Annotated in this window: 121 protein-coding genes, 3 tRNA genes, 1 pseudogene and 2 riboswitches; of the genes and pseudogenes, 101 read left to right on the top strand and 24 right to left on the bottom strand. The window is 36.4% G+C overall.

The features are described from left to right. Nucleotides 1–80: 80 nt before the first annotated feature. The 4 genes from FC57_RS01840 to FC57_RS01825 all read right to left on the bottom strand — a co-directional run bounded on the left by FC57_RS01840 (nt 81) and on the right by FC57_RS01825 (nt 4,426). Nucleotides 81–1,505: a C69 family dipeptidase gene (locus FC57_RS01840; RefSeq protein ID WP_007126735.1), complete on the bottom strand. Its 1,425-nt coding sequence runs from the start codon at nt 1,503–1,505 to the stop codon at nt 81–83. A gap of 60 nt (nt 1,506–1,565) precedes the next feature. Next, entirely contained in the window at nt 1,566–2,390 is an 825-nt protein-coding gene (locus FC57_RS01835; protein WP_040529967.1) for an AraC family transcriptional regulator, read from the bottom strand. Between the two features lie 170 nt (nt 2,391–2,560). Continuing rightward, nucleotides 2,561–3,841: a nucleobase:cation symporter-2 family protein gene (locus tag FC57_RS01830; RefSeq protein WP_007126737.1), complete on the bottom strand. Its 1,281-nt coding sequence runs from the start codon at nt 3,839–3,841 to the stop codon at nt 2,561–2,563. A gap of 6 nt (nt 3,842–3,847) precedes the next feature. Then, on the bottom strand, nt 3,848–4,426 hold the full coding sequence (locus FC57_RS01825) for a xanthine phosphoribosyltransferase (RefSeq protein WP_007126738.1): 579 nt from the start codon (nt 4,424–4,426) through the stop codon (nt 3,848–3,850). A 67-nt stretch (nt 4,427–4,493) separates the two neighbouring features. Then, a riboswitch (purine riboswitch) is annotated at nt 4,494–4,591 on the bottom strand. Nucleotides 4,592–4,789: 198 nt separating this feature from the next. Here FC57_RS01825 and guaA point away from each other — a divergent pair. Then, nucleotides 4,790–6,340, top strand: a complete 1,551-nt coding sequence (guaA, locus tag FC57_RS01820) for a glutamine-hydrolyzing GMP synthase (protein WP_007126739.1) — start codon at nt 4,790–4,792, stop codon at nt 6,338–6,340. Between the two features lie 241 nt (nt 6,341–6,581). On the opposite strand, the gene FC57_RS01815 is transcribed toward guaA, so the two are convergent. After that, entirely contained in the window at nt 6,582–7,136 is a 555-nt protein-coding gene (locus tag FC57_RS01815) for a TetR/AcrR family transcriptional regulator (protein ID WP_007126741.1), read from the bottom strand. 176 nt (nt 7,137–7,312) lie between these two features. Between FC57_RS01815 and FC57_RS01810 the strand changes: the two genes are divergently transcribed. Next, on the top strand, nt 7,313–9,094 hold the full coding sequence (locus FC57_RS01810) for a DHA2 family efflux MFS transporter permease subunit (RefSeq protein ID WP_007126742.1): 1,782 nt from the start codon (nt 7,313–7,315) through the stop codon (nt 9,092–9,094). A 165-nt stretch (nt 9,095–9,259) separates the two neighbouring features. Next, nucleotides 9,260–9,673 carry a YjdF family protein gene (locus FC57_RS01805; RefSeq protein ID WP_007126743.1) on the top strand — a complete coding sequence of 138 codons (414 nt, stop codon included), beginning with the start codon at nt 9,260–9,262 and terminating at the stop codon, nt 9,671–9,673. 33 nt (nt 9,674–9,706) lie between these two features. Here the strand turns inward: FC57_RS01805 and FC57_RS01800 are convergent, their stop codons facing one another. Further along, entirely contained in the window at nt 9,707–10,042 is a 336-nt protein-coding gene (locus tag FC57_RS01800; RefSeq protein ID WP_007126744.1) for a winged helix-turn-helix transcriptional regulator, read from the bottom strand. A gap of 153 nt (nt 10,043–10,195) precedes the next feature. On the opposite strand from FC57_RS01800, the pseudogene FC57_RS01795 reads away from it, so the two are divergent. The 3 genes and pseudogenes from FC57_RS01795 (at nt 10,196) to FC57_RS01785 (ending at nt 13,761) form a co-directional block, all read left to right on the top strand. Beyond that, a pseudogene (locus FC57_RS01795) lies at nt 10,196–11,214 on the top strand (zinc-binding alcohol dehydrogenase family protein). Nucleotides 11,215–11,682: 468 nt separating this feature from the next. Continuing rightward, nucleotides 11,683–12,387: a B3/B4 domain-containing protein gene (locus FC57_RS01790; RefSeq protein WP_040529972.1), complete on the top strand. Its 705-nt coding sequence runs from the start codon at nt 11,683–11,685 to the stop codon at nt 12,385–12,387. A 3-nt stretch (nt 12,388–12,390) separates the two neighbouring features. Continuing rightward, nucleotides 12,391–13,761 carry a DHA2 family efflux MFS transporter permease subunit gene (locus FC57_RS01785; protein WP_007126748.1) on the top strand — a complete coding sequence of 457 codons (1,371 nt, stop codon included), beginning with the start codon at nt 12,391–12,393 and terminating at the stop codon, nt 13,759–13,761. Between the two features lie 9 nt (nt 13,762–13,770). Here FC57_RS01785 and FC57_RS10825 read toward each other — a convergent pair whose 3' ends face one another. The 3 genes from FC57_RS10825 to FC57_RS01780 form a co-directional block, all read right to left on the bottom strand. Continuing rightward, entirely contained in the window at nt 13,771–13,962 is a 192-nt protein-coding gene (locus FC57_RS10825; protein WP_081445825.1) for an IS3 family transposase, read from the bottom strand. A 114-nt stretch (nt 13,963–14,076) separates the two neighbouring features. Next, complete coding sequence (locus tag FC57_RS11475) at nt 14,077–14,139, bottom strand: putative holin-like toxin (protein ID WP_420835809.1); 63 nt, start codon at nt 14,137–14,139, stop codon at nt 14,077–14,079. Between the two features lie 190 nt (nt 14,140–14,329). Continuing rightward, the gene (locus FC57_RS01780; RefSeq protein WP_007126750.1) at nt 14,330–15,307 is read right to left on the bottom strand and encodes a helix-turn-helix domain-containing protein; all 978 of its coding nucleotides are present in this window, start codon (nt 15,305–15,307) and stop codon (nt 14,330–14,332) included. Between the two features lie 193 nt (nt 15,308–15,500). Here FC57_RS01780 and FC57_RS01775 point away from each other — a divergent pair, with 193 nt between their 5' ends. Together FC57_RS01775 and FC57_RS01770 are read left to right on the top strand one after the other, a co-directional pair. Further along, complete coding sequence (locus FC57_RS01775) at nt 15,501–15,761, top strand: AbrB/MazE/SpoVT family DNA-binding domain-containing protein (protein WP_007126751.1); 261 nt, start codon at nt 15,501–15,503, stop codon at nt 15,759–15,761. A 2-nt stretch (nt 15,762–15,763) separates the two neighbouring features. Further along, entirely contained in the window at nt 15,764–16,168 is a 405-nt protein-coding gene (locus FC57_RS01770) for a type II toxin-antitoxin system death-on-curing family toxin (protein WP_007126752.1), read from the top strand. A gap of 164 nt (nt 16,169–16,332) precedes the next feature. Here FC57_RS01770 and FC57_RS11470 read toward each other — a convergent pair whose 3' ends face one another. Next, nucleotides 16,333–16,392, bottom strand: a complete 60-nt coding sequence (locus FC57_RS11470) for a putative holin-like toxin (protein WP_420835808.1) — start codon at nt 16,390–16,392, stop codon at nt 16,333–16,335. A 243-nt stretch (nt 16,393–16,635) separates the two neighbouring features. On the opposite strand from FC57_RS11470, the gene FC57_RS01765 reads away from it, so the two are divergent. The 4 genes from FC57_RS01765 (at nt 16,636) to FC57_RS01750 (ending at nt 19,926) form a co-directional block, all read left to right on the top strand. Further along, a complete protein-coding gene (locus FC57_RS01765; RefSeq protein WP_007126753.1) occupies nt 16,636–17,421 on the top strand; it encodes a CPBP family intramembrane glutamic endopeptidase in 786 nt (261 codons plus the stop codon). A gap of 59 nt (nt 17,422–17,480) precedes the next feature. Beyond that, nucleotides 17,481–18,005 (top strand): methylated-DNA--[protein]-cysteine S-methyltransferase, encoded by a 525-nt coding sequence (locus FC57_RS01760; RefSeq protein WP_007126754.1) that lies wholly within the window; start codon nt 17,481–17,483, stop codon nt 18,003–18,005. A gap of 91 nt (nt 18,006–18,096) precedes the next feature. Continuing rightward, nucleotides 18,097–19,473: an MDR family MFS transporter gene (locus tag FC57_RS01755; protein WP_040529975.1), complete on the top strand. Its 1,377-nt coding sequence runs from the start codon at nt 18,097–18,099 to the stop codon at nt 19,471–19,473. Nucleotides 19,474–19,551: 78 nt separating this feature from the next. Beyond that, a complete protein-coding gene (locus FC57_RS01750) occupies nt 19,552–19,926 on the top strand; it encodes a MarR family winged helix-turn-helix transcriptional regulator (RefSeq protein ID WP_236253608.1) in 375 nt (124 codons plus the stop codon). Nucleotides 19,927–19,983: 57 nt separating this feature from the next. On the opposite strand, the gene FC57_RS01745 is transcribed toward FC57_RS01750, so the two are convergent. Beyond that, nucleotides 19,984–20,865, bottom strand: a complete 882-nt coding sequence (locus tag FC57_RS01745; protein WP_007126757.1) for a PPK2 family polyphosphate kinase — start codon at nt 20,863–20,865, stop codon at nt 19,984–19,986. A gap of 106 nt (nt 20,866–20,971) precedes the next feature. Between FC57_RS01745 and FC57_RS01740 the strand changes: the two genes are divergently transcribed. Beyond that, nucleotides 20,972–21,433 (top strand): hypothetical protein, encoded by a 462-nt coding sequence (locus FC57_RS01740; RefSeq protein ID WP_040530069.1) that lies wholly within the window; start codon nt 20,972–20,974, stop codon nt 21,431–21,433. A 17-nt stretch (nt 21,434–21,450) separates the two neighbouring features. Here the strand turns inward: FC57_RS01740 and FC57_RS01735 are convergent, their stop codons facing one another. The 3 genes from FC57_RS01735 to FC57_RS01725 all read right to left on the bottom strand — a co-directional run bounded on the left by FC57_RS01735 (nt 21,451) and on the right by FC57_RS01725 (nt 22,953). Beyond that, nucleotides 21,451–21,966 carry a hypothetical protein gene (locus FC57_RS01735; RefSeq protein ID WP_007126759.1) on the bottom strand — a complete coding sequence of 172 codons (516 nt, stop codon included), beginning with the start codon at nt 21,964–21,966 and terminating at the stop codon, nt 21,451–21,453. A 155-nt stretch (nt 21,967–22,121) separates the two neighbouring features. Then, the gene (locus FC57_RS01730; protein WP_007126760.1) at nt 22,122–22,436 is read right to left on the bottom strand and encodes a hypothetical protein; all 315 of its coding nucleotides are present in this window, start codon (nt 22,434–22,436) and stop codon (nt 22,122–22,124) included. Further along, entirely contained in the window at nt 22,429–22,953 is a 525-nt protein-coding gene (locus FC57_RS01725) for a GNAT family N-acetyltransferase (RefSeq protein WP_007126761.1), read from the bottom strand. The genes FC57_RS01730 and FC57_RS01725 overlap by 8 nt, the downstream gene beginning before the upstream one ends. 328 nt (nt 22,954–23,281) lie before the next feature. On the opposite strand from FC57_RS01725, the gene FC57_RS01720 reads away from it, so the two are divergent. The 3 genes from FC57_RS01720 (at nt 23,282) to FC57_RS01710 (ending at nt 26,549) form a co-directional block, all read left to right on the top strand. Further along, nucleotides 23,282–23,563, top strand: coding sequence for a hypothetical protein (locus tag FC57_RS01720; protein ID WP_040529978.1), 282 nt, complete (start codon nt 23,282–23,284; stop codon nt 23,561–23,563). A 66-nt stretch (nt 23,564–23,629) separates the two neighbouring features. Further along, nucleotides 23,630–24,865 (top strand): serine hydroxymethyltransferase, encoded by a 1,236-nt coding sequence (gene glyA, locus FC57_RS01715; RefSeq protein ID WP_007126763.1) that lies wholly within the window; start codon nt 23,630–23,632, stop codon nt 24,863–24,865. Nucleotides 24,866–24,956: 91 nt separating this feature from the next. Further along, nucleotides 24,957–26,549, top strand: coding sequence for an APC family permease (locus FC57_RS01710; protein WP_007126764.1), 1,593 nt, complete (start codon nt 24,957–24,959; stop codon nt 26,547–26,549). A gap of 34 nt (nt 26,550–26,583) precedes the next feature. On the opposite strand, the gene FC57_RS01705 is transcribed toward FC57_RS01710, so the two are convergent. Then, the gene (locus FC57_RS01705) at nt 26,584–27,414 is read right to left on the bottom strand and encodes a Cof-type HAD-IIB family hydrolase (protein ID WP_007126765.1); all 831 of its coding nucleotides are present in this window, start codon (nt 27,412–27,414) and stop codon (nt 26,584–26,586) included. Between the two features lie 121 nt (nt 27,415–27,535). On the opposite strand from FC57_RS01705, the gene FC57_RS01700 reads away from it, so the two are divergent. From FC57_RS01700 to alr, 10 genes are all read left to right on the top strand, one after another. Further along, on the top strand, nt 27,536–29,155 hold the full coding sequence (locus FC57_RS01700; protein WP_007126766.1) for a glycoside hydrolase family 13 protein: 1,620 nt from the start codon (nt 27,536–27,538) through the stop codon (nt 29,153–29,155). Nucleotides 29,156–29,260: 105 nt separating this feature from the next. After that, complete coding sequence (locus tag FC57_RS01695) at nt 29,261–30,295, top strand: LacI family DNA-binding transcriptional regulator (protein WP_007126767.1); 1,035 nt, start codon at nt 29,261–29,263, stop codon at nt 30,293–30,295. 93 nt (nt 30,296–30,388) lie between these two features. Next, on the top strand, nt 30,389–31,693 hold the full coding sequence (locus FC57_RS01690) for a PTS sugar transporter subunit IIC (RefSeq protein ID WP_007126768.1): 1,305 nt from the start codon (nt 30,389–30,391) through the stop codon (nt 31,691–31,693). Nucleotides 31,694–31,707: 14 nt separating this feature from the next. Further along, nucleotides 31,708–32,139, top strand: coding sequence for a hypothetical protein (locus tag FC57_RS01685; protein ID WP_007126769.1), 432 nt, complete (start codon nt 31,708–31,710; stop codon nt 32,137–32,139). Between the two features lie 9 nt (nt 32,140–32,148). Next, nucleotides 32,149–34,374 carry an alpha-galactosidase gene (locus FC57_RS01680; protein WP_007126770.1) on the top strand — a complete coding sequence of 742 codons (2,226 nt, stop codon included), beginning with the start codon at nt 32,149–32,151 and terminating at the stop codon, nt 34,372–34,374. Nucleotides 34,375–34,461: 87 nt separating this feature from the next. Beyond that, nucleotides 34,462–34,707 (top strand): type B 50S ribosomal protein L31, encoded by a 246-nt coding sequence (locus tag FC57_RS01675; RefSeq protein ID WP_007126771.1) that lies wholly within the window; start codon nt 34,462–34,464, stop codon nt 34,705–34,707. A gap of 125 nt (nt 34,708–34,832) precedes the next feature. Then, nucleotides 34,833–36,200, top strand: coding sequence for a UDP-N-acetylmuramoyl-tripeptide--D-alanyl-D-alanine ligase (locus FC57_RS01670; RefSeq protein WP_007126772.1), 1,368 nt, complete (start codon nt 34,833–34,835; stop codon nt 36,198–36,200). Between the two features lie 13 nt (nt 36,201–36,213). Further along, complete coding sequence (gene cshA / locus FC57_RS01665) at nt 36,214–37,704, top strand: degradosome RNA helicase CshA (RefSeq protein ID WP_007126773.1); 1,491 nt, start codon at nt 36,214–36,216, stop codon at nt 37,702–37,704. An 81-nt stretch (nt 37,705–37,785) separates the two neighbouring features. Continuing rightward, nucleotides 37,786–38,142 carry a holo-ACP synthase gene (gene acpS / locus FC57_RS01660; protein WP_040529980.1) on the top strand — a complete coding sequence of 119 codons (357 nt, stop codon included), beginning with the start codon at nt 37,786–37,788 and terminating at the stop codon, nt 38,140–38,142. Nucleotides 38,143–38,145: 3 nt separating this feature from the next. Beyond that, the gene (alr, locus tag FC57_RS01655) at nt 38,146–39,276 is read left to right on the top strand and encodes an alanine racemase (protein WP_007126775.1); all 1,131 of its coding nucleotides are present in this window, start codon (nt 38,146–38,148) and stop codon (nt 39,274–39,276) included. A 45-nt stretch (nt 39,277–39,321) separates the two neighbouring features. Here alr and FC57_RS01650 read toward each other — a convergent pair whose 3' ends face one another. After that, on the bottom strand, nt 39,322–39,780 hold the full coding sequence (locus FC57_RS01650) for a hypothetical protein (RefSeq protein ID WP_007126776.1): 459 nt from the start codon (nt 39,778–39,780) through the stop codon (nt 39,322–39,324). Between the two features lie 161 nt (nt 39,781–39,941). Between FC57_RS01650 and FC57_RS01645 the strand changes: the two genes are divergently transcribed. Next, the gene (locus FC57_RS01645) at nt 39,942–40,571 is read left to right on the top strand and encodes a TetR/AcrR family transcriptional regulator (protein ID WP_236253609.1); all 630 of its coding nucleotides are present in this window, start codon (nt 39,942–39,944) and stop codon (nt 40,569–40,571) included. Nucleotides 40,572–40,632: 61 nt separating this feature from the next. Here FC57_RS01645 and cbpA read toward each other — a convergent pair whose 3' ends face one another. Then, entirely contained in the window at nt 40,633–41,340 is a 708-nt protein-coding gene (gene cbpA, locus FC57_RS01640; RefSeq protein ID WP_007126778.1) for a cyclic di-AMP binding protein CbpA, read from the bottom strand. Between the two features lie 183 nt (nt 41,341–41,523). Beyond that, on the bottom strand, nt 41,524–42,495 hold the full coding sequence (locus FC57_RS01635) for an L-lactate dehydrogenase (protein ID WP_007126779.1): 972 nt from the start codon (nt 42,493–42,495) through the stop codon (nt 41,524–41,526). Between the two features lie 135 nt (nt 42,496–42,630). On the opposite strand from FC57_RS01635, the gene pth reads away from it, so the two are divergent. The 18 genes from pth (at nt 42,631) to rpoC (ending at nt 67,550) form a co-directional block, all read left to right on the top strand. Then, complete coding sequence (gene pth, locus FC57_RS01630) at nt 42,631–43,188, top strand: aminoacyl-tRNA hydrolase (RefSeq protein ID WP_007126780.1); 558 nt, start codon at nt 42,631–42,633, stop codon at nt 43,186–43,188. Between the two features lies 1 nt (nt 43,189). Further along, nucleotides 43,190–46,684: a transcription-repair coupling factor gene (mfd, locus tag FC57_RS01625; RefSeq protein WP_007126781.1), complete on the top strand. Its 3,495-nt coding sequence runs from the start codon at nt 43,190–43,192 to the stop codon at nt 46,682–46,684. Nucleotides 46,685–46,700: 16 nt separating this feature from the next. Further along, nucleotides 46,701–46,943 carry an RNA-binding S4 domain-containing protein gene (locus FC57_RS01620; RefSeq protein WP_040529982.1) on the top strand — a complete coding sequence of 81 codons (243 nt, stop codon included), beginning with the start codon at nt 46,701–46,703 and terminating at the stop codon, nt 46,941–46,943. Nucleotides 46,944–47,018: 75 nt separating this feature from the next. Next, nucleotides 47,019–47,396 (top strand): septum formation initiator family protein, encoded by a 378-nt coding sequence (locus FC57_RS01615; RefSeq protein WP_007126783.1) that lies wholly within the window; start codon nt 47,019–47,021, stop codon nt 47,394–47,396. Then, nucleotides 47,396–47,758: a S1 RNA-binding domain-containing protein gene (locus FC57_RS01610; protein ID WP_007126784.1), complete on the top strand. Its 363-nt coding sequence runs from the start codon at nt 47,396–47,398 to the stop codon at nt 47,756–47,758. Before FC57_RS01615 ends, FC57_RS01610 begins: the two co-directional genes overlap by 1 nt. A gap of 41 nt (nt 47,759–47,799) precedes the next feature. Continuing rightward, on the top strand, nt 47,800–49,077 hold the full coding sequence (gene tilS / locus FC57_RS01605) for a tRNA lysidine(34) synthetase TilS (RefSeq protein ID WP_007126785.1): 1,278 nt from the start codon (nt 47,800–47,802) through the stop codon (nt 49,075–49,077). 74 nt (nt 49,078–49,151) lie between these two features. Beyond that, nucleotides 49,152–51,305, top strand: coding sequence for an ATP-dependent zinc metalloprotease FtsH (gene ftsH, locus FC57_RS01600; protein WP_007126786.1), 2,154 nt, complete (start codon nt 49,152–49,154; stop codon nt 51,303–51,305). Between the two features lie 52 nt (nt 51,306–51,357). After that, nucleotides 51,358–52,248: an Hsp33 family molecular chaperone HslO gene (hslO, locus tag FC57_RS01595; protein WP_007126787.1), complete on the top strand. Its 891-nt coding sequence runs from the start codon at nt 51,358–51,360 to the stop codon at nt 52,246–52,248. Between the two features lie 78 nt (nt 52,249–52,326). Further along, a complete protein-coding gene (gene dusB, locus FC57_RS01590) occupies nt 52,327–53,352 on the top strand; it encodes a tRNA dihydrouridine synthase DusB (RefSeq protein WP_007126788.1) in 1,026 nt (341 codons plus the stop codon). 14 nt (nt 53,353–53,366) lie between these two features. Further along, on the top strand, nt 53,367–54,914 hold the full coding sequence (gene lysS, locus FC57_RS01585; protein WP_040529985.1) for a lysine--tRNA ligase: 1,548 nt from the start codon (nt 53,367–53,369) through the stop codon (nt 54,912–54,914). Nucleotides 54,915–55,744: 830 nt separating this feature from the next. After that, entirely contained in the window at nt 55,745–56,221 is a 477-nt protein-coding gene (locus tag FC57_RS01580) for a TetR/AcrR family transcriptional regulator (protein WP_007126790.1), read from the top strand. 294 nt (nt 56,222–56,515) lie between these two features. Further along, nucleotides 56,516–56,590, top strand: a tRNA-Gly gene (locus FC57_RS01575). A gap of 120 nt (nt 56,591–56,710) precedes the next feature. Then, a tRNA-Gly gene (locus tag FC57_RS01570) sits at nt 56,711–56,785 on the top strand. A gap of 36 nt (nt 56,786–56,821) precedes the next feature. Further along, nucleotides 56,822–56,895, top strand: a tRNA-Pro gene (locus tag FC57_RS01565). Nucleotides 56,896–56,972: 77 nt separating this feature from the next. Then, the gene (locus tag FC57_RS01560) at nt 56,973–57,428 is read left to right on the top strand and encodes a GAF domain-containing protein (RefSeq protein ID WP_007126791.1); all 456 of its coding nucleotides are present in this window, start codon (nt 56,973–56,975) and stop codon (nt 57,426–57,428) included. Nucleotides 57,429–57,531: 103 nt separating this feature from the next. After that, entirely contained in the window at nt 57,532–60,018 is a 2,487-nt protein-coding gene (locus FC57_RS01555; RefSeq protein ID WP_007126792.1) for an ATP-dependent Clp protease ATP-binding subunit, read from the top strand. 221 nt (nt 60,019–60,239) lie between these two features. Next, nucleotides 60,240–63,881, top strand: a complete 3,642-nt coding sequence (gene rpoB, locus FC57_RS01550) for a DNA-directed RNA polymerase subunit beta (RefSeq protein WP_040529987.1) — start codon at nt 60,240–60,242, stop codon at nt 63,879–63,881. Nucleotides 63,882–63,896: 15 nt separating this feature from the next. Continuing rightward, complete coding sequence (gene rpoC, locus FC57_RS01545) at nt 63,897–67,550, top strand: DNA-directed RNA polymerase subunit beta' (RefSeq protein ID WP_040529989.1); 3,654 nt, start codon at nt 63,897–63,899, stop codon at nt 67,548–67,550. A gap of 62 nt (nt 67,551–67,612) precedes the next feature. On the opposite strand, the gene FC57_RS01540 is transcribed toward rpoC, so the two are convergent. Next, nucleotides 67,613–68,299 carry a prepilin peptidase gene (locus tag FC57_RS01540; RefSeq protein ID WP_040529991.1) on the bottom strand — a complete coding sequence of 229 codons (687 nt, stop codon included), beginning with the start codon at nt 68,297–68,299 and terminating at the stop codon, nt 67,613–67,615. A 179-nt stretch (nt 68,300–68,478) separates the two neighbouring features. Between FC57_RS01540 and rpsL the strand changes: the two genes are divergently transcribed. From rpsL to FC57_RS01340, 40 genes are all read left to right on the top strand, one after another. Then, nucleotides 68,479–68,886: a 30S ribosomal protein S12 gene (gene rpsL / locus FC57_RS01535; protein WP_007126796.1), complete on the top strand. Its 408-nt coding sequence runs from the start codon at nt 68,479–68,481 to the stop codon at nt 68,884–68,886. A 15-nt stretch (nt 68,887–68,901) separates the two neighbouring features. Beyond that, entirely contained in the window at nt 68,902–69,372 is a 471-nt protein-coding gene (rpsG, locus tag FC57_RS01530) for a 30S ribosomal protein S7 (protein WP_003549021.1), read from the top strand. Nucleotides 69,373–69,405: 33 nt separating this feature from the next. Continuing rightward, the gene (gene fusA, locus FC57_RS01525) at nt 69,406–71,499 is read left to right on the top strand and encodes an elongation factor G (RefSeq protein WP_007126797.1); all 2,094 of its coding nucleotides are present in this window, start codon (nt 69,406–69,408) and stop codon (nt 71,497–71,499) included. Between the two features lie 318 nt (nt 71,500–71,817). Then, complete coding sequence (rpsJ, locus tag FC57_RS01520) at nt 71,818–72,126, top strand: 30S ribosomal protein S10 (protein ID WP_003549023.1); 309 nt, start codon at nt 71,818–71,820, stop codon at nt 72,124–72,126. Between the two features lie 23 nt (nt 72,127–72,149). After that, nucleotides 72,150–72,788 carry a 50S ribosomal protein L3 gene (gene rplC, locus FC57_RS01515; protein WP_005720335.1) on the top strand — a complete coding sequence of 213 codons (639 nt, stop codon included), beginning with the start codon at nt 72,150–72,152 and terminating at the stop codon, nt 72,786–72,788. Between the two features lie 14 nt (nt 72,789–72,802). After that, on the top strand, nt 72,803–73,420 hold the full coding sequence (gene rplD, locus FC57_RS01510; RefSeq protein ID WP_007126798.1) for a 50S ribosomal protein L4: 618 nt from the start codon (nt 72,803–72,805) through the stop codon (nt 73,418–73,420). Continuing rightward, nucleotides 73,420–73,725, top strand: a complete 306-nt coding sequence (gene rplW, locus FC57_RS01505) for a 50S ribosomal protein L23 (protein ID WP_007126799.1) — start codon at nt 73,420–73,422, stop codon at nt 73,723–73,725. Before rplD ends, rplW begins: the two co-directional genes overlap by 1 nt. 15 nt (nt 73,726–73,740) lie before the next feature. Further along, nucleotides 73,741–74,577, top strand: coding sequence for a 50S ribosomal protein L2 (rplB, locus tag FC57_RS01500; protein WP_040530000.1), 837 nt, complete (start codon nt 73,741–73,743; stop codon nt 74,575–74,577). Between the two features lie 18 nt (nt 74,578–74,595). Further along, nucleotides 74,596–74,880: a 30S ribosomal protein S19 gene (gene rpsS, locus FC57_RS01495; RefSeq protein WP_007126801.1), complete on the top strand. Its 285-nt coding sequence runs from the start codon at nt 74,596–74,598 to the stop codon at nt 74,878–74,880. 19 nt (nt 74,881–74,899) lie between these two features. Beyond that, nucleotides 74,900–75,253 (top strand): 50S ribosomal protein L22, encoded by a 354-nt coding sequence (gene rplV / locus FC57_RS01490; RefSeq protein ID WP_003625788.1) that lies wholly within the window; start codon nt 74,900–74,902, stop codon nt 75,251–75,253. 13 nt (nt 75,254–75,266) lie between these two features. Beyond that, nucleotides 75,267–75,941, top strand: a complete 675-nt coding sequence (gene rpsC / locus FC57_RS01485; protein WP_007126802.1) for a 30S ribosomal protein S3 — start codon at nt 75,267–75,269, stop codon at nt 75,939–75,941. Continuing rightward, nucleotides 75,941–76,381, top strand: a complete 441-nt coding sequence (gene rplP / locus FC57_RS01480) for a 50S ribosomal protein L16 (RefSeq protein WP_007126803.1) — start codon at nt 75,941–75,943, stop codon at nt 76,379–76,381. The genes rpsC and rplP overlap by 1 nt, the downstream gene beginning before the upstream one ends. After that, nucleotides 76,371–76,568, top strand: a complete 198-nt coding sequence (rpmC, locus tag FC57_RS01475; RefSeq protein ID WP_003549032.1) for a 50S ribosomal protein L29 — start codon at nt 76,371–76,373, stop codon at nt 76,566–76,568. Before rplP ends, rpmC begins: the two co-directional genes overlap by 11 nt. A gap of 18 nt (nt 76,569–76,586) precedes the next feature. Further along, nucleotides 76,587–76,853, top strand: a complete 267-nt coding sequence (rpsQ, locus tag FC57_RS01470) for a 30S ribosomal protein S17 (RefSeq protein WP_005721626.1) — start codon at nt 76,587–76,589, stop codon at nt 76,851–76,853. A gap of 31 nt (nt 76,854–76,884) precedes the next feature. Beyond that, nucleotides 76,885–77,253 carry a 50S ribosomal protein L14 gene (rplN, locus tag FC57_RS01465; protein ID WP_007126804.1) on the top strand — a complete coding sequence of 123 codons (369 nt, stop codon included), beginning with the start codon at nt 76,885–76,887 and terminating at the stop codon, nt 77,251–77,253. 19 nt (nt 77,254–77,272) lie between these two features. Next, nucleotides 77,273–77,506: a 50S ribosomal protein L24 gene (rplX, locus tag FC57_RS01460; protein WP_007126805.1), complete on the top strand. Its 234-nt coding sequence runs from the start codon at nt 77,273–77,275 to the stop codon at nt 77,504–77,506. 14 nt (nt 77,507–77,520) lie between these two features. Beyond that, a complete protein-coding gene (gene rplE, locus FC57_RS01455; protein ID WP_007126806.1) occupies nt 77,521–78,063 on the top strand; it encodes a 50S ribosomal protein L5 in 543 nt (180 codons plus the stop codon). A 12-nt stretch (nt 78,064–78,075) separates the two neighbouring features. Beyond that, entirely contained in the window at nt 78,076–78,261 is a 186-nt protein-coding gene (locus FC57_RS01450) for a type Z 30S ribosomal protein S14 (RefSeq protein ID WP_003549037.1), read from the top strand. A 24-nt stretch (nt 78,262–78,285) separates the two neighbouring features. Next, nucleotides 78,286–78,684: a 30S ribosomal protein S8 gene (gene rpsH, locus FC57_RS01445; RefSeq protein ID WP_003625802.1), complete on the top strand. Its 399-nt coding sequence runs from the start codon at nt 78,286–78,288 to the stop codon at nt 78,682–78,684. Between the two features lie 24 nt (nt 78,685–78,708). Continuing rightward, nucleotides 78,709–79,239: a 50S ribosomal protein L6 gene (gene rplF / locus FC57_RS01440; protein ID WP_007126807.1), complete on the top strand. Its 531-nt coding sequence runs from the start codon at nt 78,709–78,711 to the stop codon at nt 79,237–79,239. A gap of 26 nt (nt 79,240–79,265) precedes the next feature. Further along, nucleotides 79,266–79,625 carry a 50S ribosomal protein L18 gene (gene rplR / locus FC57_RS01435; RefSeq protein WP_007126808.1) on the top strand — a complete coding sequence of 120 codons (360 nt, stop codon included), beginning with the start codon at nt 79,266–79,268 and terminating at the stop codon, nt 79,623–79,625. Between the two features lie 17 nt (nt 79,626–79,642). Further along, nucleotides 79,643–80,149, top strand: a complete 507-nt coding sequence (rpsE, locus tag FC57_RS01430; protein WP_007126809.1) for a 30S ribosomal protein S5 — start codon at nt 79,643–79,645, stop codon at nt 80,147–80,149. A gap of 16 nt (nt 80,150–80,165) precedes the next feature. Then, a complete protein-coding gene (gene rpmD, locus FC57_RS01425; RefSeq protein ID WP_007126810.1) occupies nt 80,166–80,351 on the top strand; it encodes a 50S ribosomal protein L30 in 186 nt (61 codons plus the stop codon). Nucleotides 80,352–80,374: 23 nt separating this feature from the next. Next, nucleotides 80,375–80,815, top strand: coding sequence for a 50S ribosomal protein L15 (gene rplO, locus FC57_RS01420; RefSeq protein WP_007126811.1), 441 nt, complete (start codon nt 80,375–80,377; stop codon nt 80,813–80,815). Further along, nucleotides 80,815–82,110, top strand: a complete 1,296-nt coding sequence (secY, locus tag FC57_RS01415; protein WP_007126812.1) for a preprotein translocase subunit SecY — start codon at nt 80,815–80,817, stop codon at nt 82,108–82,110. The genes rplO and secY overlap by 1 nt, the downstream gene beginning before the upstream one ends. 10 nt (nt 82,111–82,120) lie before the next feature. Beyond that, nucleotides 82,121–82,777, top strand: coding sequence for an adenylate kinase (locus FC57_RS01410; protein ID WP_007126813.1), 657 nt, complete (start codon nt 82,121–82,123; stop codon nt 82,775–82,777). Nucleotides 82,778–82,850: 73 nt separating this feature from the next. Beyond that, nucleotides 82,851–83,072, top strand: coding sequence for a translation initiation factor IF-1 (gene infA, locus FC57_RS01405; protein WP_002878178.1), 222 nt, complete (start codon nt 82,851–82,853; stop codon nt 83,070–83,072). 16 nt (nt 83,073–83,088) lie between these two features. Next, the gene (gene rpmJ / locus FC57_RS01400) at nt 83,089–83,205 is read left to right on the top strand and encodes a 50S ribosomal protein L36 (RefSeq protein ID WP_005721621.1); all 117 of its coding nucleotides are present in this window, start codon (nt 83,089–83,091) and stop codon (nt 83,203–83,205) included. A gap of 27 nt (nt 83,206–83,232) precedes the next feature. Then, complete coding sequence (rpsM, locus tag FC57_RS01395) at nt 83,233–83,583, top strand: 30S ribosomal protein S13 (RefSeq protein ID WP_007126814.1); 351 nt, start codon at nt 83,233–83,235, stop codon at nt 83,581–83,583. A gap of 24 nt (nt 83,584–83,607) precedes the next feature. After that, nucleotides 83,608–83,997, top strand: a complete 390-nt coding sequence (gene rpsK, locus FC57_RS01390; RefSeq protein ID WP_003625817.1) for a 30S ribosomal protein S11 — start codon at nt 83,608–83,610, stop codon at nt 83,995–83,997. A 45-nt stretch (nt 83,998–84,042) separates the two neighbouring features. Continuing rightward, on the top strand, nt 84,043–84,981 hold the full coding sequence (locus tag FC57_RS01385) for a DNA-directed RNA polymerase subunit alpha (RefSeq protein WP_007126815.1): 939 nt from the start codon (nt 84,043–84,045) through the stop codon (nt 84,979–84,981). 25 nt (nt 84,982–85,006) lie between these two features. Then, nucleotides 85,007–85,390 (top strand): 50S ribosomal protein L17, encoded by a 384-nt coding sequence (gene rplQ, locus FC57_RS01380; RefSeq protein WP_007126816.1) that lies wholly within the window; start codon nt 85,007–85,009, stop codon nt 85,388–85,390. 184 nt (nt 85,391–85,574) lie between these two features. Further along, entirely contained in the window at nt 85,575–86,426 is an 852-nt protein-coding gene (locus tag FC57_RS01375) for an energy-coupling factor transporter ATPase (RefSeq protein ID WP_007126817.1), read from the top strand. After that, nucleotides 86,402–87,256, top strand: coding sequence for an energy-coupling factor transporter ATPase (locus tag FC57_RS01370; protein WP_007126818.1), 855 nt, complete (start codon nt 86,402–86,404; stop codon nt 87,254–87,256). The genes FC57_RS01375 and FC57_RS01370 overlap by 25 nt, the downstream gene beginning before the upstream one ends. After that, the gene (locus FC57_RS01365; protein WP_007126819.1) at nt 87,253–88,050 is read left to right on the top strand and encodes an energy-coupling factor transporter transmembrane component T family protein; all 798 of its coding nucleotides are present in this window, start codon (nt 87,253–87,255) and stop codon (nt 88,048–88,050) included. Before FC57_RS01370 ends, FC57_RS01365 begins: the two co-directional genes overlap by 4 nt. Before the next feature lie 2 nt (nt 88,051–88,052). After that, nucleotides 88,053–88,841 (top strand): tRNA pseudouridine(38-40) synthase TruA, encoded by a 789-nt coding sequence (gene truA, locus FC57_RS01360; protein WP_007126820.1) that lies wholly within the window; start codon nt 88,053–88,055, stop codon nt 88,839–88,841. Nucleotides 88,842–88,945: 104 nt separating this feature from the next. Then, nucleotides 88,946–89,389 (top strand): 50S ribosomal protein L13, encoded by a 444-nt coding sequence (rplM, locus tag FC57_RS01355; RefSeq protein WP_007126821.1) that lies wholly within the window; start codon nt 88,946–88,948, stop codon nt 89,387–89,389. Between the two features lie 11 nt (nt 89,390–89,400). Beyond that, entirely contained in the window at nt 89,401–89,796 is a 396-nt protein-coding gene (gene rpsI, locus FC57_RS01350) for a 30S ribosomal protein S9 (protein ID WP_007126822.1), read from the top strand. A gap of 110 nt (nt 89,797–89,906) precedes the next feature. Continuing rightward, complete coding sequence (locus FC57_RS01345) at nt 89,907–90,542, top strand: ABC transporter ATP-binding protein (RefSeq protein ID WP_007126823.1); 636 nt, start codon at nt 89,907–89,909, stop codon at nt 90,540–90,542. Continuing rightward, entirely contained in the window at nt 90,539–91,300 is a 762-nt protein-coding gene (locus FC57_RS01340) for an ABC transporter permease (protein ID WP_007126824.1), read from the top strand. The genes FC57_RS01345 and FC57_RS01340 overlap by 4 nt, the downstream gene beginning before the upstream one ends. Nucleotides 91,301–91,350: 50 nt before the next feature. Here the strand turns inward: FC57_RS01340 and FC57_RS01335 are convergent, their stop codons facing one another. Both FC57_RS01335 and FC57_RS01330 read right to left on the bottom strand, forming a co-directional pair. Continuing rightward, complete coding sequence (locus tag FC57_RS01335) at nt 91,351–91,935, bottom strand: DJ-1 family glyoxalase III (RefSeq protein ID WP_040530015.1); 585 nt, start codon at nt 91,933–91,935, stop codon at nt 91,351–91,353. 36 nt (nt 91,936–91,971) lie between these two features. Then, nucleotides 91,972–92,628 (bottom strand): HAD family hydrolase, encoded by a 657-nt coding sequence (locus FC57_RS01330; protein WP_007126826.1) that lies wholly within the window; start codon nt 92,626–92,628, stop codon nt 91,972–91,974. 71 nt (nt 92,629–92,699) lie between these two features. Here FC57_RS01330 and FC57_RS01325 point away from each other — a divergent pair, with 71 nt between their 5' ends. The 7 genes from FC57_RS01325 to mgtA all read left to right on the top strand — a co-directional run bounded on the left by FC57_RS01325 (nt 92,700) and on the right by mgtA (nt 100,155). Further along, nucleotides 92,700–93,458 carry a sulfite exporter TauE/SafE family protein gene (locus FC57_RS01325; protein WP_040530018.1) on the top strand — a complete coding sequence of 253 codons (759 nt, stop codon included), beginning with the start codon at nt 92,700–92,702 and terminating at the stop codon, nt 93,456–93,458. A 41-nt stretch (nt 93,459–93,499) separates the two neighbouring features. Further along, complete coding sequence (locus FC57_RS01320; RefSeq protein ID WP_007126828.1) at nt 93,500–94,180, top strand: histidine phosphatase family protein; 681 nt, start codon at nt 93,500–93,502, stop codon at nt 94,178–94,180. A 61-nt stretch (nt 94,181–94,241) separates the two neighbouring features. Beyond that, entirely contained in the window at nt 94,242–95,141 is a 900-nt protein-coding gene (locus FC57_RS01315; protein ID WP_007126829.1) for a cation diffusion facilitator family transporter, read from the top strand. 8 nt (nt 95,142–95,149) lie between these two features. Beyond that, the gene (locus FC57_RS10565) at nt 95,150–95,332 is read left to right on the top strand and encodes a DUF308 domain-containing protein (RefSeq protein ID WP_007126830.1); all 183 of its coding nucleotides are present in this window, start codon (nt 95,150–95,152) and stop codon (nt 95,330–95,332) included. Nucleotides 95,333–95,342: 10 nt separating this feature from the next. Beyond that, nucleotides 95,343–96,020 (top strand): 2,3-bisphosphoglycerate-dependent phosphoglycerate mutase, encoded by a 678-nt coding sequence (locus FC57_RS01310; RefSeq protein ID WP_007126831.1) that lies wholly within the window; start codon nt 95,343–95,345, stop codon nt 96,018–96,020. Nucleotides 96,021–96,124: 104 nt separating this feature from the next. Beyond that, nucleotides 96,125–97,060 carry an AAA family ATPase gene (locus FC57_RS01305; protein WP_007126832.1) on the top strand — a complete coding sequence of 312 codons (936 nt, stop codon included), beginning with the start codon at nt 96,125–96,127 and terminating at the stop codon, nt 97,058–97,060. A 174-nt stretch (nt 97,061–97,234) separates the two neighbouring features. Next, nucleotides 97,235–97,402, top strand: a riboswitch (M-box (ykoK) riboswitch). 74 nt (nt 97,403–97,476) lie between these two features. Further along, a complete protein-coding gene (mgtA, locus tag FC57_RS01300; RefSeq protein ID WP_007126833.1) occupies nt 97,477–100,155 on the top strand; it encodes a magnesium-translocating P-type ATPase in 2,679 nt (892 codons plus the stop codon). Nucleotides 100,156–100,179: 24 nt separating this feature from the next. Here the strand turns inward: mgtA and FC57_RS01295 are convergent, their stop codons facing one another. Then, nucleotides 100,180–101,136, bottom strand: coding sequence for a UbiA family prenyltransferase (locus tag FC57_RS01295; protein WP_007126834.1), 957 nt, complete (start codon nt 101,134–101,136; stop codon nt 100,180–100,182). Nucleotides 101,137–101,221: 85 nt separating this feature from the next. Beyond that, a complete protein-coding gene (gene pepC, locus FC57_RS01290) occupies nt 101,222–102,571 on the bottom strand; it encodes an aminopeptidase C (protein ID WP_007126835.1) in 1,350 nt (449 codons plus the stop codon). A gap of 211 nt (nt 102,572–102,782) precedes the next feature. On the opposite strand from pepC, the gene FC57_RS01285 reads away from it, so the two are divergent. Beyond that, nucleotides 102,783–103,868 carry an LCP family protein gene (locus FC57_RS01285; protein WP_007126836.1) on the top strand — a complete coding sequence of 362 codons (1,086 nt, stop codon included), beginning with the start codon at nt 102,783–102,785 and terminating at the stop codon, nt 103,866–103,868. Between the two features lie 25 nt (nt 103,869–103,893). Here FC57_RS01285 and FC57_RS01280 read toward each other — a convergent pair whose 3' ends face one another. Continuing rightward, nucleotides 103,894–104,199: a GNAT family N-acetyltransferase gene (locus tag FC57_RS01280; RefSeq protein ID WP_007126837.1), complete on the bottom strand. Its 306-nt coding sequence runs from the start codon at nt 104,197–104,199 to the stop codon at nt 103,894–103,896. A 133-nt stretch (nt 104,200–104,332) separates the two neighbouring features. On the opposite strand from FC57_RS01280, the gene FC57_RS01275 reads away from it, so the two are divergent. The 8 genes from FC57_RS01275 to FC57_RS01240 all read left to right on the top strand — a co-directional run bounded on the left by FC57_RS01275 (nt 104,333) and on the right by FC57_RS01240 (nt 111,548). Further along, a complete protein-coding gene (locus FC57_RS01275) occupies nt 104,333–104,884 on the top strand; it encodes a dCTP deaminase/dUTPase family protein (RefSeq protein WP_040530021.1) in 552 nt (183 codons plus the stop codon). Beyond that, nucleotides 104,884–106,281 (top strand): DNA repair protein RadA, encoded by a 1,398-nt coding sequence (radA, locus tag FC57_RS01270; RefSeq protein ID WP_007126839.1) that lies wholly within the window; start codon nt 104,884–104,886, stop codon nt 106,279–106,281. Before FC57_RS01275 ends, radA begins: the two co-directional genes overlap by 1 nt. Nucleotides 106,282–106,357: 76 nt before the next feature. Continuing rightward, nucleotides 106,358–107,857: a glutamate--tRNA ligase gene (gene gltX, locus FC57_RS01265; RefSeq protein WP_007126840.1), complete on the top strand. Its 1,500-nt coding sequence runs from the start codon at nt 106,358–106,360 to the stop codon at nt 107,855–107,857. Between the two features lie 108 nt (nt 107,858–107,965). Further along, nucleotides 107,966–109,390: a cysteine--tRNA ligase gene (cysS, locus tag FC57_RS01260; RefSeq protein WP_420835807.1), complete on the top strand. Its 1,425-nt coding sequence runs from the start codon at nt 107,966–107,968 to the stop codon at nt 109,388–109,390. Beyond that, complete coding sequence (locus tag FC57_RS01255; RefSeq protein WP_007126842.1) at nt 109,383–109,826, top strand: Mini-ribonuclease 3; 444 nt, start codon at nt 109,383–109,385, stop codon at nt 109,824–109,826. The genes cysS and FC57_RS01255 overlap by 8 nt, the downstream gene beginning before the upstream one ends. Beyond that, entirely contained in the window at nt 109,813–110,571 is a 759-nt protein-coding gene (gene rlmB, locus FC57_RS01250; RefSeq protein ID WP_007126843.1) for a 23S rRNA (guanosine(2251)-2'-O)-methyltransferase RlmB, read from the top strand. Before FC57_RS01255 ends, rlmB begins: the two co-directional genes overlap by 14 nt. Nucleotides 110,572–110,709: 138 nt before the next feature. Further along, nucleotides 110,710–111,255 (top strand): hypothetical protein, encoded by a 546-nt coding sequence (locus FC57_RS01245; RefSeq protein ID WP_007126844.1) that lies wholly within the window; start codon nt 110,710–110,712, stop codon nt 111,253–111,255. 74 nt (nt 111,256–111,329) lie between these two features. Further along, nucleotides 111,330–111,548: a P8 family protein gene (locus FC57_RS01240; RefSeq protein ID WP_007126845.1), complete on the top strand. Its 219-nt coding sequence runs from the start codon at nt 111,330–111,332 to the stop codon at nt 111,546–111,548. Nucleotides 111,549–111,655 lie beyond the last annotated feature (107 nt).

Below are 111,655 nucleotides of genomic sequence, written 5' to 3'. Positions count from 1 at the left end.
TATTTAGCTTAGAATGTTTTATGCATGAAAAAATCACATGGCAAAGTTACCATGTGATTTTTGCTATCTTAGATAGTTAATTAGTCAAGCAAGTCATATTTCAAAGTCATCAAGCCGTGACCTTCGTCAACCATTTGACCAAGAAGTTCGATAGTATTGTTGTAAACAGTATCAGCCATCTTTTGGTTAGCTGCAATTAGCTTGTCTTGCAATTCTTTACCAGTAAGATCTTTAACTTCTTTGTCAGTGTCATGTTGAATCTTGTGACATTCTGCTAAGCTCTTTTGTTCAAAGGCATCTTCAAGTTCACCATATACACGGTAATTAGTGTCACCGAGTTGAGCAGTTAACTTGTTAAGCCAGAAAATCTTGTTCAAGTTGAACTTAGGGGTAGTTTGGAAGCTCTCTGGAGTGGTAGTAACGTTAGTGTAGAATGGCACCATTGAATTGAATGTGTTAGGACCGAATGCTAACCATTGTACGCCAGCGATTTCTGCAGGAACATCGTTTCTAATTTGTAAAATGTGAGTTTCGAAGTTTCTGTTGATACCGATTGGACGGAAAGTCTTCTTTTGTTCAGGAGTACCTTGATCACCATATGCATCGTATGGAGTATCTTGGTAGTGTGAGCTTTCAGCCCATTTAATATCTTCAATTGAGATCAAACGGTTTGCGTGGCAGATGAATGGTTGATCTTGGTCAGCAGGAGTGCCGCCAAAGTCTGGATCGAAGTAGTTGTGAATGTACCAAGCACGTGGGTTGTTGTAGTGAGCATCCTTGATAGTTGATGAACCAAAGATGTGGCGCATATTGTAGCCTTCACGGTCAGGGTTCAAGTGATATTCTGCAATTAAGTCCTTCAAGTCGCTTGAAGCTGCAAAGTTGTCAGTGTCTTCGAAGTCAAAGTTGTCGATATTTAAACGGTTTGGTGCGATAACATAGGCATCATCAGGAATACGACGTGCAATCCAGTGGTGACCACCGATGGTTTCTAAGTACCAGATGGTGTCCTTGTCTGAAAATGCCATGCCGTTCATTTCATAAGTACCGTACTTTTCAACTAAGTAACCTACACGCTTAACTCCATCAAAAGCTGAGTGAAGGTAAGGAAGAGTCAAAGTAACAAAGTCTTCTTCACCAAGACCACCCTTAGATGGATCAAGAATTGGATCGACACCTTGAATACGTGAATTAGTAGTAATGGTTTCGGTAGCAGTCATTGCTACATTGTCGGCATTAATACCAGCAGCGCCCCAGATGCCGTTTTTACCAGAAACATCAGGAGCTGAAGTATAACGAAGTGGGGTCTCAGCTAAGTCTTCATCATCAATCTTTTGCTTGCTGATAACGCTAGTGTAATGCTTAGGTTGGTCTTCTGGGTTAACAGCCTTGAAGCCTTCAGGGATAATGACTCTACCGCCGTCTTCACTACGAGCAATCATAGTTGAGCCGTCGATAGTTGCTTTTTTACCTACTAAGATAGTAGTACATTCTGTTTGTTTCATTGGATCATTCCTTTGCTATATTATTTTTTCCTACAATTAATATTGTATGCAAAAAAAGCGTTAATTTCCACGAAATACGTTGGGGCTGACGCCACTATAACGTTTAAAAGCCTTGGAAAAGGTGAATTCATCACCATAGCCGACTTTTTTAGCAACCTCCTTTAGATTATGCGTTGTATTAGTTAATTCTTTCTTAGCGGCTTCCATACGCAATTTCATTAGGTATTTTTGTGGTGAAATTTTGGTGTTCTTCCTAAATAGAGCGTATAAAAAGCTACGAGAAACTCCAAGACGATTGCATAATTCTACGATATTGCAAGTTGGATCGGTGTAATTCTTATTTAGATAATTAATAGCAATCTGATATTGATCAATTTTAGGAGCTTTACGAACAGGAGGATGATTCGGAAATTCACTGATAAGATGATAAAAGAGCTGGTAAGTAAGTGAGGCAATTTGAATATTATTGAGTAGGGAATTCTTTTTATTCAAAATATCATAGATTTTTTTCAGCGTTGCGAAGAACTTGGTATTCTGAATTTGTCGCAGAAAATTTTTGTTAGGCAAATTGGAAGATTTAAGCATTTGGCTAGTACCACTGCCTGCTAAACCAATCCAAAAATATTGCCAGGGTTCATTATGGTCTGCCTGAAAGTAGCAAGTCTGACTACGAGGTACATAAAATAGGTCGCCTTGTGTTAATTTAACTACATGGTGGCCACTTGATGTAAAAGTACCTTTCCCAGCTATAACGTAGTATAAAACGTCGTTTTTACGTAAATTATTGCCTTCAAAATACTCGTCTGGTTGGCATTTTTGTTCACCATAAAAAAGGATATGGCTTTCAATATTTTGATTGCTTAAATTATGATATTGGTTAGGCATTTTTCCCTCACTGTTGTAAATTAGCTTGTACATCTACTATTATAGAGAAGTTTTGAATTAAGGGGAAAACAATGAAGCGCCTGATCTTTCATCAGACGCTTTCTTAGGGTTTAAATATTTATAGAAAATTATGTGTGAAATAAAAATTATGAAATGGGGTATTCAACTTATTAGGCATCCCTTCTTCCGTTAAAAATGAGGTTAAGCAAAGTAGCGCAAAGACTGGCTACTACAATACCGTTACCCAAGAATAATTGAATAGTTTGAGGAAGATCTTGAAAAATTTGAGGATAAACGGTAACGCCTAAGCCTAGGCCAATAGAAATAGCAACTACTAAAATGTTGCGGTTATTTTCAAAGTTAACTTTAGTCAACATCTTGATTCCTTGAACGGCGATCATAGTAAACATGACTAGCATAGCACCACCTAAGACAGAATCAGGGATGATAGTTACCAAAGCTCCAATTTTAGGAAGAAGGCCCATGCCCATTAAGAGACCAGCAGCCCAGTAGATAGGACGCTTAGTCTTAATACCAGACAATTGAAGAAGGCCAACGTTTTGTGAGAATGTGGTGTAAGGGAAGGTGTTGAAAAGCCCGCCAAAGATTTGTGCAATTCCTTCTGCCCGATAGCCTTTCTTAAGGTCATTTTCAGAAATATCCTTATGAAGCAGGTCACCAATGGCGAAGAAGACGCCAGTTGATTCAACCATGGACACTAAGGCGATGATGATCATGGTTAAGCAGGAGGACCATTCAAATTCTGGAACGCCAAAGTAAAATAGCTGTGGCAAGTGGAACCATGAAGCTTGCATAACTGGTTTTAAGGAAACAAGTCCCATACAACTAGCAAGAATAGTTCCAGCAATTAATCCGATTAAAACTGAGATGGAACGAAGAAAACCTTTAGTCCAGACTTCAATAGCTACAATGATGAGGATAGTTAAAAAGGCAGCAATTAAATTTTTAGCGCTACCGAAGTCTTTGGCTTGAGCATTTCCACCACCCATATTTTGTACGGCGACAGGAATCAAAGTTAATCCAATAACTGTAATTAGGGTTCCTGTGACCACTGGTGGAAATAGTTTCTTTATTTTTGAAAACCAGCCAGCAATCAGGAAAACAAAAATTCCCGCAATGATGATTGCTCCATACATGGTATTAATTGAGAACTTTTGTCCAATCATCTCAAGTGGGGCTACAGCTTGGATTGCACAGCCCAAAACAACTGGCAATCCAATTCCGAAGTATTTATTGCGGAATAATTGAATCAATGTGGCAAGTCCACACATGAAAATATCAATGGAAACAAGGTAGGTCATCTGCTCACTATTAAATTTAAGTGCAGTTCCGATCAATAAAGGAACCGCAACAGCACCAGAATACATGGCGAGCAAGTGTTGCAAACCTAAAATAGCAGCTTTTTTGTGACTAACTTCTTTTTGAGCCATTTTTATTTACTCTTCTCCCTCGAAGTGTACTTGACCATTCTTGAAACTATCAATTTTAGCTAAAGCTTCAAAGCGTAAGCCTTCGTTTTCGACCCATTCGCTACCGCCTTGGAAAGTTTTGGCAACGATCGCACCAACGCCGACGATATCACAGCCAGCTTGTTTAGCGATGTTGACCATACCCTTTACGGCTTCACCATGAGCAACGAAATCATCGATAATTAAAAGGTGTTCACTCTTATGCAAAAACTTTTCTTCAACACAAATCTTATTGTTGACTTTCTTGGTATAAGAGAAAACATCTGCCCAATAAACCGCATCGTTTAAAGTTGATGGCTTCTTTTTTCTGGCAAAAACCATAGGTACGCCTAATTGATAAGCAGCCATAATAGCTGGTGCAATACCAGAAGCTTCACAGGTTAAAACTTTGTCAATTTTTTCATCTTTGAAAAGACGCTTGAATTCTTCACCACATTGCATCATTAGTTTAGGATCAACTTGGTGGTTCAAGAATGAGTTGATCTTAAGCACATCCCCGTCTAAAACTTCTCCATCTTTCTTAATTCGCTCTTCTAATAACTTCACATTTTCCTCCCAAAGAAATAAGGACTTCTTCTACCAATTTTAGGTAAAAGAAGTCCTTAAGATATTTTCTTAACTTTCGTTTACCTATAGTCCACCATTTACGGTAGTGGGTAGAAACCGTCGACCTTATTACGACTTTATATAGATATTATTGTGTTGGTTCAATCTTAACAGAATATATTGCCGAACACAAGTGAAAAATTAAGCGGAAATGTTCGATTATTGATTTAAAATACTTGGGTCAAGAATAATTCAAGCTTAAAGCTGAACATTTCATCCTAGCTCATAAATATTGATTGACCTTTTTAAAAATTCCTAGTAAAGTTGATTAAAAATGTGTAGTTGAAAAGAGGGAGAAATTTAGTGGCTAAGAATCTAGACGATTTTGATAAGATTATTGTTCTTGACTTTGGTAGTCAATATAACCAATTAATCACTCGACGTATTCGTGATTTTGGCATCTACTCAGAACTTTTGCCCCATGATCTTTCAATTGAGAAGATTAAGGAAATGAATCCGAAGGGGATTATCTTCTCAGGTGGTCCTAACAGTGTTTACGATGATGGAGCTTTAAAGGTAGATCCTGAAATCTTTAAGTTGGGCATTCCTATCTTAGGTATCTGTTATGGGATGCAACTAATGAGCTACGACTTAGGCGGTAAAGTTGAGCAAGCCGAGAATAAGGAATACGGTAGAGCTAATATTACTGTTGAAGATCCAGATAGCGTTTTGTTCAAAGGCTTACCAAGCAAGCAATACGTTTGGATGAGTCACGGAGACTTAGTAACTCAAGCTCCTAAAGGTTTTGAAGTAATTGCTTCAAGCAAGAATTGTCCTATTGCAGCAATTGCTAACCCTGATAAAAAGTTTTATGGAATTCAATTCCACGCTGAAGTACGTAACTCAAAATATGGTTTAGATATTTTGAAACGTTTTGCTTTTGATGTTTGTGGTGCTGTAGCTAACTGGACTATGGAAGATTTCATTGACATGAAAGTTGATGAGATTCGTAAGGAAGTTGGCGATAAGAAGGTTATTTTGGGCCTTTCTGGTGGTGTTGACTCTAGTGTTACCGCAACGCTTTTGCATAAAGCAATTGGTGATCAATTGACTGCAATTTTTGTTGATCACGGGATGCTTCGCAAAGATGAAGGCGATCAAGTAATGAAAGCCTTGAACAAGGATCTGGGTGTTAATATTATTCGTGTTAATGCCGCTGATCGTTTCTTGAGCAAGTTAAAGGGCGTTACTGATCCTGAAAAGAAACGTAAGATTATCGGTAAGGAATTCATCGAAGTCTTCAACGAAGAAGCTAAAAAGTTGAAGGATGTTGACTTCTTAGCTCAAGGTACTTTGTACACTGATGTCATTGAGTCAGGTACCAATACTGCCCAAACCATCAAGTCACACCATAATGTTGGTGGTCTTCCTAAGGACATGCACTTCAAGTTGATTGAACCACTGCGTAAGTTGTTCAAAGATGAAGTTCGTGAACTTGGTGAAAAACTTGGTATTCCGCACGACTTAGTATGGCGTCAACCATTTCCAGGTCCAGGTCTTGGTATTCGTGTTCTTGGCGAAGTTACTGAACCTAAGCTGAAGATCGTACGTGAATCTGATGCGATTTTGCGTGACGAGATTAAGAAAGCTGGATTGCAAGAAAAGATTTGGCAATACTTTACTGTTTTGCCAGGGATTCGCTCAGTTGGTGTGATGGGTGATGGTCGTACTTATGACTACACCATTGGTATTCGTGCCGTTACTTCAATCGATGGGATGACAGCAGATTTTGCTAAGATTCCATGGGATGTACTCGGTCATATTTCTGATAGAATCGTAAACGAAGTAGATAACGTTAACCGTGTAGTTTACGATGTAACGAGTAAGCCACCTTCCACTATTGAATGGGAATAAACGGATAATATAACTTGAATGGTAAACCTTGATTTAAAAGCATTTTGCGGAACGATACCAGCTCAAAAAACATTAAAAAAGATAAGGTTGTATGCCAAAATGTATGCCAAAAAAATAAAAGAATACATGGTAAAACCTTAGTAATGGCAGTAATTGGAGAAGATGATATTTGATTCGAAGAAGTATCATGTTTGCCAAAGTATGCCAAAATAAGAAGCTCTTAGTGTGAAACTAAGGGCTTTTAATTTGCAAAAAAATTATTTTTGGCTATATTAGCTAAATCAGATAATGATATTTCTGTAGGATGTATTAACCAAGTAGAAAAAGCATTCCAGAGACTACCAACGCTTAGAAGTGCAATGTATTTCATTTGAGTTGAAGTGTAATTCTTGCCTTTGTAAGAGATGGAAGGGTGTTGGTTATGAAAATCAATAAAGTATTTAGGGAAGATAGAATTGAATTTGTTTAATATCACTGAGGAAAGATTTGCATTAACTAAGATAGTTAACTGGGGAATGTATTGTTTCCAGAATTCGAAAAGAAATGTAATTAAGTCTTCATACCTCAGGGGATGCTGTTTGTCAGCATATGTAATCCACTCAGTAAGTAATTGGTCAACATAAGTGTTTAAAAGATTTTCTTTATTCTTAAACAGACGATAGAAAGTCTTTCTTGAGACACTTGCTCCAATAGAAATATCAACGATCGTAATTTCAGAATATTGTTTTTCTTCTAAGAGCTTAAAGAAGCTTTTAAAGATTTTTTCTTTGTTTTGTTTGGTCATTCTGTTTCTCATTGCTTGTTACTCCTGTGTTTGACACAAATTTAATAGAAATGGGACAAGATTTAAGTTTGCCGCGAACTTATTGCCAAAGATAAATTTTCTCTGTATGGTGATAGTACAGTTAATGTCACACGTGTGTCAATAATTTTTAACTGTAAATGACATGGTTAAAAATGGAGGGATAAACAATGTCAAAGACAAGAAAAATTATTGGCTTTGTTGGTTTAATACTTGCAATGTTCATGGGAGCACTGGATGCAACCATTGTTAATATCGCCCTACCTGATATTATGAAGGACTTAAAAACAGGTTTAACAGATACCAGTTGGGTAGCAACAATTTATGTTTTAGCAATGGCGGCATTTATTATTACTGCTTCTAAGTTAGCGGATATTTGGGGTCGTAAGAAAGTCATGTTAATAGGGGTTATTCTATTTGGTGGTTTTTCTTTTGCCTGTATGACAGCTAATTCATTAAATCTATTGATTATTTATCGTTTCTTTCAAGGAATTGGCGGGGCAATCTTAACTCCAATTGTTTTACCAATGGGGATTGAATTATTTGGTAAAGAGAATACTAGTAAAATTACTGCATTAATGGGAGCTTTTAGTGCATTAGCCGCAGCTGGTGGTCCTGCAATTGGTGGTTTCATTATTAATTATGAAAGTTACCATTGGATCTTTGGGATTAATGTTCCGATTGCCATTGTTGCTTTCTTAATGATTTTAATTGGAACAAATGAATCATATGATGAGACAATCAGTAAAGCTATTGATTGGTTAGGTGTAATCTTTTTAACTACCTTTATGGGTTCTCTATGCTTTGGTCTGTTAGAAGGTAGAGAATATGGTTGGAGTTCAAATATCATTGTAGGTTGCTTTATTGGTAGTTTGATCAGTTTGATTTTATTTATCTTAGTTGAAGCTAAGGTTAAATCACCTGTTGTTAATTTGAGTTTATTTAAAGAAAAGACATTTTCATCATCCTGCATTATTTATATGGTCTTTGGCTTTGCAATTATTGGACCATCTTTGATTTTGAATTATTTCTTACAAAATGTAAAAAGTTATTCTGCATTGCATTCAGCTTATTTAATTATTCCAGCATCATTGGCAATTGCAGTAGGGATGCCGTTAGCTACTAAGATGTATAAGACTGTTAGTTCTAAAATGTTGATTGGAATTGGTTTAGTCATTACTGCTGGTGGTTTAGCAATGTTAGGGATGATTAAGACCAATACTACGCAGGAAATAATTGTGTGCTGTAACATTATTATTGGATTAGGACTTGGCTTTACTGCTATTGCTTTGACATCGTCAGTTAAGTTTTTACCTGTAGAAAAAACGGGGATTGGTTCAGGAGTAGTTAATGCGGCTAGATACGTTGGTCAAGCAATCGGAATGGCATTATTGGTTACTGTGCTTAATAACAATGTTGTAAATGCAAAAGATAGTATTAGGGATGCCGCTTACACGCAGATTCAAGAAAAGAATCTTTCTCCTGAGGTTAAGAAAGTAGCCCGTGAACAGATTAAGATTGTTTTTAAGAATTCAAAAAATGATAACAAGATAAGCAGCAAGCAAAAGCAAATGAAAAATAAGATTAAGAAAGCTGCCAAAAAGACTATTGATTTACCATTACCTAAAGCAGGAACAGCCTACAGAAGACTATATTCAGCTAACAACAAGTTGAATACTGGTACTAAGAAATTAGCAGTACTCCCACTTCCGCAATTAAAACAAGGTGTTCAGCTTTTAAGTAAAGGGCATCAGAAGATAGGAACGGCAATTAAATTACTAGCGCAAAAACAGCAACTAGTTTCTGCATTAGATAAAATTAGATTTAAAAAAAACAGTGAGTTAGCAAATGCTTTTGCAAAGGTATTTAATCTCACTAGTCTGTTAACAATTATCTGGCTACCTTTATGTTGGCTTACTGATCGAAAAGAAGATGAGGTTGAATATTGTTAATTTTCACTCTTTGATAATACTAGTAATTCTAATATAATGTCCTTTAAGGAAAGTAAAAACACAATTCGGTTGGTAGTCCGAGTGTATAATCATTAACTTTATATCAGTAACCTTCCTCCTAGGATGTCCATCTTTCCTAATAATTTTTATTAGGAGGAATGCATTATGATTAAAGGTGAATTGACTATCGTTTTTGATGATCCGTTTTATAAAGCAATTTTTGAACGAATTGATGGTACTAATTATGAAGTAGCACAAATAAATTTAGGAGCATCCCTGCCACATATGCCAGAGATTCTTCGGTTGGTAAATGATCATTACTCGCAGCTACATTTTTATAAGTCTACTGCAGAAAAAGAAAAGTTTCGGCATGTTAATCCTAAGAGAGCGCAAAGATTAGCTCACAAAGCTACACAGAAAAAAGCAATCGGTACCAAAGCGCAACAAGCTTTAAAAAAGCAGTTTGAGCAGTCAAAGATAGCCAAGAAAAAGGTAATAAAAGATAGGAAGCGTGAAAGACAAGAAAAACGTTTCTTGCAAAAACAAATTAAACGCCGAGAAAAACATCGTGGTCATTAATGCAAAAAAGCTCGCAATCAATTTTGCGGGCTTTTATTCATGTAGCTGATTATATTTATTTCCCCATCTCTCCATTTCTAAGATTAATGGAGTAAGAGTTTTACCTAGTCTAGTTAACTGATAGCTAGTTTTGGGTGGTACAGTTGGAAAAATTGTTTTGTCAATGATCTGATCATTTTCTAATTCTTTTAGTTGAAGTGATAACATTCGTCTTGAACAGTTGGGCATCAATTTTTGTAATTCATTGAAACGACAACTCTTTTCTTTGATTAAGTGATAGATAATAACGCTTTTCCATTTTCCCGAAATAATTTGAAGTGTACTTTCAACAGGACAGCCTTCAGCGCAGTCATAAATATGATGTGGCATTTTTTCACCCTTTTCTTGATATTAATATAATTCTAAAGCTTTCAATTTAAATGGGCTAGGGAAGAATTTGTTACTTAGTAAGAATAAATTCACTCCTTGTTTTTATCATTTATCCACTTACAATTAATTAGTAAATAGAAAAGGAGATAAAAAATGAAAGCAATTGGATTTAAAAAACATTTAAGTATTGACGATCCTGAAAGCCTGATTGATTTTGAAACGGCTAAGCCGACTGCTAAAGGACATGATTTATTGGTCAAAGTAAATGCAGTATCAGTTAATCCGGTAGATGTTGGAGTGAGAAAAGGTGGACGTGCAGTGTTAAAAACTCCAAAAATAATTGGCTGGGATGCATGTGGTGTAGTTGAAAAGATAGGATCTGATGTTAGCTTATTTAAACCAGGTGATCGAGTATTTTATGCAGGTTCATTTATTCGCTCAGGTAGTGATAGTGAATATCAACTTGTTGATGAAAGAATAGTTGGTCATGCTCCTAAGTCTTTAAAAGATAATGAAGCAGCCGCAATGCCTTTAACTTCACTTACAGTTTATGAAGCCTTATTTGAACAAATGGGGTTAACTTGGAGTCAGCAAAGTAATCAAGATAAAACAATTCTAATTATTAATGGTGCAGGTGGAGTAGGATCAGTGGCTACTCAATTAGCTCATTTAGCAGGATTAACAGTCATTGCTACTGCATCTCGTCCAGACAGTATTAAATGGACGCAAGATCATGGTGCTACTTATGTCGTAAATCACCGTGAGGACTTGGTAAAACAAGTAAGAAAATTAGGATTCAAGTATGTTGACTATATTTTAGAACTAAAGGATTTAGATGGTCATTGGAAAGAAATGTGTGAACTAATTAAGCCTGAAGGACATATTGTTTCAATTACTGAAAATCATCGTCCAATTAATTTAAGATTGTTAACTAAAAAGAAAGCACACTTTTCATGGGAGTGGATGTATACTAAATCTTACTATCAAACGAAGATATGATAAGCCAGCACGATATTTTAGATAAAATCGCCCAGATGTTAGATAGTGGAAAACTTAAATGCACTATGACCAAATCGTTAACGCCATTAAATGCTACAAATTTACGGAAGGCTCATAAATTAGTAGAAAGTGGTCACATGACTGGTAAAGTCGTGGTTTCTAGCTGGGAATAAGATGACAATGTAAGTTAATGAGGGAATCCTGATTTAACAGTATTTGATTGGGACTATTTCCATGCAAAACAAAAAATGATTTGGTTGTCTGCCAAATTATGAAAGCTCTTAGTATAAAAAATAAGAGCTTTTTATTCATGTAGCTGATTATATTTGTTTCCCCATCGCTCTATTTCTAAGATTAATGAAGTAAGAGTTTTACCTAATATAGTTTGGAAAATAATTTTCTCGATTTGGAATCAGCATGGCAAAACAAGTAAGAAAATTAGAATTCAAGTATAATATGTGAATCCTTTCCCTGTCTCTTGGTTGCTTACTTCCTCTTGACGAAATATGAAAGACATTGATACAATGATTAAAAATCGAATACCTTTTAAGTTCAGAGGGTTTGTAAACATTACAAGCTGGATAAGAGCGTCGCATTGCGGCGGGTTTCTTATCCAGCTTTTTTTATTTAGGAGGTTTTTCATGAAATTTATAGTTACATCAGATATTTTTAAAAAGTTGTCAGATATGTACGTGGGCGTTGTTGTTGCAAAAGGGATCGACAATAATAAAGATTATCCTGCAATTGATAAATTGTTAAATAAGTACATGAAATATTCACAACAAAAATTCGATGGTGTAAATGTTAAACAAGATGATGAAATCATTCCATATCGTGAGGCTTTTAGAAAAATCGGAATCAATCCAAATAGATATCCTTGTTCTGCGGAAGCTTTGTTCAAGCGCTTATCCAAGGGAAAAGAATTGCCGCATATTAATCCGTTAGTTGATCTTAATAATGCAATTTCGCTCAAATATACTGTACCTATGGGAACACATAGTTTAGATGATGCACGAGATAACATTATGATGCGTCTTGCTAAGTCTGGTGATACCTTCATTCCGTTAGGCAAAGATGAAGTGGAAGAACCAGACGAAGGTGAAGTTGTTTATGCAGTAGGTAAAGATGTGCGTACTCGTCGCTGGACTTGGCGTCAAAGTGAGCATGGTAAGATTACTGATCAAACGCATAATGTTTTCTTCCCAATTGATGGTTTTATTGATGTGAATAGGGATGCAGTAGATAAAGCAAGAGATGATTTAGCTGAAAAAATTGAGGAAATTTTTGGCGTTGAAACTCAAATTGGTTATGTTGATCGGGATCATCCAGAGTTTGAATGGGAGTAAAAAATGACGACAACCAAACGCAAGAATATTATCTTAATGATGGCAACGCTTCTGTTAGGGAGTTTTATTACTACCTTGGCAGAAACTCTAATGAATAATGGGCTACCAATGATCATGGTGGAAACCCATGTTAACCAAATGAATGCACAATGGCTTAATACTGGTTATATGTTGGTGGCTGGAATGATCATGCCGTTAGCTTCATACTTTATGCATCGTTTTCCCTTGCGTCATCTGTTTACTATGACGATGAGTATCTTTTTGGTAGGAAGCTTGATAGCAACTTTTGCACCTAATTTTTTGTTTTTATTAATTGGACGTTTAGTGCAAGCGATAGCCGTCGGGATTAATATGCCACTTGTTACTAATGTGCTAACAATTATCATCCCTGCTAAGAATAGGGGACTTGCAATTGGAATTGCGGGAATTATTATCAATTTAGGACCAGCAATTGGACCCACTTTATCAGGTGTCATTCTTGAATTTTATAGTTGGCGGATGTTGTTTATCATTTTATTACCATTCACAGTTCTGACTTTGATCTGTACCCAATTCTTTGTAGAAAACGTACTGAAACCAGAAAAGACAGCAGCCGATTTCCCTTCAGTTGCTTTTGCTATTATTGGTTTAGGAACTCTGCTTTATAGTCTAGGTCGTTTGGGTGAAAGCAGCAGTAATATTATTTCTACGGTTTTATTTGCTATTGTTGGCGTAATTTTCGTCGCTATTTTTATCAAATGGCAATTCAAGATTGCCAATCCGTTGCTTGATTTGCACGTTTTTGCTTATTCACAATATCGTTTAGGCATTCTGATAACTTTGTTGATCTCTGGCGCTATCATGGCACCAGAATTGATGTTGCCGTTGTTTAATCAAAATATTCTAAAAGTTAGTCCAATAATTTCAGGTGAAGTAATGATTCCTAGTGCCTTAGCAATGGCATTTTTGTCACCTTTGGCTGGTCGATTATATGATAAATTTGGTATTAAAAAAATGGCAATTATCGGGAGTCTATTGGGCTTAATCATGGCAGCACCAATGTTTTTCTATGATGCTCAAACTTCAATTATTTGGATTACTGTCTTTTATGCTTTAAGATGCGCAGGCTTAATTTTATGTTACACGCCAGCACAAGTTTATGCATTGAATGCCCTACCACAAAAGAGTGTAGTATCGGGAAACACGATTATCGTAACCATGGTTCAAGTCGCTAATTCCTTTTGTACCGCGTTAGCCGTAACAACAAAGAATATAGTACAAAGCCATACATCGTCAGTGATCACGGGGTATCAATGGTCATTTGGTACTACAATTTTGGTTACGCTTTTAGCATGTTTGTTGATTTTCGGTGTTAAGAGGGATGTAAAAAATTAAACGTTTATTCTAGCTGATTAAGGATTGGCTCCAATATTCAATTGGGGTTAATTTTTTATCGTTATAGTATTCGATATATTTTTCAAGATTGCGATATTTAAATTCTTGATCGTAGAACATCTCTGGTTTAAGTAAGCTAAAAAAACTCGTAATTAATTTTGCGAACTTTTTTAATGTGAATTTGCTATAATAAGAGTACAAAAAAGGAGGTCAGAGACCTCCGTGCAACCCGCTTTAAGAGCGGTGGCTAAAAGTTATATTTTCGACATGCGTCTACTCAATAACTTGCCAAAGTTAATAGATTGAGCGGCGTTTTTATTTTTTGTGCTGGTCGATGTATATCAGCAGAGCTAACAGGAACATCCCAAACAAAAGCATCGAAGAAATGCCTTCGTAAACCGACATAGTTGAACTCTTTCTGTAGTATCTTGACCATAGGCCTCACCTCCGGAGGAAAAACAACCACCGCGAGTGTTATTCTGCGGAAATAATTATACAGAAAAGTTAGTTCAAACAGAAGACGAACAAGCTAAAAGTCCCACAACTTGCGGGACTTTTTTAATTGAATTCACTCTGCTTTTTCTTTGATAAAGAAATATGTAAATAGGCAGTAACTAATAATGCCTAAATATAAAATATTTGAGGCACTGAACATGTCTACGAAATATCTACTAAAAATATAATAAAGTCCTAAAACAACGAAAAGATAGAACCAACTACCATAAATGAATAATTTGTGTAAGTTAGTTGGTAAATGTTTCTTGCGCTTAATTAAAATAGAAAGATAATTTTTGTAAAACACATAAGAAGCGAGCAAGTATAAGGCAATACTAAGAATTAGGAAGAATATTCCCCAAGCAATAAGTGATCCCATACTAGAAAAATGACTGAAGCCGTCAATCATTGGACTAATAATGCTTAAAACACCTAAAACACATGCAAAGACAACATATTTATCTTTAGTTTGATGAAATTCTTGAATTGTAGAGGTTAATCTCTTTTTTTCTTCAATAAAATCAAAGTTTTGTTCTTTTAATTGTGTAAACTCACGCATGTTAAAGATACTATAAACTAAAAGCCCAAGTGCAATTGCTATAGTAACAACAGTTGTTGCATAGCCGATCAGAGAAATAATAAAAGGTAACTGACCATTGCGTGGACCTAAGAATATTGCCAAAGCTCCTGCAAAATAAATGCATACTGGACTAAAAACAACAAGAGCTGCAACTAAAGCTCGTAGCTTGGAATTTCTTTTGACAGCAAATAAATATTTTTGTACTAAGTCATCAGATAAAACAGGCATCTTTTCTTCTGTGGCAATATCTTCTGACTTAAATTCAAAAGATGGAGTTCCATTTTTTAATAGATAATCTGTTGTAACACCAAAAAACTCTGATAAATTGACAATTTTCTCAATATCTGGAATTGATTGATCACTTTCCCATTTTGAAACAGCTTGACGACTGACATTCATTTCTTCGGCTAAATCTTCTTGAGAAAGATTATTCTTTTTGCGCAAGTCCGCAATTTTTTGACCTAATCTCATGATTAATCGTCCTTTCTATTCTATTCGACCTTAATTTATTAAAAATTATGGTTGCAGGCAACCATCTTTTGATTGCATTTTGTGCAACTAATAGTTGCAACTTTGTTGAAAGTCTGAAAATTAGGCAAATTAGTAAAAATGAGTAATTACAAAATGCTATAATTGTAATTACAATTGATGAGAGGAGATAATTATGAATTACGTTGCAAATTATGATAGAGATAAAATTGCCAAAGTTTTCAAAGCAGGTAATTCGGAGGCAATTAGACTTACCAAAAAAGATGTAGATTTATTGAATTTAAAGGCTGGTGATCAAATAATTAAAGAAATTGCCCCTGATGGGATGTCCATAACTTACAAGAAAATACCTGAAATATCACAAGAAACTAAGGATGATATCGCTCAAATCCTAAATGAAGATAAGGACTTAGTTTGGGCATTGAAGGATCTATAATTATGGATATTAAGTATCTATCTGAAAGTGAATTAATTTATGTGAATAAAATGGTTCTTAATTTTACTGATGAAGAGCAAGAAATACTCCAATATCCTGAAGGATTAAGTATAATTACTCAACAACCTAGACAAGTATTGTTTGACCATGAATTATATCCTAGTATTTGGTTGAAAGCCGCATTTATTTTACAAAAGATTACTAAAAAGCATATTTTTGCTGATGGAAATAAAAGGACAGCTTATGTTGCAACTAAGTTATTTCTTAAGAAAAATGGATATCATTTAAAAATGACAAAACAAGAAGGTATTGTGCTGATGTTAGATGTTACTACTAAAGATGATACTGAAAAAGAAATGATCAAAGTTGCTGAAGTATTAAAGAAACATTGCTCGGTAATTGAATGATACAACATAAGATAATGGATCAAAAATAGTAAAAAATACTATAATTAAGTGAGCAAAAAAAGGAGGTTAGAGACCTCCTGCAGCCCGCTTAAGAGCGGTGGTTAAAATTACATATTACGTCAGACGACGCTCAATAACTTTACCAAAGTTATTGAGCGGCGTTTTTATTTTTTGTGGTCGATGTATGTCAGCAGAGCTAACAGGAACATCCCGAACAAAAGCATCAAAGCAATGCCTTCATAAACCGACATGGTTGAACCCCTTTCTGTAGTATCTTGACCATAGGCCTCACCTCTGGGGGAAAATTGTGTTGTTCTGCGGAAATAATTATACAGAAGAGTTATCTTAAATAGAAGATGAACAAGCTAAAAAATAGTTTAGTTGTATGCCAAATTATAGAAGCGTCTGAGAATAAATTTTATAATAGCTATGAATTTAGAAATTAATAGTCATATTGGAGTTAAATAATGAAAATTATCAGAGATAATTTGGCAATTGAAAAAACAAATCCGTCTATTTTAAAAATGATATGTAATGCAATTGTTGTTGCTACTTTATATCTTAGTTATACTCAGATAATGTTTTTTCAAGAGTTTGATTTAAATCATGTAATTCCTTATTTCCTTTTGTGTTGCTTGTTAGGATTGTGTACATTTATCTTTTGCAGAACGACTCGTGTATTCAATACACGTCCTAAACAAGGTAAAAGTATAATTATGACGATAATTTATTTCATTGGCTTGATTTTATTTTGTACTACCGTTGGGATATCTAATTGGGGAGCAGTGTTTATCCTTAATTTATCAGATAAATTAGTAGTTATTTTAATTGCCCTTGCTGCAGGAATTGTTGAAGAACTCTTATGTCGCAACTTAATTTTTAACTTATTTATTAAATGTTTCGATAATACAAAATGGATATTGATTTGGGCGAGCTTGAGTTCATCAATTGTATTTGGATTGATACACTTAGCAAATTTGACACATCAACCTTGTATATCAACTTTACAGCAGATATTCTATGCTTTTGCATTTGGTGTCATGCTGTGCTTTGTTCATATCTTTTCTAACCGAATATGGCCTTGTATATTGCTTCATTTCTTGATGGATTTACAAGCAGATATAAGTCAGCCCGTTAGTGTTCAATCATGGGAGCCAATTTTATTAGAGTTTATTCCCATTATAATCATTTCTTTGTTGGCAATTTATTTTTATAATCGTGATTTAATAAAAAATACTAATAGCTCATTATAAACATGTAATTGGAAAATAATAACATAGAAAATATGTTTTTATTTTTTTGTGGTCGATGTATGTCAGCAGAGCTAACAGGAACATCCCGAGCAAAAGAAAGTGAAGAATTGAAAAACTATAGCCTAACATTAGAAACACCAATAGGTCTTCTCAGAATCACAGCGAGTGATAAAGCAATAATTGCGATTAAGCCTATTGAGGTTGAAAAGAATAGGTTACTATCTGAGGATACCAACGAATTAGTTAAAAAATGTGTTCAAGAGCTAAAAGAATACTTTGCAGGTCGACGTACAAATTTTGACTTACCATTAGCGCCTAAAGGGACTGATTTTCAAAAACAGGTTTGGCAAGCTCTTCAAAAAATTCCTTATGGTGAAACTCGAACTTATGGGAAAATTGCACAAATGATGGGTAAACCAAAAGCTGCTCGAGCAATTGGTATGGCTAACCATAATAATCCTATTTTGATATTAATACCATGTCATCGCGTGATTGGTGGAAATGGTAGCTTAACTGGCTATGCAGCAGGAATAGAAAATCAGAAGTATTTACTTGAACTAGAAAAGGGTAAGAACAAAGTATAATAATTCATTTTTGTAGTTATGATACTATCTTTCCATATCTAAATAGTATGCTAAAATAGTTAGCATGCTAATCATTTTAGAGGAGGATTGTATGAAACCGTTAGAACGACGTTTGTTAGTTTTTACAATTTTATTAGGAGGTTTTTTATCGACATTAACAGAAACAATCTTGAATAATGCATTGCCTACTATTATGCAGGCATTCAATATTAGTCAATCTGTGTCTCAGTGGTTAAGTACTGGCTATATTCTAGTTGTGGGAATTATGATGCCTACAGCGGCTTATTTCTTTAATCGTGTTCCTTTACGCACTTTATTTATAACTACATTATTTATTTTCTTAATGGGGACAATTATTGCGTCTACAGCACAAACTTTTGAATGGCTGTTGGCAGGAAGGATCATTCAAGCAATTTCTGTAGGTATCAGCATGCCCTTAACACAAAATGTTTTGACATTAGTTTATCCGCCAAGTCAACGTGGAGCAGCATTAGGTCTAGCTGCTATCGTAATTATTTTAGGACCTGCCATTGGCCCCACTTTATCTGGTTGGATAGTAAATCATTATCCATGGGAATGGATTTTTATTATTTTGCTTCCACTTACAGTATTAGCTATTATTTTATCTTTCTTTACTGTTAAAAATATTAATCAGCCCAAGCCTACTAAATTAAGTTGGTCATCACTTTTGTTGTCAACTGTTGGTTTCGGTTTACTCTTGTATGGTTTCTCTAACATTGGTGTAATTGCTGGAATTAATACTTTTACGTTAATCATTTTGATTATTGGTTTAATAGTAACTGCAGCATTTATTATTCTTCAGCTAAAATTAAAGAAACCATTATTGCAAATGCGAGTATTTAAATCACCGTCATTTACTAAGACTACTATTTTGGCTTCGTTAATTAACGTAGCGATGTTAGGAACGGAATTGATTGTGCCACTTTATTTACAAGATGTTCGTGGAGTTTCTGCTTTCATTTCAGGTTTATTGTTATTGCCAGGTGCGATTTTAATGGCGATTGTGGCTCCGATTGCTGGTCGACTTTTAGATCTTCACGGTATTAAAGGCCTATCATTTATTGGGTTTGGAATACTGACGCTTGCGACAATTCCAATGATTTGGTTTAATGATCGTACAAGTTTGCCATGGATTGTTTTCTTATATGCAATTAGAATGGGAGCAATTTCATTGGTAATGATGCCAGTCACTACATCGGGTATTAATGCTTTGCCAGAAAGATTAATTGTTCATGGTAATAGTGTTGTAGCTACTTTTCGTCAAATAGCAAGTTCTTTAGGTACCGCTGGGCTGGTAACAGTTGCTGCAGTTATTTCTAATGGTCATACTCATGGCGTGCAATTGATGCATGGTTACCAAGGGGCCTTTGCCGTAGCAGCACTTGTTTCGTTAATATGTTTAATTATTTCATTTACTTTGAGAAATCGGACTAAACCAGAGTTATAGCTAAAGATCATGCAATTACACAATTATATGTATAAGGTTAAAAAATTGAATATTCTATTATCCAAGGAGGCTGCCCAGATGTTATCTAGAGAGGGTAGCCCGTATACTAATCAGCAGGTTGAGCTGATTATGTATGTGTATAATCATTTGGATAAGGTAGTGTATCAACGTGATTTGCCTGAAGTTTTAGGGATTACACGTCCTACAGCTAATGGTTTAGTTAAACGATTAGTTCAAAAAAAGGCTATCAAATTAGTTGCAGATCCTAAAGATAGCCGATTAAAACAGATTAAAATAATGCCAGCAGTTATTGCAGATATTAATTCTAATAAAAAGAATTTTATTAATGAATTTCGTCAAATGGAAGATCAGTTAACTAAAGGCTTTTCTAAGAAACAACAAGATGAATTTGAAAAGATGCTGGTAAAGGCAATTGCTAATTTAGAATCTTAATGGAAACTATAATACAAAAAACTCTTAGCTGTGATGCTAAGAGTTTTTATATTGACATTAATATTTATCTTCATCTTGTAATAATTGCTTAGCTAAATTCAATTCCTTTTCTTGATCTGGAGACATTGTTGGATAAGCTAATGGTAACTTTTCTAATCGTTTAGTCAGAATATCAGATACGATTAAACGTGAGTACCATTTATCATCTGATGGAATGACATACCAAGGATTCTTCTCAGTTGCCGTGGCATTAATAGCTTTTTCGTAAACACTTTGGTACTTATTCCAATAATGGCGTTCTGTAATATCAGAAGAAGATAGTTTCCAATTCTTTTTTGGTGTTTGAATTCGTGCCATAAAACGCCTTTTTTGTTCATCTTTAGAAATATGCAGGAAAAATTTGAGAATTACGTAGCCATTTTTCGTTAAATATTCTTCATAATTACGAATATCTTGATAACGGTTCTCAAAGAAATGGTCGTCGATATCTGTTAGAGAATGAATACTTGGTAAATTGTCGTTCAATATGATTTGAGGATGAACACGTGAAATTAAAACATCTTCGTAGTAAGAACGATTAAACACACCTATATGTCCACGGGGTGGTAATTCTCGATTAATGCGCCAAAGATAGTCATGATTTAATTCCTCTGCTGTTGGTTGCTTAAAACTGGCTACATTGAAGCCGCTAGGGTTAACACCAGAGAGAATATGTTTAACCATACTATCTTTGCCAGCCGCATCCATGCCTTGCAATACGATTAGAACGCTATATTCATGTCGAGCATTCATTTTGGCCTGTGCTTTATCAATCTGCTTAATATTTTGTTTAATTTGCTTTTTTATTTTCTTTAATTTTTTACTGGAATCTTCTATAAAAGTTGGAGTTTTAGAAATTTTAAAGTTCGCTTTACTATAACAGAATTGTTTTGTTTCCATAATAAAATCGCCTCTTTGTGTTTACTTTAGGCACGTTATAAGTAATTGTCTAGAAAAAGCACTTTAAATTTATTTGCCATACAATAAAGGTGAGGTGATAAAAATGATGAAGAAATTTCCACCAATTCAAAAAATATTAGAAGCTTACACTGCAATTGCTGATGGACATGTTAAATTGCAAGATGGTCAAGCTGCGGTTACTTCTTCTAATGAGGTTAAAACTTATACTGTAACTTTTAAGGATGGCATTTACACTTCCAATGATAATGCAACTTATTGGCAGGGATATGCTGGTTATCCTATTTTAGCGGTGTTATTGTTGCAAGGAAAACTACCTTTTAACCAAGAATTAGCTCAGCAGTTTAAAAATGTTAACTGGAATCAAGTTAATCAGGAATACAAGCGCAATTATGCTAAAGCTGCTTCAGCTGTGATGGAAGATAAGGGAATAGACCAGGATAAAGCAACTGCTGAAATGAATAAAGTAGCAGATGAACTGAAAAATTTGAATATTACAATTAAGCGTGGGTCTCTTAGACCACCAAAAAAGCTCCCAGCATCAAAATAATGCTGAGAGCTTTCTCCTTATTTAGATAATTTATGCACCTTATGAGCTAGAACCATTTCTTTATTACGGTCTTCGTAAATAACATCCTTTACGTAATTCCATAGTGCTAATAAACGTCCCTTGTTATTGCGCCGGAATAAAAAGTCGGCGTGATGATTATTAAGGTGGCGCAAATATCTCTTAGCATTTTGAATATGCGTATGATGTTTCAATGCGATTCTAGGCTCAAAGTCGATGATCTTATGATCAGCGTTAAAGATTGGATGAACTTTATGGTGCCAATTCTTTGTATCGGCAATGTGCTGGCTCACTTTCTTACCAGCGTTGACGATATTCTCCTTAGTGGCCAAACCATTCTGATCTTCCAATTGTGCGTGTGGATCCAAATAATAGTTCCCTAAACCATCTTGACGATAAAGTCTTAATTTCTTGAAAGACTTATCTTTGTGGTCCATTTTAACTTCGATAACATCACCATTAACGTGATTCATTAAATACATGTGATGTTTTTTTGTATAATTAACACCTTTCATGATCAGAAATTTCACCCCTATTCAACCTAAAAATTATAAACATATTTTCTTTCGATGTATAGCAGAATAGCACAAAATTTTAGATAAATCATCTTTTTCAGCTTGAATAGGTTTATCTTCATAAAGAAATATTCGGATAAGGACTAAAAAATACTTTAATTCAGAACCTTTTCTAATTCCTGACTGAATTCATCCTTTTGGAGCGTAGTAGTTAAATAGTGAACTTGAGCTTGATGATCATAAACTGTAAAGGCAATTCTGACGGACCCCATTTTCCCTAAATTTAGTCGCATTTCATAGCAGGGAAGTCCATTAATTTTCTGTTGAGTGGCAACCTTGACTTTTGTCATGCCGGTTTGCATTTCTTTAGTAATAGCAGTTGTAATTTTGGTTTGAGCTAACTTTTTAGCTTGAGGATGTTTTTTAAAAAATGCTTTACAGCCTTTACGACTAAATTTTAATTTAAGCATTGGTATCACAATCTTTGTAAAAGTAGATATCACTTTTGTTTTCTTGTGGTGTACCACGGTAATTATGATTGTTAAAGCCGCCAATTTCAAAACCATTTTTTAGATAAAATAGACAAGCAGATAAGTTGTTATCTTGCCCGATAGTATAGATGCCTTGCATTTTTCTCTTTTTTGCTTCATTCATGCAGGCTGCGATAAGTTTGCTACCAATACCATGTTTACGGTAAGCAGAATTAACTTTTAGATCATCTAAATAAAGATACTTGAACATGTCTTTTTGCAAGATAGCTAAGCCAATGCATTTTTCGTCTTCATAAGCACCTAAGTAGATTGCATTATCATCATAATCATAGTTTTCATTTGGAAAACATTGAGTTGAAGTTCGTTCAAATCTTTTAATAGTGTAGTCCCATTTTCCGTTTTCTAGACTAGGAATCATTTGGCCCCAGATTTTGAATGGTTCATTGGGTAAATTGATATCTATCTGATTATGAATTGTTTTAATTTGAATTGACATCGTATTTCCTTTGAATTTAACAAAAAAGTAGCTTTTTTACGTTTTTTCATTAATTAGTACACATAGAATTATAAAAACGGCGTTTTATTATTTGTCAAACGGTGTTACGCTGAAATTGGACGTTGTTTATAGGATGATTATGTTTTATTAATTTGTCGTGTAAAAAAACATGCTTAGCCTTCCGTGAAGCTAAGCATGATGTCCCATAATACAATAAAGCCGTCTGTGTTTTTACAGACGGTTTTATTTTAAGAAAAAATAGAGTAGATGACAACCATTATTGGATTGGAGAGTACTTTTTTGTACAAAAAGTGGAAGGAAGAATCTTATGCGTTTGATCCCTATTAAGCAGGCAACTACTTTGCTTAAAAGAATGTGTGATGATAAAAGTAAATATCGTGAAATTAAACTATTTACTGCTAAAAAAGACCGCTCTATTACAGTTAAAAATACTGGCACTGAATTAACTTTGATCGAAGATGGCTATTTGCATTTTTCTAAAAATTATTCGTTAAAAGAGATATCTACTTGTCGGCATGCTGTACAAGCAGCTTTTAAGAAAGAGTTTCCCCGTAGTAATCGGGCTTATCTGACGACAGTATCAAAATAGCAAATCATCTTTGTTGATAGTATAATTTTAACTAAACAACTAGAAAATAATAAGGGGGCTAAATCCTTGAAATACGCAGAAAAATCGCCCGCATTATGGGATGCAATTCATCAAGAAGAAAAACGCCAGCAGAATACCATTGAGCTAATTGCTTCAGAAAATATTGTTTCTGATGCCGTTCGTGAAGCACAAGGCTCTGTTTTAACCAATAAATATGCTGAAGGTTATCCTGGTAGACGTTACTATGGTGGTTGCCAATATATCGATAAGGTTGAACAGCTCGCTATTGATTATGCTAAGAAGTTATTCAATGCGAAGTTTGCTAATGTTCAACCTCATTCTGGTTCTCAAGCAAATATGGCAGTTTATCAAGCACTTTTAAAACCAGGCGATACCATTCTGGGTATGGGGATGGATGCCGGTGGTCACCTTACCCATGGAGCAAAAGTTAACTTTAGTGGAAAAGAATATCATTCCTACAGCTACGGTTTAAATGTAAAAACTGAAGAATTAGATTTTGATCAGATTAGAGAAACTGCTTTAAAAGTTAAGCCAAAATTAATTGTAGCTGGTGCATCTGCTTACAGCCGAATTATTGATTGGCAAAAGTTCCGTGAAATTGCCGATGAAGTTGGTGCTTATCTTATGGTAGATATGGCCCATATTGCTGGTTTGGTCGCCACCGGTCAACATCCTAGTCCGATTCCGGTTGCTGATGTGGTCACGACTACAACGCACAAGACTTTGCGTGGCCCACGTGGTGGGATGATTTTATCTAATAATCTTGAAATCGGTAAAAAAATTAATTCAGCTTTATTCCCAGGCATTCAAGGCGGGCCACTTGAACATGTAATTGCAGGGAAGGCACAGGCTTTTTATGAGGATTTGCAACCACAATTTACTGATTATATTAAGCAAGTAGTTAAAAATGCTCAAGCAATGGCCCAAGTATTCAATGAATCTGATAATATTCGTGTCGTATCTGGTGGAACAGATAATCACTTGATGATTATTGATATTACTAAGACTGGTTTAACTGGTAAAGATACACAGAATTTGCTGGATTCTGTTGATATTACGACTAATAAAGAATCAATTCCCGGTGATCAACGCAGTCCTTTTGTTACTAGTGGTTTAAGAATTGGTACACCAGCAATTACCAGCCGTGGTTTTAATGAAGAAGATGCGAAAAAGACTGCATCTCTAATTATTGAGATTTTGTCGGATCCTAAAAATGAAAAAGTAATTGAACATGTCAAAGATGAAGTTCATGCTTTAACGCAAAAACATCCAATCGAATAAGGTAAATAAATGACAGTCCTGGTTTTATGGCAGGGCTGTTTTTGTTATAATTAACAATCAAAATATTAATTGGAATAGGGATGGGGATTGTGTGGAAAAATTAAAACGACATAAAATAGGTTTATTCTCAGCTGTAATGCTAGCTCTTAATTCATTGATCGGTTCCGGTTGGTTATTTGGAGCAGGTTCAGCTGCTAAGATTGCTGGACCAGCAGCCGTATTATCCTGGATTCTAGGTGCAGTAATCATTATTTCGATTGCGTTAACTTATGTAGAACTAGGGTCAATGTTTCCTGAAAGTGGTGGCATGAGCCGGTACGCGCAATATAGTCACGGACCACTATTGGGCTTTATTGCTGCTTGGGCTAACTGGATTTCATTAGTTACATTGGTACCCATGGAAGCCGTGGCAGCTGTGCAGTACATGAGCTCATGGCCATGGAGTTGGGCTAATTGGACTAAGAATTTTATTAAGAATGGTGACATTACTTTCGAAGGAATTGGTGTTGTTTTCATTTTTATGTTGATTTTTACTATGATTAACTTTTGGTCAGTAAAAATTATGACGCACTTTACCAATTTAATCTCGATTTTCAAGATTCTGTTACCTACTTTAACAATTGTGACGTTGATTTGTAGTGGATTCCATGGACATAACTTTGGTACAAATATCCATGAATTTATGCCATATGGTTCACGTTCAATCTTTGAGGCTACATCAGTTTCAGGGATTATTATGTCTTATGATGCCTTTCAAACAATCATCAACATGGGTGGAGAATTAAAAAATCCACGCAAAAATATTGTGCGTGGTGTGCTTATCTCTATGTTGATTACGGCTGCAATTTATATTATGTTGCAGGTTACGTTTATCGGGGCTGTGGAGCCAAGCATGCTAGCCAAAGTAGGTTGGCATGGTATTGATTTCACCTCGCCATTTGCGGATTTAGCAATTTTAATGGGCATCAATTGGTTGGTAATTTTGCTTTATCTTGATGCTTTTGTTTCGCCGTTTGGTACAGGAGTTGCTTTCGTAGCTACTGCTTCAAGAGCATTAGCTGCTATGACTCATACTCGTCATTTGCCTAAGTGGTTAGGACGAATTAATCAAAAGTATTTAATTCCACGTTATGCAATGATTGCTGACTTAGTTTTAGCAGTTCTGCTTGTTAGTTTATTTAGAAACTGGAACTTATTAGCTACGGTTATTACTGCTTCTACGTTGATTGCATATTTGACCGGTCCGGTAACTGTAATGACTTTGAGAAAAATACGTCCAGATCTTGATCGTCCGTTTAAACCAAATTACATGGCCTGGCTAGCACCTATGGCTTTTGTTTTGACAAGTTTGGCAATTTATTGGTCAATGTGGCCAACTACTATTCAAGTTATTTTGGTAATTGCAATTGGATTACCGGTTTATTTCTATTATGAAATTCACTATCAACATTCAGATTTAAAAGAGCAATTACAAAATTGTTGGTGGATGATAGTTTATTTAATTTTTATGTCACTCATGTCTTACATCGGTAGTGAAGGATTTGGCGGTCAAAATTGGATTAAATATCCATTTGATTTTGTTGTAATTATTGTAATTTCGTTACTGTTCTATTATTGGGGCATTAAAAGTGGACGGAAAACAATTGATCCTTATGCTGAAAGTATTTCAAAAAATATGAAGTAATTAAAAAAAGCTGCTGAGTTTTCCTCAGCAGTTTTTATTTGTTGGCTTCGTTTAGGTAATGATTTAAGACTTTAAATACGCCATTATCATTGTTGCTTGGTGCGATAAATTTAGCAATCTTTTTAACACTATCTTGTCCATTCTCCATAGCATAACTAAAGCCAGCTAATTTAAGCATCTCAATATCATTTTCTCCATCACCAAATGCAATTAGCTCATTTCTTGGTACGTCAAGATAGGCTAAAAATTCTTTTAATCCAGTTGCTTTGTTTACGCCTTGGCGAATAATGTCCATATAGTTCCAACCACTAGTAGTAACATGAATTTTCTCCATACTGCGACTATTAAAACCATATTCTAGTTCATGTCGTACCTTGCTAGGATAATCAACGGTAATTTTAGTATATTGGTCATCTGATGGGATTTGAGAGAAGTCATCAATTTCAATACTGTTAGGATAAAAGTAATGATGGCTACGTTTAAAGGCTGGTGGGGTGCTTTTTAGAAAGTAAGAATGGTTAACTCCACTAACTAATAAAGTCTTAACAGCTCCAGGGTAGCGTAAACGGAAATAATCGATCAGATTTAAAATACATTTTTTAGAAAAACAGGTAGTACGAATGATTTTTCCATCACGAACAAGAACAGCGCCATTATCTGCTACAAAGTCAACGGAATCGATAAAGTCACCAAAATCATCGCCTAGGCGACCAGCAGGACGACCACTTGCAATAATGAAATGAGCACCGTGTTTGTGTAATCTATATAAGATTTCGCCAAACATTTCGTGATCGTATTCCTTATTATCATTTTCAAAAGTACCATCGACATCTACTGCGACAGCCCTAAAAGGGAGATCAGCCATAAAAATTTGCCTCCAAATAAAAATTGATACCGTTAACAGTTTACCATTTCTTGCAAGTGCTTACATCTTTTTCTTATATTAATAGTAAGAAAGTAAATTTTTAGAATTAGAGGAACAAGATATGACCCCATGGTGGAAAAAAGCAGTTGTATATCAAGTTTATCCCAAGTCATTTCAAGACAGTAATGGTGATGGAATAGGAGACTTGCAAGGAATTATTTCTAGATTGGATTACTTAGAAAAGTTAGGTATTGATGCTATTTGGCTTTCTCCAGTCTATCAATCTCCTGGTATTGATAATGGCTATGATATTTCAGATTATGAGGCTATTGATCCGCAATATGGCACGATGGCTGATATGGATGAACTGATTAAAAAGGCAAAAGAACATCATATTCGCATTATCATGGATTTGGTAGTCAATCATACTTCAGATCAACACAAGTGGTTTATTGAGTCTAGAAAGAGTAAAAACAATCCTTATCGTGATTATTATATTTGGCGTGATCCAGTTGATGGTCATGAACCTAATAGCTTAAAGTCTGCTTTTTCAGGTTCTGCTTGGAAGTTTGATAAACAAACAGGGCAATATTATCTGCACTTTTTTGCTGATCAGCAACCCGATTTGAATTGGCAAAATCCAGAGTTAAGGCAGAAGATTTACGATATGATGAACTTTTGGCTGGATAAAGGTATCGGTGGCTTTCGGATGGATGTCATTGAATTAATCGGTAAAGAGCCAGATAAGATGATTCGTGAAAATGGTCCAATGCTTCATCCCTATTTACAAGAAATGAACAAGGCTACTTTTGGTAAACGTGATGTCATGACCGTAGGTGAAACTTGGAATGCTACGCCTAAAATTGCGGAAGAGTATTCTGATCCCGCTCGTCATGAATTATCGATGGTTTTTCAATTTGAAAATCAAAGTTTAGATCAGCAACCTGGAAAAGAAAAATGGGATTTGAAACCATTGAATTTAGGCGAACTGAAGAAAGTTCTCGTGAAGTGGCAAACTGAAATAGATTTTAGTCATGCTTGGAATAGTCTGTTTTGGGAGAATCATGATATTCCACGAGTAATTTCTCGTTGGGGTAATGACAAAGAGTATCGAGTCCAATGTGCCAAGATGTTTGCGATCGTTTTGCATTTAATGCATGGTACGCCCTATATTTTTAATGGTGAAGAAATTGGCATGACTAATTGTCCAGTTAAAAATATTGATGAAGTTGAAGATATTGAAAGTATTAATATGTACAATGAGCGTTTGAGTGAAGGCTATGACAAAGCTGAGTTGATTCACGCGATTAACGTAAAGGGGCGTGATAATGCACGTCGTCCAATGCAGTGGAATGATCAGCAAAATGCTGGCTTTTCTAAAGTGAAGCCATGGTTAGCAACTAATCCCAATTATGTAGATATTAATGTAGAAAAGGCATTGGCTGATCCAGATTCAATTTTTTATGCTTACCAAAAATTGATTAAACTGCGTCATGAAAATGAGATTGTTGTCAACGGTGATTTTAAGTTGGTACGTAAGACTGGGAATGCAGTTTTGGCATATTACCGTATTCTGAATGACGAGAAGTGGTTAGTAGTAGCCAATCTGTCAGGTAAAGAACAGAAATTTGATTCTGTAGAGAAGATTAAACAGGTTTTGATAACAAATTATGGAAAGAGATCTAATTTAGTTCAAATTACACTTAAACCATATGAAGCTTTTGCCGTAATTTGTAAGTAAATCAAATTGTTAAACATTAGGATGGTTCAGAAGTACTTTAAGTGTTCTGAGCTATCCTTTTCTTTATAATGAAAATGTAAACACTAAACAGATAGGAGAAAAAAGATGGCAAGTATTAGAGATATTGCAAAAATGGCTGGAGTCTCCCCAGCTAGTGTATCGAGGATTTTGAATAACGACACGTCGTTTAGTATCAATAAAAATACACGTAAACGAGTAATTGAAATAGCTAATAGGGTGCATTATTCGAAAAGCAAAAGTAAACCGGGTCCCAAAAGTGCGGGTGATGATATGTCGATTGGTTTAATTTTGAGACATACTTCTCAGACAGAATTAACTGATCCTTATTTTAGAAATATTCACCAGGGAATTGATGAAGAAGCAGCTAAATGGCGCTTACGGACAGAAACTATTTTTATCATGCATGATCAAGATAAAGATTGGGATCAAATTGCTAAGTATGGTGCGATTATTGTTGAAGGGCAAATGACACCAGATGCAATTAAGCGGATTCATTCTTTAAATAAAAATGTAATTTTGGTTGATGCAACGCCTACTAAAGAAGAACTTGGCTGCAATTATATTTCTAATGATTTCTTGAATAAGACAAATGAAATCTTAGATTATTTGTATAAGTTGGGTCATCGCAATATAGCTTATATTGGTGGTCGTTCTAGCATGGTTAATATGGAAGGCAAAACTGTTTATAGAAATACAGATGAACGAGAAGAAACCTATCTTAATTGGATGAAAATTCATGATCTAGGTCAATATAGTCATACTTTCATTAGTTCATGGGGAACTCAAGAAGGGTTAGAATCTGGCGAAAAATTACTACAATTAAAAGAACGCCCTACAGCCGTGGTAGTAGGTAGTGACCCAATGGCATTAGGTGTTTATAAAGCTTTTAGCAATCATGGTATTTCTATTCCTGATGATATTTCTGTAGTTAGCTTTGATGATGTAGAAATTAATCGTTACCTTACACCCACTTTATCAAGCGTTTATATGGACTCTGCTGAAATGGGTAAAACTGCTGTGCGTGTAGCTAAGGATATGATTGCTGAAGAAAATAAGATGAGTCTTACAATTACATGCCATAGTAAATTGAATATTAGAGACTCTGTCACAAAAAAATAAAACTTTTTTTATTTTTCTCTTGTGTAAACATTTACTAAACATCTATAGTAATAATTGTAAACGGATACATAATGATTCGTAGAGGAGAAAACAATGAAGAAGTTTCTAGATTGGATGCAGAAAAAACTGGTTCCAGTTGCTAGCGTCCTAGGGAAAAATAAATATTTAACTAGTCTTCGTGATGGTATGATGGTTGCTTTTCCAGCAACAATGTTTGGTGCCATCATGGTTATTTTGCAAAACTTGCCGCAAACATTTGGCTTTGCGCAATTTCTACCAAAGGGAGTATTAGATTTCTTTACTAATTTCTTTGCCCCAGTTGGTAATGCAACAATGAATATTTCTGCGATGTTTATTGCCTTTGGTGTGGTTTATCAATTAGCGGGCAAGTACAAGCAACCTAAAGTCTTTGCAGGTGCGGTTTCATTATCCTGCTTCTTGATGCTTACCTCTGTAGGTAATGACAAGGTTGCTGGTGCTTTCTTCCCAATTAATCAATTGGGTGCACAAGGTATGTTTGTCGCAATCATTACAGGTATTGTTTCTTGTGAGATTTACTGCCGTATTAGTAGAGCTCACATCACAATTAAATTGCCTGATTCAGTTCCACCAATGATTGGTCAATCATTTGTAGCTATCATTCCTGGTGCTGTTCCACTATTCTTGTTCAACTGCATTCGTTTTGCATTTACTTATACACCATACCAAGACGCAATCGACTTTATTTACAAAGTATTGCAACAGCCATTAATGGGCTTGGGTGATACTTTACCAGCCGTATTGTTATCAGTATTCTTTATGCAATTGTTCTGGTGGTTTGGTATTCATGGTACTTTATTGGTCGATTCAATTATTCAACCAATCATGGATTCATTAGCTTTACAAAACTATAACGCATACCGTGCAGGTGCTGCACACTTACCTCACATTATTAACACTACTTTCATGGGTGTGTTCGTTATGCAAGGCTTACAACTTGGTGTAGCCATTGTATTTGGTTTCATGCTTGCTAAGAGTGCTCGAATGAAAACCACGATGAGAACGGTTTTGGTTCCATCAATCTTCAACGTTTCAGAACCAATGACTTATGGTTTGCCTGTTGTTTTGAACCCAGTTATCTTTATTCCATGGATTTTAGCTCCAATGGCATCAACTTTGGTTTCATATCTTGCAATTGCTAGTGGTATTGTTCCAAGACCAACTGGTGCGACTGTTGTATGGTCAACACCTATCTTCATCGCTGGTTGGCTCGGAACAGGATCAATTGCCGGTGGTATTTTGCAGGTCGTTGATATGATCATTATGACTTTAATCTTCATTCCATTCATGATGGTTTTGGATAAATCATATGTAAAAGATGAACAAGCTGAAATGGCTAAGGCTACTACTGAAAAATAAAGGAGTAGGTAAAAATGAGTCCTGACACTTTAACTTACAAGTATAAATATCAAGCTTCTAAAGAGAAGTTGTTTCAAACTTTATTGAATGAGCAATTAAAGTACTTCTCCATGCATGATAGCAGTATTAAAAGCTTACATGTAGGTGATGAAATTAAAACGACTTTACAAACTAAGTTGCAAAATTTGGATTCTGTAACGACAATGAAAATTACTAAAATTGTGCCTAATAAGATTTTCCAAATGGTTACTCATCAACCTAATGGCAATGATATTGTGCAAACCTTTGCTTTCAAGCAGAATGAATTAGTTTATTCAGAAAAAACTAAATTGCACACTGTAAGGAGTCAGACTTATTTCTTCTTAGCAGCACTTGTTTACAAATTTTTCTACAATCGTGGAATGAAAAAGAAATTACAATATCTTGATCAATTGGCAATGAATTAGGGTGGTAAGATGATCAGCGTAATTGATGATCAATACTTTTATTTGCATAATGAGAAAATCGCGTACCTCTTTTATGTAATGCAAAATGGGCAATTAGGTCACTTGTATTTTGGAAAAGATTTAGGAACATTAACTAAATTTGATCTGAAATATATTACAAAACATGATAGTAAGGCTTCGGGAACCGTTAAATATTCAAAAGATATTCCAGGGTTCACATTGGCCGATAGAATGCAAGAATATCCAACATATGGGACTTCAGATTATCGTGAAGGTGCAATAAACATAAGTAGAAATGATGAAGTCCTATATCCAGATTTCCAATATAAAGGATATGAAATTACTAAGGGTAAAAAAAGAGGCAACTATCCAGCCGCTTACGGTGATGATAGTGAAAATCTTTGTATTACTCTGGAAGATCAAGATCATCAATTGCAGTTGCAGCTTGTTTACACTATTTTTGATCAAGAAAGTTCAATCGTAAGAAAGAGCATTTTAAAAAATATTGGTAATAAGCAAGTTCATATAGATAATTTGCAAAGTCTTTGTTTGGATTTACCAAAAGCAGATTATGACTTTTTGCAGCTTTCTGGTGCATGGTTGAAGGAACGTCACGTTAAGAAGAGACCATTAACACAAGGCATTACTAAAATAGAATCTTTACGTGGAGCCAGCAGCCATCAAGAAAATCCTTTTGTAGCTTTAGTCGATAAAAATATAACCAATAATTCTGGTGAAATTTATGCCAGCAACTTGATTTACTCAGGTAACTTTATTGATCAAGTAGAAGTAGATGAGTGGGATACAGCTCGGTTAATGACTGGAATTAATCCTGCTACTTTTACTTGGCAATTAGATCCCGGTGCAACTTTCACAACACCGGAAGCAGCGCTTTTCTACACCTCCCATGGCTACAATGGATTAATGAATGCAACACATGCTTTTGTACGAAACCATGTAATTGCATCGAAATGGCAAAAAGAAAAACGCCCAATTGTCATCAACAATTGGGAAGCAACCTATTTTGATTTTAATGAAGAAAAATTGCTTAATTTGGCCAAACAAGCTAAAGAACTTGGAATAGAAGCCTTTGTCCTCGATGATGGTTGGTTTGGTCACCGTGATGATGATCGTAGTTCCTTAGGAAACTGGACAGTAGACAGTAAGAAATTCCCTCGAGGATTAGATCATTTCAGCAAGCAGATTCATAAATTAGGGATGCAATTTGGATTATGGTTTGAGCCAGAAATGGTTTCACCGGATACAGAACTTTTTAATGAGCATCCTGAATGGGTTGTGCATCATCCTTATTCTCGCATTGGTATTGGACGTGGACAGTATGTCTTAGACTTTGCTAATCCTGATGTTGTTCAAAATATTTTTGAACAAATGGCAAAGATTATTGCCTCGGCTCATGTTGATTATCTTAAATGGGACATGAACCGTAATATTACGGAAGCTTATTCTCCATATTTGAAGGAAATAAATCGTCCGCAAGGCGAGTTTTTCCATAGGTACATCGCTGGCGTTTACAGTCTTTACAATAAATTGCTAACTTCTTTCCCTAATCTTTTAATTGAAGGCTGTGCCAGTGGTGGTGGTCGATTTGATCTTGGCATTTTGTATTATAGTCCTCAAATTTGGCCTAGCGATGATAGCGATGCCTGTGAGCGACTTGATATTATGTCGGGGACTATGCTGGCTTATCCTTTATCTACCTTCAGTAATCACGTTTCAGCTGTTCCAAATGATCAGGTGAAGCGGGTTACTAGCTTGCATTTTCGTCATGATGTAGCCGATTTCGGCCCTTTAAGTTATGAGCTGGATTTGAACAAGCTTACAAAGGAAGAAAAAGAGAAAATAAAAGAAAACATAACCTGGTATAAAGAAAATCGAGATTTACTTGTAAATGGTGAATTTACTCAACTTTTGCCATTTGATCGTTCTACTAATACTTATTCTTGGGCGGTAAACAATGAAAACAGACAAATTGTCGGTTTTTATCGTAAGCTTGGTCGCCCTAATGAGACGCTTGATCAATTCCTTTCCCTCTCTCATATAAATGTTAATAGCGTCTATCAAGTAAACGATCAAAAGATTAGTGGACAAGTTTTACAGAATTATGGTCTACGTGAACCATATCAATTTAACGGCTCTAATGATAACGTAGCCGAGGTTCATGGTGACTTTCAATCGTACTTATATGACGTAACCAGAATTAAAAAAATATCTTGAATTAATAACTTGAAGATGGTATTCTAGTTTACGTTAATCGATTAATCTATGATCTGTAATACGGTCATGGCAAAGGAGTAATAAATTATGAAACAAGGTATTCATCCAGATTATCAAAAAGTAGTTTTCATGGACTCAGCAACTGGTGCTAAGTTCTTAGCTGGCTCAACTTTGAAGCCATCAGAAACTATCGACTACGAAGGTAATACTTACCCATTAGTACGTGTTGAAGTTTCATCAGATTCACACCCATTCTACACTGGCAAGCAAAAGTTTGCTCAAGCAGATGGTCGAATCGAAAAGTTCAACAAGAAGTACGGCTTGAAGAAGTAAACCTTTATCTGGTGGAAGCAGTCCCATTGGGGGCTGCTTTTTTCGTTAGAGATCATTTGGCAGAATGCTTGAAAGACAGTATAATGATGTCTGTATAAAATTGTTTTTATGGGAGTAAATATTCAATGAAAATGCAAATGGCGGAAATAGCCAAGGCTTTAAATACTACTTGTGAAGGTGACGATCAAACAGTTATTACTTCTGTTGCCTTTGACTCCAGAAAGATCACAAATGGTGGTTTATTTGTACCACTTGAAGGTGAACGTGATGGACATGATTTCGTAGCTGGTGCTATCAGTAATGGTGCTTCTGCTACATTATGGAAGAAAGGTCATCCTAATAAACCGGAAAATATTGCAGTAATTGAAGTGGATGATCCTCTCAGTGCAATGCAAGATTTAGCACGGTATTACTTGCGTAAGGTTAATCCAACTGTAGTTGGTATTACTGGTTCAAATGGTAAGACTACTACTAAAGATATGGTTGCCGCAGTTTTATCAAAACGTTTTAATGTTCATAAGACTCAAGCTAACTTTAATAATGAAATTGGTGTGCCAATGACCATTCTTGAAATGAAGCCAAATACTGAAATTTTGGTTCTTGAAATGGGAATGGATAGACCAGGTCAATTACATCACTTAAGTGAATTAACTCATCCTGATGTAGCAGTAATTACAATGATTGGAGAAGCTCATATCGAATTCTTTGGTACTCGTGATAAGATTGCCGATGCCAAAATGGAGATTACTGACTTCTTACGTGAAGATGGTGAATTTATCTATAACGGTGATGAACCATTGTTGCAAGAACGTGCTAAAAAGCTAGATCAAGCGAAGGCTACTTTTGGCTTTAGAGATGAAGATACAGTTCATGCTACTGGTTTTAAGAGCTACATGCATCATGCAACATTTACTATTAATGATTCAGAACAAAAGTTTTCAATTCCAATGATCGGTAAGCACAATGTTTCCAATGCTATGGCTGCTATTAGTGTTGGTCGTCACTTCGGTGAGAGCGATGAAGAAATTGCTTCATCATTATCCAACTTTAAGCCAACCGCTAACCGAATGGAATGGGAAAAAGGCGATGCTGGTGAAGCTATTATGAGTGATGTTTATAACTCTAATCCAACTGCTGTTAGAGCTGTTGTCACTAGTTTTGGTCAAGTTGAAGTTAAAGATGGTGGACGCAGAATTGCCGTATTAGGCGATATGCTGGAATTAGGCAAGAATTCTCCTGCATTGCATGCTGGCTTGAGTGATACCTTAGATCCACAGATCATTAATGAAGTATATTTATACGGTTCAGAAATGAAGAACCTGTACGATGCATTGCAAGACAAGTATAAGCCAGAACATTTGCATTACTATACTAAAGATCAAATGGATCGAATGATTGATGATCTTAAAAATGATATTAAGTCGGACGACATTGTAGTGCTTAAGGGTTCACACGGAATGTACCTTGAAAATGTCTTAGCCCGACTAAGATAGGAGAATAACTTTTTTGAAATTTTCAGAATTAGGATTAAATGACGCGCTTCTTAAGGCAATTAAACGCTCAGGATTTGAAGAAGCAACTCCAATCCAAGAACAAACTATTCCTCTCGCTTTAGCAGGGAAGGATGTAATTGGTCAAGCTCAAACAGGGACAGGGAAAACCGCTGCTTTTGGCCTACCAATTTTGCAAACAATCGATAAAAAAGAAAAAGCAATTCAAGCAATTATTATTGAACCAACACGTGAATTAGCTATTCAAACACAAGAAGAGCTGTTTCGTTTAGGTCGTGATGAACGTGCTCATGTACAAGTAGTATATGGTGGAGCTGACATTGGTCGTCAGATTCGCTCATTAAAGCATCATGTACCTTCAATCTTGGTAGGTACTCCAGGTCGTTTGCTAGACCACTTAAAACGGGGCACAATCGATTTAGATAAAGTTAAAACTGTTGTACTAGACGAAGCAGATGAAATGCTTGATATGGGCTTTATTCAAGATATTGAAAGCATCTTGAAGTATGCTAAGAATCGTAAGCAAACTTTGTTATTTAGTGCCACTATGCCTAAGCCAATTTTACGAATTGGCGAAAAGTTTATGAATAATCCTGAGATTGTTCAAATTAAAGCTAAAGAATTAACTGCAGATTTAATTGATCAATATTTTGTACGAGCAAAGGAATCAGAAAAATTCGACATTATGTGTCGTTTAATTGATGTTCAAGGTCCAGACTTGGCTTTGGTCTTTGGTCGTACTAAACGTCGTGTAGACGAGCTAACACGCGGCTTACAGGCACGTGGCTATAATGCAGCAGGAATTCACGGAGACTTGTCTCAAGCACGTAGAATGACTGTATTAAAGCGATTCCGTGAAGGAAAACTTGATATTTTAGTAGCTACAGATGTTGCTGCTCGTGGTCTTGATATTTCAGGCGTTACTCACGTTTATAATTACGATATTCCACAAGATCCTGATTCTTATGTTCACCGTATTGGTAGAACTGGCCGTGCAGGACAAAATGGTATCTCAGTAACCTTCGTTACGCCAAATGAAATTGGCTATATGAGAACGATTGAGCAACTTACCAAGAAGAAGATGTCACCACTTCGTCCACCAACAGACGATCAAGCTCTTCGCGGTCAATTAAAACAGGCTAAATCAGAGATTGAAGATTTGATGAATGGCGATTTAGGTAAATATACACAAGATGCTAGTGAATTGCTTGATAACTATTCAGCTCTTGATTTAGTAGCTGCTTTCTTGAAGAATTTATCCAAGGATTCTACTGATGTGAAAGTGAAAATTACACCAGAGAAGCCATTGCCGTATAAGGGTGACGGACGTCATCATCGTGGCGGTCGTGGTAGAGGGCGTAATAACCATGGCCGTGGCAATTACCATCGCCCTCGTAATAATCATAATTACCGTCATAATGGTAATCGTGGTAAACGCGGTCATGGCAATGGACATGAATTTATTATCAAAAATAAAAAAGATTAAATTTTTATCCTAAAAAAGAAGTTGTGATTTTTGCAACTTCTTTTTTGTATTATAATGGGATCATTGTGTGAGGTGAAAATTATGATTAAAGGCGTAGGAATTGACTCAGTTGAAGTTGAACGAGTTAAAAAGATTGTTGATAGGGGAGATACTTTTGCAAAAAGAGTGTTAACCCCAAAAGAAATTGCCCAATACCAAAAGATGAAGGGAAAAAGGAAAGTTGAATATCTTGGTGGTCGTTTCTCATTAAAGGAATCTTTTTCTAAAGCCATGGGAACAGGTCTAGGCAAATATATTGGTTTCCAAGATGTGGAAACCTTATGGGATGATTTAGGTCATCCTGTGATGACATCAACTAAGTTTGATGGCAATATTTTCCCAAGCATCACACATGATAATCATGAAATTATTACATTTGTAGTTTTGGAGGAAAAGTAAAAAATGGTTCCAGGCTATCATCGCCCAGCTGTAGTAAAAGTAAATTTGGGTGCAATTAGAAGAAATCTTGAAAATGAAATTAAGCATCTTGCTCCAGGCCAAAAGATGTTAGCAGTTGTTAAGGCTAATGCATATGGTCATGGTGCAGTAGAAGTCGCTAAAGTAGCTACTGAAGTTGGAGCTGCAGGCTTTTGTGTTGCTATTTTGGATGAGGCATTACAATTGCGTCGTGCAGATATAGTTAAACCAATTTTAGTTTTGGGCGTAGTTTCTCCTGAATATGCACCTATTGCTGCAGTTAATGATGTTTCATTAACCGTACCTAATTTGGAATGGCTTAAAGAAGCTGAAAAATATCTAGCAAAAGAAAATTTACAATTGAAGATTCATTTAGGTATTGATTCCGGGATGGGTCGAATTGGTTTTAGTGAAGATGAGGATTTCATTGCTGCTAATAAATTCTTGGAAAACAATGATCATTTCTTCGTTGAAGGTATGTTTGCTCACTTTGCTTCTGCTGATAGTGCTGATGAAACTTACTTTAAACATCAATGTGAAAAATTCAATCACATGAAGAGTTTGCTTACAGTAAAACCAAAGTGGATTCATGTAGATAATACTGCAGCAAGTATTTTTCACGAAGGTATTAAGAGCGATTTAGTTCGTTTCGGTATAGGTATCTATGGCTTGAATCCGTCTTCTAATCCAGATTCACCTGATTTAAATCCGGCATTTAAGCTTGAACCTGCTTTATCATTTGAGAGCGAATTGACCCATGTTAAAACTATCCATAAGGGGGATGGTGTAGGCTATGGCTCAACTTTTGTTGCTGACAAAGATACAATTATTGGCACTGTTCCAGTGGGATATGCAGATGGTTGGATTAGAAAATTTCAAGGTTTTAAAGTAAAAGTTGGTGACAAGTATTGTCCAATTGTTGGTCGTATTTGTATGGATCAATTTATGGTAAAATTACCTGAAAAGATGCCAGTAGGTACTAAAGTGGTAATTATTTCTAACAATCCAGCTGATCCTAATAATATTAAGGCAGCAGCTGATTATGTTGATACGATTCACTATGAAGTCGCTTGTTTGTTAGGTGATCGTTTACCACGCGTTTACTATGAAAAATAAATAAAAAAAGAAAGCCAGTGATTAAATTTTACATGGCTTTCTTTTTTATCGTAATGAGTTTTCTAAAAATGAACGAAGTTGAGCATCTAAAATATCTCGCTTAAATGGAATTGCTTTACTGATTAAAGGCAAGCTTAGGCTTATCAAGAAGATCCAATTATTATAAATTAATTCTGGATTTTCATTAACCCCATTTTTATGTAAGTAATTTTTGGTTAATTCTAATAGATAGTTGAATGCGTCTTGCTTTTTATCTTGATCAAAGATTAAAACTTCAGCTAATTCATGTTCACTATTAGCAATAAAATTTAGATAAAGATGATCTAAATGCTTTAAAGCGTCAAATGGATGAAGGATTTTCTCATTCAAAACTAAATCACTGAAATCTTTTAGACAAGCTAAATTGACGTTTTCTTTTTGATAATCTAAATTAGAAAACGAAGATGTTAATTCTAGTTCGTCTGGAGGAGTGTTATTATTTGGGGCATAAGAGATTGAATTCATAATTATTTTATCTTCCTTTAATTTTAATTTTTATGCACCTATTATAATATTGTTTATGGTAAAATAGGACGAACTTACACAGTATGGTAAGAAGTGAAAAGCAAGATTTATTTAGTAAAAAAATTTTTTACTATTTTTTCTTAAATAAAGGGGATGCGATATTGGATATTAGAACTCAAACAACGCAACTTAATCTTAAAAATGCGTTGTTAAAATGTATACAAAATCAGCCTTTTAGTACGATTAAGGTTAAGGATGTTATTTTAACGTCTGGAATTAGTTCACGTACTTTTTATCAATATTATAAGGATACGCAAGATTTATTGTTGGCAATAGAGACTGATCTTTTGACAGAATTTAATGAAGCATTACGTAAAGATAGTGATACAGTTAATGGAACTATTGATCACGCTTTAACTCAGTGGGAATTAGTTAAGATAGCAGAGAATATTTCTAAACATTCGATTGACTTCTTTTTGAGGAATAAAAATAAATTGGAAATTTTAACCTCAGATAATGGAGACATTCGTTTCATTAACAAGATGGTTAAAGCGGCCAATCAAGAATTCGCTAAACGAATGAAAAAGATGCAACCAAATTATCAAGCAATTTTAGAAAATGAGCAGGCTATTCCACCAGACATGGTTTTAGATATCTTTGATAGAGACGTTATTAATATTGTATTACGGTTGATTAGTTATAATGATGAACTTTCCCCTGCGGATATGCGACGTTATATTGCAGGATATTTAACTAGATCACCATTACAATTTTTAGGTTTAGTAAAATAAAAGAAAAAAGCTTCTAGGCAGTATCATTAAGGTAATGCCTAGAAGCTTTTAATATTAATTGCTAATCTTTTTCTGGACGTTCAATAAAAACACCTGGATTTTCATCACTCATGATGGTCATTCCAGCTTGCAAGTCTTCGATTTCAGAAACAACAAAGCCCTTTCGTTGAAGTTTATCAACAATTGTCTTCATAGTAATTTCGGATACACCAGCAGGTAAAGTAAAGAGGGTTCTTCTTACAAAGTCGCCTTCAAGTTCACCAGCTGCAGCATCAAGTGTCATAACACTGGACATGTTAGTGTGTTTAGAAACAATTTTTGACATTTTAATTAAATTACCACGTGCGTTATCAGATAAGACAGTTAAGACGTAAGAACCGTTCTTGATATCCCAAGCATCGGACAACATATCAAGCAATCTTGAGTGAGTAAGAATACCATAAAAATGATTCTCTTCATCAAGAACAGCGATGTATGGCAAGTCCTTAATGTTGAAGAATACTTTAAAGAATGGTGAGTTAACCTTAATCGTCTTAGTAGCGTTCTTAAGCAAATAAGTTACTGGTAAATTCATATCGCCACCTTGTGACTTATGACGATAGATGTGCATCTTATAAATGTTACCACGGAAAATTGTGCCGGTGTCGTCTACGATAGGTACACATCTATATCCTGAATCTTCTAGAACTTTTAATGCTTCTGCTAGTGTGGCTTTTTCATTAACTGTAGTTAAGTAATCTTTCTTAATGACCAAAGATTTAATAAGCATGAGTTCGCCTCCAAAGTGAAAATGTTACAAGTAATTATAGCATAATCGATGAGTTAATTAAATATTAATTAAAGACCTGCTAATATTGTCAAATATATTTTAACAATAGTTAGTCAAATAAAAAAGCATCTCTTCTTAATTGAAGGGATGCTTTTGATAATAAGCGTTAAAAACTTATTGGAACTATTGACGAACCTTAACGCCAGTTTCCTTGAAGGCCTTGTCCATAACCTTCTTCAATTGGTCTGCAGAAGCGTTCATCAATTCTTGTTCCTTGTCGCTTAATGGCATTTCGATGATTTGTTCAAGACCCTTACGGCCAACAACTGCTGGAGTACCGATGTGAAGATCGTGTAAACCATATTGACCATCCATTGGTACTGAAAGTGGAAGTACACGGTGTTCATCGTTCAAGATAGCCTTAGCAATCATTGCTGAAGCAGTACCGATACCGTAGAAAGTAGCACCCTTCTTGTTGATGATGTCGTAAGCCATGTCCTTAACTTCTTGGTGGATGTCTTCAAGCTTAGATTCATCCATACCATGAGCCTTAACCCAGTCGCTAACCTTTACGCCACCAACATTATTGTAGCTCCATGCTGGGAATTCAGTATCACCGTGTTCACCAAGCATGTATGCGTTAACTGAACGTGGGTCAACGTTTTCCATTTGACCGATAACTTTTTGAAGACGACCAGTATCAAGTGAAGTACCTGAACCGATAACACGATCCTTAGGGAAGCCTGACATTCTCCAAGTTGCGTGAGTCAAAATATCAACTGGGTTAGCAACTACTAAGAAAATGCCTTGGAAGCCTGATTCAACAACTGGTTCAACAATTGAAGATAAGATCTTCAAGTTCTTGTTAACAAGGTCAAGACGAGTTTCACCTGGCTTTTGTGGAGCACCAGCAGTAATAACAACTAAGTCTGCGTCCTTGCAGTCTGGGTAATCAGCAGCATGAATGTTCTTTGGGAAAGTCCAAGGAGTTGCATCAGCTAAGTCGATTGCGTCACCTTCAACGTGTTCCTTAGCGATATCGATAATACCTAATTCTTCGGCAATACCTTGTTGTACCATTGAAAATGCAAAGGTAGAACCTACAGCACCGTCGCCGACTAAAATAACTTTACGAGGTTTTTCATCTCTTGCCATAACAATAAGTCTCCTTTTTATTAGTGATAATTTTAACAAAGAAAATTATACCATGATCGTAAGCATTAATAAAATTATTATTTCGGGTTTGTGCTATGATATGAGGGATTATGTTGTAATGAGGGGTATATATAAATGAAGATAATTGCGGGCCTAGGCAATCCAGGTCAAAAGTACGATAAAACTAAACACAATACTGGTTTTATGACAATGGATCATTACCTTAATGAAAAGGGATTGTCATTAGATAAAGATAAATTTGAAGGACATTGGACCAAGCAAAAGGTTAATGGGGAAGATGTAATTTTGCTTGAACCACAAACTTATATGAATGAGTCAGGTCGTTCAGTTAGCCAAGTAGCTAATTTCTTTAAAGTTGATCCTGAAGATGTTTTAATTATTCAAGATGATATGGACATGCCTATTGGCAAGATTAGGATCAGAGCTAATGGTAAATCTGGCGGTCATAATGGAATTAAAAGCATTATCCGTGATTTAGGAACGGAAAAATTTAACCGTTTGAAAATAGGTATTCGTCACCCTAAAAATGCTACAGTTGTTTCTTGGGTATTAACACCGTTTAATGACGAACAACAAAAGTTGATGGATGATGCATTTGATACAAGTGTAAAGATTATCGATGACTTCATTGCGGGTCATGATAGTCAATATTTGATGAATAAATATAATTAAAATGCGTTTGACAGAAATACTTAATAAAGATAAAGATTTAAACAATTTTATTGCAAAAACAAAACAAGTAAAAAACTCACTAATCACTAGCGCTAATGCCGGTGCTTTTAGTCTGCTTTTAAAACAGATAGTTTCTGAATTAAAGGCACCGCTTATCTTACTTGAAGAAAACGAAAGCAAAGCACAGAACTTATATGGTGAACTAAATGCGATTTTAGATGATGATGCGGCGCAATATTTTCCAGTTGATGCCACGATTGCAACTCAAACAGCAGTAAGTTCGCCAGATGAATTGAGTAGCCGTATCCAGGCACTCAATTTTTTATTGAGTGGGCGTCCTGGCATAATTGTAACAACGCCCCAAGGATTGCAATATAAACTATCTGCTCCTCAAGCTTTTGCAGAAGCTCGTAGAGATTTTGTCCCTGAAAAAGAATATGAGCTGTCAGAATTAAATAATTGGCTGGTTCAATCAGGATACAAAAAAGAAGCTTTAGTTGCTCGTCCAGGCGAGTTCGCTATTCGTGGAGATATTTTAGATATTTATCCATTGGACCGAGAAAACCCGGTTAGAATTGAATTCTTCGGTGATGAAATTGACACTATTAAAGAATTTGATTTGTCTAGTCAACGTAGCCAGAAAGAAATTGATCATGTAGAAGTTGCGGCTGCACAAGATCGAGTATTCTCAAGAGAAGCTATTCTACAAGCTGCAGATAAAATCAAAAAAGACATGCAAGACGCACCTGCACCAGATAAAGCTGTTAAAGATCACTTTACAGTAGCGCTAGATAATCTAGAAGATGGTGGGCTGCCTAAGAACTATGCTTTTTTAGTTGATTATCTTATTGAAAATCCAAGCAGTTTATTAGAGTATTTACCTAAAAATGGTCAGATTTTATTAGATGATTTACCTTTGATCAAACAATCTATTGATGATGTAGATAAGCAGAATACCGCATTCATCAATGATGAATTAAAGACGGGAGCAATGTTGCCACATCAAAGCTTACGGTTAGATTTTGCAAAAGTCTTTTCTAAGGATAAACATCATCGGATTTACTTCTCATTATTTCAACGTAGCATGGGACGTTTGCGTTTAGGTCAAATGCTTAATTGGCAAACTCGAGAGCCTGAACAGTTCTTTAGCCAAATGCCATTGATCAAATCAGAAATTGAATCTTATCAAAAGACTGGTCAAACAGTTGTTTTGCAAGCTGATAATGAAAAAAGAGCTCGTCAAATTGATCAAACGATGGTTGATTTCGGTTTAAATTTACCGATTGTTGGCGAAGATGAAATTGTTGAAGGAAAAACACAAATTGTTGCTGGGGGATATACTAGCGGTTTTACTTTACCCACCGTTAATCTAGTCTATTTAACTGAACGAGAACTCTTTAATAAGCGTCCTCAACGTAAGAAACGTATTAAAACTCTGGAAAATGCGCAAAGATTGCGTAATTACACCGAATTAAAACCAGGCGACTATGTAGTACATGTTAATCACGGAATTGGACGCTTTGAGGGTATCAAGACTCTAGAGAACAATGGTGTTAAACGTGACTACATTACAATTACGTACCAGCATGGTGATCAGTTATTCGTGCCAGCTGATCAATTGAGTTTGGTACAAAAGTATGTGGCATCTGAAGGGAAAACGCCTCATATTAATAAATTAGGTGGTAGCGAATGGGCTAAAACTAAACGGAAAGTTCAGTCTAAGGTTGAAGATATTGCAGATGATTTAATCGAACTTTACGCTAAGCGTGAATCAGAAAAAGGTTTTGCTTTTTCACCTGATGATGATTTACAAAAGCAATTTGATGATGCCTTTCCATATCCGGAGACACCTGACCAGTTACGGTCGATTAAGGAAATTAAAGAAGATATGGAAAAACCGAAGCCAATGGATCGCTTATTGGTAGGGGATGTTGGTTTTGGTAAAACTGAAGTTGCTTTAAGAGCAGCTTTTAAGGCAATTCAAGATAATAAACAAGTAGCTTTTTTAGTACCTACTACGATTTTGGCACAACAACACTATGAAACTATTCAGGATCGTTTTAAGGACTTTCCAGTAAATACAGCTATGTTGTCGCGTTTTCAAACACCAGCTGAATCTAAAGAGATTATTGAAGGACTTGAAGACGGCAAAATTGATTTGGTTGTTGGTACGCACCGTCTTTTATCTAAAGATGTTCATTTTAAAGACTTAGGGTTGCTGATAGTTGATGAAGAGCAGCGTTTTGGTGTTAAACATAAGGAAAAGTTGAAGCAATTAAAAGCTAATATTGATGTTTTAACATTAACTGCGACTCCAATTCCACGAACCTTGCATATGTCAATGGTCGGTGTACGTGATTTATCTGTAATGGAAACTCCACCACAAAATAGATATCCTATTCAAACTTATGTTATGGAACAAATCCCTAGTGTAGTTAAGGATGCCTGCCTTAGAGAAATGCAACGTGGTGGGCAGGTCTTTTATTTGTATAATCGAATTAGCGATATTGATGAAACTGTAGAAAAATTGCAGCAGCTTATTCCAAATGCTCGGATTGCAAGTGCGCATGGACGAATGAGTCAAAATCAGTTAGAGGATATTTTGTATCGCTTTTTAAACCGTGAATTCGATATTTTAGTTACTACGACAATCATTGAAACAGGGATTGATATGCCTAACGTTAATACAATGATTATTGAGGATGCAGATCATTATGGTTTAAGCCAGCTTTATCAATTGCGTGGCCGAATTGGCCGTAGTGCAAGATTAGCTTATGCTTATTTCCTTTATCAGCCTAATAAGGTCTTAACTGAGGTTGGTGAAAAACGGTTAGATGCAATTCGTGACTTTACTGAATTAGGATCAGGATTTAAAATTGCAATGCGTGATTTATCAATTAGAGGTGCTGGCAATATGTTAGGTGCTCAGCAGCATGGCTTTATTGACAGCGTCGGTTATGATTTGTATTCACAAATGTTAAGTGATGCAATTAAAGAACGCAAAGGCAAAAAGACAATTAAAAAGTCAAATGCGGAAATTGATCTTAAGCTTGAGGCATATATTCCAGATACATATATTGCGGATCAGGAAGAAAAAATTGAATTTTACAAAAAGATTAAAGCGGTCACTGATCAAGATGAATTAGATAAAATTGAAGATGAATTAATCGACCGCTTTGGTGATTATCCAGCAGCGGTTGAAAATTTATTGGCTGTTGCGGGATTAAAGATTGATGCTGATCTTGCCCAGGCATTGACTGTGTTGAAAAATGGTGACAAGATCAAAGTCGAATTTAATAATGCAGCTTCGCATGAACTTGAAGGGCCTAATATTTTTAAAGCATTAGAGCATGTGAATATGAAGGCTCGCATTAGTATGAATCAAGAGAAGAGAATGGTAGTTTTGTTACAAATACCCGATGAGATGAAAAATCGAGTATTGTTTAATGAATTAGCTACATTCTTGCAAGCTGCAAGTGACATTGTTCAGAGATAAGATTGAGGAGATAAATATGAGAATTGATAAGTTTTTAAAGGTTTCTAGACTAGTTAAAAGAAGAACTGTGGCTAAAGAAATGGCTGATCAAGGCCGAATCAAAGTTAATGGTCGTGTGGTCAAATCTAGTTACGATGTTAAAATTGACGATATTATTGAGATTGGCTACGGAGCTAGAATTATAAAAGCTAAGGTTTTAAATATTCGTGAAACCACTAAAAAAGCTGAAGCCAGCGAACTTTACGAGCTGGTTGATTAATAATGACTTTTATTTAAATCGCTGTTATACTTAACTTAATTGTATTTATTAACAGAGTAATAGGGGATTTAAAAAATGAGTCATGGTCCACGTATTTATAATTCGATGAGTCCAGAAGAGCAAAGAGCCCGTTTAAGACGTAAACAGGCTAAGAGAGAAAAAGAAGTGCATCGTGTACGATTAAACAGAATTATCGCTATTTTTGCGATTATTTTTGTTTTATTAGGCATTCAAATTGCAGCGAAAATTTCTCAAACTGGACGAATTAATAAACAAGTTGAAGCCGAAAAGCAAACTTTAGCCACGATAAGGGATCAAGATCGTGAATTATCAACGAAAAAACAAGATCTAAAAGATCCTAATTACGTTGCAAAGTTAATTCGTTATAAGTTTTATTATTCAAAGACTGATGAAAAAGTTTATAACGTCCACGAAGGAAACGATAATAATTAATGAAAAAATATCAGGCTGGTAACCGAGTTACTGGAGTAATCAACAATATCACTGACTTAGGCATTTTTGTTACTTTGCCTAATAGACACTCAGGCTTGGTACATCATAGTGATTTTGGTAATAATTGGCCAAGAGAGAGAAGACAATATAAAATTGGGCAAGAAGTTCGAGTAGTGGTTTTGCATGTTAATAAAGGTAGATTTAGTTTGTCGATTAGCCGAGTAAATGATCCTGAATTAATAGATCATGATAATCAGTTTTCTGATGTTAAGCCGGCCAATTTTGACCAAATATTGAATAAAACAGCTAAAGATGCCAAAGAAGAAATTGAAAAATTAAAGCAAGCTTTAACTGAAAACTAGAAAATGACCTGTAATGGGTCATTTTTTGCTAGGGAAAATTTATGAAAATTGTAGATTTTTTTGAAGAAAACCAGATAGATTTAAATGATAAGAAATTACTAGTTGCCTCAAGTGCAGGGCCCGATTCGATGGCTTTGCTTGATATGTTGTGGGGGATGCAAAAGAAATGTAATTTTGCAGTCATTGCAGCTCACTTCGATCATCAATTACGTGTAGATAGTGAGAAAGAAACAGAAATTTTAAAAAAATATTGTCGTCAAAAAGAAATACCATTTTTTTCTACTAAATGGTTAAAGTCCCAGCAGCCTCAAAGGGGTGTTGAAGCTGCAGCGCGGCATGCACGATATGCTTTCTTAACTATGGTGGCTAATGAACAAAATGCAGATTATCTGTTAACAGCCCATCACGGGGATGATTTGTTAGAGAATATTTTGCTTAAGTTTATCCGTTCAGGTAATCCTGAAGAAATGAATAGTTTACAAGCTATAGGGAAGATGCATGGAATTAAGTTGTTAAGACCCTTGTTAGCTTATAGCAAGCAAGAGCTGCTTGATTATGATCGAACCCATGAAATTTCATTTATAATCGATTCTACCAATGAAGAAGACGAAACAATGCGCAATCGTTTGCGTCATCATGTGGTGCCACTTTTAAAAAAAGAGAATCCTGCTTTATTGCATAATGCTCTAAATTTTAGTCAGAAAATGAACAAATTAGTTGAGATGGTAGATGATAGATTGACTGAAATTGGCACAGTAGAACCTTTTTTAGGACGAGCTTATCGTATTTCTGAGGAAAAATTGGCTAATTTAACAACGGATGAAACAACCATTTTTTGGCAAAAGGCTATTTGGCAAAAATATCATCGGCGAGTTAATCAGAATTTGGGTAATTTTGATGTACAGAAATATCAAGGATATTTTTATCTGTTTAGAAAAAATATGGCAAAGGTAGTTGAACCGCAAACAATTAAAGTAGATCAGGAATTTATTTTTCAAGGAAGAAAATTGGTTTTAACTACTAAAAGAAAGGAAAATCAAAAAGCAATCGGTGACTTTTGGTTTAATACAAACGTGAATTTTAGCGCTGGTTCTTTAATGGTGGGATACAAATTGCTTTTACAAAACGGACAACGAGTGAAAGCAAAAAAGAAGTTTGCAGAAAATGCTATCCCATTGTCCTTGAGAGCATTATGTTTAACTATTTATGTAGATGATGAACCTGTTTTTGTAGAACAAACTTATCAAAGTCAAAAGTGGTGTAAAAATGGGTGTCATTATTATCTATATGATTTTTTAAAAGTCTACAAAGATAGTTGAAAATATTAGTGGTCACATCGAAATTTGTGATAGAATTTTAAACGTATAACTTAAAGACTTTGCGGAGGTTTTTTATGAAGAATAACCGGAATCGGCTGCTTTCTAACGGCCTATTCTATATAGTTGTGTTCCTTCTGCTCCTATGGGGAATCAACTGGGCACTAGGCGGCTCTAACAATAGCGGTAGTTCTGAAAATATCAGCTACTCCCAATTTGTTAAAGATCTACGCCAAGGCAAAGTTAAAAACTTTAGTGTTCAACCTGCTAATGGCGTATATACCGTTTCAGGTGATTACAAGACTGCACAAACAACAAAGAATCAATCAAATAATAGTTTTGATTTCTTTAGTAATAATTCAAGTAGAAAAGTATCACGCTTCTCTACCACCATGTTACAAAATGATTCTACCGTTTCTAACGTGCAAAACTTGGCACAAAAGAGTAATGCTCGGATGACAACTCAAGGAGAATCACAATCTGGCAATTGGATTTCAACCATTGTCATGCTTGTGCCAACCGTTTTGTTTATTGTCATGCTTTGGATGATGATGAACCAAGGTGGCGCAGGACGTGGTGGCAGCGGCGGAATTATGAATTTTGGCCGTTCACACGTTAAGCCAGAAGATCCTTCTAAGAATAAGGTTCGTTTCTCTGACGTAGCCGGTGAAGAAGAAGAAAAGCAAGAATTAGTCGAAGTTGTTGAATTTTTGAAAGATCCATCGAAGTACACTAAGTTGGGCGCAAGAATCCCATCTGGTGTTTTGCTTGAGGGTCCTCCTGGTACTGGTAAAACCTTACTTGCTCGTGCTGTAGCTGGTGAAGCTAACGTACCATTTTACTCAATCTCAGGTTCAGACTTCGTTGAAATGTTTGTTGGTGTGGGTGCAAGTCGTGTACGTGACTTGTTCAACAACGCCAAGAAGAACGCGCCAAGTATTATCTTTATTGATGAAATTGATGCCATTGGTCGTCGTCGTGGTAACGGTACTGGCGGTGGCAACGATGAACGTGAGCAAACTTTGAACCAATTATTGGTTGAAATGGATGGGTTCGAAGGCGATGAAGGCGTAATTGTTATCGCAGCTACTAACCGTTCAGATGTATTGGACCCAGCTTTGCTTCGTCCAGGTCGTTTCGACCGTAAGGTTTTAGTTGGTCGCCCAGATGTTCGTGGTCGTGAGGCTATTTTAAAGGTTCACGCTAAGAACAAGCCACTTGCTCCTGATGTTGACCTGAAGGAAGTTGCTCGTCAAACTCCAGGCTTTGTAGGTGCTGATTTGGCTAACGTTTTGAATGAAGCTGCTTTGGTGGCTGCTCGTAGAAATGGTACTCAAATTACGGCATCAGATATTGATGAAGCTGAAGACCGAGTTATCGCCGGTCCTGCTAAGAAGGATCGCTTAATTGCAGAATCAGAAAGACGTAGAGTTGCTTTCCACGAAGCTGGTCACTCAATCTGTGGTTTAGTTTTAAGTGACTCAAGAACTGTACGTAAGGTAACCATTGTGCCACGTGGTCGTGCTGGTGGTTATAACATCATGTTGCCAAAGGATGACCAATTCATTTTGACTAAGAAACAATTATTTGAACAAATTGTTGGTCTGATGGGTGGTCGTGCTGGTGAAGAGGCAACTATCGGTGATAAGTCAACTGGTGCTTCAAATGACTTTGAACAGGCTACACAAATTGCTCATAGCATGGTTGTTAACTATGGTATGACTGACGAATTAGGAATGGTTGAACTTGAAAAAGAAGGCGAAACCAATCCATACGGCTTTAAGCCATACAGTGAAGCAACTTCTGCTAAGATTGATGAAGCTGTTAAGAAGATCTTGGATGAAGCTCATGCTAAGGCCCTTGAAATCGTTAAGGATAACAAGGAAAAGCACAGAATTATTGCTGAAGCTCTGCTTAAGTATGAGACTTTGGATGAAAAGCAAATCATGTCCTTGTACAAGACTGGTAAGATGCCAGAAAAGGATGAAAACGAATATCCAAGTGAATCAAAGGCTTCAACTTATGAAGAAGCTAAGGCTGCTGCAGAAAAGCGTGAAGTTGAAAAAGCAGAAAAGAAAGATTCTGATCAATCATTAGATGATCAAGAAAAGAATGCTTTGGAAACTCCATCAGAAAAGAATCATGAAGTTGAAGAACACAATGCAGAAAATCCAGAAAAGGATCAAGACGCAAATGATTCTTCTGCAGATGATGAACACAAAGATAACTAAATAAAAATGGGGCCTGATACAGGCTCTATTTTTTTAGAGAAGAAGGATAAAAATGAGTGACTATTTAGTAAAATCAATAGATAAAACTAAAAATTTACGTTTATTAACGATTACAGCCAAAGATGTAGTGAGTGAGGCACAAAAACGTCATGATTTATGGTCAGCTTCATCTGCTGTTTTGGGACGTACTTTGGTAGCTTCATTGCTTCTTGCTGGTGCGGAACTTACTGATAAAGAAGAACTGACTGTTAGATTATTAGGAAATGGCCCAGTTGGTCCCACAGTTGTTACTGCGACTGCAGATTTGAAGGCAAAAGGCTATGTTAGAAATCCACATATTGCTTTACCACCTAAAGAAAACGGGCATATTGATGTTAAAAAGGCTGTTGGTCAAGGGATGTTGGAAGTAACTAAAGACTTAGGATTGAAAACGCCTTATACTGGTCAAGTTCCTATTGTTTCTGGTGAAATTGCTGAAGATTTTGCCTACTATTTGACTAAGTCAGAGCAAATTCCATCAGCGGTGGGCTTATCTGTGTTTGTAAATCCTAATAATACAATCGGTGAAGCTGGTGGATTTATGTTGCAGGCTTTACCAGGTGCTAGCGATGCCTTAATCACAAAGACAATTAAGCGAATCAAAGATTTACCAGTTCTTTCGAGTGCTTTTTTGGATGGAATGACTCCAGAAGATTTAGCTCGCAAGATTTTAGGTACAGATTGCAAGATTCTTGAAAAGGATGATGTTGCATTTAGTTGTGATTGTTCTAAAGAAAAATATGCTGGCATTTTAGAAACGCTGAAGAGTTCTCAATTAAAAGCAATGATTGATGAAGATCATGGTGCAGAACTTACTTGCAATTTCTGCGGTGATAAATATCATTTTACTGAAGATGAATTAAAAGATATTTTGGCTAAGAAAAAAGAAGATAAAGACTATTAATTAAAATAAAAAGCCCTAAGGTTTTATCCAGCGGGGCTTTTTTGATATTATAATAGGGTATTTTGAAAGGATGATTTGGTGGATAACAGCTGGAAAATTCGCGATATCACCATTCCAAACCGAGTTGTTGTTGCGCCGATGGCGGGAGTTTCAAACTCAGCATTCCGCGTTGTATGTAAGGAATTCGGAGCTGGGCTGGTTGTCTGCGAGATGATTTCAGATCATGGAATTATTTATCGAAACAAGAAGACTTTAAGCATGATGGACGTGGATCCTCGGGAACACCCAATGAGTATTCAAATCTTTGGTGGAACTGAAGATACATTGCTTCAAGCTGCTCAGTATATTGATCAGCACACGGATGCCGATATTATCGATATTAATATGGGTTGTCCTGTTCCTAAAGTTACTAAAACTGATGCAGGTTCAAAGTGGCTGCTTGATTCAAATAAGATTTATCAGATGGTTCATGCGGTAGTACAAAATGTAGAAAAGCCAGTTTCTGTTAAAATGAGAATTGGCTGGGACCGCAAGCATATATTTGCAGTGGAGAATGCATTGGCTGCTCAAGAAGCAGGTGCCAGCATGATTGCAATGCATGGTAGAACTCGTAAGCAAATGTATCAAGGCAAGGCTGATTGGGAAGTCTTGCATGATGTGGCGCAAGCATTGAATATTCCTTTTGTGGCCAATGGCGATATTAGAACACCAGAATTAGCCAAAAAAGCTTTGGATGAAATCGGTTGTACAGCAGTTATGGTTGGTAGAGCTGCATTGGGAAATCCATGGATTTTAAAGGATATGGTGCACTATTTAGAAACTGGTGAAACTTTACCACCACAAACTGTGCGTGAGAAGGTAGAAACAGCCAAACATCAGCTTCGTGCTTTAGTAAAAATTCATGGAGAAAAGCGTGCTGTTCCTGAATTTCGGCAACAAGCTGCATACTATTTGAAGGGAATTCCCCGTTCGGCCCGTACTCGTGCTAAAATAAATGAGGTCTGGACGCGTCAAGAAGTGTATGACTTGCTTGATAATTTTGTTGATGAATATGAAAAAAGAGAAAAAGCTCGTGCTGCACGACGCGCGACAATGAACAAATAATGGAGGAAGATAAATTGGCAAAGAATGAAATGAACGACCAATTAAGAGTTCGTCGCCAAAAGATGGACGAAATGCGTGAAAATGGAATTGAACCATTTGGTCAAAGAAAATTTGATCGTCAAGATTTGGCAAGTACTTTGGAAAAGAAGTACGGCAACGAAGACAAAGATGAATTGAATGAAGATATGCCTAAGACCAAGATTGCAGGTCGTATGCTTGCAAAACGTGGTAAAGGTAAGGTAGGCTTTGCCGACCTTTACGACCGTACTGGTAAAATTCAAATTTACGTACGTAAAGACATTGTTGGTGAAGACAACTACAAGATTTTTAAGAAATCTGATATTGGTGACTTCTTAGGCATTGAAGGCGAAGTAATGAAGACCGATACTGGTGAGCTTACTATTAGAGCACTTCATGTCACCTTCTTGTCAAAGGCTCTTCGTCCTTTGCCAGATAAGTATCACGGTTTGAAGGACGTTGAAGCAATTTATCGTCAACGTTACCTTGACTTGATCACTAATCGTGACAGCTACATGCGTTTTGTTCACCGTACTCAAATTATTCAAGCCATTCGTGACTACTTAAATGGTCAAGACTTCTTGGAAGTTGAAACTCCAGTACTTCACAATATTCCAGGTGGTGCTGAAGCTCGTCCATTTATTACTCACCACAATGCTTTGGATATTGACCTTTACATGAGAATTGCTTTGGAACTTCCATTGAAGCGTTTGATTGTTGGTGATATGGAACGTGTCTACGAAATCGGTCGTGTATTTAGAAATGAAGGTTTGGACACTCACCACAACCCAGAATTTACTGAGCTTGAAAGTTACGCAGCTTACTGGGACTTCCACGATGTTATGGACGAAGCAGAAGGTATTATTCGTGCTGCTGCTAAGGTTGTTTCACCAGATGGTAAGATTACTTACCAAGGTCAAAATATCGACTTAGGCAAGCCATTCCGTCGCGTACACATGGTTGACTTAATTAAGGAAAAGACTGGCGTTGACTTCTGGAAGCCAATGACTCTTGAAGAAGCAACTAAGATTGCTGAAGACCACGATATTCACGTTGAAAAATTCTGGAAGGTTGGTCACATTATTAATGCCTTCTTTGAAAAGTACTGTGAAGAAACTATTGTTGATCCAACATTTGTTTACGGTCACCCAGTAGAAATTTCACCACTTGCTAAGAAGAATGCTGATGATCCAAGATTTACTGATCGTTTTGAAATTTATATTATGGGTGAAGAATACGGTAACGCCTTCTCAGAATTGAACGATCCTGATGATCAACGTGCTCGTTTCGAAGCTCAAATGGAAGAACGTGAAGCAGGTAACGATGAAGCTGATATGATTGATGAAGATTACCTTCGTGCTATGGAATACGGTATGCCACCTACAGGTGGTTTGGGTATCGGTATTGACCGTTTGGTAATGCTTTTGACTGATGCTCCAGCTATTCGTGATGTTTTACTCTTCCCAACAATGCGTCCTGAAAAGGTTGAAAGCGTTGATGCAGAAGTTAAGGCTGACTTAGCTAAGAAAAATAAGAAGGACTAATATCAGGTTTCTCAAATATTTTGAAAGTAGAGTATAAATCTGTTTTTGGTCTTTGAATTATTTGTAATTGATAAGTGTATACACCAAAATTACACCAATTAAAAATAGTTTAGTAAAAATTAGATAAATAAAAAATCTCTTATTTGTAGTTGATTTGTACAAATAAGAGATTTTTGGTTGCAGAAAAAGAAGATGATTCATTTATTGAATCATCTGGAAAATATATATATTTATTCTTTAATAATTAGTAAGGGAGTATGTGTGTTCAGCCTTCTAATTATTTTAGGTGACTATCAAAGCTAGATTAGATTTATTGATGTGTCAAGGTTGTAAGGTGATAGTTTTTGTAATATCAGGAATAGGGACTAACTATCAATATTAATTCGAAACTAAGCAATTCAGTACTATTAAGAATTTTTAATAGGTCTTGAGACTGTGTCTATCATAAGAGTGATTATAGGATTCAAAAATCTTTTTATTAGTTGAATTAATTAAAACTTGATCAATATATTGTTTACAGTCCAAGAGGTGTATGGACATAAACAATAGCAATTTGATAAATCTAATGCTGATGTTGATGTATAAAACTTAAACTAGATTTAGCTCTGATAACCTCCCTCTAAGTAGGCTATCAGAATTAATATAAAATTTTTAGACCTAACGGAAATAATGGCGAATTTGAGTAAATGACGTAATCTTATATTATTTATAAGATCATGTGTTAACTTTATAGATAAAGTGTATATTATGTTAGCACTATATTTATGACCTAGCAGAATACTACAAGTTGTAAATGCTTTTATAGTTTAATTATTAATTGAGGTGAGTACATGGATATAAGAATAGTTAGTACGAAGAATCGAATTCAAGGGGGATTAATTTCTGTTATCAAACAAAAGCCGCTTTATCAAATCAAGGATAAGGATATTATTAATGAGGCAGAAGTATCAGCTGCAAGTTACTATAAATATTATCGAGATAAAAGCCAGGTACTAAAAGATCTTGAAACTGAGCTGATAAAGCAATTTAGCACTGCATTATATGCTGACAGTAAAGGATGGCTTTCTCTCAAATACGGGCCTAATAAGAAAGAAATCAGTAATAGAATAGATAATAATCTTTCTAACCTAATTGCTTTTACATCTAGTAAAAAAGAGGTAATAACGGTACTTATTTCTAAAAACGGAGATCCAGCTTTCAAAGCTAAAATGCTTGAGCTAACAGCTGCAGTGATTAAGCGACTGCTCATCCGTTTCTTCCAGATTTATGACCAACTAAGCCGATTGGATGGAAAAAGTTTGAAATAGATACTCTTGCTAATGTTTACTCTTATGCGTTTCTAGGTTCATTTTTCTTTTGGCTGAATCATACAGATAAAATGTCAGTGAACGATTGTAAAAAGATGGTAAAGGATATGATTTTGCGATCACCTTATGATATATCTACTCATGAACTTAATAATAAATAGGCACTATTGTTGAAAACCACGAAATTCGAGTTTGAATTTCGTGGTTTTTTTATGCTTGAAATACGAAAAAGTAAATTTTTTCGAAAAAAGTATTGCAAAGCAGGACGGTTTTGCTATAATTATATTTGTTGTCGCGGAAGTAGTTCAGTGGTAGAACATCACCTTGCCATGGTGGGGGTCGCGGGTTCGAATCCCGTCTTCCGCTCCAGATGAAAGACTCACGGAATGTGAGTCTTTTTTTGTGCTCAGATCTTTTAAATATAAAACAAACTTTTCTTGGAAAAGTATTGCAATGCAAAATAGATTTGTTATAATAATAACTGTTGTTGCGGAAGTAGTTCAGTGGTAGAACATCACCTTGCCATGGTGGGGGTCGCGGGTTCGAATCCCGTCTTCCGCTCCAAGACGAAAGGCTCACCGAATGGTGGGTCTTTTTTTACGGGAAATAGCTCAGTTTGGTAGAGCGCTACGTTCGGGACGTAGAGGTCGCAGGTTCAAATCCGGTTTTCCCGATAAAATATAAGCTGTCCATTTGGACAGCTTTTTTCTTTTTGTTATAATGCCACTAAAACTACAGGGGATGAAAAAAAATGACAGCAGCTACTGAAAATGATTATAAATTATTGGCTCAACAGGCTAAAGCATTAGTGGAAGGCGAATCTGATTGGATTGCTAACACTGCTAATTTGTCTGCACTTTTGTTTCATTCATTAAAGAATATTAATTTTGCTGGTGTTTATCGCTTTGAAAATGGCGAGTTAATTCTTGGACCGTTTCAAGGGATGCCAGCTTGTGTTCATATTCAAGTGGGCAAAGGTGTTTGTGGTACGGTTGCTCAGACAAAGAAAACGCAAATTGTAGCTAATGTGCATGAATTTGCAGGACATATTGCTTGTGACAGTGCCTCTAATTCTGAGATTGTTGTACCAATTTTTAAGAAAAATGAGTTTTGGGGTGTCTTTGATTTTGATTCAACTGAATTGAATAATTTTGACAAGATAGATGAAAAATATTTAAGTGAAGTTGCTGCCACAATTTTTGCTTAATCATTTTTTTATGTTCATAATGATCACGGAATAAGTTGAAATAGTTTACTAATCAATAAAATAAAAGTAAAATACCATAGCATATTTTAAGGGTGGTGTTTGTATGGAAAACTCATATAGTAAAAGCGTTAATCAAGTATTGGAAATTGCGCGTGAACAAGCACAAAATTTCCATCATCGCTTAATTGGAACAGAACATGTTTTATTAGCTTTAGTAATCGAAACAGACGGTGAAGCAGGTAAGATTCTGCGTTCATGGGGATTGACACCAACTGCTATTCGCGAGGAAATTGAACGTTACACTGGTTATGGTTCAGCTCCGAAGGCAAGTTATATGGAAATGTCACCTCGTCTAAGTTTGGCACTAGATTATGCCAAACGCCAAGCAGATCAAGGCGGATATAAAGAAATTCAAACCAATCATGTTTTATTAGGAATTACTGCTAGTGAGCAAGTATTATCAGCAATGATTCTGAAAAACTTAAATGTTGATATTGCTCGTTTACGTCAGGATGCAATTGATAGCTTAGAGCAAGATCAAGACTTTGGTGATTCAGCCAATTGGTTGGGAAACAATAATACTGCAGCTCCTGCTCAAAAGAAGCGTAAAACGAGTACTACGCCTACTTTAGATAAAGTAGCGGTTAACTTGAACCAACGTGTACGTGAGGGCGGTATTGACCCTGTAATTGGCCGCGAAAAAGAAATCAAGCGTGTTATCCAAATTCTGTCACGTCGTACTAAGAACAATCCTGTTTTAGTAGGAGAGCCCGGTGTAGGTAAAACTGCTGTTGCCGAAGCAATTGCTACAGAAATTGTTAAGAAAAAAGTACCAGAAGATTTAATGAATAAACGCGTTATGGCACTTAACATGGGGAGCTTGGTTGCAGGTACAAAGTATCGTGGTGAATTTGAAGATAGGATGAAGAAAATCCTTGATGAAATTGCCAAAGATGGGAAAGTAATCTTATTTGTAGATGAAATGCATACTTTAATCGGCGCTGGTGGTGCTGAAGGTGCAATTGATGCTTCAAATATTTTAAAGCCATCCCTTGCTCGTGGTGATATTCAAATGATTGGTGCTACTACTTTTGATGAATATCAAAAGTATATTGAAAAGGATCAAGCTTTAGCTCGGCGCTTTCAACAAGTTCGCTTAAACGAACCTTCTAGAAAAGATGCTTTAGCTATTTTGCAAGGACTAAAGCCGAGATATGAAAAATTCCACCATGTAACTATTTCTGAAGCTAGCCTTGAAGATGCGGTTGATTTGTCGAGTCGCTATATTTCTGATCGCTTTTTGCCGGATAAAGCCATTGATTTGGTTGACGAAGCTAGTGCGGCAGTTAAGATTCGTAATAATATCGGCTCTAGTAAAGAGTTGGTACAGATCAATGATCAGATTAAGAAGTTAATTGATCAAAAGAATGAAGCAGCAGCTAGTCAAAATTTTGTTAAGGCTGCACAATTACAAGATGAGCAGAATAATTTACAGGCTCGTCGTGAAAAATTAGTTGATACTTTGCATACTAAAGTAAGTGCTGATGCAACAGTTGAACCTGAAGATATTGCTAAAGTTGTATCTGATTGGACTGGAGTACCAGTTACTCAAATGAAGCGTAACGAAACTCGCCAATTGGCTAACTTGGAAAGCATTTTGCACAAACGGGTTATCGGACAGGATAAGGCTGTTTCTGCAGTTGCTCGTGCAATTCGTCGTAGCAGAAGTGGGATTAAAGATGAACGTCGTCCTATTGGATCATTCCTCTTCCTTGGACCTACCGGTGTAGGTAAGACTGAATTAGCTAAATCAGTTGCTGCAGCAATGTTTGGCTCAGAAGATAATTTGATAAGACTTGATATGTCTGAATATATGGACCAAATTGCTTCAAGCAAATTAATTGGTTCTGCTCCGGGTTATGTAGGATACGAGGAAGGTGGTCAACTTTCAGAACAGGTACGTCGCCACCCATACTCAGTTGTCTTGCTTGATGAAGTAGAAAAGGCTCACCCGGATGTATTTAATTTGCTTTTGCAGGTTCTTGATGAAGGATTTTTAACAGATTCTAAAGGTAGAAAAGTCGACTTTAGAAATACGATTATTATCATGACCTCTAATTTGGGCTCACGTTCATTGTTTGATTCTAATGCTGTTGGTTTTAATGCTGATAAGGTTGATCCAAGCAAAGCAAGACAAGCTAAGGTTGAACAAGCAATTAAACAGTTCTTCCGTCCAGAATTTCTAAATAGAATTGATGAAACAATCGTCTTTGATGAATTGACCAAGAAGCAATTACGTAACATTGTAACTTTGCTTACGCACAAATTAGTTGTTCGTTTGCAAAAGAAGGGTATTACATTAAAGCTTTCACGAGCTGCTCTGGATAAGATTGTAAAAGATGGTTATGATCCAGAAAATGGTGCTCGTCCACTTAGAAGAGCAATTCAAAATGATATTGAAGATAAAGTGGCTGAAATGCTAATTACTGGTGAAGTTAAGAAGGGTGATACATTGAAGATAGGTAGTCAACGTGGTCACTTGAAATTTGAAGTTGTTCATTCTAAGAAAAAGTTGGAAAAAGTCAAGTAATATCAGGCGCTTAGCCTTGACAAAATAACTAAAATAACATATAATTTTTGCTGATTTAAAAAGACTGAGATTCAGGATTTTGCTGATCTATTGTCCAGCAAAATGATAAGGACAAAAACGACACTCGTTGTTTTTGTCTTTTTTATGCCTAAAATTGCAGTTTTTTGAATTTGTAACAGAAATGTAATATTTGCTTTCTTAGACAGAAAGGATGTTTTTCCTTGTTAAATGGACACGTAGTGAACTACGGTAAGCATCGAACTAGACGTAGCTTCTCCCGCATTAAGGAAGTATTGAAGCTGCCTAACTTGACCGATGTTCAAACCGAATCATATAAGTGGTTTCTTGATAAAGGTATTAAAGAAGTCTTTGATGACATTATGCCTATTAGTGACTTCTCAGGTAAGCTTTCATTAGAGTATGTTGACTATAAGCTTCAAAAGCCTAAGTATACAGTTGATGAAGCTCGTGATCATGATGCAACTTACGCTGCACCAATGCACGTTACCTTGAAACTTACTAACCAAGAAACTGGTGAAATTAAGACTCAAGATGTATTCTTTGGCGATTTGCCATTGATGACGGAATCAGGTTCATTCATCGTTAATGGTGCTGAAAGAGTTATTGTTTCTCAATTGGTAAGATCACCAGGTGTATACTACACCGGTGATTACGACAAGAACGGTCGTCAAATTTTTGGTACTACAGTTATTCCTAACCGTGGTGCTTGGCTTGAATATGAAACTGATGCTAAGAATGTTTCTTACGTACGTGTTGACCGTACTCGTAAGTTGCCATTAACTGTATTAATTAGAGCTATGGGTATTGGCTCAGACAGTGACATCATTGATATGTTTGGTCAAAGTGATACTTTACAATTTACTTTGGACAAGGATGTTCACAAGAATCCAGCTGACTCACGTGTAGCTGAAGCTTTAAAGGATATTTACGAAAGACTTCGTCCAGGTGAACCAAAGACTACTGATTCATCACGTTCACTTTTGTATGCCCGTTTCTTTGACCCACGTCGTTATGACTTGGCACCAGTAGGTCGTTACAAGATCAACAAGAAGCTTTCACTTAAGAACCGTTTGTATGGACAGACTTTAGCTGAAACTTTGGCTGATCCAGACACTGGTGAAATCATTGCTAAGAAGGATACTGTTGTTACTCACGAAGTTATGGACAAGCTTGCTCCATATCTTGATCGTGATGACTTTAAGATGGTGACTTACCAACCTTCAAAGGAAGGCGTATTACCAGATCCTATTACAGTTCAAGAAATTAAGGTTTACTCAAAGGTTGATCCTGAACGTGAAGTTAAGTTGATCTCAAATGGTCATATTGATGCTAAAGTAAAGCACTTAACTCCAGCAGATGTTTTGGCTTCAATTAATTACTTCTTTGATTTGCAAGAAAAGATTGGCGCTACTGATGATATCGACCACTTGGGTAACCGTCGTATTCGTCGTGTTGGTGAACTTCTTCAAAACCAATTCAGAATTGGTTTAGCAAGAATGGAACGTGTTGTTCGTGAAAGAATGTCAATTCAAGATCCTTCAACTGTTACTCCACAACAATTGATCAATATTCGTCCAATTGTTGCAAGTATCAAGGAATTCTTTGGTTCTTCACAACTTTCACAGTTTATGGACCAGCACAACCCATTGGGTGAATTAACTCACAAGCGTCGTATGTCAGCCTTAGGGCCTGGTGGTTTGACTCGTGATCGTGCCGGTTATGAAGTTCGTGATGTTCACTATACTCACTATGGTCGTTTGTGTCCTATCGAAACGCCTGAAGGTCCTAACATTGGTTTGATCAACTCACTTGCTTCATACGCAATCATTAATAAGTATGGTTTCATTGAAACTCCATATCGTCGTGTTTCTTGGAAGACTCACAAGGTAACAGATAAGATTGACTACTTAACTGCTGATGAAGAAGATAATTACATCATTGCCGGTGCTAACACTCGCTTAAATGATGATGGTTCATTCAAGGATGATTTGATTCTTGCTCGTCAAAAGGAAGATAACGTCGAAGTTACTCCAGATAAGATTGACTACATGGACGTTATTCCTAAGCAAGTTGTTTCTGTTGCTTCAGCATGTATTCCATTCCTTGAAAACGATGACTCTAACCGTGCTTTGATGGGTGCTAACCAGCAACGTCAGGCTGCTCCTTTAATTAATCCACATGGTTCACTTGTTGGTACTGGTATGGAATATCGTGCAGCTCACGATTTAGGTGCTGCTTTAATTGCTAAGGCTGCAGGTACAGTTGAATATGTTGACGCTAATGAAATTCGCATTAGACGTGAAGATGGTACTTTAGATAAATACACTCTTGAAAAGTACCGTCGTTCAAACAACTCTAAGTCATACAACCAAACTCCTAATGTTAAGTTGGGTGATCATGTTGATGTCAGCGATGTAATTGCTAATGGTCCAACTATGGATCACGGTGAACTTGCTTTGGGTCAAAACCCATTAATCGCATTTATGACTTGGAACATGTACAACTACGAAGATGCCATCATGCTTTCAGAACGTTTGGTTAAGGATGATGTTTACACTTCAATTAGTATTGAAGATTATGAATCAGAAGCTCGTGATACTAAGCTTGGTCCTGAAGAAATTACTAGAGAACTTCCTAACATCGGTGAAGATGCTTTGAAGGATTTGGATGCTGACGGTATTGTTCGTATTGGTGCTGAAGTTCACGATGGCGATATTTTGGTAGGTAAGGTAACCCCTAAGGGTGTAACTGAATTATCTGCTGAAGAAAGATTGCTTCATGCTATTTTTGGTGAAAAGGCTCGTGAAGTTCGTGATACTTCTCTTCGTGTACCACATGGTGGTGGCGGTATTGTTCAAGACGTTAAGGTTTACACTCGTGAAGCCGGCGATGAACTTTCACCAGGTGTTAACACAATGGTTCGTGTTTACATTGCACAAAAGAGAAAGATCCAAGTTGGGGACAAGATGTCTGGTCGTCACGGTAACAAGGGTACTGTTGCTGCAGTTGTTCCAGAAGAAGATATGCCATATCTTCCAGATGGTACTCCAGTAGATATTTGTTTGAACCCAATGGGTGTTCCATCACGTATGAATATTGGACAGCTTCTTGAATTGCACTTGGGTGCAGCTGCTCGTCAATTAGGTATTCACGTTGCTACTCCAGTATTTGATGGTGCCAATGAAAATGATGTTTGGGACACTGTTCGTCAAGCTGGTGTTGATAAAGATGGTAAGACTGTTATCTATGATGGTCGTACCGGTGAACCATTCCACAACCGTGTATCAGTTGGTGTTATGCACTACTTGAAACTTACTCACATGGTTGATGATAAGATTCACGCTCGTTCAATTGGGCCTTACTCATTGGTTACTCAACAACCTTTGGGTGGTAAAGCTCAGTTTGGTGGTCAGCGTTTTGGTGAAATGGAAGTTTGGGCTCTTGAAGCTTACGGTGCTGCTTACACCTTGCAAGAAATCTTGACTTACAAGTCAGATGACGTTGTTGGTCGTGTGAAGGCATATGAAGCTATTGTTAAGGGCGAAAGAATTCCTAAGCCAGGTGTTCCAGAATCATTCCGTGTTCTTGTTAAGGAACTTCAATCATTAGGTTTGGATATTCGTGTTCTTGATATGAACCACAATGAAATTGAACTTCGTGATATGGATGAAGAATCAAGCGATCACTTGAACATTGATACTTTGTCACGTATGGCAGAAGAACAAGAAAAGAAGAAGTTAGCCGAAGAAACTGGAAAATCAGAAGATAAAAAAGATGATAAGAAGCCTGCAGACAAGCCAGTAGCTCCTGCAGATGAATCTGACGGTAAAGTTTCTAAATAGTAGGAGGTTAAACTTTTGATCGACGTAAATAAGTTTGAAAGTATGCAAATTGGTCTTGCATCACCTAACAAGATCAGAAGCTGGTCATATGGTGAAGTTAAGAAGCCAGAAACCATCAACTACCGTACTTTAAAGCCTGAAAAAGATGGCTTGTTTGATGAAAGAATTTTTGGACCAACTAAAGACTGGTCATGTGCCTGTGGTAAGTACAAGGGTGTTAGATACCGTGGCATTGTTTGTGACCGTTGTGGTGTTGAAGTTACTTCTTCAAAGGTAAGAAGAGAACGTATGGGCCACATTGAGTTAGCAGCTCCTGTAACTCACATTTGGTACTTTAAAGGTATTCCATCAAGAATGGGCTTGGTATTGGATATTTCTCCAAGATTGCTTGAAGAAGTAATTTACTTTGCCGCATATATCGTAATTGACCCAGGTGATACTGATCTTGAACCTAAGCAATTATTAACTGAAGCTGAATACCGTGAACAAAAGGCAAAGTACGGTAATCGCTTTGAAGCTAAGATGGGTGCTGAGGCTATCCGTGAATTGCTCAAGAAGGTTGATCTTGACAAAGAAGTTAAGGATTTGAAGAAAGAACTTCAAACTGCAACTGGTCAAAAACGTACTCGTGCAATTAGACGTTTGGATATTTTGGATGCATTCAAGAATTCAGGCAATAAACCTGAATGGATGGTTATGGATGCTGTTCCAGTTATTCCACCAGATCTTCGCCCAATGGTACAACTTGAAGGTGGACGTTTTGCTACCTCAGATTTGAACGATTTGTACAGACGTGTTATTAACCGTAATAATCGTTTAAAGAGATTACTTGATTTGAACGCTCCAAGCATTATCGTTCAAAATGAAAAGCGTATGCTTCAAGAAGCCGTTGATGCCTTAATTGATAATGGTCGTCGTGGTCGACCAGTAGTTGGACCAGGTAACCGACCACTTAAATCACTTTCACACATGCTTAAAGGTAAGCAAGGTCGTTTCCGTCAAAACTTGCTTGGTAAACGTGTTGACTATTCTGGTCGTTCAGTTATCGATGTTTCACCAAAATTGAAGTTCTATCAATGTGGTGTTCCTCGTCCAATGGCTTTGGAATTGTTCAAACCATTTGTAATGCATGAGTTGGTTAAGCGTGGTATTGCATCTAACATTAAAAATGCTAAGCGTAAGATTGATCGTGAAGATGATGATATTTGGGATGTATTGGAAGACGTTATTAAAGAACGTCCAGTTCTTTTGAACCGTGCACCTACTCTTCACCGTTTAAGTATTCAAGCCTTTGAACCAGTTTTGGTACCAGGTAAGTCAATTAGACTTCACCCATTAGCTTGTGAAGCTTACAATGCCGACTTCGATGGTGACCAGATGGCTATTCACGTCCCACTTTCTGATGAAGCTGTTGCTGAATCACGTTTGTTAATGCTTGCTGCTCACCATATCTTGGCTCCTAAGGATGGTAAGCCAATTGTTACTCCATCACAGGATATCGTTTTGGGTAACTATTGGTTGACTCAAGCTGAACGTGGTCGTGAAGGTGAAGGCATGATCTTCAGTTCACCAGCAGAAGCAACTGTAGCTTATGAAAATGGTGATATTCACTATCATACTATTATTGGTATGTCAGCTGATGCTATGCCAAAGAAGCCATGGCCTAAGGGTCATGAACATGGTATCTTCATTACTACTTACGGCAAGATTGTATTCAACCAAATTTTCCCAGATGATTACTTCTACATTAATGAACCAACTGCAGAGAATTTGAACAATCCACTTGATGCTAAGTACTTCTTAAATGAAGGTGAAGATATTCATGAAAAGATTGACGCTATCGGTGATGATCTGATTGCTAGTCCATTTAAGAAGGACTTCTTATCAGATTCAATTGCTACTATTTCCAAGTACTACAAGGTACAAAGAACTTCAGAATATCTAGACGATTTGAAGAAATTAGGATATACCAGTTCAACTACTTCAGGTATTACTATTGGTATGACCGACGTTCCTGAAATTCAAGATAAGGATGAAAAGGTAGCTAAGGCACGTAAGCAAGTTGATCTTGTTTCTAAGCAATTTAGACGTGGTTTGATTACTGAACAAGAACGTCACGATCGAGTAATTAGCATTTGGAATGCATGTAAGGATGAAATCCAAAACGAAATTGCTCAAATTCACTCACCTCGTAACCCAATTTCAATCATGGCTGACTCAGGTGCCCGTGGTAACATTTCTAACTTTACTCAGTTAGCTGGTATGCGTGGTTTGATGGCCACTCCTAACGGTGGTTTGTTCGAAATTCCTGTTACCTCAAACTTTAAGGAAGGTTTGTCAGTTCTGGAATTGTTCATGTCCACTCACGGTGCTCGTAAGGGTATGACTGATACGGCTTTGAAGACTGCTCAGTCAGGTTACTTAACTCGTCGTTTGGTTGACGTTGCTCAGGATGTCATTATTCGTGATGATGATTGTGGTACTGATCGTGGTATTACAGTTAGCGCCATCATGGAAGGTGACGAAATGATCGAACCATTATTCGATCGTTTGCTTGGTCGTTTCACTGCTGAAACTGTTAAGGATCCTAAGACCGGTGAAGTAATCGTCGGTAAAGATGTAATGATGGACGAAAAGATGGCTCGCAAGATTTGTGATGCTGGTGTAACTCATGTTAAGATTCGTTCAATTCTTACTTGTGATACTCCACACGGTGTATGTCGTAAGTGTTATGGTATGAACCTTGCTACTGGTGAAGAAGTTGAAGTTGGTGAAGCAGTTGGTACTGTTGCTGCACAATCAATTGGTGAACCTGGTACTCAGCTTACTTTGAGAACTTTCCACAACGGTGGTGTTGCCGGTGCTGAAGATATTACTCAAGGTTTGCCTCGTGTTCAAGAATTGTTCGAAGCACGTAACCCTAAGGGTCGTGCAACCATTTCTGAAGTAGATGGTGTAGTTGATTCAATTCAAGAAAACCCAGCAGAACATACCCGTGAAATTACAGTTAAGGGTAAGATTGATACCAGAAGTTACAGTGTTCCTTATACTGCTTCTGTTGCTGTATCTGAAGGTGATACTGTTCACCGTGGTGATAAGTTAACTCTTGGTTCTGTTGATCCTAAGGAATTAATCCAAGTTACTGATACTTTGACTACTGAAGAGTACATCTTAGCCGAAGTTCAAAAGGCCTACAGAATGCAGGGTGTAGATATTGCCGACAAGCACGTGGAAGTATTAACCCGTCAAATGCTTCAAAAGGTTCGTGTCCTTGATCCAGGTGAAACTGACATTTTACCAGGTGAAGTTATGGATATTGGTCAATTTAGAGACCGCAACAAGGAAGTAATTATTTCTGGTGGTATTCCAGCAACTGCACAAAGCGTAATCTTAGGTATTACCAAGGCCGCTTTGGAAACTAATAGTTTCTTGTCAGCCGCTTCATTCCAGGAAACTACTCGTGTTCTTACTGATGCTTCAATTAGAGGTAAGAACGATCCACTTCTTGGACTTAAGGAAAACGTTATTATCGGTAAGATTATTCCAGCTGGTACTGGTATGCCTGTATACCGTAGCATGGAACCTGAAGCTGATGTTAAGAAACCAGATTCAGTTTACTCAATTGCTGATATTGAAAAGCAAATGAAAGAAAAAGATAAAGCTAAGTAAAAATTAGCTTATAAATGATAAAAAGCGTTTCTATCAAAAAGTGATAGAAACGCTTTTTTGTTTTAGTCTAAAAGCCATTGTTTTATTATTAATCCCAAAAGAATGAAAGGAATAAAAGGGTAAGAATAATCTTTAGGATTATTTTCAACTATATAAGTAATAATTAAGAGAACAGAAGCAATCAGAAGAATTTGATTAGCTGAAGTAGGATCAAAATAGATGGCTAAAATTAGATAAATAAATAAGTCACCTAATCCTAATTTTTGTTTAAATACGTACCATCCTAAAATAGATGAGAAGAAAAAGAGAATAAACCAATCAAATAAGTTGAAAGCAGTAAAATGATGACAAAGCAATGTGATAGTTATTGCAGGAGTTAATAAAATTAAATCGAATTCTTTCTGACGATAATCAGAAATTGCTACTAGGAAAATAGAAAATAATAGAATTGTTGTTGCGAGATCTCTAGATTGATTGAAGTCAATATGTTCAAAAGCAAAACCGCCAATTAATTCGAATAAAAAAAGTTCAACGGGAATTTTTTGTTGGCAATATCTACAATGCCCTTTTAAGTATAAAAATGAAAGCAAGGGTATTTCGTCTAGCAGTGCGAGTTCGAAATGACAGTAATTACAACGAGAACGAGAAAAAATAAAATCTGTTGTGTTTATTCGTTCACAAATTACGGCTGCATGGGATGCAAGACAAGTACCAATGATAAAATTAGTTAAAGTATAAAATAAATTCAAAAAATCACCTCATTATTTATTACGCAAAAAAATTCATTTTTCTTTTTTATTTTGAAAAAGTTTGATTTCTACTAAAAATCGAGTACAATAGTCTTTGTATGTTTTGAACAGTCTATTCGTGAGTAAAAAAGAAACTCCCGGATGTGTGAACAAAATAGTATTTTTAGGAGGAAAAATTAATGCCAACCATTAATCAATTGGTAAGAAAAGGCCGTCATTCAAAGGTTACTAAATCAAAGTCACCTGCTTTGAATTACAGCTACAACAGTATGAAGAAGGAATCAGTATTCAACCCAGCTCCACAAATGCGTGGTGTTGCAACTCGTGTTGGTACTATGACTCCAAAGAAGCCTAACTCAGCTTTACGTAAGTACGCTCGTGTTCGTCTTTCAAACTTAATCGAAGTTACTGCCTACATTCCAGGTGAAGGCCACAACTTGCAAGAACACTCAGTTGTATTAATCCGTGGTGGTCGTGTAAAGGACCTTCCTGGTGTACGTTACCATATCGTTCGTGGTGCCCTTGATACTGCTGGTGTTGATGGCAGAAAGCAAGGCCGTTCTAAGTACGGTACTAAGAAAGATTAAAGGAGGAGTTAAATAATGCCTAGAAAAGGTCACGTAACTAAAAGAGACGTTTTAGCAGATCCAGTTTACAACTCAAAGCTTGTTACTAAGTTAATCAACCACTTAATGATTGATGGTAAGAGAGCTAAGGCATCTTCAATCCTTTACGATGCTTTCAACATTGTTCAAGACAAGACTGGTAAGGAACCACTTGATGTATTTGAAGAAGCTATGAACAACGTTATGCCTGTTTTGGAAGTTAGAGCTCGCCGTATTGGTGGTTCAAACTACCAAATCCCAGTTGAAGTACGTCCTGAAAGAAGAACTACTTTAGGTTTAAGATGGCTTGTTTCATATGCTCGTTTGCGTAACGAACACACTATGGATGAACGTTTGGCTAATGAAATTATTGATGCTTCAAACAACACTGGTTCAGCAGTTAAGAAGCGTGAAGATGTTCACCGTATGGCTGAAGCTAACCGTGCATTTGCACATTACCGCTTCTAATTTGTTCGTTTTAATTTAAGGAGAGAATAATTTATGGCTAACAAGCGTGAATTTCCATTAGAAAAGACACGTAACATTGGTATTATGGCCCACATTGATGCGGGTAAGACCACTACTACTGAACGTATCCTTTACTACACTGGTAAGATCCACAAAATTGGTGAAACTCACGAAGGTGATTCACAAATGGACTGGATGGACGAAGAAAAGGAACGTGGTATTACCATTACTTCTGCAGCTACTACTGCACAATGGAAAGACCACAGAATTAACATCATCGACACCCCAGGGCACGTTGACTTCACTATCGAAGTTGAACGTTCACTCCGTGTTCTTGATGGTGCCGTAACAGTTCTTGATGCTCAAGCCGGTGTTGAACCACAGACTGAAAACGTATGGCGTCAAGCTGAAACTTATGGTGTTCCTCGTATCGTTTTCGTTAACAAGATGGATAAGATCGGTGCTGACTTCGATAAGTCAGTTAAGTCATTGCACGAACGTTTAAACGCTAATGCACATGCTGTTCAAATGCCAATTGGTGCAGCTGATACCTTCGAAGGTGTTATCGACTTAATCAACATGGTTGCTGATATCTACGACGAAGACAAGCTTGGTTCTAAGTGGGACACTGTTCCAGTTCCTGACGAATACAAGGAAGAAGCTGAAAAGCGTCGTAACGAATTAATCGAAGCTGTTGCTGACGTTGATGATGGCATCATGGAGAAGTTCCTTGGCGGTGAAGAAATTTCAAACGATGAATTAAAGACAGCTATCCGTAAGGCTACTATTAATTTGAAGTTCTTCCCAGTATATGCTGGTTCAGCCTTCAAGAACAAGGGTGTTCAAATGATGCTTGACGGTGTTATTGACTACTTGCCATCACCACTTGACGTTAAGCCTTATGTCGCTCACAATCCAAAGACTGGTGACGAAGTTGAACTTAAAGCTAACGACAGTGAACCATTTGCTGCTTTGGCATTCAAGATTGCTACTGACCCATTCGTAGGTCGTTTAACTTTCATTCGTGTTTACACTGGTTCTCTTGAATCAGGTTCATACGTATTGAATGCATCAAAGAACTCACGTGAACGTGTAGGTCGTTTGCTTCAAATGCACGCCAATGAACGTAAGGAAATTCCAGAAGTATTCTCAGGTGATATTGCTGGTGCCATCGGTTTGAAGAATACCACTACTGGTGATTCATTAACTGATCCTAAACGTCCACTTATTTTGGAAAGTTTGAAAGTTCCAGATCCAGTTATCCAAGTTTCTGTTGAACCTAAGTCAAAGGCTGACCGTGACAAGATGGATGTTGCTTTGCAAAAGCTTACTGAAGAAGACCCAACTTTCCGTGCTGAAACTAACCCAGAAACTGGTCAAACTTTGATTTCAGGTATGGGTGAACTTCACCTTGATATCATGGTTGAACGTATGAGACGTGAATTTAACGTTGATGCTAAGATCGGTGAACCACAAGTTGCTTACCGTGAAACCTTCACTAAGGAAGCTAAGGCACAAGGTAAGTTTGTTCGTCAATCAGGTGGTAAAGGTCAATACGGTGATGTTTGGATTGACTTTACTCCTAATGAAGAAGGTAAAGGTTACGAATTCGAAGATGCCATCGTTGGTGGTGTTGTTCCTCGTGAATTCATTCCTTCAGTTGACCAAGGTTTACAAGAAGCTATGAAGAATGGTGTTCTTGCAGGTTACCCATTGATCGATGTTAAGGCTAAGCTTTACGATGGTAGTTACCACGAAGTCGACTCATCAGAAGCTGCCTTCAAGGTTGCTGCTTCACTTGCTTTGAAGAATGCTGCTTCAAAGGCTGGCGCTGTTATCTTGGAACCAATTATGAAGGTTCAAGTTACTACCCCAGAAGAATACTTAGGTGATGTTATGGGTTCAATCACTGCTCGTCGTGGTACCATGGAAGGTATGGAAGACAGAGCTGGTGCTAAGATCATTAACTCATTTGTTCCACTTTCAGAAATGTTTGGTTACGCAACTACTTTGCGTTCATCAACTCAAGGTCGTGGTACATTTACTATGGTATTTGATCACTATTCACCAACACCTAAGTCAATTCAAGCTGAAATTATTAAGAAGCGCGGCGGCGAAGCTGAATAATTTGAATAGAAATATTTTTACGATGTTTCTAGCTTAATTGAAAACAATTACATATAAAGAAGAGTTATTGAAGATTTTTCAATAGCTCTTTTTTTGAAATATTTTTTAGGAAAAATGCTCTTAACCCTTGATATTTAAGGAAGGACAAAGTACAATAGTCTTTGTGCTTGAGGGATAATTGCGCCCTAGAGTATAAAAATTGTTGTAAAGCGTTGACGCAAAAGGTTGCGGCACGCCAGGCTGCATTGCCACAGTGGCGTGCGGGGAATTTTTGCCGAGCGAGTCATCTTTTAAAGAAGACGTTAAGGAGGTAATTTAATGGCAAGTCAAACAATTCGTATTAGACTTAAGTCTTACGAACATGGTATTCTCGATGAATCAGCTGCTAAGATCGTAGCTACTGCAAAGAGAACTGGTGCTGAAATTTCAGGTCCAGTTCCTCTTCCAACAGAAAGAACTTTATTCACTGTTCTTCGTTCACCACACAAGAACAAGGACTCACGTGAACAATTCGAAATGCGCACTCACAAGCGTTTGATCGATATTTTGAATCCGACACCTAAGACTGTTGATTCATTAATGAAGCTTGATCTTCCAAGCGGTGTAGACATCGAAATTAAACTGTAATTTAAATAGAAAGAGGTGTAAACATGACCAAAGGAATCTTAGGAAGAAAAGTTGGTATGACTCAAATCTTTACTAAAGATGGTGTCCTTGTTCCTGTAACTGTTGTAGAAGCAACTCCTAACGTTGTTATGCAAGTTAAGACTGTTGAATCAGACGGTTACGAAGCTGTTCAATTAGGTTACCAAGACAAGCGTGAAGTTTTGAGCAACAAACCAGAAAAAGGTCATGCTGATAAAGCAAAGACTTCGCCTAAGCGCTTCATTCGGGAAATCCGCGGTGTTGAGCTTAAGGACTATGAAGTCGGCTCAGAAGTTACTGTGGATACATTCAAGGAAGGTGACGTTGTAAACGTTACTGGTACTTCAAGAGGTCATGGATACCAAGGTAACATCAAGCGTTGGGGCCAATCAAGAGGACCAGAAACACACGGTTCAAGATACCACAGAATTCCTGGTTCAATGGGTTCCATCATTAACCGTGTACCAAAGGGCAAGCGTTTGCCAGGTCACATGGGTGTGAAGAAAGTTACCATTGAAAACTTAGTAATTGAAAAAGTTGTTGCAGACAAGAACGTATTAATGATTAAGGGTAATGTCCCAGGTGCTAAGAACTCATTGATCGTTGTTAAGACTGCTTCTAAAGCTGTTAAGGCTGATAAATAGGAAGGAGGACTAGAATGGCTAATTTAAAAGTTATGGATCAAAACGGTAAAGACTCTGGTGAAGTTACTTTAAACGATAAAGTTTTTGGTATTGAACCTAACGATAGTGTCGTTTTTGAAGCAATTATTAGACAAAGAGCCGGCAAACGTCAAGGTACCTCAAAGGTTAAGAACAGATCTGTCGTTCGCGGTGGTGGTAAGAAGCCTTGGAGACAAAAGGGTACTGGTCGTGCTCGTCAAGGTTCTATCAGAGCTCCACAATGGCGTGGTGGTGGTACAGTATTTGGCCCAACTCCACGTTCATACGCATACACGATGCCAAGAAAGCAACGTCGTTTGGCTATTAAGTCAGTTCTTTCCCAAAAGTTGATTGATAAGGATTTGATTGTTTTAGACAAGTTGACTATGTCAGCTCCTAAGACTAAAGAATTAGTATCAATGTTAAGCAGTTTAAATGCTGACGGTAAGGTTTTAATTGTTTCAGATGACAACAATGTACAACTTTCCGCAAGAAACTTGACTAAGGTTAAGGTTGTTCCAGTTAATGGCTTAAATGTTGAAGATGCTGTTAACTACGGCAAGTTAATCTTAACTCAAGATGCTGTTAAGAAGATCGAGGAGGTTTTGGCTTAATGGACGCACGCGATATCATTTTAAGACCTGTCATTACTGAAAAGTCCACGAACTTAATGGATGATAAGAAGTACACATTCGACGTGCTTTTAACTGCAACCAAGACACAAGTTCGCAATGCTGTTGAAGAAATCTTCGATGTTAAAGTAAAGAGCGTTAACATTATGAACGTTCGCGGTAAAGACAAGCGAGTAGGTCGTTACACTGGTAAAACTGCTCGTCGTAGAAAAGCTATCGTTACTTTAACTAACGATTCAAACGACATCAAGATTTTCCAAGACGAAGATAAAGAAGACAACAAGTAATAGGAGGTCAGTCAATTGGCTATTAAGATTTACAAGCCAACCACGAATGGTCGTCGTCATATGACTTCTTCCGACTTTGCTGAGATTACCAAGACAAAGCCTGAAAAGACTTTACTTGAATCACAATCACATACTGCAGGTCGTAACTCATATGGTCATATCACTGTAAGACACCGTGGTGGTGGTCACAAACAAAAATACCGTATCATCGACTTTAAGCGTAATAAGGATAACGCAAAGGCAGTTGTAAAGGGTATCGAATACGATCCAAATAGAACTGCTAACATTGCTTTGCTTCACTACACTGATGGTATCAAGGCTTACATCTTGGCACCTAAGGGCTTAAAAGTTGGCGATGTTGTTGAATCAGGTGATTCAGTTGACATTAAGCCAGGTAACGCTTTAGAGTTAAAGAATATCCCAACTGGTACTTCAATTCACAACATTGAATTAAAGCCAGGTAAAGGTGGTCAACTTGTAAGAAGTGCTGGTGCTTCTGCTCAAGTTTTGGGTAATGATGGTGACTACACTTTAGTAAGATTACAAAGTGGTGAAGTTCGTAAGATTTTATCATCATGCCGTGCTACTGTTGGTATTGTTGGTAATGAACAACACTCATTAATTCAATTAGGTAAAGCTGGTCGTAAGCGTTGGTTAGGCAAGCGTCCTCAATCACGTGGTTCTGTAATGAACCCTAACGATCACCCACATGGTGGTGGTGAAGGTAAGGCTCCAGTTGGTCGTCCACAACCTATGACTCCATGGGGTAAGAAGGCACGTGGTATTAAGACTAGAGATACCAAGAAGGCCAGCGAGAAGTTAATCATTCGTCACCGTAAAGGTAGCAAGTAATAGAAGGAGGGTTAATTAATGAGCCGTAGTATTAAAAAAGGTCCTTTTGCTGATGCATCATTGTTAAAGAAGGTTGATGCACAAGCAAATGCAGATAAGAAGCAAGTTATTAAGACTTGGTCACGTCGTTCAACTATTTTCCCTTCCTTTGTTGGTTTGACTATAGCTGTTTACGATGGTAGAAAACATGTTCCAGTTTACATTACTGAAGACATGGTTGGTCATAAGTTAGGTGAATTTGTTCCAACAAGAACTTTCCACGGACACAGATCCACTGAAGATAAAGCCACAACACAAGCTTAGAGGAAGGAGAAACATCTAAATGGCAGAACAAATTAGTTCAGCTAAGGCTGAAGCAAGAACTGTTCGTATTGCTCCAAGAAAAGCTCGCTTAGTCGTTGACTTAATTCGTGGCAAGAGCGTTGCTGAAGCATTAGCAATCTTAGAATTTACGCCTAGAGCTGCTTCCCCAATCGTTGAAAAAGTTTTACGTTCAGCTATTGCTAACGCAGAACACAACTACGATCTCGAAAGTGCTAACCTTTACGTATCAGAAGCTTACGTAAACGAAGGTGCAACCTTGAAGAGATTCCGTCCACGTGCTAAGGGTATGGCTTCTCCAATTAACAAGAGAACCAGTCACGTAGTTGTAGTAGTTTCAGAAAAGAACGATTAAGGGAGGTATATTAATGGGTCAAAAGATTAACCCAAACGGTTTTCGTCTCGGTGTCATCCGTGATTGGGAATCAAAATGGTATGCTGACAAAGGATACAAAGAAAATTTAAACGAAGACCTTCGAATCAGAAAGTTTATTTCAGAAAAGTTGAAGGATGCTTCAGTATCCACTGTTGAAATTGAACGTGCAGCTAAGAGAATCAACATTTCAATTCATACTGCTAAGCCAGGTATGGTAATTGGTAAAGGTGGTTCTGAAGTTGAAGCTTTAAGAAAACAATTGAATGCTTTGACTGGTAAGCAAGTTCACATTAATATTGTCGAAATTAAGAAGCCAGATCTTGATGCTAAATTAGTAGCAGATGGTATTGCTCGTCAACTTGAAGCTCGTATTGCTTTCAGACGTGCTATGCGTCAAGCTACTCAAAGAGCTATGCGTGCTGGTGCCAAGGGTATTAAGGTTCAAACTTCAGGTCGTTTGAACGGTGCCGATATGGCAAGAAGAGAATGGCACACAGAAGGTCGTGTTCCATTACAAACTTTGAGAGCTGATATTGACTATGCTTGGGTAAATGCCTTCACTACTTATGGTGAAATTGGTGTTCAAGTATGGATTAACCGTGGTGAAATCTTACCTACTCGTAAGAATAAGCCAGCTTCAAAGCCAGCGAAGGGAGGAAATAAATAATGCCTTTAGTACCAAAACGAGTAAAACACCGTCGTGAATTCCGTGGTAAGATGCGTGGTGCTGCTAAAGGTGGTAAATATATTGCCTTTGGTGACTATGGTCTTGAAGCCCTCGAATCACACTGGATTACTAACCGTCAAATCGAAGCTGCCCGTGTTGCTATGACACGTTACATGAAGCGTGGCGGTAAGGTTTGGATTAGAATTTTCCCTCAAAAGTCATACACTGCTAAAGGTGTTGGTGTACGTATGGGTTCTGGTAAAGGTGCACCAGCAGGTTGGGTAGCTGTAGTTAAGAGAGAAAAGATTATGTTTGAAATTGGTGGTGTTGATGAAGCAACTGCTCGTGAAGCTTTACGTCTTGCTTCAACTAAGTTACCAATTAAGACTAAGTTTGTAACTAGAAGTTCGGAAGTAGGTGGCGAATCTAATGAAGGCTAAAGATATCAGAGCATTAACCACTGATGAAATGTTAGAAAAAGAAAAGCAATATAAAGAAGAGCTCTTTAATTTGCGTTTCCAACAAGCAACGGGTCAATTAGAAAATACCGCTCGCTTGAGCAAAGTCCGCAAGAATATCGCCAGAATTAAGACTATTCTGAGCGAAAAAGCGTTAGAAAACAATTAATGGAAGGGAGCTATTAACTTGAGCGAAACAAACGAAAGAAATCGTCGTCACGTATACCAAGGTCGTGTAGTTTCTGATAAGATGGACAAGACTATTGTTGTAGTTGTTGACACTTACAAGAACCACCCTGTTTACAACAAGCGTATTAGATATTCAAAGAAGTACTACGCACAAGACGAAAATAACGAAGCTAAAGTTGGCGATACTGTACGTATCATGGAAACCCGTCCATTATCTCGTAAGAAGCGCTTCCGTTTAGTAAAGATTGTTAAGAAATCTGTTTAGTTTGCGGATTTAGTGAGGGGAGGATTACACAGTGATTCAAAACGAATCCCGTTTAAAGGTTGCTGATAACTCTGGTGCCAGAGAACTTTTAGTTATTAGAGTCTTAGGTGGTTCAAAGCGTAAGACTGGTAACATCGGTGACATCGTAGTATGTACTGTTAAACAAGCAACACCAGGTGGCGTTGTCAAAAAGGGCGACGTTGTAAAAGCTGTTATTGTTAGAACCAAATCAGGTGCACGTCGTGAAGATGGTTCATACATCAAATTCGACGAAAATGCTGGCGTAATTATTAACGCAGATAAGAGCCCACGTGGTACTCGTATCTTTGGGCCAGTTGCACGTGAGTTACGTGAGCACGACTTTATGAAGATCGTCTCTCTTGCTCCTGAAGTCTTATAATTGATAGTGAGGTGCACTGATGTTCGTTAAAACTGGTGACAAAGTAAAAGTTATTGCCGGAAAAGATAAGGGTAAGGAAGGTACTGTTCTTTCTGTTAACGTTAAGAAGAACCGCGTAGTTGTTAAGGGCGTTAACAAGATTAAGAAGCACCAAAAGCCTTCTCAAGCCAACGCTAATGGTGGTGTAGTTGAATCAGAAGGTTCAATTCACGCATCAAACGTTAAAGTAATTAGTAAAAAAGAAGATAAGTAGAAGGGAGGACACAAATGGCAAGTTATTTAGCTGAAGAATACAAAGAAAAAGTAGCTCCTGCATTAGAAGAAAAGTTTAACTACAGCTCATCAATGCAAATCCCTAAGATCGATAAGATCGTTTTGAACATGGGTGTTGGTGACGCTGTTTCTAACGCCAAGAACTTGGACGAAGCTGTTGAAGAATTAACTTTGATTTCAGGCCAAAAGCCATTAATTACTAAGGCTAAGAAGTCAATCGCTAACTTCCGTTTACGTGAAGGTATGTCTATCGGTGCTAAGGTTACTCTTAGAGGAGACAGAATGTATGACTTCTTATACAAGTTAATCAATGTTTCTCTTCCACGTGTTCGTGACTTCCGTGGTGTATCAACTCGTTCATTTGATGGTCGTGGTAACTACACTTTAGGTGTTAAGGAACAATTGATTTTCCCAGAAATCGATTTTGATAAGGTTAACCGTACTAGAGGTTTAGACATTGTTATTGTAACTACTGCCAATACTGATGAAGAAGCTCGTGAACTTTTGAGTCAATTTGGTATGCCGTTTGCAAGATAGTGGAGGACATTAATGGCTAAAACATCACAAAAAATCAGAAATCGTCGTCCTGCTAAGTTCTCTTCACGCGAATATACACGTTGCGAGAGATGTGGTCGTCCACACTCCGTATACCGTAAATTCGGTTTATGCCGTATTTGCTTAAAGGAATTAGCACACAAGGGTCAAATCCCTGGTCTTAAAAAGGCTAGTTGGTAGTATACGGTTAGGAGGATAGCTTAAATGGTCATGACAGATCCAATCGCAGATTACTTGACTAGAATCAGAAATGCCAACATGGCAAAACACGATTCAGTTGAAATTCCTGCATCAAACATTAAAAAGTCAATTTCAGAGATTTTGAAGCGTGAAGGTTTCATCCGTGATTACGAAGTTGCAGATGACAACAAACAAGGCGTTATCAAGGTATTTTTGAAATATGGTCCAAATGGAGAACGTGTCATTTCAGGTTTGAAGCGTATTTCTAAGCCAGGTCTTAGAAATTACGTTAGCGCTGAAGACTTACCTAAAGTTCTCAATGGCTTGGGCATTGCCATCGTTTCTACTTCTGCTGGTGTTATTACCGACAAGGAAGCAAGACAAAAGAACGTTGGCGGCGAAGTAATTGCCTACGTTTGGTAATACTGACAGAAAGGAGAACAATCAATGAGCCGAATCGGTTTAAAGACTATTGAAGTCCCTGACAGTGTCACTGTTACCAAAGAAGGCGACAACATTACTGTTAAGGGCCCTAAGGGTGAATTAACTAGATACTTCGATCCAAAGATCACTTTTGAACAAAAAGATGGTAAGATCAACTTCTCACGTTCAAGTGAAAATGATAAAGCACTTCACGGTACTGAAAGAGCTAACTTGGCTTCAATGATCGAAGGTGTAGTTGATGGTTACAAGAAGAATTTGAAGTTAATCGGTGTTGGTTACCGTGCACAAGCACAAGGCAACAAGATTACTTTAAATGTTGGTTACTCACACCCAGTTGTATTGACTGCACCAGAAGGTGTATCAGTAAAGGCAACTTCAGCAACTGATGTAGAAGTTGAAGGTGTTTCAAAACAAGATGTAGGTCAATTTGCAGCTGAAATCCGCGCCGTACGTCCACCAGAACCTTACAAGGGTAAAGGTATTCGTTATGTTGACGAATATGTACGTCGTAAGGAAGGTAAGACTGGTAAGTAATAAGTAGTTATTTTTGAGGTGAAATTGTGATTTCTAAACCAGATAAAAACAAGTTACGCTTAAAGCGTCACAAACGTATTCGTGGTAAAATTTCTGGTACTGCTGAGCGCCCACGCTTAAGCATTTTTCGTTCAAATAAAAACATCTACGCTCAATTAATTGATGACGTAGCGGGTGTTACGCTTGCAAGCGCCTCAACTTTGGATGAAAACGTATCAGAAGATGCAACTAAGGTAGAACAAGCTGCTGCTGTAGGTAAGGCAATTGCCGAAGCTGCAAAGGCAAAGAACATTTCTACTGTTGTATTTGACAGAAGTGGTTACTTATACCACGGCCGTATTCAAGCATTAGCTGATGCTGCTCGTGAAAACGGATTAGATTTCTAGGAAAGGAGAATTAACACATGGCAAACCGCAATGATTCTCGTAATAATCGCAGAAACAAAGATGATATCGAAGATCAATTAGTCGCTGTCAACCGTATTACTAAGGTTGTTAAAGGTGGCCGTCGCATGAGATTTGCTGCTCTTGTTGTTGTTGGCGACAAGAAAGGCCGTGTAGGTTTTGGTACTGGTAAAGCTCAAGAAGTCCCAGAAGCAATCCGTAAGGCTGTAGAAGACGGTAAGAAGAAAATGATCAACGTACCTAAAGTTGGTACTACTATTCCTCATGAAGTTATTGGTCACTACGGTTCAGGTCACATTTTGTTAAAACCTGCTGAAGCTGGTTCTGGTGTTGCTGCTGGTGGTGCCGTACGTATTGTTATGGACATGGCTGGTATCTCAGACGTAACTTCAAAGTCACTTGGTTCTAATACACCAATCAACGTTGTTCGTGCTACTATCGATGGCTTGAAGAAGCTTAGAACTAGCGAAGAAGTTAATAAGCTTCGTCAACCTGAAAGAGCTTAGATTAGGGAGATCATAGATGACTGATTTAAAGATTACTTTAATTAGAAGTGTTGCTCACCGTCTACCTAAGCAAAGACAAATCGTTAAAGCTCTCGGTTTAGGTAGAGTAGATAGTACTGTTGTTCTTCCAGACAACGCTGCTACTCGTGGTGCATTATTGAAAATTGCTCACTTAATCTCTGTTGAAGAGATTAATAAATAAGATATCAAGGAGGTGCCAAATTAATGAAGCTTCATGAATTACAATCTGCTGAAGGCTCACGTCGCAATAGAAAACGTGTTGGTCGTGGTACTTCAAGTGGTTACGGTAAGACTTCTGGCCGTGGTCAAAAGGGTCAATTAGCTCGTCAAGGCGGTCATACCCGTTTGGGTTTTGAAGGTGGTCAAATGCCATTATTCAGAACTATGCCAAAACGTGGTTTTAAGAACATTAACCGTAAAGAATATGCAATTGTAAATTTGGATGACTTAAATAAGTTCAAAGACGGCAGTGAAGTAACTGTTGCAACTCTCAAGGAAAATGGTTTGGTAAAGAAAGAATTATCAGGCGTTAAGTTACTTGGCAACGGTGAATTGAAAGTTAAATTGACTGTAAAGGTTAATAAGGTTTCCGCAGCTGCTAAGAAAGCAGTTGAAGCCGCTGGCGGAACTGTTGAGGTGATCTAATGTTTTCGACCTTGAAGAACGCCTTTAAGGATAAAGAAATTAGAAATAAGATTTATTTCACACTCTTTATTCTTTTGTTATACCGGATCGGTGCTAACATTACTGTACCCGGTGTTAATGCAAAGGCGATCACGCAGGTTGCTCAAACTGGACTGGTTCCGATGCTGGATACTGTATCTGGTGGTGGACTAGATAACTATTCAATATTTTCTCTTGGGGTTTCGCCTTACATTACTGCTCAAATTGTAATTCAATTATTACAAATGGACATTGTTCCTACATTAGTTGAGTGGGGCAAGCAAGGTGAAGTTGGACGTCGTAAAACCAATCAAGTTACTCGATATTTGACTTTGGTTGTTGCCTTTGTTCAGAGTATTGGTATTACATTAGGTTTTAATGCTCTAACTCAGATGGGTTTGGTTAAGAATCAAACACCACAAACTTATATAGAAATTGCTATTATTATGACTGCTGGTACCATGTTATTGACATGGTTAGGTGATGAGATCACCGATAAAGGTTTAGGCAATGGGGTATCAGTAATTATCTTTGCTGGTATTATTGCAAGATTACCAAGTGGTTTATGGCAAATCTATAAAGAAGAAATTATTAATAATAGTGCCAGTGATCGTTGGCAAGGTATTTTGTTCTTCATCGCGGTTATAGTTGCAATCCTTATCGTAACTCAATTAGTTACATGGGTTGAACAAGCTGATCGTCGTATTCCTATTCAATACACAAGAAGAGCGACGATTAGTGGTTCTGAAAGTTTTCTACCATTAAAAGTTAATGTATCTGGAGTTATTCCAGTTATTTTCGCCAGTTCGTTTATCGTTACACCGGCAACAATTTTAATGGCCTTTCAAAGAACCCAAGGCGACCAACAATGGTTTAAAGTAATGAACCAAATCTTTAGCTTACAAACCACCCCTGGTGTTATCATCTACACCCTTTTGATTATTTTATTTACATTCTTCTATGCTTTTGTACAGGTTAACCCTGAGAAGCTAGCAGAAAACTTACAAAAACAAGGTGCTTATATTCCTAGCGTTTGGCCAGGAAAGGATACCCAGAATTATGTATCGAAAATGTTGATTAAATTATCAACTGTTGGTTCAATATTTTTAGGCTTAGTTGCTCTGTTGCCTCAATTGGCCACTAACTTTTGGAATCTCCCAAGTTCCATTGGTTTAGGAGGAACAAGTCTTTTAATTGTGATTGGGGTTGTTCTTGAGTTGTCTCGTCAAATTAACGGCTTGTTAATGAAGAGAGAATATGTTGGATTCATCAGATAGGAACGGATAAATGATTAACTTAATTCTTTTAGGCTTACCTGGTGCTGGTAAAGGTACTGCATCAGAGAGAATCGTCGATAAATATCACTTAACTCATATTTCAACTGGAGATATGTTTAGGGAAGCAATGGCAAATAAGACTAAGGTTGGTCTTGAAGCCAAAAGCTATATTGACAAAGGTAATTTAGTACCAGATGAAGTTACTGCTAAATTAGTTGAAGAACGTTTAAGTCAACCTGATATTAAAGAAGGCTATATCTTAGATGGTTTTCCAAGAACTACTGTACAAGCAGAACTTTTGGAAGGAATTACCAAGCGTTTAAAGAAACCTTTGACTAATGTTATTGCGCTTGAAGTTGACGAAGAAACTTTAATTAAGCGTTTATCAGCAAGATACATGTGTAAGAATTGTGGTGCTACATATAACAAGATTTCTAAACAACCTAAGGTTGAAGGAACTTGCGATCGTTGTGGTGGTCATGAATTTTATCAACGTGAAGATGATAAGCCAGAAGTTGTTAAGAATCGTCTTGAAGTTAATGAAAAGATGAATGCGCCTTTGAAAGACTTTTATCAAAAGAAAGGTTTGCTTACTGTAATTAATGGTAAACAAACTCCAGAAAAAGTCTTTGAAGACATTGATGCGGTATTGAGTAACAATCAATAAAAGAAAAATTTGTATAATTTTTTATCCGTGTTATACTTTCAAAGTATGACTGTTTAATTGCGGAGGAACAACTTTGGCAAAAGATGATGTCATTGAAGTAGAAGGTAAGGTAGTTGATACCTTACCTAATGCTATGTTTAAAGTTGAATTAGAAAATGGAGCTACTATTTTGGCACATGTTTCCGGTAAGATTAGAATGCATTATATCCGTATCTTACCAGGAGACCGTGTAACAGTTGAATTGTCTCCATACGATTTAACTAAAGGTAGAATTACGTATCGGTTTATAAAGTAATATAACGGAGGGAAACATGAAGGTTAGACCATCTGTTAAACCAATGTGTGAACATTGTAAAGTTATTAAGAGACATGGCCGTGTTATGGTAATTTGCTCAGCAAATCCAAAGCACAAGCAACGTCAAGGTTAATAGATAGAGAAAGAGGAGGTGTAGTTTATGGCTCGTATTGCTGGTGTTGACTTACCAAGAGATAAAAGAGTCGTTGTCGCTTTGACCTACATTTATGGTATTGGTGACGCAACTGCTAAGAAGATTTGTGCTGATGCTGGTGTGTCTGAAGACGTTCGTTCAAAGGATTTAACTCCAGAAGATCAAGAAAAGCTTCGTACTGAAGTCGACAAGTACCGTGTTGAAGGTGACTTACGTCGTGAAGTAAGTATGAACATTAAGCGCTTAGTTGATATTGGTTCTTATCGTGGTATTCGTCACCGCCGTGGACTTCCAGTTCGTGGTCAAAATACCAAGAATAATGCTCGTACTCGTAAGGGTACTAAGAGAAACCGTTAATTTTATTTATAAGGAGGTTTATTGATGCCTGCAAAGAAAACAGCACGTAAGCGTCGTGTGAAGAAGCATGTTGAAAGCGGTGTGGCTCACATTCACTCAACGTTTAATAATACTTTAGTCATGATTACTGACGTTCAAGGTAATGCAGTTGCTTGGTCTTCAGCTGGTGCATTGGGCTTTAAGGGTAGTCGTAAGTCTACTCCATTTGCAGCTCAAATGGCAGCAGAAGCAGCAGCTAAGAGTGCAATGGACCAAGGTATGAAACATGTAGAAGTTTCTGTTAAAGGTCCTGGTGCTGGTCGTGAATCTGCTATTAGATCACTTCAAGCAACTGGTCTTGAAATTACTGCAATTCGTGACGTTACGCCAGTTCCCCACAATGGTTCCAGACCACCAAAACGTCGTCGTGTTTAATTTTGTCCTTGATATAGGACGTTACGTTTTGAAAGGGGCCCAGTAATGATTGAATTTGAAAAACCAAATATTACCGTTGTTGAACAAGAAGATTCTTACGGTAAGTTTGTTGTTGAACCACTTGAGCGAGGCTTTGGTACTACTTTAGGTAATTCTTTAAGAAGAGTTTTACTTACTTCTATTCCAGGTACTGGACTTGTTTATGTGCAAATTGATGGCGTTTTACACGAGTTCTCAACAGTTCCTGGCGTCAGAGAAGATGTAACCAAGATTATTCTGAATTTAAAGAAGCTAGAATTAAAGTCTCTTTCAGATGAACAAAAGGTTATTGAATTAGACGTTGAAGGTCCTGCCACAGTGACTGCTGATGATCTTAAAGTTGATGCAGACGTTCAAGTCTTAAATCCGGATCAATATATTTGTACCATTGCTGAAGGTGGACACTTGCATATGGAACTCGCCGTAAAAAATGGTAGGGGTTATGTAACTGCAAGTGACAATAAGAGTGATGACATGCCAATCGGAGTAATTCCTGTTGATTCTCTGTTCTCACCAATTAAGAAAGTTAATTACCAAGTTGAATCAACTCGTGTCGGTAAGAGAGACGACTTTGACAAGCTCACTTTTGAGATTTGGACTGACGGTTCAATCAAGCCTAATGACGCCCTTAGTTTTGCTGCTAAGATTTTAGTTGAACATTTCAAGGTATTTGAATCAGCGGATGCAAATACTAAATTCAGCGAAGTAATGGTGGAAAAGGAAGACGATAAGAAAGAAAAGAAACTCGAAATGACAATTGAAGAGTTAGATCTTTCTGTTCGCTCATATAACTGCCTGAAACGTGCTGGCATTAACACTCTTCAAGAGTTAACTGATAAGACAGAGTCAGACATGATGCGTGTACGTAACTTAGGACGTAAATCATTGGAAGAAGTTAAGAATAAATTAGCCGACTTAGGTCTTTCACTTCGTCAAGAAGACTAAGTAGGTAAATAAAGGAGGCAAACCCATGGCATACCGTAAATTAGGTCGCGATAGTGCTCACAGAAAAGCAATGCTGAGAGAAATGACTACTCAATTAATCATGAACGAACGCATTGTTACTACTGAAACTCGTGCTAAAGAAGTTCGCAAGACTGCCGAAAAGATGATCACTTTAGGTAAACGCGGCGATTTAGCTTCAAGAAGAAAGGCTGCAGCATTTGTACGTGACGAAGTTGCAGATATTCACGAAGAAAAGGATGCAGTTGTTGTTAAGTCAGCTTTGCAAAAGCTTTTCAGTGATGTAGCACCTCGTTACAAGGACCGTAATGGTGGTTACACCAGAATTTTGAAGTTAGCTATTCCTCGTAAAGGTGACGCTGCTCCAATGGTTATTCTTGAATTAGTTTAATTTATAATAATCACAACTTAATACGTATTAAGAATTATCCATGAAAGTGAGAATAAGCGTAAAGATGATGGCGAAAGCTTAGTCTAGCTTAGATGATGAAAATCATCCCTCTTCATGGGTGATTTTTTTTGCTCTTTTTTCTGTTACAATTACTATTAAGTGATTTAAAAGAGGGAGTGAAATGATGCCTATTAATGATGCAATTATTTTTCAAAATGTTAGATTTACATATCCTGAAACTAAAGGACCAGTTTTGAAGAATGTTAGTTTTAAGGTGAAAAAGGGTACATGGATTTCTTTAATAGGTCACAATGGCAGTGGTAAGTCAACAATATCTAAATTAGTCAATGGTTTGCTTTTACCTGATTCTAATTCTCATAGTCAAATATCTGTTGCAGGTTTAAATTTAAATTCAAAAAATATTTGGAATATTCGAGAGAAAGTTGGTATAGTTTTTCAAAATCCAGATAATCAATTTGTAGGAGCAACTGTGGGTGATGATGTAGCCTTTGGTTTAGAAAACCGTGGTGTATCTAGACAAAAAATGATAAAAATTGTCAAACAAGTTTTATCTGAGGTAGGTATGCTTGATTATATTGATGCAGAACCTGCTAATCTTTCAGGTGGTCAAAAACAAAGAGTTGCCATTGCAGGAATTTTAGCAGTAGAACCTGAAATAATTATTTTGGATGAATCAACTTCGATGTTGGATCCTAGTGGACGAGCTCAAATTCTTAAGATAATTAGACGTTTAATGAAAGCAAAAGATTTGACTATTCTCTCTATTACACATGATATTGATGAAGCAAGTATGGCTGATGATGTTATTGTGTTAAATGATGGACAAATTCTTGATCAAGATACGCCTTTGAACATTTTTAGCAAAGTAGAAATGTTACAAAGAATAGGATTAGATATACCTTTTGTAGAAAAATTAAAATTAAAATTAAAAGAAATGGGTATCAAGATCCCTAAAGAATTACAAACGAAAGATGAGTTGAAGCAATATCTATGTCAATTAGATTTGAAAAAGTAGATTATATTTATTCTCCAGGAACTTCAATGGAAAAAAAGGGCTTGGATAATGTTTCCTTTGAGTTGAGTGATAATAGTTTTATTGCCTTGATTGGTCATACAGGTAGTGGTAAGTCTACATTAATGCAACATTTTAATGCTTTATTAAAACCAAGTTCAGGTTCAATTGACATAGCAGGCTATCATATTACACCCCAAACTACTAATAAAAATTTGAAGGATCTGCGTCGAGAAGTCAGTTTAGTATTTCAATTTCCAGAAACTCAATTGTTTGAAAATACAGTTTTAGAAGATATAGAATTTGGACCTAAAAATTTTGGAGCTAATGAAGAAGAAGCTAAGCATAAAGCTATTAAATGGTTAAAAAGAGTAGGATTATCTAAGGACATTGCTTCAAAATCTCCATTTGAGCTATCTGGAGGTCAAATGAGACGTGTTGCTATTGCAGGGGTTATGGCAATAGAGCCACAAATTCTTTGCTTGGATGAGCCTGCAGCTGGTCTTGATCCGCATTCTAGAAAAGAAATGATGAAGTTATTCGTGGAATATCAAAAAGCGGGGCATACGGTTATTTTAGTTACACATAATATGGATGATGTGGCTGAATTTGCTGATGATGTTTTGGTTATGGAACATGGTAAATTAATCAAACATGATCAACCGCGTGCAATATTTGCAAATCCAAAATGGTTGAAAGATCATTATTTATCTGAGCCGACTGCGAGTGCATTTGCATCAGAATTAACTAATTTCAAATTTAAACATAAGCCATTAACATTAGATCAATTGGTTGATGGAATTGCCCAAAACATAAAGGGGGAAATCTTATGAGTAAGATAATTGTTGGCCGATATATCCCAGGAAATTCTCTTATTTATAAAATGGACCCTAGAGGTAAATTATTAGTTACAATTCTGTTTATTTTTGCAATTTTTCTAGCTAATAATCCTGTAACTTATGGTATTGTTACTGTCTTTTGTTTAATGGCTGTGATTGTAACTGGATTAAATGCAAAAGTCTTTTGGAATGGTGTAAAACCATTAATTGGCCTAATCTTTTTTACTTCCCTATTACAGTTATTTTTTATGACTGGTGGGCATGTTTTTTGGCAGTGGGGAATATTTGCTATTTCCAGCTATGGATTAATTAATGCCGCATATATTTTTATTCGATTTACTCTTATTATTTTAATTTCAACTGTAATGACGGTCACGACAATGCCATTGGAAATTGCAGATGCAATGGAATGGTTGCTTAAACCATTAAGTATATTTAAAGTGCCAGTGGATAAAATTGCATTAGTAATTTCTATTGCATTACGATTTGTACCTACATTATTTGATGAAACGCTAAAGATTATGAATGCTCAAAGATCTCGTGGTGCAGATTTTAATGATGGCGGTTTAATTAAAAGGGCCAAAGCAATAACGCCTATTTTAGTGCCATTATTTATTCATTCATTGGAAACCGCAATTGATCTTTCGACTGCGATGGAATCACGTGGATATCGGGGTAGTGAAGGACGCACCAAGTATCGTGTATTGAATTGGTCAAAATATGATTTAATCTCTTTAACGTATTTTGTACTTTTAGTAGGATTATTATTAATTTTTAGGACACATTAATTATGTTAACTAGATATAAAATGACGATGGCCTATGATGGACATCTTTTTCATGGATTTCAACTGCAACCTGATCAACGAACAGTACAAGGAACTGTTGAAGATGCGTTAAAGAAAATGACTAAAGGAAAACGCGTTATAGTTCAAGGATCTGGACGAACTGATGCGGGAGTTCATGCTATAGGCCAAGTAATTCATTTTGATTATCCAGGAAAAACTATTCCTGCTAATAGAATGATTTTAGCAATGAATTCGATGATGCCTATGGATATTATTTTCAATAAGTGTCAAATTGTAGATGAAGACTTCCATGCTAGATATTCTATTAAAGGGAAATGGTACCGATATCGCGTGAGTTTGGATCATTTTGTGAATCCTTTTAAACGTTTTTATACAGGCCATTTTCCATATCAATTGAATATTTCTAAAATGCAAGAGGCAGCTCGTGATTTGTTAGGAAAACATGACTTTACCAGTTTTGCCGCAAGTGGTGGTCAAATTGAAGATAAAGTTAGAACTATTTATTACGTTAATATTGAAAAAGACGAGAAAGAAAATGAAGTAATCTTTGATTTTATTGGTTCTGGTTTTCTGTATAACATGGTACGAATTATGGTTGCTGCACTTTTAGAAATAGGTAATGGACGCCGACCTATTCATGATTTAAAGCGGGTCATATCTGCTAAAGATAGACAAGAAGTAAGGCAGACGGCACAGGCAAGTGGACTTTATCTTTACCATGTTTTTTACGAAGATATACCACAAAAATATCGTCAGGACCAGCATTTATAATTGACTTTTTTCTTAAAAGGACGTACTCTAGTATAGTATGTTTGTCCACGATAGGCCCCGGAAACTTATTGTTTTCAAACTGCAAATAAACGGAGGAATTTAAATTGCGTACTACACCATTAGCAAAATCTAGTGAAATTGAACGTAAGTGGTACATTATTGATGCAACTGACGTATCTCTTGGTCGTCTTTCTGCAGCTGTAGCCACTATTTTGAGAGGTAAGAACAAGCCTCAATACACACCTAATGTTGATACCGGTGACAATGTTATTGTTGTCAACGCTTCAAAGATTAAGTTGACTGGTAAAAAGGCTTCAGACAAGATTTACTACCACCACTCAGAATGGCGCGGTGGCTTAAAAGCTGTTTCATACGGCGAGTTGCTTGCTAATAACTCAGTAAAGATGGTTGAAATCTCAGTTAAGGGCATGCTTCCAAAGAATACTCTTGGTCACCAAGAATTCATGAAGATGCACGTTTATGCTGGTGAAGATCACAAGCATGAAGCACAAAAGCCTGAAAAGTTAGATATTAACAAGTTAATCTAGGAGGTTAAATAATGGCACAACAAGCTGCATACACAGGTACTGGTCGCCGCAAGGATTCAGTTGCGCGTGTTCGTTTAGTACCAGGTAACGGTAAGATTACTGTTAACGATAAAGATGTTGATCAATACATTCCATTCCCTAACTTGGTTAAGGATTTGAAGCAACCTTTAACATTAACTGAAACTGAAGGTCAATACGACGTTCACGTTAATGTTAACGGTGGTGGCTTCTCAGGCCAAGCTGGAGCTATCCGTCTCGGTGTTGCACGTGCTCTTCTTGAAGTTGACCCAGATTTCCGTGGTCCACTTAAGAAGGCAGGTTTCTTAACCCGTGACCCAAGAATGAAGGAAAGAAAGAAGCCAGGTTTGAAGAAAGCCCGTAAAGCTTCTCAATTCTCAAAGCGTTAATCTTTGGATTTTACGTTTAAACAAAAAGCATCCCGATATGGGATGCTTTTTGTTTACTCAAAAAAAGAGGTAGAATTTATCTAATTAGGATAGTTAATGAGGAAAATAATATGATTTTATCGTTAAAAAATGTTTCTTACCATGTTAAAAATAAAAATATTATTTCAAATTTATCATTAGATATTGCAGAAAATGAATTTCTTACTATTACGGGACCATCTGGTAGTGGAAAAAGTACGATACTTAAACTTTTAGCGAATTTGATTTCGCCTACAGAAGGAATTATTGAATTTAGGAATAAAGATATTAATCAATACTTGCCCACAGAGTACCGTAGAAAAGTCTCATATTGTTTTCAACAACCATTGCTTTTTGGTGAAAAAGTTGTGGATAATTTAAGATTCCCTTTTCGAATTCGTAAGCAAAAATTTGATCAAGATAAAGCAGTTAGAGCTTTAAAAGCAGTCGATCTTACCCCAGATTTTCTAAATAAAAATATAACCGAATTATCAGGTGGTGAGAAACAGAGAGTTGCCTTAATTCGTAATATTTTATTTAAACCAGACGTACTTTTATTAGATGAAATTACAACTGGTCTTGATGATGATAGTAAGGAAATCGTCCATACTTTAATTAAAGAGGTTCATCAAAATAAAACTACAATTATCCAAGTTACACATGATAATGATGAAATAGAACATGCTGGGAAAATTATCAAGATAGTAGAAGGGAAGTTAACCAAATGAAAGATCTAGCCGTCAGCAATTTGTCTTTAGTGTTGGCATTTGCTTTAGTTCTTGTGTCTGTGGGTATTTCTATGAAAGAGCAATTGGGATTAACTAAAGATGTTTTTTACAGTGTTGCCCGGGCAATAATTCAGTTAACAATTGTGGGGTATATTTTAAAATATATCTTTAGAATTAATAATGTTTGGCTCACAATTGTGATTACCTTGTTGATAATTTTTAATGCATCTTGGAATGCAAATAAGAGGGATCCCAATCCTAATCGAAAATTATGGCAATCTTTTGTGGCATTATTAATTGGCACATATATTACCCTTGGAGTATTAATGCTTTCGCATACTATCAAACTAAAGCCGATGCAAATAATTCCTATTACTGGAATGATTGCTGGAAATGAAATGGTGGCAATAGGTCTTTGTTATAAAACATTGAATGAAAGCTTTCATGATCAACACCAACAAATTTTGGAAAAATTAGCTCTTGGTGCAAATATTAAAGACTCAAGCATAACAATCTTGCGAAGAAGTATTAAAACTGCAATGCAACCAACAATTGATTCCGTTAAAACCGTGGGATTAGTTAATTTGCCAGGGATGATGTCTGGTTTAATTTTTGCAGGAGTGGATCCCGTATATGCTATTAAATATCAAATTATGGTTACCTTTATGCTTTTGTCAGCTACAGGGTTAGGAGCTGTAATTGCTGGTTATCTTGCTTATAAGAACTACTTTAATAAGCGGATGCAATTAATTGAATAAAAAATAATCGAATCCAGTGAGATTCGATTATTTTTGTCATAAATCATGAATTATAAACTATCTTGAATATTGTCAGCTAAATAGTTGTAAAGCATACCTTTCTTAAGGTTCTTAGTATCAACGCCTAATGCTTCCGCAATTGCATATGCAAAAGCCCAAGCGGTAGCAGGACCACGACTAGTCAAAATTTTCTTATCATTATCAGTAACAGTGATTTCTTCTGAAAAGTGAGCGTTTGGTTGATCTTTTAAGCATTCCTTTTCAATACCTGGGTAACAGGTAAATTTTGCATCATCCAGAACACCGTAACGAGCTAATGCACGAGGGGCAGCACACATTGCGGCATCCCATTTGCCTTGTTCATGACGTTTAACCATTAAATCACGCAATTTTGTATCGTCACGTAAGTTAGCAGAACCGGTCATGCCACCAGGAAAAGCAACTAAGTCATAATCAAGCAAGCTATCATCGACAACTTTATCACAAGTTAATTTAATATTGTGGTCTCCGTTAACATCTTTGCTGGTTAAACCCACCATGTCAGTTTCTACATTTAAACGACGTAAAACATCAACTACGCTTAAGCCTTCAACTTCTTCACAGCCATCTGCGAATACTACAGCAACTTTTGTCATTAAAACCATCCTTTCTTTTCACTTTAATTATACTAGTTATTCAACATCTAAATAAAATAAGAGATCTGATAGTTTACTTAGATGAAGTGTTGGGTGAGGTGAAATTGGAATTTTATCTTTTTTGGGTGCAAGCCATAGGGATTTTAGATTAGCGTTTTCTGCACCTTGAATTTCTTCATCAAGATTAGTTCCAATTACTAAGACAGTATCAGGATCGATTTCGGGATGTTCCTTTAAAATTTGAAAGAAAATATTTTTGCTAGGTAATTTGTCTTTAAAATTATCAGCAAAATAGACATAATCAAATGAATTAAGTAACTCTGTTGGAGCAAGACGTGGCTCAATTTGTGCCTTAGTTTCTTTAGCGAGCATAATTAATCGCAGGGAATTAATTTGATCTAAAAAATCAGGTGTGCCTTTAACTAGACGAGTTTGTTCTTTCATTAAATTATTAAAAACAGCTCGACTTTGATCTAAATCTTCTTTTAAAAAGGTACTTAAAGCTAAGTTAATTTGATCGTTGTTAGATAGAACTTTAAATTGTTTTTGTAAACTTGTATATTTTAAACGTTCTGCTGGTCCCCAATCTAAGCCAAAATGTTTCAAAGTTTGGCGTAAAGCAGTTTTTTCTGCGAGTTTTTCATTTAAAAGACTACCTTCAGGGACAAAAATCAAAGTTTCAAATGTAGACATAAAATACTTCCTTTGTGTTAGTCACTATTAGAATTATAATAAATTGGATAATTTTAAGAAAGGATTTAAAAATGACGATCTGGACGATTATTTTCTTATTAATAGGTGGAGTTGCAGGTGGTTTACTTTCGTCAATTGCCTCAATGGCTTCGCTTGCGTCATATCCCGTATTACTAGCTGTTGGTATTCCGCCAGTTTTTGCAAATGTAACTAATGATGCAGCACTAATCTGGACTAGTATTGGTTCAACGGTCTCTTCGACTAAAGAATTAAAGGGGCACTGGAAACAGGTCTGGTTCTACACGATTTTTACAGTTGTTGGATCTATTATTGGCTGTATGTTGCTTCTCTCGTTTCCTTCACGTGTATTTGAAAAAGCTGTGCCATTTTTTATTGCTTTTTCTGGCGTGATGATTATTGTATCAGGAAAACATCATGTTCTTAATACTGAAAAGCAACCAACATGGCTAAAAGTAATCTATTTTATTGCACTTTTGATTATGGGTGCATATACTGGATACTTTGGTGCCGCTGGTGGTGTAATTGTATTGGTACTTTTGACTTACATAACTAATGAACGTTTCGTAGTTATCAATGCTATAAAAAATGTTATTTGTGGTTTTGCTAATCTGGTAGCTTTAGTCATTTTTATTTTTACTTCATACATTTATTGGCTACAGGCAATACCTTTGGCAATAGGGATGTTTATTGGTGGTTATATTGGACCAGCAATTTTGAGACGAGTTCCAGAAAAACCTGTTAGAATCTTTATTGCAGCATTGGCATTTATTCAAGCGGGTTACTTCTTTTATACGGCATACTTACGTTAAGTTTGATACAATATTTATTAATGAAAAGGGAGGGTTAATATATGGCAACAGAAGTTTATTTAGTTCGCCACGGTGAAACTATGTTTAATCAATTGAACAAAGTTCAAGGCTGGTGTGATTCTCCGTTAACGGTTAAGGGGATTAACGATTTAAAGAGAACCGCCGATGCTTTGAGTCAAGTGCATTTTGATAACATGTATTCATCAGATTTGAAAAGAGCAATTGACACCGTTCACTTAATGAAAGACGCTAATTTGGTCTCGGATATTGGTAAGATTAAAAAGTTGCCAGAATTTCGTGAAGTTTTCTTTGGAACTTTCGAAGGCGATGATATTAACCAAACCTGGGATCAAGTAGCTATGGCTGCTGGCATTGGTCATGAAGATGATGTAGCTAAAATTATTAATAAAGTTGGTTTGCGAAACTTTCGTGAAGCTACCAAAAAAGCTGATCCGCGTCATTTGGCAGAAAATACTGCGGAATTAGATGAAAGAATGATTAGGGGAATTAATGTCCTCCGTGATTTAACCCAAAAAGAAAATCGCGTATTGTTAGTAACTCATGGTGATTTCATCAAGACCTTATCCATTAAGTATTGGGATAAAAGTGATGGCAAACACGATATTATTTTTCCGAATAACGGTAGTATTACCCGAGGAATTTTGCAAGATAATGGAAAATTTGAGATCGTTGACTATAATGTCGATGCTGAAGAATTATAAAGAAGTCCTACTGCATAAGTAGGACCTTTTTTGGTACACTGATAACGAGAGGAAAATTTATATGAATAAAGACCATACAACTAAGCGGTATGTGTTTGTCACGTTGCTAAATGTTGTTATTACAGTTGCCGAATTTTTAGGTGGTATCTTTTCAGGCTCATTGGCATTGCTTTCTGATGCTGTACATAACTTAAGCGATGTCGGTGCAATTATCTTGTCTTTTGTAGCACATTTGATCAGTAGACGAAGTCGTAATCGCAAAAAGACTTTTGGCTATGAAAGAGCAGAAATCTTGGCTGCCTTTACTAATGGCGTAATTTTAATAGTTATTAGTGTAGTTTTATTTGTAGAGGCAATTCAACGTTTTTGGAAACCAGAGCATATTCATGGTGGAATTATGTTGGCTGTTTCAATAATTGGGTTAGTGGCCAATTTGATTTCTATGATCGCAATGCATAGTGATTCTAAGGGAAACTTGAATGTGCGTTCTACTTTTATCCACATGTTGAGTGATGCTTTATCTAGCGTAGCTGTTGTAATTGGTGCGATTTTTATTTACTTTTGGAATGTTACCTGGCTTGATCCAGTTTTGACTATTCTAGTTTCGCTCTTCGTTTTACATGAAGCTTATGAAATTACGATGAAGGCAGCTAACGTGCTGATGGAGTCTAATCCTAACATTGATTTGGATAAGGTAAATAAAATTGTTTTATCTTTTCCTGAAGTAAAAAATATTCACCATGTACACGTTTGGCGTTACAGTGATGACTTTATTATGATGGATGCCCATATTAATGTTGACCAAAATATGCGTGCAGCTGAATTAGAAAAATTATATCAACGGATAGGAAAAGAATTGAAAAAGAAGCTAGGAATAAATCATATAACCCTACAAGCGGAATGCGAACGTGGACGTAATGATAAGATGATTGTACCTGGTCGTGGAAATAATGAAAATTAGGTGAAGTAATGTTTTCAGTTAATATCTTTACAGCTATAATCGTCTTGATTATGGGAATTTATGACATATCATATGCTTTTAATAGGCGTAAGCAACCCAATAATAAGGGTGGGATTAGAGCCTTTATGATTTTAGGTCTAATTTTTACAATAGCTGGAATAGTAATGATCGTTAGATGTTTACTCAAATAAGGAATAGAAAATGGCAAAATTAGTATTAGTTCGACATGGTGAAAGTGTCGCCAATGCCGCAAATGTGTATACGGGTTGGAATGATGTCCCGTTAACTAAAAAAGGAGAACAGCAGGCTAAGCAAGCTGGTGAATTAGTTAATACAATCTCTGATTTTGCACCTACTCATATTCATACTTCTGTTTTATCACGGGCAATTACGACAGCTAATATTGTGGCAGATACATGCGATTTATTATGGCTCCCTATGACTAAGACGTGGAGGTTAAACGAACGTCACTATGGCGCTCTAAGGGGCCTTAATAAAGATATTTCACGCAAAGTCTTTGGCGTGGAACAAGTTTTATTATGGCGGCGTGGATTTGATTCGGTGCCACCAGCACAAGGGTCGCCAATGATTGATCGGCGTTATAAATTATGTGATCAACATTTGATGCCAAGAGCAGAGAGTTTGCATCAGACTCAGATTAGGTTAATGCCATATTATTATAATCATATAGCATCACGCTTACTTAATGGGGAAGACCAATTAATTGTTGCCCATGGTTCAAGCTTAAGAGCCTTAATCAAGAAACTTGAGAATATCAATGATCATGACATTGTTAATTTGGAAGTACCAAATGCTGAACCAATTGTTTATACAATGGATGATCAGTTGAATATTGTAAATAAAGAAATCTTACATTAAAATGCAGCTTGACTGCATTTTTTTAGTACTCTGAATAAGGATTTGCTTACATATATGGTAAAATCTATTATGATTTCTAGTATATTTAGTTTGGAGTATTTTGCATGCGTAAATTATTTTTATTACGAGGTGCACCTGGCTCCGGTAAATCTTCTTTTATTGCTCGCCATCACTTAACGCCTTATGCGATCAGTCGTGATCAAATTAGACTATTATTGGCGGATTTAACAGTTTATTATCAAGAGGATGCGGATGTATTACACCAAGTTATTCCGCGGCACGTAACAGTGCGTACTGAGCAAATGGTGGATCACCTTGTAGAACACAAGATGGAACATGGGGAAACTGTAATTGTTGATGGGACGCATATTGTTCCAAGTGCAATTGAGCATTTTAAACCATGGGTAGATAAATATCACTATGAATGTTTCGTAGTTGATTTGATGCAGCATAACACATTGGAAAATCTGCTTAAGCGTAATCAAACAAGAATGCATTATGATTGGGTTAAGCCTGAAGTAGTTAAGCAGATGTACCGTTCATATGAAGCACATCCAGAAGTACCATATTGGGCACATAAGATAATTCCTACACAAATGGATCATGCATTATCACAAAGAGAAAGCAACCTGGATCGCTACTCACATGTGATTGCTGTTCCTGATAAAGTTGGTGAGGAAGATTTTCCACATGTGCATATCTCGAATTTCTATTTTTCATTTAACGAAAAATTTACGGAGAAATATGGTACATATCGAAATGTAATTTCTATTGCCAAAACGGAAGATGAAGCTGTAAAACAATTTAAGTTGCCATATTTTGTTTTTAAGTTTCATCACAAGCATTTTCTTATTTCAGCATATCCAATTAGAAATGAGATGTTAGATCCAATTAGAAAAGTGAAAGGCGTTTGGACATATTCAACCGGACTTTATAATGTAGCTGATTTTATTAAAGAATTTCCAGAGAATCCCAAACAACATGTTCACCAATTTAATTTAAGTAAACTAGATCCAACTCGTTTGTTGCATATTTGGTAAAAAATAAGTGCGTTTTGAAAAAAATATTTTTCCAGACGCGCTTTTTTGTTTTTAGGTTTGATAATTTTTAAATAGTAGTTATCTAAAAATTGTATGAAGATAAAGATTTATTTAAAGTACTTGTATATCTGTCTTTGCTCTTTTATGATGAGGATGTCAATTGAATAAGTAAAGCAAATAAACTGTTAGGTGAGACTCCTACGTAAATATACGCTGACGCCCAGCAACATCCAGAGATGCCAACGGGTTAAACGGGAACTGTCGAATTAAGGCTTTTCCCAGTCAGCTAGTTAAACAGACTTCACGTTACGTAGTGTTAAAACTGAACGACGAGTAAAATCGCTTGATATAAAAGCCAATGCAGTTTTTGCATTGGCTTTTTGTTTGTTTGCCAATTCTTTTAGGGGAGGATTCGAATGTTAAAAATCAACTCTAAAGATCGTGTGGTAACAGATGCGACTTTGGTCCAAAAAATTGCTAGGGAAGAAAAGAGTAAAGTATTGAGCCAATTAGATACTTCAGTAGAGGGGTTGAGTACTAAAAAAGCTATAAAGCGTTTAGAAAAAGATGGCTTAAATGAAGTATCGAATAAAGAAACTCATCCTAAACTTCATTTCCTTGTAGATGCATTTATGACGCCTTTTACGGGTGTTTTGCTTTTATTAGCGACTTTGTCATTTTTTACTAATTATTTGCTAGTACCTCAAAATCAAAAAGATTTAAGTACAGTAATTATTATGTTAACAATGGTATTAATTTCTGGGTTAACTAGCTTTATTCAAAATATTAAGACTAATGATGCAGTTGAAGGATTACTGAATATGGTTTCAGTAACTACTAATATTAGGCGAGATAATCGAGATCAAGAACTACCTACTAAGCAAGTGGTAGTAGGAGATATTATTAATTTAACCGCTGGAGATTTGGTTCCAGCTGATATGTTGCTATTGAGGAGTAAAGATCTTTTCTGTTCAGCAAGTTCATTAAATGGTGAATCTAATCCTGTAGAAAAAATTGCTGGTCAAAAACCCAATAAGGAAGAAAATTATTTAGATTATCCTAACGTTCTTTATGAAGGAACTAATATTATTTCCGGTTCTGGTTTAGGAGTTGTTTTTGCAACTGGGGATAGAACTATTTTTGGCAACTTAGCCCGTAGTTTAGCTAAAAACAAGAATAAAGAAACTACCTTTGATGTAGGTATTAAAAATATTTCCAAAATTTTGTTAACTATGACAGCAGTAATTGCACCATTAGTTTTCTTAATTAATGGCTTAACCAAAGGCGATTGGTTGAATGCTTTAATTTTTGCAATTGCTACGGCTGTGGGATTAACTCCAGAAATGTTGCCTGTAATTGTTACTAGTAATTTAGTGAAGGGCTCAATTGAAATGGCTAAGCATGAGACCATTGTTAAGAGAATGAACTCCATTCAAAATTTCGGCTCTGCTGATATTTTATGTACTGATAAAACGGGAACATTAACTCAAGATAAAGTAGTACTTGAGCGGCATTATGATATAGATCTCAAAGAAAGACCTAGAGTATTAGAGTTATCCTATTTGAACAGTTATTACCAAACTGGGATGAAAGACTTAATGGATGAGGCAATTATTAATGCTGCAGATAAGGAACTAGATATTAAGCAAATTAATAAAAATTATCAAAAAATTGATGAAATTCCTTTTGATTTTAAAAGACGTCGAATGAGTGTGGTAGTTAAAAATAAACAAAATGAACACTTATTAGTAACTAAAGGTGCTGCAGAGGAGATGTTGGCTTGTTCTAATCGAGTTGAAGTTAATAATAAGATTATGCCTTTAGATATGAATCAGCGACAGGATATTTTATCTAAAATTGACGAAATGAATCATGATGGATTACGGGTTGTACTACTTGCTTATAAGAAAAATCCTGCTCCGGTAGGAGAATTTAGTGTTAATGATGAGAATGAGTTAATCCTTGCAGGTTTCTTAGCATTTCTCGATCCTCCTAAGGATAGTGCTAGAGAAGCTCTGATGGCACTAAAAGAAGATGGAATTACAGTTAAAATTTTAACAGGAGATAATGAAGCAGTTACTAGAAATGTAGGTGCTCAAGTAGGATTAGAAATAAACAAAGTCTGTCAAGGACAAGATATAGAGAATAAAACACCTGCTCAATTGAAGCAAATTGTTCAAGAATGTGACGTATTCGTTAAGCTTTCTCCTCAACAAAAAGCTAAAATAATTAAAACATTAAGAGAAAATGGTCATGCCGTGGCTTATATGGGTGATGGTATTAACGATGCTCCAGCAATGAAAGCTGCTGATGTTTCAGTTTCTGTAGATACAGCAGTAGATATTGCTAAGAAATCTGCTGATATTATTTTGCTTCACAAAGATTTGCGAATTTTGGAAAAAGCAGTTCAAATTGGACGACAAGTATTTGGTAATACTATGAAGTACATTAAGATAACCTTGTCTTCTAATTTTGGTAATATTCTTTCAATTTTAGTTGCATCTTCATTCTTGCCTTTCTTACCGATGCTACCAATTCAATTATTGATTCTTGATTTAATGTATGGAACGAGTTGTTTATCTATTCCGTTTGATACTATGAATAAGCACTATCTAGCTGAGCCAAGAAAGTGGAGTACTAAAAAGTTACCTAAATTTATGTTTTACTTTGGTCCTACATCATCTGTTTTTGATATTTTAACTTATTCGCTTTTGTATTTTATCGTTTGTCCACAAGTTGTTGGAACTACTTATGCGTCTGCAAATCCAATGCAAAAATTGCTTTTTAGTACAATTTTTTGTACAGGCTGGTTTATTGAATCTCTTTGGACTCAGGAAATGGTTATTCATGCATTAAGAGATCCAGCAATTCCTTTTATCAAACAACACGCCACAGCAATTGTTAGTTGGTCAACTATTGGTATGGCGACAGTGGGTACGGCCTTACCATTTATAACTCCGATTGCTAAAGTGATGAAGTTTGGTTCTATTCCTGTCTATTTCTTAGGCATAGTTATTGTTTTGTTAATTTTATATATTGTTTTAACGAGTTTAGTGAAAAAGTGGTATCTAAAATCTGAAAAGTATTTAATTTAAAAAAAGAGTTATTAACTTTTTTAATTAAAAATGAATAAGTGCACCAACGAAGATCGTGATTGCTTGTACTAATACGAATATAGTGTAGTTTTGCAAAGCTGATGGAAAAGTTTTAACTTTATCGGGATGTGCAATAAAAGTTTCAATGTTTTGTTTAACTTTGGGGAAGGTAGCAAGAGTAAGTAAAACTAGCCAAGGAGCCATTTTAAAGAAAGGCATGATAATAATAAATAAAAATGGAATATAGCCAAAGAAACGATAAAGCCAATCCGCTTTCATTTTACCGAATACGACTGGTAGGGTTGCACGTTCGTTTTTTCTATCTTCGCTAACATCGGACATATTATTGGCCAGCATGACATTAGAGTTGTAACAAATTGAAGGGATGCATAATACTACTAAGGCAAATACCGTAGTCAAAGAACCAGTTAAACCAAAAGTCCATTCACCGTTAGATAGACGATTGAAATTTAAAGTCATAATTTTTTGATAATTATCATTAATATATGTGAAAAGAAATGGGACTCCCATTCCCTGGGCAATACCGCATACAAATTCTCCAATTGGCATGCGTGAAATTGGGAAAGGACCAGAAGTATAAGAAAGAACGATTAAAAATAAAAGACCACCAGCAAAGAAAAGAACCCAATTAGTCCTAAAACAGAGCCAAATTCCTAATATTGCAGCGATTAATAAAAGAATACCGATATAGGTAAAAGCTAGTGGCAATGAAATGTTTTCAGTAACCAAGACGCTCTTTTGTTTGCTGGTTTTATCTTTGGCTAAAATATAGTCCATAACGTTATTAATAGCAGTAATCATATTATCTAGAATCATCTCTGAGATAAAAAAGATTAATGAATTTAGCCAATTCCAGTTATTGAAATAGTAGAAAATAAAAGCAGCTCCCAATGCATATGCATATAAGGAAAGAGCAGATGTCTTAATATCAACAAACTTAAAGTATTTTCTTATCGACATATTATTTTTCCTCCGATAAGAATTATACAGTAAATCCAAACAAAAAACGTCCCATCTCGGGACGTCTAAAATGAACTAGTCTATTTTAATATTTAAAAGCTAAAGCACCCATTGGATCCCATGGCAATAATTGAATTGGGTTCTTCTTACCTTCGTCATATGCCTTCTTAAGGTCGTCTGGCAAGAACTTCTTGTTGATAACGGCTTGGTAAACAAATGAATCGAACCATTTGTCACTCATAACGAAGTAACCCTTGAAACCAGGCTTTTCACCCCATGAGTTTTCGATCTTCCACTTAGTTGGCTTGCCATTAACAATGTCAACACCAGTGATAACCATAGCGTGGTCCATCATACTTTCGCCTGAATCAAGCATATCTGCTTTAGACATCTTAAAGTCAACATCAAATAATTCGTCACGTCTGTAAAGATCAGTATCAAGAAGACCTGCACGACGTTCAGAATCCTTAACAACGTTTGAACCGAACCAAACAACTTCGCCGCTCTTCAATTGCTTGATAATTAGGTCTTTCATTTCATCAACTTTAAGGTTTAAGTGACGAACTTGACGACCGCCTTCAACGTTACCTAAGTATTCTACTGAGAATACCTTGTGGAAAGGTTTGTCAGCAGTTGGAGCATTGATAGTTGAAATGTGGTTTTCAAGATCCATACCAACATATTTATCAAAGAATTCCTTTGGAGTAATGTCTTTGTCGATATGGTAATTCTTGTCGTCATCTCTGTATTCGAAGTTAAACTTCTTTGGTGGAACACCAAGTGAAATTGAAAGTACACGGAAGACGTCATTTAACATTTCTTCCTTACGGGCTTGAACTTCATCTTCTGATTTACCATCGTTAACTAGTTTGCGTAATTCAAGACCATCTTTACGAAGCAAAGTATTCAAAGTGTCGTTCAATGCACTTGAGTTATTTGAGTTAGCAGTTTCTGGATAAACGCTCTTTGGTACAATACCGTATTTTTCAATAATGCCGCAAAGCATATCCCATTGACCACCATCTTGTTGTGGGGTAGTAAACAAGAATGCTACCTTACGGTCACCTAAATCCTTGTCTGCAGTTGCGATCACATTTTCAAAGAACCAGTTTGACTTTTCAAACTTGTCCCAGAAGTTAGTGTAATTTTGAGATAATTCAAAGTCCTTTAACTTAAATTTCTTTTGAAGTGGGTGACGCATAGTGTTCAATGCTGAGAACATCCAGCAACGACCTGATTGCTTTTGATCTGCTGGCTTGCCAGTATCAATTTCAATTGAAAAAGTTGGATCAAGATCAATCTTGGTTTGTAAATCTTGACTTGCCTTGAAAATTCCGTTTTCTTGAGCAGCACGACTTGCTACCTTGTATGCGGGATGGTTAGCTAAGTCATTTTCAAATTTAGAAATAGTATCGTTAGAAATTTCTTTTGTCATTAATTTTTCCTCCCTTTAATAATTATCTTTTTCAAATTTATTTTAACTTATAAAAAGATAGTAGTCTATTCGAAAGCAGATATATTTAATTTAGATGTGCCATACAAAAATTTTATATCACGGTAAAGAAAGATTAAAAAACTGATTGTATGTATTTATTAGTAGTTATCTGTTTGATAACCTAAACGTAAGGAAGACGAAGGGAGCAAATATGTCTAAGAAAAGAATACCATCACAAAATGAAGTACATAAAATGATGCGTCGAGAAGATAAACGTCCTAAAAGAAATATGCTTAAATGGACAGTTTTTGCAGTCCTAATGTCAATTTTAGTTTTGATAGGGGTAGGTTATACTTATTTACGTTCAGCAACTAATGAAATTTCTGTAAATCATTCAAGACAAGACCGAATAAAGATTAAAAAAGGTCGTCCAATTTCTATTTTAGTAATGGGAACTGATGTTGGTGCATTAGGACGTGACAATTCTTATGCAGGAAATACTGATACCATGGAGTTGATTACTATTAATCCTACTCAAGGCCATATGGTAATTACTGCGATTCCACGTGATACTTTAGTTAAAATTAACACTAAAAAAGGTGTACTTTATGAAAAGATAAATGCAGCTTATGCAATCGGGGGAGCTGATCTAGCTAAAAAGCAAGTAGGAGAATTATTAGATGTACCAGTAAATTATTATGCTTTAGTAAATATGGGTACTCTGAGAAAGGTAGTTAATGCTGTAGGTGGTGTAGAAGTAGATAATCCTTTTGCCTTTAAATTTGAAGGTCATCGATATCCTAAAGGAAGACAAAAATTAAATGGAAAAGAAGCATTAGGTTATTCACGTATGCGATATCAGGATCCTGATAATGATTATGGACGTCAACGAAGAGGACAACAGGTCCTTTTAAGTGTTATTCGAAGTTTTAGAGAAAAAGGTAATCTTTTATCTGCTAAAAAGATTTTGATGGCTGTAAAGGATGGCGTGAGAACTGATGTACCATTAGATAATCTACATGTTCTATACGGTAACTATGCCCAGGCAATGAATTTTACTCAACAGGAGCAGTTAATTGGTAAGAATGCTAAAATTGATGAATCAGATTTTCAAATTGCTACACCTGCAGAAATTAATAAAGTATCCAAACAAGTTCGTCATTCTTTAGGATTGAAACCCGTTGAAGTAAAAAATGCAGAGACTGAATTAGTGGAATACCAAACAAATTGGAATGGTTATAATAATTTAGACTTTAAATTGCCTAATGGTGCAAGATATAATCAATTACAAAAATAAAGGAAGATTTTTGATAAATCTTCCTTTATTTTATATATGGTTGATGATACCAAAGATCATTTAGTTCGGGATGCTTTTCAAAGTACTTAATAGCAATCGGATCAAGAGGCCAGACCTTTTTACCAGATTCTTGTACATAGGCAATAACTTGTTTCATTAGCAAAGTTATCTCATGCGGATCGTGTTCATCTGGATTTAGAAAGACGTGATTCATTACCCAAACTGTTTCATCTTTGCGTTTAATTAAATCCAAATCAGTACCTGATGTAATCTGATTATCATCGCTATTAGTTAATGTGAAATATTTTTTAGTTTCAGTTTCTTCGGACATTTTTTACCTTTTCTAAGAGAAAATTCTCTTTTTTTACGTAATAAATAATAGAGGGTTTAAATATTTTTTGTTTGCTAAAAACATTGTAAAATATATATCTGTCAAAAGAAAAGTAGTAAATGGAGTTATCAGAATGAAGACACGTGGATTTGAAGTAGTTAAGAAGTACCAAGATCAGGGTATTAATTTACCAAGAAGACAAACTTTAGCCAGTGCAGGTTATGATATTGAAGCAGCTGAAGATATTACCATTCCTAGTATTTGGCGCCTCAATTTTGTGAGAATTTTTAGGTTAATTAGAAATGGGCACCAACTTTATGAACGTGATTATGAAATGGCAGATGAAATTTTAAAACCATTTTTGGTACCAACTGGTCTTAAAGCTTATATGCCAGAGGATGAGGTGTTAATTTTAGCTAATCGATCTTCTAACACATTTAAGAAAAATCTAGCTTTACCAAATGGAATTGGTGTAATTGATGCCGATTATTACAACAATCCTAATAACGAAGGTGAAATCTTCGTACAAATGATAAATTATGGTGTACGCCCATTACATATTAAAAAAGGTGAGCGTATTGCCCAGGGAATTTTTATTAAATATCTTAAAACTGATGATGATGATCCAATCAGTCGTCAAAGAATTAGCGGTTTTGGTTCAACTAATGAAGAGGAAGATGATTAATGGCACGAGTAAAGACTCAATATAAATGTCGTTCATGTGGTTATATTTCTGCTAGTTATCTTGGTCGTTGCCCTAATTGTGGCGCTTGGAATCAGTTTGAAAAAGAGACAGAAGAAGTACAGAAGCGTTCAACTAAAGCAACTGCTAGTCGTTTAATTAAAAAAACTGGAATTAATGAGCCTGTTAAATTAGATAAAATAAAAGCTGAAAAAGAAGATCGAATTCCTACTAAGTCGGAAGAATTAAATCGTGTGTTAGGCGGTGGAATTGTTCCGGGTTCGCTTGTTTTAATTGGCGGTGATCCTGGTATCGGTAAGTCAACGTTGATGCTACAAATCATGAGTGATTTATCTGAAAAGTATAAAGTACTCTATGTTTCAGGGGAAGAATCGGCTAACCAAATTAAACTAAGAGCTGATCGATTAGGCGTAGGTCAAAGCAATATGCTTTTATATCCTGAAACTGATATGCACGATATTCGTGAACAAATTAATGATGTTAAGCCTGATTTTGTGGTTATCGATTCAATTCAAACTATGAATGAACCAAGTCTTGATTCGATGACAGGCTCTGCTTCTCAAGTACGTGAAGTAACTAGTGAGTTGATGAAAATTGCCAAGATGGATGCAATTACTATTTTCGTAATTGGACACGTGACTAAAGAAGGTGCAATCGCTGGTCCCAAAATCTTAGAGCACATGGTTGACACAGTTCTTTATTTTGAAGGTGATGAACATCATTCTTACAGAATTCTGCATTCAGTTAAAAACCGTTTTGGAGCTGCTAACGAAATAGGAATGTTTGAAATGGAAAATGAAGGATTAAAAGAAGTAACTAATCCTTCTTCAATTTTCCTTGATCAAAGATTACCGAATTCCACCGGTTCTGCTGTAGTAGTTTCCTTTTCTGCTGTAGTAGTTTCCTTAGAAGGGACAAGGCCGCTTTTGGCTGAAATTCAAGCTTTAGTAACGCCTACAGCTTTTGGTTATGCTAAAAGAACTACATCAGGCATTGATTATAATCGAGCTGCATTGCTGTTAGCTGTTTTGGAAAAGAGGGGCAATTTAATGCTTCAAAACCAAGATGTATATCTAACTGCAACAGGTGGTATTAAGTTAAATGAACCAGCAATCGATTTAGCAATTGCTATGTCAGTCGCTTCTAGTTATAAGGATAAAGAAATCTCGTCGACAGATTGTTTTGTAGGTGAGGTAGGGCTGACTGGCGAGGTCCGTCGCGTAGATAAAATTGATGCTCGAGTCAAAGAAGCTGCCAAAGTCGGCTTTAAGCGGATCTTTATTCCGCGACACAATATGCGAGCAGCTTTAAAGAATGTAGGCATCGAAGTTATTCCCGTATCCAGCATTCCTCAGGCGCTAAAATTAGTTTTTGATTAGCACAGATTGAATTCTTACTATATAACGAGTAAACTAAGATTGTTTGAATCTACTATTTTTGAAAGAGGCATGAATTTTGGCTAAAGAAAAAATCCGTGTAAGATATGCACCAAGTCCAACTGGTCACTTGCACATTGGTAACGCACGTACTGCACTTTTTAACTATTTATTCGCCCGTCACAACAAGGGTACTATGGTATTGAGAATTGAAGATACCGACCAAAAACGTAATGTTAAGGGCGGTTCTAAGTCTCAAATGGAAAACCTTCACTGGTTAGGTATTGACTGGGATGAAGGTCCTGATAAGGGTGGCGACTACGGTCCTTACCGTCAATCAGAAAGAAAAGAAATCTACCAAAAGTACATTGATCAATTAATCGACGAAGGCAAAGCATACTACTCATACAAGACTGAGGAAGAACTTGAAGCACAACGTGAAGAACAACGTGCTATGGGTGTTGCACCTCACTACACCTATGAATATGAAGGTATGACTGCCGATGAAATTAAGCAAGCTCAAGACGAAGCTAAGGCTAAAGGCTTGAAGCCAGTTGTTCGTATTCATATTCCAGAAATGGAAACCTATTCATGGGATGATATTGTTAAGGGTCATTTGGAATTTGAATCAGACACTATTGGTGGTGACTTCGTTATCCAAAAGCGTGATGGTATGCCAACTTATAACTTTGCTGTTGTAATTGACGACCACTTAATGAAGATTACTCACGTACTTCGTGGTGATGACCACGTTTCAAACACTCCTAAGCAATTAGTTGTTTATGAAGCACTTGGCTGGAAGCCACCTAAGTTTGGTCACATGACTTTGATTATCAACTCAGAGACTGGTAAGAAGCTTTCTAAGCGTGATGAATCAGTTCTTCAATTTATTGAACAATATCGTGACCTTGGTTACTTGCCAGAAGCAATGTTCAACTTTATTACTCTTCTTGGTTGGTCACCAAAGGGTGAAAACGAAATCTTCAACAAGCGTGAATTTATCAAGCAATTTGACCCATCACGTTTGTCTAAATCACCTGCTGCTTTTGATCAAAAGAAGCTTGAATGGATTAACAACCAATACATTAAGAAGGCTGACCGTGATACTTTACTTGATCTTGCTTTGAACAACTTACAAGAAGCAGGCTTAATTGATGAACACCCAACCCCTGAAAAGATGGAATGGGTTCGTCAATTGGTTAACATTTACTCAGTTCAAATGTCATACACTAAGCAAATTGTTGATATGGCTAAGATCTTCTTTGAAGATGCTAAGGACTTTTCAGATAAAGAAATTGAAGAAATCAAGAATGACGATGGTCGTGGTGTAATTGAAGAATTCAAGAAGCAATTAGACCTTATTCCAAGATTTACTTCAGTTCAAATCATGAACGCTATCCAAGCAACTCGTAAAGCAACTGGTATTAAGGGTAGAAAGCTCTTCATGCCAATCAGAATTGCTACTACTCGTTCAATGGTAGGCCCTGGTATTGGTGAAGCTATGGAACTTTTAGGTAAGAAGCGTGTTGTAGAACACATCGATTTAACCTTAAAGCAAATGAGCGCCAATAACCTTTAATAAATAAGAACAGAATAATCTAAGAAGAAGCTGCAGATGACTGCAACTTCTTTTTGTTTCTGCTAAAATAAAAAATAGCTATTTTTACAGAAGGGACAAGTGTTAGCCGTGAAAGTTTATAATACACTGACGCGTAAAAAAGAAGAATTCAAACCATTAGTTCCAGGACAAATTAGCATGTATGTCTGTGGACCAACTGTGTATAACTATATTCACATCGGTAATGCCCGCAGTGCCATTGCTTTTGATACAATCAGACGCTACTTTGAATACAAGGGTTATAAAGTAAAATACGTATCTAATTTCACTGATGTTGATGACAAGATGATCAATGAAGCTCGCGCTGAAGGTACGACTGTGCCTAAGTTAGCTGAAAAATTTATCAATGCGTTTCTGGAAGATACAACTGCTTTGAATATCGAACCTGCAACACTGCACCCTCGTGCTACTCATGAGATTAATGAGATTATTAACTTTGTTAAAGTTCTAATTGATAAAGGCTATGCTTATGAAGTAGATGGTGACGTTTATTACCGTGCTCGAAAGTTTAAACATTATGGTGAATTAAGCGATCAAAATATTGAACAACTTGAAGAAGGTGCTTCGGAGCATATTAATGATGAAGAACAAAATCGTAAGGAAGACCCAATTGATTTTGCTCTTTGGAAGGCACAAAAAGAACCAGATGAAATTGCTTGGGATTCACCTTGGGGTAAAGGACGTCCTGGCTGGCACATTGAATGTTCAGTAATGAGCACTAAATATCTTGGCGATACCATCGACATTCATGGTGGTGGTCAGGACTTGGAATTCCCACACCATGAAAATGAAATTGCTCAAAGTGAAGCAAAAACTGGTAAGAAATTTGTTAATTATTGGCTACATAATGGTTTTGTAACTGTAGGCAAAGATCAAGAAAAGATGTCCAAGTCATTGCATAACTTTGTAACCGTGCATGACATCTTGAAAGAGGTTGATCCGCAAGTATTACGTTTCTTTATGGCTAGTGTACAGTATCGTCGTCAAATTAATTATTCGGAAGAAAATTTGAAACAAGCTGCTACAATTTTAGACCGTTTCAAGAATACTTTAACTAATATTGATTACCGTCTTGATGACAATACAGCTAGTGAGAAATCATCAGAATTGGTAAAAGCAATTGAGGATACTGATCAAAAGTTTATTGCAGCTATGGATGATGATTTTAACGTGCAAAATGCTTTGACTGCTGTATATGATTTGCTTTCAGTAGTTAATGCTAATGCCAATAGTAAAAAGGCTGATAAGGATGCCTTAAAACAGTTTGAAGAAAAGTTGACTGCCTGGTTGCTTATTTTTGGCGTGGATACTAATAAGCTTTGTGCGCAAAATACTGGCTCAAATGATGATGAAATTGAGGCATTGGTAAAGAAACGTGATGAAGCACGTGCTAATAAAGATTGGGCAACTAGTGATCAACTACGCGATCAATTAAAAGAAATGGGAATTACCATTCAAGATACCCCACAAGGGACAAGGTGGACTCGTGACTAAAATTAAGAAATTAACTGAAGAAAATGTAAATCCAGATACTTTGAGTGGACAGACTTTGGCTTACTTAGGGGATGCAGTTTATGAAGTGATTATCCGTCGACATTTGGTAAAGGGTGGAATTGTTAAACCTCAAGTATTGCAACGTGAGGCAACACATTACGTTTCTGCTAAAGCCCAAGCTGCTTTAATTACTAAAATGCAAGATGATGATTTATTAACAGAAGATGAATTAACTGCTTTTCGTCGGGGTCGTAATGCCAAAAGTCATACTAAAGCTAAACATACTAGTTTGAAGACTTATCAATTATCGACTGGTTTTGAAGCAATGATTGGCTACCTTGATTTACAAGGTAATGATGATCGTGTCCATGAACTATCTGACTGGTGTATAAAAACTGTAGAAGAGGATGGGATAAAGAACTATGACTTCGAATAAAGATTTTGTTTTTGGACGTCATGCCGGCTTAGATTATTTAAAAACTCAAAATGCTGACAAAATTAACAAGGTCTTTTTGCAACATGGGATACAAGAGGATTTTGCTAATCAAGTTTATGCTCTTGCTAAAAAGAAAAGATTGGTAATTCAGACTGTTCCGAAAAATAAGCTGGACCGTTTAGTTGAAGGTGGCAATCATCAAGGTTTAGTTTTAGCTATCTCTAGTTTTGAATATGCTGATCTTGATCAATTGCTTGATAAATTTGATCAAGAAGAAAAAGAACCATTTTTACTAATGTTGGATTCTATTGAAGATCCACATAATTTAGGTTCAATTTTACGTTCTGCCGATGCTACTGGTGTTGATGGCATAATTATTCCTAAGCGTCATGCAACTGGTTTAACCTCTGTGGTAGCTAAGACCTCTACTGGAGCAATTGATTATGTTCCTGTAGCTCGTGTAAATAATCTAGTTCAAACTACTAAAGAACTTAAGAAGCGTGGTTATTGGGTCTTTGGTACAGATATGGCTGGTGTTGATTATCGTGAATGGAACGCCAAAGGGAAAGCCGTTTTAGTTATTGGCAATGAAGGTAAAGGAATTGCCCCACTTCTTAAAAAGCAAATGGACCAAACTATTACTTTACCAATGGTTGGTCATGTTCAATCTTTAAATGCTAGTGTGGCTACCGGAGTTTTACTTTATCAAGCATATAATAGTAGACACCCATTAATAAGAAAATAATAATTAAGCAGACAGATATATGAGTTTGTCTGCTTTTTTAGTACATTTTTTCTAAGTATGTCGAATTAAACGTTTGTTTTCTTCTCATACTTAGAATAGAACCGTATCCTCTGAGTAAATAAATGAGAGGATATAGCGATGAAAACAAAAGAAAAGAAGCTGATTAAACAAATAAAAGCAGGGGATGATACAGCTTTAGAAAAACTATTTGCTTTACAGAAACCATTAGTCAATACAATTTTAAGAAGATATTATCTTAGCCACTATGATCGTAAAGATTGGGAACAAGAGGCAATGATTGTTTGTTATGAAGCTGCACTTGTTTATTCCAGTAAACGAGGGAATTTTGGTAGTTTTTATCGCGTTAAATTAAGTAATCACGCAAGGACATTAGTGAGATATCATATGGCAGTTAGACGACAAATTTATAATAATTGTGTTTCCTGGGAAAGTGCAAAAGTACATGGTATTCAAGAACCTGTGCGTAGTGAATTGGCGATACCTATTGATGATACATATAATAATTTTGTTAAAAGTTTATCCCGGTTAGAGTTGATCGCATTATTAACAATTTTAGGTGAAATAAGCACGGAATATGCAATTGATAATATGAAAGTTGAAGCAATTCAGTTAATTAGAGCTAGATCAAGAACAATTCGAAAAATGCGGAATGTGCTTTTTTAATATTCTATTAGTAGATGATAAAAAGAAAGTGAGGTATAATACTACTTGTAGAATATTTTAGGAGGTAATTTAAGATGGCAGACGAAATTATTAAGACTGCATTGTTAGACCGTCACATGAAGGAAGTATTTGACTGGAGTGATTCAAACATGCCAGTTAGAGATGCCCTTTGGGACTACTTCATGGAAAAGAATGGTAGAGATACCATGAAGACGGAAGAAGATATGCTTCCATTTTTGAAAGACTCAGATGATAAAATCGAAGCCTTCGTTAACGAAAATCTTAAGAAGTAAATCCGACTAAAAACAATGTTCTACGCACCGTGGTCACGCTTTAGTTTTTTGACCACCAAGACAGCTACTCTCCGGTAGCTGTTTTTTTTCTACGTAAAGTCAAGTAC

It is taken from the genome of Lactobacillus ultunensis DSM 16047 (assembly GCF_001436305.1).
Classification (GTDB): domain Bacteria; phylum Bacillota; class Bacilli; order Lactobacillales; family Lactobacillaceae; genus Lactobacillus; species Lactobacillus ultunensis.
The sequence above is the reverse complement of the archived record's forward strand: the minus strand, read 5'-3'. Positions and strand labels throughout refer to the sequence as shown.

Coding starts and splice junctions, on each gene's coding strand:
- FC57_RS01705 (WP_007126765.1), bottom strand. CDS start 27,414: ATGGCTGATCTCCCTTTTAGGGCTGTCGCAGTAGATGTCGATGGTACT.
- FC57_RS01770 (WP_007126752.1), top strand. CDS start 15,764: ATGGATATTAAGTATCTATCTGAAAGTGAATTAATTTATGTGAATAAA.
- FC57_RS01775 (WP_007126751.1), top strand. CDS start 15,501: ATGAATTACGTTGCAAATTATGATAGAGATAAAATTGCCAAAGTTTTC.
- pth (WP_007126780.1), top strand. CDS start 42,631: ATGAAGATAATTGCGGGCCTAGGCAATCCAGGTCAAAAGTACGATAAA.
- FC57_RS01695 (WP_007126767.1), top strand. CDS start 29,261: ATGGCAAGTATTAGAGATATTGCAAAAATGGCTGGAGTCTCCCCAGCT.
- FC57_RS01280 (WP_007126837.1), bottom strand. CDS start 104,199: ATGTCCGAAGAAACTGAAACTAAAAAATATTTCACATTAACTAATAGC.
- FC57_RS01555 (WP_007126792.1), top strand. CDS start 57,532: ATGGAAAACTCATATAGTAAAAGCGTTAATCAAGTATTGGAAATTGCG.
- radA (WP_007126839.1), top strand. CDS start 104,884: ATGGCACGAGTAAAGACTCAATATAAATGTCGTTCATGTGGTTATATT.
- FC57_RS01730 (WP_007126760.1), bottom strand. CDS start 22,436: ATGCTTAAATTAAAATTTAGTCGTAAAGGCTGTAAAGCATTTTTTAAA.
- rpsL (WP_007126796.1), top strand. CDS start 68,479: ATGCCAACCATTAATCAATTGGTAAGAAAAGGCCGTCATTCAAAGGTT.
- rplV (WP_003625788.1), top strand. CDS start 74,900: ATGGCAGAACAAATTAGTTCAGCTAAGGCTGAAGCAAGAACTGTTCGT.
- rpsJ (WP_003549023.1), top strand. CDS start 71,818: ATGGCAAGTCAAACAATTCGTATTAGACTTAAGTCTTACGAACATGGT.
- FC57_RS01815 (WP_007126741.1), bottom strand. CDS start 7,136: ATGAGAAACAGAATGACCAAACAAAACAAAGAAAAAATCTTTAAAAGC.
- FC57_RS01310 (WP_007126831.1), top strand. CDS start 95,343: ATGGCAAAATTAGTATTAGTTCGACATGGTGAAAGTGTCGCCAATGCC.
- FC57_RS01325 (WP_040530018.1), top strand. CDS start 92,700: ATGACGATCTGGACGATTATTTTCTTATTAATAGGTGGAGTTGCAGGT.
- FC57_RS01750 (WP_236253608.1), top strand. CDS start 19,552: ATGTTATCTAGAGAGGGTAGCCCGTATACTAATCAGCAGGTTGAGCTG.
- secY (WP_007126812.1), top strand. CDS start 80,815: ATGTTTTCGACCTTGAAGAACGCCTTTAAGGATAAAGAAATTAGAAAT.
- FC57_RS01245 (WP_007126844.1), top strand. CDS start 110,710: ATGAAAACAAAAGAAAAGAAGCTGATTAAACAAATAAAAGCAGGGGAT.
- rlmB (WP_007126843.1), top strand. CDS start 109,813: ATGACTTCGAATAAAGATTTTGTTTTTGGACGTCATGCCGGCTTAGAT.
- FC57_RS01760 (WP_007126754.1), top strand. CDS start 17,481: ATGTCAGCAGAGCTAACAGGAACATCCCGAGCAAAAGAAAGTGAAGAA.
- FC57_RS10565 (WP_007126830.1), top strand. CDS start 95,150: ATGTTTTCAGTTAATATCTTTACAGCTATAATCGTCTTGATTATGGGA.
- hslO (WP_007126787.1), top strand. CDS start 51,358: ATGAGTGACTATTTAGTAAAATCAATAGATAAAACTAAAAATTTACGT.
- rplQ (WP_007126816.1), top strand. CDS start 85,007: ATGGCATACCGTAAATTAGGTCGCGATAGTGCTCACAGAAAAGCAATG.
- rplE (WP_007126806.1), top strand. CDS start 77,521: ATGGCAAGTTATTTAGCTGAAGAATACAAAGAAAAAGTAGCTCCTGCA.
- mgtA (WP_007126833.1), top strand. CDS start 97,477: ATGTTAAAAATCAACTCTAAAGATCGTGTGGTAACAGATGCGACTTTG.
- FC57_RS01765 (WP_007126753.1), top strand. CDS start 16,636: ATGAAAATTATCAGAGATAATTTGGCAATTGAAAAAACAAATCCGTCT.
- tilS (WP_007126785.1), top strand. CDS start 47,800: ATGAAAATTGTAGATTTTTTTGAAGAAAACCAGATAGATTTAAATGAT.
- FC57_RS01690 (WP_007126768.1), top strand. CDS start 30,389: ATGAAGAAGTTTCTAGATTGGATGCAGAAAAAACTGGTTCCAGTTGCT.
- pepC (WP_007126835.1), bottom strand. CDS start 102,571: ATGACAAAAGAAATTTCTAACGATACTATTTCTAAATTTGAAAATGAC.
- FC57_RS01365 (WP_007126819.1), top strand. CDS start 87,253: ATGAGTAAGATAATTGTTGGCCGATATATCCCAGGAAATTCTCTTATT.
- FC57_RS01370 (WP_007126818.1), top strand. CDS start 86,402: ATGTCAATTAGATTTGAAAAAGTAGATTATATTTATTCTCCAGGAACT.
- FC57_RS01285 (WP_007126836.1), top strand. CDS start 102,783: ATGTCTAAGAAAAGAATACCATCACAAAATGAAGTACATAAAATGATG.
- rpsM (WP_007126814.1), top strand. CDS start 83,233: ATGGCTCGTATTGCTGGTGTTGACTTACCAAGAGATAAAAGAGTCGTT.
- FC57_RS01840 (WP_007126735.1), bottom strand. CDS start 1,505: ATGAAACAAACAGAATGTACTACTATCTTAGTAGGTAAAAAAGCAACT.
- rplP (WP_007126803.1), top strand. CDS start 75,941: ATGCCTTTAGTACCAAAACGAGTAAAACACCGTCGTGAATTCCGTGGT.
- alr (WP_007126775.1), top strand. CDS start 38,146: ATGGTTCCAGGCTATCATCGCCCAGCTGTAGTAAAAGTAAATTTGGGT.
- rpsH (WP_003625802.1), top strand. CDS start 78,286: ATGGTCATGACAGATCCAATCGCAGATTACTTGACTAGAATCAGAAAT.
- FC57_RS01620 (WP_040529982.1), top strand. CDS start 46,701: ATGAGAATTGATAAGTTTTTAAAGGTTTCTAGACTAGTTAAAAGAAGA.
- FC57_RS01685 (WP_007126769.1), top strand. CDS start 31,708: ATGAGTCCTGACACTTTAACTTACAAGTATAAATATCAAGCTTCTAAA.
- rpsE (WP_007126809.1), top strand. CDS start 79,643: ATGGCAAACCGCAATGATTCTCGTAATAATCGCAGAAACAAAGATGAT.
- FC57_RS01560 (WP_007126791.1), top strand. CDS start 56,973: ATGACAGCAGCTACTGAAAATGATTATAAATTATTGGCTCAACAGGCT.
- rpsC (WP_007126802.1), top strand. CDS start 75,267: ATGGGTCAAAAGATTAACCCAAACGGTTTTCGTCTCGGTGTCATCCGT.
- FC57_RS01670 (WP_007126772.1), top strand. CDS start 34,833: ATGAAAATGCAAATGGCGGAAATAGCCAAGGCTTTAAATACTACTTGT.
- FC57_RS01725 (WP_007126761.1), bottom strand. CDS start 22,953: ATGTCAATTCAAATTAAAACAATTCATAATCAGATAGATATCAATTTA.
- FC57_RS01375 (WP_007126817.1), top strand. CDS start 85,575: ATGCCTATTAATGATGCAATTATTTTTCAAAATGTTAGATTTACATAT.
- rplF (WP_007126807.1), top strand. CDS start 78,709: ATGAGCCGAATCGGTTTAAAGACTATTGAAGTCCCTGACAGTGTCACT.
- rplC (WP_005720335.1), top strand. CDS start 72,150: ATGACCAAAGGAATCTTAGGAAGAAAAGTTGGTATGACTCAAATCTTT.
- truA (WP_007126820.1), top strand. CDS start 88,053: ATGTTAACTAGATATAAAATGACGATGGCCTATGATGGACATCTTTTT.
- FC57_RS01330 (WP_007126826.1), bottom strand. CDS start 92,628: ATGTCTACATTTGAAACTTTGATTTTTGTCCCTGAAGGTAGTCTTTTA.
- fusA (WP_007126797.1), top strand. CDS start 69,406: ATGGCTAACAAGCGTGAATTTCCATTAGAAAAGACACGTAACATTGGT.
- mfd (WP_007126781.1), top strand. CDS start 43,190: ATGCGTTTGACAGAAATACTTAATAAAGATAAAGATTTAAACAATTTT.
- FC57_RS01810 (WP_007126742.1), top strand. CDS start 7,313: ATGTCAAAGACAAGAAAAATTATTGGCTTTGTTGGTTTAATACTTGCA.
- FC57_RS01830 (WP_007126737.1), bottom strand. CDS start 3,841: ATGGCTCAAAAAGAAGTTAGTCACAAAAAAGCTGCTATTTTAGGTTTG.
- FC57_RS01785 (WP_007126748.1), top strand. CDS start 12,391: ATGACGACAACCAAACGCAAGAATATTATCTTAATGATGGCAACGCTT.
- FC57_RS01275 (WP_040530021.1), top strand. CDS start 104,333: ATGAAGACACGTGGATTTGAAGTAGTTAAGAAGTACCAAGATCAGGGT.
- FC57_RS01675 (WP_007126771.1), top strand. CDS start 34,462: ATGAAACAAGGTATTCATCCAGATTATCAAAAAGTAGTTTTCATGGAC.
- rpsG (WP_003549021.1), top strand. CDS start 68,902: ATGCCTAGAAAAGGTCACGTAACTAAAAGAGACGTTTTAGCAGATCCA.
- acpS (WP_040529980.1), top strand. CDS start 37,786: ATGATTAAAGGCGTAGGAATTGACTCAGTTGAAGTTGAACGAGTTAAA.
- FC57_RS01295 (WP_007126834.1), bottom strand. CDS start 101,136: ATGTCGATAAGAAAATACTTTAAGTTTGTTGATATTAAGACATCTGCT.
- FC57_RS01720 (WP_040529978.1), top strand. CDS start 23,282: ATGCGTTTGATCCCTATTAAGCAGGCAACTACTTTGCTTAAAAGAATG.
- FC57_RS01735 (WP_007126759.1), bottom strand. CDS start 21,966: ATGAAAGGTGTTAATTATACAAAAAAACATCACATGTATTTAATGAAT.
- FC57_RS01410 (WP_007126813.1), top strand. CDS start 82,121: ATGATTAACTTAATTCTTTTAGGCTTACCTGGTGCTGGTAAAGGTACT.
- ftsH (WP_007126786.1), top strand. CDS start 49,152: ATGAAGAATAACCGGAATCGGCTGCTTTCTAACGGCCTATTCTATATA.
- FC57_RS01385 (WP_007126815.1), top strand. CDS start 84,043: ATGATTGAATTTGAAAAACCAAATATTACCGTTGTTGAACAAGAAGAT.
- FC57_RS01800 (WP_007126744.1), bottom strand. CDS start 10,042: ATGCCACATCATATTTATGACTGCGCTGAAGGCTGTCCTGTTGAAAGT.
- FC57_RS01340 (WP_007126824.1), top strand. CDS start 90,539: ATGAAAGATCTAGCCGTCAGCAATTTGTCTTTAGTGTTGGCATTTGCT.
- FC57_RS01345 (WP_007126823.1), top strand. CDS start 89,907: ATGATTTTATCGTTAAAAAATGTTTCTTACCATGTTAAAAATAAAAAT.
- FC57_RS01790 (WP_040529972.1), top strand. CDS start 11,683: ATGAAATTTATAGTTACATCAGATATTTTTAAAAAGTTGTCAGATATG.
- rpmC (WP_003549032.1), top strand. CDS start 76,371: ATGAAGGCTAAAGATATCAGAGCATTAACCACTGATGAAATGTTAGAA.
- FC57_RS01635 (WP_007126779.1), bottom strand. CDS start 42,495: ATGGCAAGAGATGAAAAACCTCGTAAAGTTATTTTAGTCGGCGACGGT.
- FC57_RS01580 (WP_007126790.1), top strand. CDS start 55,745: ATGGATATAAGAATAGTTAGTACGAAGAATCGAATTCAAGGGGGATTA.
- FC57_RS01755 (WP_040529975.1), top strand. CDS start 18,097: ATGAAACCGTTAGAACGACGTTTGTTAGTTTTTACAATTTTATTAGGA.
- cbpA (WP_007126778.1), bottom strand. CDS start 41,340: ATGCTTATTAAATCTTTGGTCATTAAGAAAGATTACTTAACTACAGTT.
- FC57_RS01700 (WP_007126766.1), top strand. CDS start 27,536: ATGACCCCATGGTGGAAAAAAGCAGTTGTATATCAAGTTTATCCCAAG.
- FC57_RS01740 (WP_040530069.1), top strand. CDS start 20,972: ATGAAGAAATTTCCACCAATTCAAAAAATATTAGAAGCTTACACTGCA.
- FC57_RS01780 (WP_007126750.1), bottom strand. CDS start 15,307: ATGAGATTAGGTCAAAAAATTGCGGACTTGCGCAAAAAGAATAATCTT.
- FC57_RS01835 (WP_040529967.1), bottom strand. CDS start 2,390: ATGCCTAACCAATATCATAATTTAAGCAATCAAAATATTGAAAGCCAT.
- rplD (WP_007126798.1), top strand. CDS start 72,803: ATGGCTAATTTAAAAGTTATGGATCAAAACGGTAAAGACTCTGGTGAA.
- FC57_RS01320 (WP_007126828.1), top strand. CDS start 93,500: ATGGCAACAGAAGTTTATTTAGTTCGCCACGGTGAAACTATGTTTAAT.
- FC57_RS01305 (WP_007126832.1), top strand. CDS start 96,125: ATGCGTAAATTATTTTTATTACGAGGTGCACCTGGCTCCGGTAAATCT.
- rpmD (WP_007126810.1), top strand. CDS start 80,166: ATGACTGATTTAAAGATTACTTTAATTAGAAGTGTTGCTCACCGTCTA.
- FC57_RS01650 (WP_007126776.1), bottom strand. CDS start 39,780: ATGAATTCAATCTCTTATGCCCCAAATAATAACACTCCTCCAGACGAA.
- rpsS (WP_007126801.1), top strand. CDS start 74,596: ATGAGCCGTAGTATTAAAAAAGGTCCTTTTGCTGATGCATCATTGTTA.
- rplX (WP_007126805.1), top strand. CDS start 77,273: ATGTTCGTTAAAACTGGTGACAAAGTAAAAGTTATTGCCGGAAAAGAT.
- FC57_RS01805 (WP_007126743.1), top strand. CDS start 9,260: ATGATTAAAGGTGAATTGACTATCGTTTTTGATGATCCGTTTTATAAA.
- FC57_RS01745 (WP_007126757.1), bottom strand. CDS start 20,865: ATGGAAACAAAACAATTCTGTTATAGTAAAGCGAACTTTAAAATTTCT.
- rpsI (WP_007126822.1), top strand. CDS start 89,401: ATGGCACAACAAGCTGCATACACAGGTACTGGTCGCCGCAAGGATTCA.
- FC57_RS01240 (WP_007126845.1), top strand. CDS start 111,330: ATGGCAGACGAAATTATTAAGACTGCATTGTTAGACCGTCACATGAAG.
- FC57_RS01615 (WP_007126783.1), top strand. CDS start 47,019: ATGAGTCATGGTCCACGTATTTATAATTCGATGAGTCCAGAAGAGCAA.
- rpmJ (WP_005721621.1), top strand. CDS start 83,089: ATGAAGGTTAGACCATCTGTTAAACCAATGTGTGAACATTGTAAAGTT.
- FC57_RS01335 (WP_040530015.1), bottom strand. CDS start 91,935: ATGACAAAAGTTGCTGTAGTATTCGCAGATGGCTGTGAAGAAGTTGAA.
- FC57_RS01680 (WP_007126770.1), top strand. CDS start 32,149: ATGATCAGCGTAATTGATGATCAATACTTTTATTTGCATAATGAGAAA.
- FC57_RS01610 (WP_007126784.1), top strand. CDS start 47,396: ATGAAAAAATATCAGGCTGGTAACCGAGTTACTGGAGTAATCAACAAT.
- FC57_RS01315 (WP_007126829.1), top strand. CDS start 94,242: ATGAATAAAGACCATACAACTAAGCGGTATGTGTTTGTCACGTTGCTA.
- rpsK (WP_003625817.1), top strand. CDS start 83,608: ATGCCTGCAAAGAAAACAGCACGTAAGCGTCGTGTGAAGAAGCATGTT.
- rplO (WP_007126811.1), top strand. CDS start 80,375: ATGAAGCTTCATGAATTACAATCTGCTGAAGGCTCACGTCGCAATAGA.
- rplW (WP_007126799.1), top strand. CDS start 73,420: ATGGACGCACGCGATATCATTTTAAGACCTGTCATTACTGAAAAGTCC.
- FC57_RS01450 (WP_003549037.1), top strand. CDS start 78,076: ATGGCTAAAACATCACAAAAAATCAGAAATCGTCGTCCTGCTAAGTTC.